Annotated in this window: 106 protein-coding genes (2 of these 106 running past the window's edge); 60 read left to right on the top strand and 46 right to left on the bottom strand. The window is 47.8% G+C overall.

Annotation, left to right across the window (positions count from 1 at the left end):
• The 5 genes in view from Q8L79_RS02385 to Q8L79_RS02365 are tightly spaced (at most 16 nt apart) and all read right to left on the bottom strand, a layout consistent with a single transcriptional unit that may run on beyond the window.
• Positions 1–1218 carry the 5' portion of an aspartate aminotransferase family protein gene (locus tag Q8L79_RS02385; protein WP_305267689.1) on the bottom strand. The gene continues 168 nt to the left of window position 1, outside the view, so only the first 1218 of its 1386 coding nucleotides appear in the window; it begins with the start codon at positions 1216–1218; its stop codon lies beyond the left edge, outside the window.
• A 16-nt stretch (positions 1219–1234) separates the two neighbouring features.
• A complete protein-coding gene (locus Q8L79_RS02380; RefSeq protein WP_305267688.1) occupies positions 1235–3853 on the bottom strand; it encodes an MMPL family transporter in 2619 nt (872 codons plus the stop codon).
• Between the two features lie 5 nt (positions 3854–3858).
• Complete coding sequence (locus Q8L79_RS02375) at positions 3859–4578, bottom strand: phosphorylase (RefSeq protein ID WP_305267687.1); 720 nt, start codon at positions 4576–4578, stop codon at positions 3859–3861.
• Positions 4575–6632, bottom strand: a complete 2058-nt coding sequence (shc, locus tag Q8L79_RS02370) for a squalene--hopene cyclase (RefSeq protein ID WP_305267686.1) — start codon at positions 6630–6632, stop codon at positions 4575–4577. The genes Q8L79_RS02375 and shc overlap by 4 nt, the downstream gene beginning before the upstream one ends.
• A gap of 11 nt (positions 6633–6643) precedes the next feature.
• Positions 6644–7744, bottom strand: a complete 1101-nt coding sequence (locus tag Q8L79_RS02365; protein WP_305267685.1) for a phytoene/squalene synthase family protein — start codon at positions 7742–7744, stop codon at positions 6644–6646.
• Positions 7745–8221: 477 nt separating this feature from the next.
• Between Q8L79_RS02365 and hpnH the strand changes: the two genes are divergently transcribed.
• The 3 genes from hpnH (at position 8222) to Q8L79_RS02350 (ending at position 11053) form a co-directional block, all read left to right on the top strand.
• Positions 8222–9331: an adenosyl-hopene transferase HpnH gene (gene hpnH / locus Q8L79_RS02360; RefSeq protein WP_305267684.1), complete on the top strand. Its 1110-nt coding sequence runs from the start codon at positions 8222–8224 to the stop codon at positions 9329–9331.
• A 109-nt stretch (positions 9332–9440) separates the two neighbouring features.
• Positions 9441–10058, top strand: coding sequence for an ABC transporter substrate-binding protein (locus tag Q8L79_RS02355; protein ID WP_305267683.1), 618 nt, complete (start codon positions 9441–9443; stop codon positions 10056–10058).
• Between the two features lie 11 nt (positions 10059–10069).
• A complete protein-coding gene (locus Q8L79_RS02350) occupies positions 10070–11053 on the top strand; it encodes a VacJ family lipoprotein (RefSeq protein ID WP_305267681.1) in 984 nt (327 codons plus the stop codon).
• Positions 11054–11130: 77 nt separating this feature from the next.
• Here Q8L79_RS02350 and Q8L79_RS02345 read toward each other — a convergent pair whose 3' ends face one another.
• The gene (locus Q8L79_RS02345) at positions 11131–11646 is read right to left on the bottom strand and encodes an adenine phosphoribosyltransferase (RefSeq protein WP_305267679.1); all 516 of its coding nucleotides are present in this window, start codon (positions 11644–11646) and stop codon (positions 11131–11133) included.
• 263 nt (positions 11647–11909) lie between these two features.
• Between Q8L79_RS02345 and Q8L79_RS02340 the strand changes: the two genes are divergently transcribed.
• The 3 genes from Q8L79_RS02340 to Q8L79_RS02330 all read left to right on the top strand — a co-directional run bounded on the left by Q8L79_RS02340 (position 11910) and on the right by Q8L79_RS02330 (position 14224).
• A complete protein-coding gene (locus Q8L79_RS02340) occupies positions 11910–13070 on the top strand; it encodes an HPP family protein (RefSeq protein WP_305267677.1) in 1161 nt (386 codons plus the stop codon).
• An 86-nt stretch (positions 13071–13156) separates the two neighbouring features.
• Positions 13157–13681 carry a hypothetical protein gene (locus tag Q8L79_RS02335; protein ID WP_305267676.1) on the top strand — a complete coding sequence of 175 codons (525 nt, stop codon included), beginning with the start codon at positions 13157–13159 and terminating at the stop codon, positions 13679–13681.
• Between the two features lie 3 nt (positions 13682–13684).
• A complete protein-coding gene (locus tag Q8L79_RS02330) occupies positions 13685–14224 on the top strand; it encodes a hypothetical protein (protein WP_305267675.1) in 540 nt (179 codons plus the stop codon).
• Positions 14225–14280: 56 nt separating this feature from the next.
• Here the strand turns inward: Q8L79_RS02330 and Q8L79_RS02325 are convergent, their stop codons facing one another.
• The 3 genes from Q8L79_RS02325 to Q8L79_RS02315 form a co-directional block, all read right to left on the bottom strand.
• The gene (locus Q8L79_RS02325; RefSeq protein WP_305267674.1) at positions 14281–15990 is read right to left on the bottom strand and encodes a proline--tRNA ligase; all 1710 of its coding nucleotides are present in this window, start codon (positions 15988–15990) and stop codon (positions 14281–14283) included.
• 205 nt (positions 15991–16195) lie between these two features.
• Positions 16196–17596 (bottom strand): bifunctional diguanylate cyclase/phosphodiesterase, encoded by a 1401-nt coding sequence (locus tag Q8L79_RS02320; RefSeq protein ID WP_305267673.1) that lies wholly within the window; start codon positions 17594–17596, stop codon positions 16196–16198.
• On the bottom strand, positions 17547–18164 hold the full coding sequence (locus tag Q8L79_RS02315) for a hypothetical protein (protein ID WP_305267672.1): 618 nt from the start codon (positions 18162–18164) through the stop codon (positions 17547–17549). Before Q8L79_RS02315 ends, Q8L79_RS02320 begins: the two co-directional genes overlap by 50 nt.
• Positions 18165–18473: 309 nt before the next feature.
• Between Q8L79_RS02315 and Q8L79_RS02310 the strand changes: the two genes are divergently transcribed.
• On the top strand, positions 18474–20288 hold the full coding sequence (locus Q8L79_RS02310; RefSeq protein ID WP_305267670.1) for a sigma 54-interacting transcriptional regulator: 1815 nt from the start codon (positions 18474–18476) through the stop codon (positions 20286–20288).
• Between the two features lie 55 nt (positions 20289–20343).
• Here the strand turns inward: Q8L79_RS02310 and Q8L79_RS02305 are convergent, their stop codons facing one another.
• The 4 genes from Q8L79_RS02305 to Q8L79_RS02290 form a co-directional block, all read right to left on the bottom strand.
• Positions 20344–20610 (bottom strand): DUF1289 domain-containing protein, encoded by a 267-nt coding sequence (locus Q8L79_RS02305; RefSeq protein WP_305267769.1) that lies wholly within the window; start codon positions 20608–20610, stop codon positions 20344–20346.
• A gap of 104 nt (positions 20611–20714) precedes the next feature.
• Positions 20715–20915, bottom strand: coding sequence for a type II toxin-antitoxin system HicA family toxin (locus Q8L79_RS02300; protein WP_305267669.1), 201 nt, complete (start codon positions 20913–20915; stop codon positions 20715–20717).
• Complete coding sequence (locus tag Q8L79_RS02295) at positions 20912–21136, bottom strand: DUF1902 domain-containing protein (protein WP_305267668.1); 225 nt, start codon at positions 21134–21136, stop codon at positions 20912–20914. Before Q8L79_RS02295 ends, Q8L79_RS02300 begins: the two co-directional genes overlap by 4 nt.
• Before the next feature lie 313 nt (positions 21137–21449).
• Complete coding sequence (locus Q8L79_RS02290; RefSeq protein ID WP_305267667.1) at positions 21450–24455, bottom strand: hypothetical protein; 3006 nt, start codon at positions 24453–24455, stop codon at positions 21450–21452.
• A 344-nt stretch (positions 24456–24799) separates the two neighbouring features.
• On the opposite strand from Q8L79_RS02290, the gene Q8L79_RS02285 reads away from it, so the two are divergent.
• The 3 genes from Q8L79_RS02285 (at position 24800) to Q8L79_RS02275 (ending at position 26808) form a co-directional block, all read left to right on the top strand.
• Entirely contained in the window at positions 24800–24955 is a 156-nt protein-coding gene (locus Q8L79_RS02285; protein WP_305267666.1) for a hypothetical protein, read from the top strand.
• A gap of 419 nt (positions 24956–25374) precedes the next feature.
• The gene (locus Q8L79_RS02280) at positions 25375–25848 is read left to right on the top strand and encodes a low affinity iron permease family protein (RefSeq protein WP_305267664.1); all 474 of its coding nucleotides are present in this window, start codon (positions 25375–25377) and stop codon (positions 25846–25848) included.
• A 189-nt stretch (positions 25849–26037) separates the two neighbouring features.
• The gene (locus Q8L79_RS02275; RefSeq protein WP_305267662.1) at positions 26038–26808 is read left to right on the top strand and encodes a hypothetical protein; all 771 of its coding nucleotides are present in this window, start codon (positions 26038–26040) and stop codon (positions 26806–26808) included.
• A 4-nt stretch (positions 26809–26812) separates the two neighbouring features.
• On the opposite strand, the gene Q8L79_RS02270 is transcribed toward Q8L79_RS02275, so the two are convergent.
• The 5 genes from Q8L79_RS02270 to Q8L79_RS02250 all read right to left on the bottom strand — a co-directional run bounded on the left by Q8L79_RS02270 (position 26813) and on the right by Q8L79_RS02250 (position 31899).
• A complete protein-coding gene (locus Q8L79_RS02270; protein WP_305267660.1) occupies positions 26813–27901 on the bottom strand; it encodes a hypothetical protein in 1089 nt (362 codons plus the stop codon).
• 315 nt (positions 27902–28216) lie between these two features.
• A complete protein-coding gene (locus Q8L79_RS02265) occupies positions 28217–28969 on the bottom strand; it encodes a hypothetical protein (protein WP_305267658.1) in 753 nt (250 codons plus the stop codon).
• A 92-nt stretch (positions 28970–29061) separates the two neighbouring features.
• Positions 29062–29340 (bottom strand): cytochrome c, encoded by a 279-nt coding sequence (locus Q8L79_RS02260; RefSeq protein WP_305267656.1) that lies wholly within the window; start codon positions 29338–29340, stop codon positions 29062–29064.
• Between the two features lie 7 nt (positions 29341–29347).
• Positions 29348–30553, bottom strand: coding sequence for a molybdopterin-dependent oxidoreductase (locus Q8L79_RS02255; protein ID WP_305267654.1), 1206 nt, complete (start codon positions 30551–30553; stop codon positions 29348–29350).
• 461 nt (positions 30554–31014) lie between these two features.
• Complete coding sequence (locus Q8L79_RS02250; RefSeq protein ID WP_305267653.1) at positions 31015–31899, bottom strand: hypothetical protein; 885 nt, start codon at positions 31897–31899, stop codon at positions 31015–31017.
• Between the two features lie 772 nt (positions 31900–32671).
• Between Q8L79_RS02250 and Q8L79_RS02245 the strand changes: the two genes are divergently transcribed.
• The 3 genes from Q8L79_RS02245 (at position 32672) to Q8L79_RS02235 (ending at position 37093) form a co-directional block, all read left to right on the top strand.
• Entirely contained in the window at positions 32672–34321 is a 1650-nt protein-coding gene (locus tag Q8L79_RS02245; RefSeq protein WP_305267652.1) for a DHA2 family efflux MFS transporter permease subunit, read from the top strand.
• A 2-nt stretch (positions 34322–34323) separates the two neighbouring features.
• Positions 34324–35793 carry an efflux transporter outer membrane subunit gene (locus Q8L79_RS02240; protein ID WP_305267651.1) on the top strand — a complete coding sequence of 490 codons (1470 nt, stop codon included), beginning with the start codon at positions 34324–34326 and terminating at the stop codon, positions 35791–35793.
• Between the two features lie 103 nt (positions 35794–35896).
• A complete protein-coding gene (locus Q8L79_RS02235; protein WP_305267650.1) occupies positions 35897–37093 on the top strand; it encodes an efflux RND transporter periplasmic adaptor subunit in 1197 nt (398 codons plus the stop codon).
• An 87-nt stretch (positions 37094–37180) separates the two neighbouring features.
• On the opposite strand, the gene Q8L79_RS02230 is transcribed toward Q8L79_RS02235, so the two are convergent.
• Positions 37181–38074 (bottom strand): LysR substrate-binding domain-containing protein, encoded by an 894-nt coding sequence (locus tag Q8L79_RS02230; protein ID WP_305267649.1) that lies wholly within the window; start codon positions 38072–38074, stop codon positions 37181–37183.
• A 127-nt stretch (positions 38075–38201) separates the two neighbouring features.
• Between Q8L79_RS02230 and Q8L79_RS02225 the strand changes: the two genes are divergently transcribed.
• The 3 genes from Q8L79_RS02225 to Q8L79_RS02215 are packed head-to-tail and all read left to right on the top strand — an operon-like array spanning position 38202 to position 40151.
• Entirely contained in the window at positions 38202–38660 is a 459-nt protein-coding gene (locus Q8L79_RS02225) for a DoxX family protein (protein ID WP_305267648.1), read from the top strand.
• Positions 38653–39513 carry a pirin family protein gene (locus Q8L79_RS02220; protein ID WP_305267647.1) on the top strand — a complete coding sequence of 287 codons (861 nt, stop codon included), beginning with the start codon at positions 38653–38655 and terminating at the stop codon, positions 39511–39513. The genes Q8L79_RS02225 and Q8L79_RS02220 overlap by 8 nt, the downstream gene beginning before the upstream one ends.
• Before the next feature lie 35 nt (positions 39514–39548).
• Entirely contained in the window at positions 39549–40151 is a 603-nt protein-coding gene (locus Q8L79_RS02215) for a nitroreductase family protein (protein ID WP_305267646.1), read from the top strand.
• Positions 40152–40169: 18 nt separating this feature from the next.
• Here Q8L79_RS02215 and Q8L79_RS02210 read toward each other — a convergent pair whose 3' ends face one another.
• Positions 40170–40646, bottom strand: a complete 477-nt coding sequence (locus Q8L79_RS02210) for a MarR family winged helix-turn-helix transcriptional regulator (protein WP_305267644.1) — start codon at positions 40644–40646, stop codon at positions 40170–40172.
• A 528-nt stretch (positions 40647–41174) separates the two neighbouring features.
• Here Q8L79_RS02210 and Q8L79_RS02205 point away from each other — a divergent pair.
• Entirely contained in the window at positions 41175–41552 is a 378-nt protein-coding gene (locus Q8L79_RS02205; protein ID WP_305267643.1) for a hypothetical protein, read from the top strand.
• A 155-nt stretch (positions 41553–41707) separates the two neighbouring features.
• Here Q8L79_RS02205 and Q8L79_RS02200 read toward each other — a convergent pair whose 3' ends face one another.
• The 4 genes from Q8L79_RS02200 to Q8L79_RS02185 form a co-directional block, all read right to left on the bottom strand.
• Positions 41708–42763, bottom strand: coding sequence for a (5-formylfuran-3-yl)methyl phosphate synthase (locus tag Q8L79_RS02200; RefSeq protein WP_305267642.1), 1056 nt, complete (start codon positions 42761–42763; stop codon positions 41708–41710).
• Complete coding sequence (locus Q8L79_RS02195) at positions 42760–43383, bottom strand: DUF447 domain-containing protein (RefSeq protein WP_305267641.1); 624 nt, start codon at positions 43381–43383, stop codon at positions 42760–42762. Before Q8L79_RS02195 ends, Q8L79_RS02200 begins: the two co-directional genes overlap by 4 nt.
• 181 nt (positions 43384–43564) lie before the next feature.
• Positions 43565–45004, bottom strand: coding sequence for a DUF6513 domain-containing protein (locus tag Q8L79_RS02190; protein ID WP_305267640.1), 1440 nt, complete (start codon positions 45002–45004; stop codon positions 43565–43567).
• Positions 45001–45537: a flavoprotein gene (locus Q8L79_RS02185; protein ID WP_305267639.1), complete on the bottom strand. Its 537-nt coding sequence runs from the start codon at positions 45535–45537 to the stop codon at positions 45001–45003. Before Q8L79_RS02185 ends, Q8L79_RS02190 begins: the two co-directional genes overlap by 4 nt.
• Positions 45538–45860: 323 nt before the next feature.
• Here Q8L79_RS02185 and folP point away from each other — a divergent pair, with 323 nt between their 5' ends.
• Complete coding sequence (folP, locus tag Q8L79_RS02180) at positions 45861–46652, top strand: dihydropteroate synthase (protein WP_370869860.1); 792 nt, start codon at positions 45861–45863, stop codon at positions 46650–46652.
• Between the two features lie 53 nt (positions 46653–46705).
• Here folP and Q8L79_RS02175 read toward each other — a convergent pair whose 3' ends face one another.
• On the bottom strand, positions 46706–47113 hold the full coding sequence (locus tag Q8L79_RS02175) for a hypothetical protein (RefSeq protein WP_305267638.1): 408 nt from the start codon (positions 47111–47113) through the stop codon (positions 46706–46708).
• 266 nt (positions 47114–47379) lie between these two features.
• Between Q8L79_RS02175 and Q8L79_RS02170 the strand changes: the two genes are divergently transcribed.
• The 7 genes from Q8L79_RS02170 (at position 47380) to Q8L79_RS02140 (ending at position 52276) form a co-directional block, all read left to right on the top strand.
• On the top strand, positions 47380–47790 hold the full coding sequence (locus Q8L79_RS02170; protein ID WP_305267637.1) for a putative toxin-antitoxin system toxin component, PIN family: 411 nt from the start codon (positions 47380–47382) through the stop codon (positions 47788–47790).
• On the top strand, positions 47790–48026 hold the full coding sequence (locus Q8L79_RS02165; RefSeq protein WP_305267636.1) for a YlcI/YnfO family protein: 237 nt from the start codon (positions 47790–47792) through the stop codon (positions 48024–48026). The genes Q8L79_RS02170 and Q8L79_RS02165 overlap by 1 nt, the downstream gene beginning before the upstream one ends.
• 79 nt (positions 48027–48105) lie before the next feature.
• Entirely contained in the window at positions 48106–48396 is a 291-nt protein-coding gene (locus Q8L79_RS02160) for a BrnT family toxin (protein WP_305267634.1), read from the top strand.
• Positions 48396–48605: a hypothetical protein gene (locus Q8L79_RS02155; RefSeq protein WP_305267632.1), complete on the top strand. Its 210-nt coding sequence runs from the start codon at positions 48396–48398 to the stop codon at positions 48603–48605. The genes Q8L79_RS02160 and Q8L79_RS02155 overlap by 1 nt, the downstream gene beginning before the upstream one ends.
• A gap of 379 nt (positions 48606–48984) precedes the next feature.
• Positions 48985–49482: an acyl-CoA thioesterase gene (locus tag Q8L79_RS02150; protein WP_305267631.1), complete on the top strand. Its 498-nt coding sequence runs from the start codon at positions 48985–48987 to the stop codon at positions 49480–49482.
• A gap of 3 nt (positions 49483–49485) precedes the next feature.
• The gene (gene parC, locus Q8L79_RS02145) at positions 49486–51717 is read left to right on the top strand and encodes a DNA topoisomerase IV subunit A (protein WP_305267629.1); all 2232 of its coding nucleotides are present in this window, start codon (positions 49486–49488) and stop codon (positions 51715–51717) included.
• A gap of 64 nt (positions 51718–51781) precedes the next feature.
• On the top strand, positions 51782–52276 hold the full coding sequence (locus Q8L79_RS02140; protein WP_305267627.1) for a Crp/Fnr family transcriptional regulator: 495 nt from the start codon (positions 51782–51784) through the stop codon (positions 52274–52276).
• A gap of 12 nt (positions 52277–52288) precedes the next feature.
• Here the strand turns inward: Q8L79_RS02140 and Q8L79_RS02135 are convergent, their stop codons facing one another.
• Positions 52289–52708: a protein YgfX gene (locus Q8L79_RS02135; protein ID WP_305267625.1), complete on the bottom strand. Its 420-nt coding sequence runs from the start codon at positions 52706–52708 to the stop codon at positions 52289–52291.
• A gap of 132 nt (positions 52709–52840) precedes the next feature.
• Between Q8L79_RS02135 and Q8L79_RS02130 the strand changes: the two genes are divergently transcribed.
• The 3 genes from Q8L79_RS02130 to Q8L79_RS02120 all read left to right on the top strand — a co-directional run bounded on the left by Q8L79_RS02130 (position 52841) and on the right by Q8L79_RS02120 (position 56582).
• The gene (locus Q8L79_RS02130) at positions 52841–53824 is read left to right on the top strand and encodes a folate-binding protein YgfZ (protein WP_305267623.1); all 984 of its coding nucleotides are present in this window, start codon (positions 52841–52843) and stop codon (positions 53822–53824) included.
• Between the two features lie 230 nt (positions 53825–54054).
• Entirely contained in the window at positions 54055–55059 is a 1005-nt protein-coding gene (locus tag Q8L79_RS02125) for a heme A synthase (protein ID WP_305267622.1), read from the top strand.
• Between the two features lie 422 nt (positions 55060–55481).
• On the top strand, positions 55482–56582 hold the full coding sequence (locus tag Q8L79_RS02120) for an AI-2E family transporter (RefSeq protein WP_305267621.1): 1101 nt from the start codon (positions 55482–55484) through the stop codon (positions 56580–56582).
• A gap of 47 nt (positions 56583–56629) precedes the next feature.
• Here the strand turns inward: Q8L79_RS02120 and Q8L79_RS02115 are convergent, their stop codons facing one another.
• From Q8L79_RS02115 to Q8L79_RS02105, 3 genes are read right to left on the bottom strand one after another with little or no spacing between them, the layout of a single operon-like run.
• Entirely contained in the window at positions 56630–58045 is a 1416-nt protein-coding gene (locus Q8L79_RS02115) for a PhoH family protein (RefSeq protein WP_305267619.1), read from the bottom strand.
• 3 nt (positions 58046–58048) lie between these two features.
• Positions 58049–58519: a peroxiredoxin gene (locus Q8L79_RS02110; RefSeq protein ID WP_305267617.1), complete on the bottom strand. Its 471-nt coding sequence runs from the start codon at positions 58517–58519 to the stop codon at positions 58049–58051.
• Between the two features lie 8 nt (positions 58520–58527).
• On the bottom strand, positions 58528–59052 hold the full coding sequence (locus Q8L79_RS02105) for a glycine cleavage system protein R (protein WP_027150118.1): 525 nt from the start codon (positions 59050–59052) through the stop codon (positions 58528–58530).
• Between the two features lie 167 nt (positions 59053–59219).
• On the opposite strand from Q8L79_RS02105, the gene Q8L79_RS02100 reads away from it, so the two are divergent.
• Together Q8L79_RS02100 and Q8L79_RS02095 are read left to right on the top strand one after the other, a co-directional pair.
• Positions 59220–62168, top strand: a complete 2949-nt coding sequence (locus tag Q8L79_RS02100) for an SPOR domain-containing protein (protein ID WP_305267613.1) — start codon at positions 59220–59222, stop codon at positions 62166–62168.
• A 14-nt stretch (positions 62169–62182) separates the two neighbouring features.
• Positions 62183–63079 carry a 5'-nucleotidase gene (locus Q8L79_RS02095; RefSeq protein ID WP_305267611.1) on the top strand — a complete coding sequence of 299 codons (897 nt, stop codon included), beginning with the start codon at positions 62183–62185 and terminating at the stop codon, positions 63077–63079.
• Between the two features lies 1 nt (position 63080).
• Here Q8L79_RS02095 and epmB read toward each other — a convergent pair whose 3' ends face one another.
• On the bottom strand, positions 63081–64091 hold the full coding sequence (epmB, locus tag Q8L79_RS02090) for an EF-P beta-lysylation protein EpmB (RefSeq protein WP_305267609.1): 1011 nt from the start codon (positions 64089–64091) through the stop codon (positions 63081–63083).
• An 82-nt stretch (positions 64092–64173) separates the two neighbouring features.
• On the opposite strand from epmB, the gene efp reads away from it, so the two are divergent.
• The 7 genes from efp (at position 64174) to rnhB (ending at position 70669) form a co-directional block, all read left to right on the top strand.
• Positions 64174–64743: an elongation factor P gene (gene efp, locus Q8L79_RS02085; protein ID WP_305267607.1), complete on the top strand. Its 570-nt coding sequence runs from the start codon at positions 64174–64176 to the stop codon at positions 64741–64743.
• Between the two features lie 56 nt (positions 64744–64799).
• A complete protein-coding gene (gene epmA / locus Q8L79_RS02080) occupies positions 64800–65720 on the top strand; it encodes an EF-P lysine aminoacylase EpmA (protein ID WP_370869859.1) in 921 nt (306 codons plus the stop codon).
• A gap of 79 nt (positions 65721–65799) precedes the next feature.
• A complete protein-coding gene (gene bamA, locus Q8L79_RS02075) occupies positions 65800–68100 on the top strand; it encodes an outer membrane protein assembly factor BamA (RefSeq protein WP_305267603.1) in 2301 nt (766 codons plus the stop codon).
• 120 nt (positions 68101–68220) lie between these two features.
• Entirely contained in the window at positions 68221–68721 is a 501-nt protein-coding gene (locus tag Q8L79_RS02070; RefSeq protein WP_305267601.1) for an OmpH family outer membrane protein, read from the top strand.
• A 64-nt stretch (positions 68722–68785) separates the two neighbouring features.
• Positions 68786–69229: a 3-hydroxyacyl-ACP dehydratase FabZ gene (gene fabZ, locus Q8L79_RS02065; RefSeq protein WP_104429385.1), complete on the top strand. Its 444-nt coding sequence runs from the start codon at positions 68786–68788 to the stop codon at positions 69227–69229.
• On the top strand, positions 69225–70001 hold the full coding sequence (gene lpxA, locus Q8L79_RS02060; protein WP_305267765.1) for an acyl-ACP--UDP-N-acetylglucosamine O-acyltransferase: 777 nt from the start codon (positions 69225–69227) through the stop codon (positions 69999–70001). Before fabZ ends, lpxA begins: the two co-directional genes overlap by 5 nt.
• Before the next feature lie 56 nt (positions 70002–70057).
• Complete coding sequence (rnhB, locus tag Q8L79_RS02055) at positions 70058–70669, top strand: ribonuclease HII (protein WP_305267597.1); 612 nt, start codon at positions 70058–70060, stop codon at positions 70667–70669.
• On the opposite strand, the gene Q8L79_RS02050 is transcribed toward rnhB, so the two are convergent.
• A complete protein-coding gene (locus tag Q8L79_RS02050) occupies positions 70666–71655 on the bottom strand; it encodes a serine/threonine protein kinase (protein WP_305267595.1) in 990 nt (329 codons plus the stop codon). The genes rnhB and Q8L79_RS02050 overlap by 4 nt on opposite strands.
• Before the next feature lie 650 nt (positions 71656–72305).
• On the opposite strand from Q8L79_RS02050, the gene grxD reads away from it, so the two are divergent.
• On the top strand, positions 72306–72629 hold the full coding sequence (gene grxD / locus Q8L79_RS02045) for a Grx4 family monothiol glutaredoxin (protein WP_305267593.1): 324 nt from the start codon (positions 72306–72308) through the stop codon (positions 72627–72629).
• 49 nt (positions 72630–72678) lie between these two features.
• Here the strand turns inward: grxD and rnt are convergent, their stop codons facing one another.
• Positions 72679–73311, bottom strand: coding sequence for a ribonuclease T (gene rnt, locus Q8L79_RS02040; RefSeq protein WP_305267591.1), 633 nt, complete (start codon positions 73309–73311; stop codon positions 72679–72681).
• 115 nt (positions 73312–73426) lie between these two features.
• Here rnt and Q8L79_RS02035 point away from each other — a divergent pair, with 115 nt between their 5' ends.
• Positions 73427–74188 (top strand): VacJ family lipoprotein, encoded by a 762-nt coding sequence (locus Q8L79_RS02035; protein ID WP_305267589.1) that lies wholly within the window; start codon positions 73427–73429, stop codon positions 74186–74188.
• Between the two features lie 139 nt (positions 74189–74327).
• On the opposite strand, the gene pyrC is transcribed toward Q8L79_RS02035, so the two are convergent.
• Positions 74328–75359: a dihydroorotase gene (gene pyrC, locus Q8L79_RS02030; protein WP_305267587.1), complete on the bottom strand. Its 1032-nt coding sequence runs from the start codon at positions 75357–75359 to the stop codon at positions 74328–74330.
• A 106-nt stretch (positions 75360–75465) separates the two neighbouring features.
• Between pyrC and Q8L79_RS02025 the strand changes: the two genes are divergently transcribed.
• The 6 genes from Q8L79_RS02025 (at position 75466) to Q8L79_RS02000 (ending at position 83890) form a co-directional block, all read left to right on the top strand.
• Positions 75466–75732 carry a zinc ribbon domain-containing protein gene (locus tag Q8L79_RS02025; RefSeq protein ID WP_305267585.1) on the top strand — a complete coding sequence of 89 codons (267 nt, stop codon included), beginning with the start codon at positions 75466–75468 and terminating at the stop codon, positions 75730–75732.
• Between the two features lie 96 nt (positions 75733–75828).
• Positions 75829–77619: an aspartate--tRNA ligase gene (aspS, locus tag Q8L79_RS02020; RefSeq protein ID WP_305267583.1), complete on the top strand. Its 1791-nt coding sequence runs from the start codon at positions 75829–75831 to the stop codon at positions 77617–77619.
• Between the two features lie 161 nt (positions 77620–77780).
• Positions 77781–78878, top strand: a complete 1098-nt coding sequence (nadA, locus tag Q8L79_RS02015) for a quinolinate synthase NadA (protein WP_305267581.1) — start codon at positions 77781–77783, stop codon at positions 78876–78878.
• Complete coding sequence (locus tag Q8L79_RS02010) at positions 78878–79222, top strand: hypothetical protein (protein ID WP_305267579.1); 345 nt, start codon at positions 78878–78880, stop codon at positions 79220–79222. Before nadA ends, Q8L79_RS02010 begins: the two co-directional genes overlap by 1 nt.
• Before the next feature lie 102 nt (positions 79223–79324).
• Positions 79325–81895 (top strand): DEAD/DEAH box helicase family protein, encoded by a 2571-nt coding sequence (locus Q8L79_RS02005; RefSeq protein WP_370869858.1) that lies wholly within the window; start codon positions 79325–79327, stop codon positions 81893–81895.
• Between the two features lie 15 nt (positions 81896–81910).
• Entirely contained in the window at positions 81911–83890 is a 1980-nt protein-coding gene (locus Q8L79_RS02000) for an N-6 DNA methylase (protein ID WP_305267575.1), read from the top strand.
• 288 nt (positions 83891–84178) lie between these two features.
• On the opposite strand, the gene Q8L79_RS01995 is transcribed toward Q8L79_RS02000, so the two are convergent.
• Positions 84179–85738 carry a sigma 54-interacting transcriptional regulator gene (locus tag Q8L79_RS01995; RefSeq protein WP_305267573.1) on the bottom strand — a complete coding sequence of 520 codons (1560 nt, stop codon included), beginning with the start codon at positions 85736–85738 and terminating at the stop codon, positions 84179–84181.
• A 158-nt stretch (positions 85739–85896) separates the two neighbouring features.
• Between Q8L79_RS01995 and Q8L79_RS01990 the strand changes: the two genes are divergently transcribed.
• The 5 genes from Q8L79_RS01990 to Q8L79_RS01970 all read left to right on the top strand — a co-directional run bounded on the left by Q8L79_RS01990 (position 85897) and on the right by Q8L79_RS01970 (position 89882).
• Positions 85897–86553: a DUF938 domain-containing protein gene (locus tag Q8L79_RS01990; RefSeq protein ID WP_305267571.1), complete on the top strand. Its 657-nt coding sequence runs from the start codon at positions 85897–85899 to the stop codon at positions 86551–86553.
• Between the two features lie 122 nt (positions 86554–86675).
• Positions 86676–87410: an SDR family NAD(P)-dependent oxidoreductase gene (locus Q8L79_RS01985; RefSeq protein ID WP_305267569.1), complete on the top strand. Its 735-nt coding sequence runs from the start codon at positions 86676–86678 to the stop codon at positions 87408–87410.
• An 8-nt stretch (positions 87411–87418) separates the two neighbouring features.
• The gene (locus tag Q8L79_RS01980; protein WP_305267567.1) at positions 87419–88027 is read left to right on the top strand and encodes a DUF1326 domain-containing protein; all 609 of its coding nucleotides are present in this window, start codon (positions 87419–87421) and stop codon (positions 88025–88027) included.
• On the top strand, positions 88027–88782 hold the full coding sequence (locus Q8L79_RS01975) for a DUF2182 domain-containing protein (protein WP_305267565.1): 756 nt from the start codon (positions 88027–88029) through the stop codon (positions 88780–88782). The genes Q8L79_RS01980 and Q8L79_RS01975 overlap by 1 nt, the downstream gene beginning before the upstream one ends.
• 50 nt (positions 88783–88832) lie before the next feature.
• Complete coding sequence (locus tag Q8L79_RS01970; RefSeq protein ID WP_305267563.1) at positions 88833–89882, top strand: L,D-transpeptidase family protein; 1050 nt, start codon at positions 88833–88835, stop codon at positions 89880–89882.
• Positions 89883–89902: 20 nt separating this feature from the next.
• Here the strand turns inward: Q8L79_RS01970 and soxZ are convergent, their stop codons facing one another.
• The 5 genes from soxZ to Q8L79_RS01945 all read right to left on the bottom strand — a co-directional run bounded on the left by soxZ (position 89903) and on the right by Q8L79_RS01945 (position 93081).
• Positions 89903–90214, bottom strand: coding sequence for a thiosulfate oxidation carrier complex protein SoxZ (gene soxZ / locus Q8L79_RS01965; RefSeq protein ID WP_305267561.1), 312 nt, complete (start codon positions 90212–90214; stop codon positions 89903–89905).
• A gap of 1 nt (position 90215) precedes the next feature.
• Positions 90216–90686: a thiosulfate oxidation carrier protein SoxY gene (soxY, locus tag Q8L79_RS01960; RefSeq protein ID WP_305267560.1), complete on the bottom strand. Its 471-nt coding sequence runs from the start codon at positions 90684–90686 to the stop codon at positions 90216–90218.
• A 31-nt stretch (positions 90687–90717) separates the two neighbouring features.
• Positions 90718–91335, bottom strand: coding sequence for a thiamine phosphate synthase (gene thiE / locus Q8L79_RS01955; protein ID WP_305267558.1), 618 nt, complete (start codon positions 91333–91335; stop codon positions 90718–90720).
• 67 nt (positions 91336–91402) lie between these two features.
• A complete protein-coding gene (locus Q8L79_RS01950) occupies positions 91403–92191 on the bottom strand; it encodes a hydroxymethylpyrimidine/phosphomethylpyrimidine kinase (protein ID WP_305267556.1) in 789 nt (262 codons plus the stop codon).
• Positions 92188–93081 (bottom strand): OmpA family protein, encoded by an 894-nt coding sequence (locus Q8L79_RS01945; RefSeq protein WP_305267554.1) that lies wholly within the window; start codon positions 93079–93081, stop codon positions 92188–92190. The genes Q8L79_RS01950 and Q8L79_RS01945 overlap by 4 nt, the downstream gene beginning before the upstream one ends.
• Positions 93082–93294: 213 nt before the next feature.
• Here Q8L79_RS01945 and cydD point away from each other — a divergent pair, with 213 nt between their 5' ends.
• Together cydD and cydC are read left to right on the top strand one after the other, a co-directional pair.
• On the top strand, positions 93295–95043 hold the full coding sequence (gene cydD / locus Q8L79_RS01940; RefSeq protein ID WP_305267552.1) for a thiol reductant ABC exporter subunit CydD: 1749 nt from the start codon (positions 93295–93297) through the stop codon (positions 95041–95043).
• Entirely contained in the window at positions 95040–96719 is a 1680-nt protein-coding gene (cydC, locus tag Q8L79_RS01935; protein WP_305267551.1) for a thiol reductant ABC exporter subunit CydC, read from the top strand. Before cydD ends, cydC begins: the two co-directional genes overlap by 4 nt.
• A gap of 211 nt (positions 96720–96930) precedes the next feature.
• On the opposite strand, the gene Q8L79_RS01930 is transcribed toward cydC, so the two are convergent.
• On the bottom strand, positions 96931–97743 hold the full coding sequence (locus Q8L79_RS01930) for a metallophosphoesterase (protein WP_305267763.1): 813 nt from the start codon (positions 97741–97743) through the stop codon (positions 96931–96933).
• Between the two features lie 8 nt (positions 97744–97751).
• Positions 97752–98732 (bottom strand): diacylglycerol kinase family protein, encoded by a 981-nt coding sequence (locus Q8L79_RS01925; RefSeq protein WP_305267549.1) that lies wholly within the window; start codon positions 98730–98732, stop codon positions 97752–97754.
• A 637-nt stretch (positions 98733–99369) separates the two neighbouring features.
• Between Q8L79_RS01925 and Q8L79_RS01920 the strand changes: the two genes are divergently transcribed.
• Genes Q8L79_RS01920 through Q8L79_RS01910 form a run of 3 tightly spaced genes read left to right on the top strand, consistent with a single transcriptional unit; the run spans position 99370 to position 105249 of the window.
• Entirely contained in the window at positions 99370–102336 is a 2967-nt protein-coding gene (locus Q8L79_RS01920) for a PAS domain S-box protein (protein ID WP_305267547.1), read from the top strand.
• Positions 102333–102791 (top strand): response regulator, encoded by a 459-nt coding sequence (locus Q8L79_RS01915; protein WP_305267545.1) that lies wholly within the window; start codon positions 102333–102335, stop codon positions 102789–102791. The genes Q8L79_RS01920 and Q8L79_RS01915 overlap by 4 nt, the downstream gene beginning before the upstream one ends.
• A gap of 4 nt (positions 102792–102795) precedes the next feature.
• Positions 102796–105249: an EAL domain-containing protein gene (locus Q8L79_RS01910; protein ID WP_305267542.1), complete on the top strand. Its 2454-nt coding sequence runs from the start codon at positions 102796–102798 to the stop codon at positions 105247–105249.
• A gap of 392 nt (positions 105250–105641) precedes the next feature.
• Here Q8L79_RS01910 and Q8L79_RS20095 read toward each other — a convergent pair whose 3' ends face one another.
• The 5 genes from Q8L79_RS20095 to Q8L79_RS01875 all read right to left on the bottom strand — a co-directional run bounded on the left by Q8L79_RS20095 (position 105642) and on the right by Q8L79_RS01875 (position 110622).
• The gene (locus Q8L79_RS20095; RefSeq protein ID WP_370869857.1) at positions 105642–106358 is read right to left on the bottom strand and encodes a YidB family protein; all 717 of its coding nucleotides are present in this window, start codon (positions 106356–106358) and stop codon (positions 105642–105644) included.
• 83 nt (positions 106359–106441) lie between these two features.
• Positions 106442–106816, bottom strand: coding sequence for a DUF3597 domain-containing protein (locus Q8L79_RS01895; protein WP_305267541.1), 375 nt, complete (start codon positions 106814–106816; stop codon positions 106442–106444).
• Positions 106817–107341: 525 nt separating this feature from the next.
• Positions 107342–107914 carry a cytochrome bd-I oxidase subunit CydX gene (gene cydX / locus Q8L79_RS01890; RefSeq protein WP_370869856.1) on the bottom strand — a complete coding sequence of 191 codons (573 nt, stop codon included), beginning with the start codon at positions 107912–107914 and terminating at the stop codon, positions 107342–107344.
• A gap of 9 nt (positions 107915–107923) precedes the next feature.
• Positions 107924–109060 (bottom strand): cytochrome d ubiquinol oxidase subunit II, encoded by a 1137-nt coding sequence (gene cydB / locus Q8L79_RS01880; protein WP_370869862.1) that lies wholly within the window; start codon positions 109058–109060, stop codon positions 107924–107926.
• Positions 109060–110622 carry a cytochrome ubiquinol oxidase subunit I gene (locus Q8L79_RS01875; RefSeq protein WP_305267537.1) on the bottom strand — a complete coding sequence of 521 codons (1563 nt, stop codon included), beginning with the start codon at positions 110620–110622 and terminating at the stop codon, positions 109060–109062. Before Q8L79_RS01875 ends, cydB begins: the two co-directional genes overlap by 1 nt.
• 357 nt (positions 110623–110979) lie before the next feature.
• On the opposite strand from Q8L79_RS01875, the gene Q8L79_RS01870 reads away from it, so the two are divergent.
• The 5 genes from Q8L79_RS01870 to Q8L79_RS01850 form a co-directional block, all read left to right on the top strand.
• Positions 110980–112260 (top strand): NAD(P)/FAD-dependent oxidoreductase, encoded by a 1281-nt coding sequence (locus Q8L79_RS01870; protein WP_305267534.1) that lies wholly within the window; start codon positions 110980–110982, stop codon positions 112258–112260.
• A gap of 1 nt (position 112261) precedes the next feature.
• Positions 112262–112462 (top strand): DUF2892 domain-containing protein, encoded by a 201-nt coding sequence (locus Q8L79_RS01865; RefSeq protein ID WP_104429437.1) that lies wholly within the window; start codon positions 112262–112264, stop codon positions 112460–112462.
• Between the two features lie 271 nt (positions 112463–112733).
• Positions 112734–112928, top strand: coding sequence for a hypothetical protein (locus Q8L79_RS01860; protein WP_305267528.1), 195 nt, complete (start codon positions 112734–112736; stop codon positions 112926–112928).
• Positions 112918–114318: a TolC family protein gene (locus tag Q8L79_RS01855; RefSeq protein ID WP_305267526.1), complete on the top strand. Its 1401-nt coding sequence runs from the start codon at positions 112918–112920 to the stop codon at positions 114316–114318. Before Q8L79_RS01860 ends, Q8L79_RS01855 begins: the two co-directional genes overlap by 11 nt.
• Positions 114319–114401: 83 nt before the next feature.
• Positions 114402–115343: the 5' portion of an efflux RND transporter periplasmic adaptor subunit gene (locus tag Q8L79_RS01850; RefSeq protein ID WP_305267524.1), read on the top strand. The gene runs 144 nt beyond the window's last position; the window shows 942 of its 1086 coding nt (coding positions 1–942); the start codon lies at positions 114402–114404; its stop codon lies off the right edge, out of view.

The following is a 115343-nucleotide window of genomic DNA, read 5'->3' as shown; positions in this document are numbered from 1 at the left end:
GTGACCTGCAACTTGCGTTAATATGTGGTGTTCTTTAAATAAAGGAATGGTGATCATCTGACAGAACAAACCTTTATTGGCGGCTTCCAGCATCGCCCAGGCCGCTTTCAGTTTTAGGCTTTTGGGGGATTGGAATTCAATCGCAATCATCATGCCTTTGCCGCGCGCTTCTTTCAGGAACTCATATTTACCGGCCATGGCGTTCAGGCTGTCGATAATGTCGGTACCGACTTTCATGCTGTTTTCCACCAGTTTTTCATCTTCCATAACATGTAGCGTGGCGAGGCCCGCAGCCATCGCCATGTTGTTTTTGGAGAAGGTCGAGCCATGCACGACAGCGCGATCCATACGATTATAAACAGTATCCATGATTTTTTGAGTCATGGCCACCGCACCGATTGGAACAAAGCCACCTGATAGGGCTTTGGCCATGCAAATCATATCCGGTTTAACGTTCCAGTGATCGATTGCCCAGAACTTTCCGGTGCGTCCCAAGCCCGTTTGAACTTCATCGGCAACAAACAAGGTGCCGTATTTTTTGCATAAGCGTTCCACTTCCGGCAAATAATTATCATCCGGTACATTGACGCCTTTGCCTTGAATCGGTTCGACGACGAAAGCGGCAACGTCTTTGTTGCTTAAGGCTTGTTCCAGTGCGGCAAGGTCGTTGAAAGGAACTGCACTGCAACCGGGCAGCAGTGGGCCAAAACCCTCGCGGAAGATTTCTTCGCCGTTTAACGACAGCGAACCCATGGTCAATCCATGATAGCCATGTTCACAAAAGACGATTTTTTCACGCTTGGTGGTATAGCGGGCAAATTTGATCGCCGCTTCTACGGATTCGGTTCCGGAGTTGCAAAAGAACATCTTGTTCAGATTGTTCGGTGTGGTTTTTAGGATTTCTTGTGCCAGTAATCCGCTCAGTACCGACACATCCATTTGTACCAGATTGGGCAATTCCAGTGTTAAGGTCTCGGTCAATGCGCTTATAACGGTTGGATGATTGCGACCAATCGCAAATACGCCGAAACCGCTGAGCAAGTCCAGGTATTCCGTACCTTCCTGGTCATAAAGATATTGTCCTACTGCTTTTTGGTAATGGCGATCGTAGCCTATGGTCTTTAACACTCTGACCATTTGATTGTTTAAATGTTGTTCGTGCAGATCAAATTTATCAGTACTGTGTTGAGAAAAAAGTTCGGCGATGCTGAATGACATTAGATACCTCAAAAAATTAAATTCTTTTGCCGCTGAAAGCAGGCAGGACTATTAAAGAACACATCACTGTGAAAGTAAGGCCTATGGCCAATACTAAACCCATGCTTGCCATCCCCTGATGAGCGGTGAAGGCCAAGCTGGAAAAGCTGCACAAGGTCGTTACGGAGCTGAAAATAATGCCTCGGGTGGTGCTGCTTTGCAGCAAATTTTCATCTTCACCCGAACTGGAATGGTGTCTGTGCATGATCAGGATACTGCTGTCGATACCCATGCCCAGCAGTAAGGGCAGGGCGATGATATTGGCGAAATTGAAAGGGTTATCCAGTAACACGTTAGTCGCACCGGTTAGCAAAGCAGCCAGCAATAATGGCATGACAACCAGTAAGGTCTTTCTGACGCTTCTGTACATTAGCAATAATAACACCACAATGGCAATAAAAGCACCGCCAAAGGCGTTAATAAATGCCTTGACAATAGCATCGCCTCCCGCCTGATTGATAATCGGCAGGCCGGAAACTGTGTTGTCAACGGCTTGTACCTGAGTCACAAATTCTTTTAAATTCTCAGGACTATTTTGGTCTTTTTCAGGCATGATCAGTACTCTATAGAGACCGGTGGCGCTGATCCAGTGCGATCTTATGTCCGACGGTAAATCGTCCAGTTCAAAGGGTATTGCTGTCAGACTGGTGCGTAGACGTTCTATGGTAAACGGTAGCAAGCCTAAAATGTTTTTTTCCAGCTGTATGTAACCTATTTCCGGATTTTGAGTAGCATCTGCCTGTTGCATGAGCGCTTCGATGCGCTGTTGTAATTGCTGCAAGGTTTGTTGCGGCACATTAGGGGATTTTTCGGCAATGGCCTTTTTCAATGCTTCATTGAACTTAATCAATGCCGCCTGCTGGTTGGTAGTATCGAGTACGCTGTCAAAGTTTTTAAGTTGTCCGCCCAGCATCAGATTCAAGTCTTCAATCGTCTCCAGTTTTTCGTCCTGATCTTTAGCTACAAAACTCGCCAAGGTGATAGTTTCGTGTACAGATGAGTGGGGCTTAAGTTGGGTAGTGATTTTGTTGGCTGCTTCAAGATTGTTTGCCAGGGCGGTCAAGGCAAACGGGGAGTCGGTTTTGGATTTTAACAGTTCTTTAATGGCTAAGACCGATTCGCTATTTGGATCTCTGAGGTTGATAGGGTTGTAATCAAAGGTAAGGTCGGTCAATACAAAACAGGCACCGATACCCAGCAATATGGAAACGATTTTGATGCCGGTTGAAAAGCGAAACGGGAAAGTGATAATAAACGCCGGGGTTAACGGTGAACGTATCGGCTTTACATTATTGACAGGAAAAACGCAGAACAGGGCAGGTAATACGGTTAGCGAAATAATCAGGCCGATAAAGATGCCGCCGCCTGAAATAATACCCAATTCAGATACGCCTGCATAATCTGTGGGTATAAAGGCAAAAAAACCAATCGCAGTGGCCAAAGCACATAAAAATAATGAAGAGCCTACATCGCGGATGCTGATCAGGATAGCTTCGCTATTCGATAGGCCGTCTGCCTTGCCTTCGCGATAATGCAGGCAAATATGGATCGCGTAATCGACTCCCAGTCCGATATATAAACTGGCAAAAGCAATAGAAATGACATTTAAATGCCCAACGGTGATAGCGGCGAACCCGGCTGTCAATATCAATCCCATAACCAGAACGATATAGGTTGTAATCAGCAACCTTATTGAACGCAGACCTATCCATTGGATTGCAAACACTAAAACCAGCGACAACAAGCCGGAGAATGTGGCGCCTTTGGTAACGCTCTCAAGTTCTTCATGTTCCAGTGCGGTCTCGCCGGTGATGCGAATGCTGAGTGAGGGATTTTCCACCATGAGTGCATGACTGATTTCGCGCGCTGCCGAAAGCGCGACATCAGCCGGTAGCATTTCATTAAAATGCATTCTAGGTTTGGCTATGACAATAGTCCGGTTAAATTGGGTTTGTGCGGTTGCATCCTTATAGTTGTCGGTGGACAGTATGTTTTGCCAAGATAAATAATGCGATTGGCCAATTAACTGATTTTTTAGGACGTCATCGATGGCAAGAAGTATCGGATTCAAATCCATAGGCAAGGCGTGATCGTGGCGGTTAAGCGCTTGGCCGATAATGCCGAATAGGCCTTCAAGATGATAGTTCTGAGCCAAATGGCCTATAAAAGGCTGGGCGTCAGTGAGTTTTTGGGCGAAATTATCCAGATCATTTTGATCGAGATAGAGTAATGCCTGTTGTCTGAAAAAAGCATTATCTGTGGGTATGTAGGCAGAATCAAAGCGCTCATCTGCTTTGTCTAACTGTTCGACAAGCTTTCCTGCAGCTTGAGAGGATTCTTCCGGCGTTTCGGCTTCAACTACAAAAATAATGGTAGTGGCATCCTCGGGAAATGCCTGATTAAAATGCGCCTGGTTTTGCTGAAAAGGCAAGTCGGGCGACAGCATTTCAGCGGTGTTGGTGTTGATCTCCAGATTGTTGATGGTGTAGTACAGAGTAGTGCCGCACAGCAACAGCGATAAAAATAATAGCGTCCACGGGCAACGCATGATTTGTCGTTCGCACCAGCCGATAAGGGTGTTAAAAAAAGATGGCATGCGGCTTATTGGTCTTGGCTTGGTAGTGCGGTCAGATGATCGAGCTGTTTGGCGACCGATTTTAGCGTGTTTTTTGCGGCATTGAAATGCAGGCCCAGTTTTATAAGTCCCGGTAATTCAGCAGGATGTAGCACGATAAATAATAATAATTTGGCTAAAACGATGTCGCCCTTATCATTAAGAGAATGATTGATGGCTTTGGGTAGATCCATGTTAACCGGGTCGGCAATGGTTCGGATAGCCAGAAAAGGCAGATCGTTTTGCTGAGCAACTTTGGCGATGGCGGCGCTTTCCATGTCCAATGCAATTGCGCCGGTTTGTCTGTGCAGGTGTTTTTTGTCCTTGCCGGTAGCTACGATAGTTTTGCTTTCAGCTAAACTCCCGGTGTGGGCTTTTAGATGGGTTGAGAGCAGGCCTTTAGTGTAGTCATGCCAGTTGGAGGCAATGCTGATTTGGGTGCCTTCGGCATCTATCAGGGTGTCGGCCAAGATCAGATCGCCAGGTCTTAATGATTCACTGAGGGCGGCTGCGCAACCCCAGCTGATCAGCCGAGTGGCGCCTTGCGCAATTAATAACTCGGATGCAGTTCGTGCATTGTCCGCGCCTGCGCCGAAATAGGTGAGTACGATCGTATCGCTAATAAAAACACAGCACCCTTTATCAATTTTTTTTGAGGTCAGGGTGCTGAGTTCTTCCGGTAAAGCAACGATAATACCGGTGATCAATTTTTATCGCCAGGGATGGTGTGTATGTCACAAGCCAGTCCGGAACTGGCGTGACGATCGCCAGGGATGGTGTGCATGCCGCTAGCCAGACGGGAATCGGTGTGGCGGTTAAGTTCATTACGATATCGAGCCAAGGCCCATAGCGGGAAGAACTTGTCGTAGCCGTGATATTTAAGGTAAAAAACTTTCGGAAAACCGGGTGCGGTAAAGCATTCGTCATTCCAAACGCCGTCAGCTTTCTGGTTACGCAGGATGAAATCAATACCTGCTTTTACTTCGTGGCTGTGAGCCTCGCCCGCAGCCATCAGCGCCAACACGGCCCAGGCTGTTTGGAATGCAGTACTGAAACGATATTTTCCGCTCTGGCTTAAATCGTGATAGCTGTAATTGTCTTCACCCCAGCCGCCATCGCCACGTTGTACGCTTTTTAGCCAGTGAGCGGCTTTGGTGTAAAGCGGGTCGTTTTTAGGCAGGCTGGTTTGCTCCAGTCCAAGTAATACCGACCAAGTACCATAGATGTAGTTGGTTCCCCAACGGCCAAACCATGAGCCGTCTTGTTCCTGCTCACTACGAATGTAGTCGATAGTGCGCTCTAACGCAGGTAAGTATTCGGCATGATCTTGAGCCACTCTGGCCATCAGCATCGCGCAACGCGCGCTGACATCGGAAGTAGGCGGGTCTAATAACGCCCCGTGATCGGCAAAAGGAATTTCATTCAAGTAGTAGTTAGTATTATCGACATCAAACGCACCGTAACCGCCGTTTTTAGATTGCATACCGACTATCCAACGGGTTGCCCGATGTATCGATTCATCCAGATTGGGTACGTTCGATTCCGCCATCGCAAAGGCAACAACCGCCGTGTCGTCGACATCGGGATAATGCGGATTTTCAAATTGAAATGCCCAGCCGCCACCTTCTAAGTCAGGCTTGGAAATTCGCCAGTCACCAGGCTCATCTGATAGTTGTTTGCTTTTAAGCCAGTCGTAGGCGCGAGTCAGGCTTTGGCTATTACCGGTTTTGTCGGCTTCTTGTAAAGCCAGCGCGGCAAGCGCTGTATCCCAGACCGGGGACAAACAGGGTTGACAGTAGGCGTCATGTTCATTGATAACCAGCAACTTGTCTATGGCTTTACGTGCGGTGACGACATGCGGATGATCTTTGGGCATGCCCAGTAATAGCATGGCTTCATAAGAACCGACCATTGCAGGAAAAATTCCGCCCAGGCCGTCTTCGCCGTTCAGTCGTTCAACAAACCAGTCTTTGGCTTTTTCGACAGCCAATCTGTGCGCTTTTTTCGGAATTAACGGACGTGTTACCCGGCCCAGTTTATCCAGGCCCAGAAAGATTCTATTTAAAGTGGTTCTTTCAGGGAAATAGTGTTTTTCTTCATCAGGATGAGTGACGAAAAGTTCCAGTATGTTGATGTTGTTAGGATTCTTTGCCGTCGCCTTTAAGGTGCAAAGAATAAACAGCGGCACCATAACGGTTCTTGACCAGTACGATACTTTGTCCAAATGGAACGGAAACCAGCTGGGAAACAGCATGATTTCGACAGGAATATACGGTACGCCGCGCCAGGGTAACTGCTCAAAGGTTGCCAGTGCAATGCGTGTAAACACGTTGGCTTTTGCCGCGCCGCCCCGGCTGAGGATGTAATTTCTTAACCGGGTCATGTGCGGTGCGTCGATAGCATCTCCGGTCATTTTCAAGGCAAAATAGACTTTAACGCTGCAACTAAGATCGCCCGCACCGCCGGTAAATAATGGGTAGCTGCCGTCTTCAGATTGACGAGATCTTAAGTAATTAGCGATTTTGGCCTGTAGCGGCTCATCAATTTCCCCCAGGTAGTGCATCATCATGATGTATTCTGACGGGATCGAGCAGTCTGCTTCGAGTTCGAATACCCAATAGCCGTCTTTGTCCTGCAGGCTTAATAATTTATCCTGTGCTTTGCTGATGGCTCGATTGAGATCAAATGCATAGTTATTAACGGTATTCGATGAGCTCGAAATATTACCGGTATTTATCTCTGAATTTGTTTCGTTAAACATAAGTTACGTCCTTAAAGTTTTATGTTGGCTTTTGAGGATGGTGTTGAATATGTCCAGTCGGGCGTTTTGAGTTCACGACTTGTTAAGTTGAAAAGCAAGCTAAGCATGGTGTTGCTGCGTCCGGTTAATCGGGTTGCAAGAATAGTCGCTTTAACGCTGTTACGAGTGATTTTGACTTGATTGGAATTGGTGAAATTCGGATTTTGTTTGATCTTTTTTAAAGTCAAAACGGCCATCCCTAAGGCCCAAAGGCAGAAGTTACGAATACCTGTTTCATGAGCAGGAAGCAACTGCGTATATTTTAACGCGTTATGCAAATGATCATGAGCAATGCTGATCAAGTGTTCCAGACCTTTTCTAAAGTTTTCGTCATTAGTTTCCGGCGTCAGGTTTTTAAGATCAAACCCTGTTTCCGTGAAAATATCCTGCGGTAACCAGCAAACGCCACGCTCGGCATCATCCCAGATGTCTTTTAATATGTTGGTCATCTGCAGTCCCTGACCGAAAGACACAGACAGGCTAAGCAGTTCGTCTTTGTGCTGTGCGATTTCCGATGAATAATGGCAAAAAAGCTTGGCCAGCATTTCCCCGACGCAACCTGCAACGTAATAGCAGTATCTATCCATATCGGCGAGCGTTGCAAGACCGCCATGCAGATCCTGAGCCTGGAAAATCGGCATGCCTTCAGCCATGGTTTCTACGCAGGAAGCCAGTGCCTCAATTTGAGCAGGATCGAATTTATGCGTGATCTGAATGACCCTCGGCAATACATGAATTAAAGTGTGCTCGGCGGGAATGGTTTGTTCGGAAAGCAACGGCGCAAGTTCTACGGCAAACGGCTCTGAGTTGTTGCCGGTTTTTACGACATGAATAAACTCTGAGCAAAAATATTTTTTTTGTTCTGGAGATAGAGAAACTTCATCTTCTATGGTGTCGACAATCCGGCATAACAAATAAGCGTTGGCTACTGCGCCGTATAACTTTTCTGGCAGTTGGGGAATAGTCAACGCAAATGTTCTGGAGACGCCTTCAAGTAATAGAGCCTGAAATTGATCATCAGAAAGTTTGCTGAGTGATTTTGGGTTATCCAGGGATATTTGCGTTTCACTCATAGTATTTTTGATGTCGACCTGCACGGTTAATATTAATTGCTAAGTGGCAATAATAGACTGTTTGTTGGTATTTTGCAAAGCAATGTTGTTTTGTTGCAAATATGCGAATTCGGTAGTTTTTATAAGGGGATTATTGGTAGTAAAAATAAGCAGTTAGTGGCGTTTGTGTCGTATTTCTACAGGAGGCATGAGGGTGTGATTTGTGCAGGCTATTTACATATGTACACTATAAAACTGGAGTCGTCAGTTAAAAGATAGTATTCTAACCAACAATAGATAAGCGCTTGTATTATATAACAGGCTTGTCGATATTCCTTAATTCCTATGGTTAAAAAGCAGTAGGCGGTTGTATTTTGATGAATATTGCTTGTTGTTTTATTGGTACGGTTTTATCGTTCCGTGGTATGCGTAGTTTTCAGGACGGTCATTTTATGTGAACGTCATTAAGTTTATTAAAGTTTTTTGGAGGGTTTGCTTGTGGGAGTTCCTTTACGTCAGCAGTTGACTGTAGGTAGTTATTTGATTAAGCAGAAGTTGAAAGGGGTTAAGAAATATCCTTTGGTGCTAATGCTTGAGCCTTTGTTTCGTTGCAATTTGGCCTGTGCAGGCTGCGGTAAAATCGATTACTCCGATGATATTCTCGACAAGCGTCTTTCATTTGAGGAATGCATGCAGGCTGTAGATGAATGCGATGCACCCATGGTGTCCATCCCAGGGGGAGAGCCGCTTATCCATAAAGAAATGCCGCAAATTGTTGAAGGTATCATTGCACGAAAGAAATTTGTTTATCTGTGTACCAATGCCCTCTTGTTGAAAAAGAGAATTGACGATTACAAGCCATCTCCTTACCTGACATTTTCAATTCATTTAGATGGCATGCAGGAAAGGCATGATACGTCCGTTTGTCAGGAAGGTGTTTTTGAACGGGCCGTTGAGGCGATAAAATTGGCGTTGGAAAAAGGCTTTAGGGTCACCGTAAACTGCACTCTGTTTCAAGGTGAAAGTTCTCAGGAAGTTGCCGATTTCCTGGATTATGCCATGGAGCTTGGCGTTGAAGGCATAACCATTGCTCCCGGCTTCAGTTATGAGCATGCGCCCCAACAGGACGTATTTATTAAAGGCAGTGATGTTAAGGATTTGTTCCGGGGTATTTTTAAAATTGGTAAAAAACGCAATTGGAAATTAAACCATTCGTCGCTATATCTTGATTTTCTGGCAGGTAACCAAAATTACGATTGCACGCCATGGGGTAATCCGACCCGTAACGTGTTTGGCTGGCAAAAACCTTGTTACTTGCTGGCTGATGAGGGCTATGTTTCAAGTTTTCAGGAACTTTTGGATACCACTCCCTGGGAAAAATACGGTACTGTTAATAATCCTAAATGTGCAAGCTGCATGGCGCATTGCGGTTATGAAGCAACTGCCGTTGAGGATATGTTAAGTCACCCGTTGAAAGCATTGTGGACATCGATTAGAGGCCCAAAGACCGAGGGTGCAATGGTGCCAGAAGCTACGCCTCAGTATGCAAAAGAAAAGTTGTCATCAACCATTGCAGGAATTCCTGTAAGAGTAGAGATTGTCGATTAAAATTTATTTAAGCGGAAGACGAAAGGCTAAGGGCTAAGGGCCGGTTTTTTCGCCCTTCGCCCTTAGCCTTTTGCCTGATTTAAATTGGTTTTTACGAGGTTTTTTGATTATGGTTTTAAAAAATATAAAGTTAGCTGTCGTTTTTATGCTCATTTTGTTGGGGACAGTAGATGCCTTTGCAGTGGAGGAAGGTGGGGCAACAGCAAGACAGGTTGTAGAAAAATTTCAAGCCGACCTTATTGCTGTGATGAAGGATGGCAAGAAATTAGGCTATGCAGGAAGGTATGAAAAACTAAAGGATCCCGTTTCCAACAGTCACGAGCTGACAAAAATCGCCCGTATTGTTGTCGGTAAGGAGTGGGAGAAGTTATCCGAAGAGCAGCAACAAAAACTGGTTGATGTATTCAGCCGACTGAGTATTGCTTCTTATGCGCACAACTTTAAAGATTATTCAGGAGAATCATTTGTATTTGATTCAGAAGAAGAAACCACAAGAGGTGGTGTTGTTGTGCATTCTCGTTTTGTTATTCCTGGCGATAAGCCCGTTAAATTCGATTACATGCTGAAGGAAAAGGGCAATAGCTGGCGCATTATTAATATTATTGCCAATGGTGTAAGTGATTTGGCCTTGAAAAGGTCGGAATACACTACTATTCTACAGCGCGAAGGCTTTGATGCCTTAATAACCAAGATCAATGAAAAAATTGACAACTATTCAAAACAATAGGTTTTAGGCCAATGAACAGACCACACAACGGCAATCGTAGCGATAAAATGCAACAAACATTCTCAGGTATATTGATCGGAGTAGCTCTCACTTTAGGCGGCTGTGCAACAACCGGCGTTGTTGAACAGCAAGCTGTAGTAAATAAGGTTGATCCTTATGAGAACTTTAATAGGAAAATGTTTGGTTTTAACGATCACGTTGATAATTATGTCGCTGAACCTATTTCAAATGCCTATAAATGGGTAACCCCGCAGTTCATGCAAACGGGTATCTTTAACTTCTTTAATAATCTGAAAAACGTAAATGTGGTTATTAATGATGTTTTGCAGGCTAAATTTTCACAAAGTGCAGAAGATACCGGGCGGCTTGCCATCAATTCAACAGTAGGATTGGGTGGCCTGTTTGATGTGGCCAAGCACGTAGGTCTGGAACAAAATGAGGAAGATTTTGACCAGACTCTTGCGGTATGGGGTGTGCCTCAGGGGTCATATCTGGTACTGCCTCTTCTTGGCCCGTCAACTGCGCGTGGCATTCCGGGAGCGATATTTGATACGGCTGCAAATCCGGCCAGTTATGTAGGGATGCCTGTGCAACTGGTGTCCATGCTGAATGCGCGAGCCAGCGCGGAAGGCGCATTGAAATTTATTGATGAAGCCGCGTTAGATCCTTATGTATTTACGCGTGAATCTTTTTTGCAATGGCGCAATAATTTGGCTACGGATGGAAAGTCGGAGGCGTCTTTGGATATTGATGGTCTTGACGATGAGTCGCTTGATGGCGATAAAGGCGCGGCTTCAGGACAAGGTTCGTCTGGAGATGTCAATGCAAGTAACAAGGCAAATTTTGCTCTGCATCTGGATGCAGAGACGAAAGAGTTGGGACAAGCCTCACCTTCATTTAGCAGTATCGCTCAATCATTTGATAACACCGCCAAATCGTTTGAAGATGCCGGTGTTAAAGTCGATGCATTTAAAAAATCAAAAAGACTGAGATAAAGAAGGCGAAGGGCGCAAGGCTAAAGGCAGTCGTGAATCTGGTTTTTTCGTCTTTTGCCCTTCGCCCTTTGCCTTATTTAATAATGCAATAAAGAATGGACTTCATAATTCCCCAGATTTTTTCTCCCTTCCAGAAAATCCAGCTCCACTACAAATGCACATGCCTCTACCTTTGCGCCCAGTTGCTCAACTAATTCGCAGCTTGCTTTTGCCGTGCCGCCGGTAGCCAGCAGGTCGTCAATTAATAAGACATGATCGTTTGCATCAAATGCATCGATATGCGCTTCCAGTGTGGCCGAGCCGTATTCAAGGTCATACGATACGCTTTGCACATCGTAAGGCAGTTTTCCCGGTTTCCTCAATGGTACAAATGGAAGCCCTAATTCCCAGGCGACCAAAGAGCCGAAGATAAAGCCGCGCGCTTCCATACCGGCAACTACGGTCATATTTCTGCCTAAAAAAGGTTGTAGTAATTGGTGGACGGCAAGCCGCAACGTGGCGGGATCTTTAATCAGTGGTGTAATATCCTTGAAGATAATGCCGGGTTTTGGAAAGTCAGGGATGTCGCGGATTTTATCTCTTAATCTGTTCATTATTTTGTATTATTTTAATATGTAGGTATTGCAGGTTAGGTAAAACGGTTTTGTCGATTGTTGTTTTATTTTAGCATTAAAAACATAGCAGAATAATTGGAACCGCTGTTTTAGTTTTAATCTATAAAGGCCTCGCAAAGTCGATAGTTTTTAAATAGCTCGTCCGGCCTCAGCGTTCTGAAATATCAGATTGATTGTTTTATACTTGACTCAGCTTCGGGGCCTGGCAGCCTTATTAATGTAAGAAAGGGACATTTAATTTAATGATGAATATCAGTCAGTTTATCCGTTTCATAACCGTTGATCCGGTAAACTTAAGCCTTAAGGGCAAGATTCTGTCTGTTGTTTCCAGTTTTAGTGCCATTTTAATTATGGCGTTGGTCACGCAGAAATTAAGTATTGGCGCTGCTTATCCGATAATCGTCGCTTCCATGGGCGCTTCTGCGGTTATTTTATTTGTTATTCCTAACAGCCCGTTAGCGCAGCCTTGGTCATTTTTTGGCGGACAGTTGATATCAGCTATTATCGGTGTTGCTTGTGCCCAGTGGTTTACCGATATTGCTTTGGCATCGGCATGTGCCGTTGGGGGCAGCATTTTTGCCATGCTGTTGCTGCGTTGTCTGCATCCTCCCGGTGCTGCGACCGCAATTACGCCTATTTTGGCCAGTGATCCTTTTAATTCTGTGGGTTATGGTTTTGTGCTGATGCCGGTGGGTTTAAATGTACTGGTCATGCTGGCTATGGCAATAGTCATTAATCGCTGGTTGTTACGACATGACTATCCAATAGTTTCCGGTAATAAAAATACCGCGGTTAAACCTGCTCAGCAAACCGGTATTTCGGATCAGGATTTGAAGCAGGCGCTGGAAAACATGGATATGTTCATGGATGTTTCGGCAGGAGATCTGCGCAAACTGCTTACCGATGCAGAGGCGCGAAGCTTTAAACGCTTTAAAGGCAATGTCACCTGCGCGGATATTATGGTCAGAGATGTACCGGTTGTTGAATACGGGACAGAAGTTGAAGAAGCCTGGAAAATCATGCATAAGCAAAAACTCAAAGCCATGCCGGTTATTGATAGAGCCAGACGGGTGATTGGCATTATTACCTGGAATGATTTTTTTAAATTTATTAATCTGAGTGCTTATGAAAGTTTTCAGGACAGGTTTCGGGCATTTATACGGCGTACGCCGAATGTATCAACCGATAAACCGGAATCAGTCGGTCATATGATGACTACTTCGGTTAATGTGCTGCCTGAAAGTGCGCATATCGCCGATCTTATTTCATTGATGTCGACTCAAGGCTACCGGCAGATTCCGATAGTGAACAGAGAAAATCGCCTGGTGGGCATGGTTTATCAGGCTAATTTAATTGCCGCACTTTATGATGAACAATTGTCCTCAGTTGTCAGTCAATTGTAGGTACCTGATTAAGCCTTTGGCAGAAAGTTGAGTACAATATCCAGCGCGCGCCAAGGCAATTTATTGGGCTTCATGGTCTCTTTATTTTGATTATTAGAATTTCCCTGTTGTTGATGTTGGCTTCATTGCCGGTATTTTTATTGGTGGAGCTGTTATTGTGGTTAGCCATACCCGGTTTGCCGAGCGCGATAATTATGTTGGGAACGGCAATGCTGTTAAGCGCGTTTGCTGTGTTAATAATCGCCGGATTATTGGGTATTTTTAAAATAATCGCCCGTACTGTTTTGGATTATTTTTCGGCTAAACAACGTGCGCAGCGGCGGTTATGGTTTGTTCAGGCCCGACAAGACCAAGTTAAGCGTTTGTTTTATTTTAAAGCAATGCAAATAAGATATTTTAATGAGCTGAACAGAAAACGCCTGTTAACGCTTAATAATCGCAAGCACATTCAGTCTCTGTCCAGATCGATCGATAAAGACCTGCTGTCGATTAAAACAAAACTACCGGAAATCGCTTATCTGCAATTACAACAAGATAATGCCCGCTATCGAAACCGGCAGGACATTGAGGCGTTGTTAACATTGCAGCAAAAAATTTCCACTATTGTTTAGCGCATGACTATTTTAAAAAGCTGGGTTTTTAATATGATTAACCTGTTCCATTCGGTCAAGGATGAAAACCTGAAATGGCAGCAGGCTAATCAGGACAGTCAGGCAAAGCTCAAGCATGCCGGCGTCCTGGCCGAAAAAGCCCTGGAAGCCGAATTAAAAAAGAAAAGCGTACAGCTGGAGCATGATATTAGTCTGCTGAAGACTAAACACAACGCTGAATTGTCGATGTTTAAAACCAAGTGCAAACAGGACGTTAAAGACTATAAACAGTATCTGGCCGCGCTGGATCAACTTAAATCTTCAATACAGGCCAGTTATACCCATCTGCCCGAGGCAGTCGCCTTCACCATTCATCATCATGCAAAATATTTGCTGAATAAAATGTGGGAAGCGGAAGATTTTGAACAGAAAATGCAGCACGAGATGCAGTTGATCCGATTTATGACGACCGTACATGAAGATGCGCGCCTGCATCTGGAAGGTGCGACCACGGACAGTTTGCCGGAAAGAACGTTGAATTTGATTCAGCAAAAATTCCTGTAGGAGCGGCTTTAGCCGCGATTGTCGCGGCTAAAGCCGCTCCTACAGGGAAAAACTCATTAACCCAACTTAGCCTTCAAGAAATCAATAATCTCCGCAAACGGAATTTCCTCGTTTGCCTCAGCCGTTCTGGCCTTGTATTCAACCGTGCCTGAATCCAGGCCGCGATCGCCTACCACGATGCAATGCGGGATGCCGATCAGTTCCATATCCGAAAACATAAAACCGGCGCGTACTTTCCTGTCATCGAATAACACATCGATTCCGGCCGCCAGCAAATCCTGGTACAACTGTTCGGAAGCTACTTTCAGACGCTCGGATTTGTGCATGTTCATCGGGCAGAGCGCGACCTGGAAAGGTGCAAGATTGGCCGACCAGATAATGCCTTTGTCGTCATGGCTCTGCTCGATAGCGGCTGCAACAACGCGGGAGATGCCGATACCGTAACAACCCATGGTCATGATCTGGTTTTTGCCGCCTTCGTTGATGACGCCGGCTTTCATAGCCTCGCTGTATTTGGTGCCGAGCTGGAAAATATGGCCGACTTCAATGCCGCGAGCCAGAGTGATTTGACCTTTGCCGTCAGGACTGGGATCGCCTTCAACCACCATGCGCAGGTCTGCAATATGGTCAGGAACCGGCAAGTCGCGTTTCCAGTTGACGCCCTTATAATGCTTGCCGTCCTGATTTGCGCCGCAAACGAAATCGGACATCAAAGTTACGCTGCGGTCGGCAATGATCTTGATGTTCAAGCCGATCGGGCCGATAGAGCCGGGTTTGCAGTTGCAGACGCTACCCACTTGCTCATCGCTGGCAAATTCAAGCGGCGAGGCGATACCGTCAATTTTTATCGCCTTGATCTCATTAAGGTTATGGTCGCCTCTTAACAGCAGCGCAACCAGCGTGTCTTCTTCGCCTTTAACGATCAGAGTCTTCAGGCATTGCGTGGCTGGGATATTCAAAAAACCGCAAACTTCTTCGATACTGTGCTGGTTGGGCGTATCAATCAGCGTCAACTCTTCCGTTGCCGAGCCACGGGAGCCTGCAGGCATCACTGCTTCAGCTTTTTCGACATTGGCCGCATATTCGCTGTCGGTTGAGAACGCAATCGCATCTTCGCCGGAATCGGCCAACACATGAAACTCATGCGATACCGCACCGCCGATAGAACCGGAGTCGGCTATGACCGCGCGAAATTTTAATCCCAAGTGGTTAAAAATATTGGTATATGCCTGATACATCGCATCGTAGGTAACCTGTAACGATTCATGGTCCAAATGAAAGGAGTAGGCGTCTTTCATGATGAACTCGCGCGAACGCATCACGCCGAAACGGGGACGGATCTCATCGCGGAACTTGGATTGAATTTGGTAATAGGTGATAGGCAGCTGTTTGTAGCTTTTGATTTCGTTGCGCGCCAAGTCGGTAATAATTTCTTCGTGAGTCGGCCCCAGGCAAAAATCGCGGTCATGACGGTCTTTTAACCGCGCCAGTTCCGGGCCGTATTGTTCCCAGCGCCCGGTTTCCTGCCACAGTTCGGCCGGTTGCAGACCGGGCATTAACACTTCCAGCGCGCCGGTTTTTTCCATTTCTTCGCGAGTGATTTTCTCGACCTTGCGCATGACCCGAAGTCCCAAAGGCAACCAAGTGTAAAGACCTGCGGCCAGTTTGCGGATCAGGCCTGCGCGGATCATCAGTTGATGGCTGGCAATTTCGGCATCAGCCGGTGTTTCTTTAACGGTATTGAGCGGGAATTGAGTAGTACGCATTATGATTTAAGGAGCTGGACAATAAAAACGGCTATTTTACAGATTTAATGCCGGTTTAGTCATCCCGTTATCGTAATCAATTCAGATTACTGGAGTTAATTCCAAGACTCTACCGACGAACGCGGTCTTTAACGTACCCTTGTTGTCATAATCTGACGCGACGGTGACAACTGAGTTTTCGAAATTTATAGGGATACGTAATAGATTATGGCCGCTTTAATTCCTTTGTTGCGTACATGGCTATATCGGCATGATGCAACAGCGTTTTAGCGTCGGTTCCATGGTTTGGGTAAATGCTTATTCCAGCGCTTACGCCAATTTCGATATCGTAATCGTCAATATGGTAAACGTTACCTATTGTAGCGATAATAGGGTTAAGTAGTTTTTCGACCATTTCCTGATCGGCAATATTCTCAAGCAGTATGACGAATTCGTCGCCGCCCAGGCGGGTGACAGTGTCGGTTTCTCGGACGCTTCGAGTGAGTCTGTCCGCAACTTTCTGCAATAGTTTATCTCCGATCTTATGTCCGAAAAGATCGTTAACCGGTTTGAATTTATCTAAATCCATAAATAACACGGCAAATTGGGTATTGTTGCGCGTCGCCAGTTTAATTGCCTGCTCAAGCCGGTCATTGAACAGCACCCGATTAGCCAATCCGGTCAAAGGGTCATGATGAGCAATATGACGCAGATGCTCTTCTTCCGCCTTGCGTTCGGAGATATCTGACAGGATGGCGACATAATGCGTGAGTTGGTTGTCGGCATTTTTTATCTGGTTAATGCTGATTCTCATCGGTATTAAGGCACCGTTTTTCGTACGATCCATAATATCGCCTTGCCATTGGCCGCTTTTATTGAGCGACTCCCACAGTCGTTTATGTTCTTCGTCGGTGGTATAACCCGATTGTAAGATTGACGGAGGCTGACCCAATAATTCGCTTTCATTGTATCCGGTCATAGCGCAAAGCGCTTGATTGACCGAAACAATATGCGTTGATGAATCCGTAATCAAAATTCCATCGCTGCTGCCGGCAAAAACCGTTGCCGCCAACTTTAATTGCTGCTCCGCTTTTTTGCGTTCGCTCAGGTCCATCACATAGGCAATGCCTTGTTCCTGATTGCCGACCAGCATCGCTGCGCCAATATAGATCGGTACCCAGTGTCCCTGTTTATGGATCAAAGCTTTTTCGAAAGGCTCGCATCGGCCCTGTGTTAAAAGCTCATTAATGGCTTGTTGATCGCGCTGCTGAAATTCAATCGGTGTAATATCCCGCCAGTTGACGACACCGGTCGAAAAATCCGACCGGTTATAGCCGATCATGGTTAAAAATAGATCGTTCGCTTCCTCGATCATGCCGTCCATCCGCCAGGAAATAATACCGATCGTATTCGATTCCTTGAGCCTGCGAAACCGTGATTCGCTGATGATCAGTTCCTGTTCCGATTTGGTGATCCCTTTGATGATCTGGCGGCTCACCCATAGCCCGATACCGGTAAAGCTAATCAGTACCAGCACGGTAACGCGCCATGTCGTTTGCTTAACCCATCTTGCCCCTTCACTGAGCACCAATGAAAAAGCGATTTTCCAGTTGATGAAGTTCATCATTGAGATGCTGCAAGCGTTCTCTCAATTTGATCATTTTTCCGGTATTTGGGTTTGCGGCATTGATTTCAGTTCGAATTTGCCCGCTTACCTGCTTCAATTCGTCGATTGTTTGATCGGCAGATTGCCAGATAAAGATAGCATCGCGCATATAGGAAATGCGCTGGAAGGTTAAAAAGAAGCCGATCATGGAATCGATATCGTCCGGGTGGTTTTGTCCCTGCAGAAAGCCTTTTCCTGCTTGTTCGTAGTCCGGCGGAGATTCCAGTAATGCCAAGCGGGCATTTTTATCGCCACTGATGACCTTTAGAGCGTCCAGATAAGCGTTGTAATCGGTTTCCGAATGATTATAGGAATAACTGCCCAGATAAAATACGGCATCCTTCTGCGCTTTGGCCCACAAGCCTTCGCCCCTGACATAGGAGCGAACGCCGTCGAAAATGTTGCCATACCAAAAAATCATTCCGCCCAGCAATACCGAAATCAGTACGAACAGGGAGATAATAAAAACAACTTTTCCGCCGGTGGAAAATATGGGCAGTCTTGGTTTGTGTTTTTTATTAGTTACCATAGGTTTCTGGAGGCGGTGTATCGTGTCTAACGTCTTGGTACATAATCCTGTTGTTCATGAAGGGTATCCTTAATTTGGTGTAAACAGGATTTAAATTAACGCCTCGGCTCCTGTCTTCGAGCTGAATGGTAAACCGGTTCAGTGCTGCTTTCCAGTCTTGTAGCCCTTTAAGCCGGAATAAGCCTGTTAGAGCGCAGGCAAAAACAGGCGCTTTGGGCGCTCTGCGCTGTACTTCATACCGTGACCGGCTCTAAAATGAATGTTGTAGCGTGTCCGCCAGGCAGAACCGATCTTATTTGTAACTCCGATATGAAAGTAAACCCATTGATTCAAAACCTATCCGCCGAGCATTTATTGCAGCATATGCCGGTGTCCACATTCGTATTAAATGCCAAGCATCAGGTGGTGATATGGAACAAGGCCTGCGAGCTATTGACCGGCCTGAAAGCCGGGGAGATGATCGGCACCGATCAGCATTGGCGCGGCTTTTATACCGAAAAACGCCCGTGTCTGGCGGACTTGCTGCTCGATAGCACCCTCGGTGAAGTGTCCAGTCTTTATGAGCATGCCAGCGCCTTTACGTCCTACAGCGACATTTGTCATACCGAAAACTGGTGCCTGATGCCGGACGGCAGTCGGCTTTATCTGGTTATCGATGCCGGAACCATCAGCAATGAGCAGGGCGAGGTGGTGGCAATCGTCGAAACCCAGCGCGACCGCACCGAGCAAAGACTGACGATGCAGGCGCTGAGCGAAAGCGAGCAACGTATTTCCTCGATCCTCGGTTCGGCGATGGACGCCATCGTGACCGTCGACCAGCAACACCGCATCACGCTGTTTAATGCGGCGGCAGCCAGAATCTTTCGTTGCGCCGCCGACTTTGCGATCGGTCAGCCGGTCGAGCTGTTTATCGCGCCGCATTGCAGCAAACTGTTCATGCAATTCATCGCTTTCGATAACGCTAGCGCCAAAACCCAGGCCTGGGCGCCGGAAGGCCTTAGCGCCCGGCGCGCCGACGGCGAGGAATTCCCGATCGAAGCTACCTTTTCGCCGCTGGAAGCCCACGACCAAAAACTCTATACCATCATCCTGCGCGATGTGAACGACCGCCGCCTCGCCGAACAGAAACTGGACCGGCTGCAACAGGAAAAAGGCTACTTGCAGGAAGTACTCAACGACGATCACAATCCCGGCGATTTTGTCAGCGGCTCCAAGCTGATGCGGACGGTCATGGAACAAGTGCGGATGGTGGCGCGCACCGATACGCCGGTATTGCTGCTGGGCGAAACCGGCACCGGTAAGGAATTGCTGGCGCGCGCCATCCACGAGTTCAGCGATCGTAGCACTGCGATTATGGTTAAAGTCAATTGCGCGGCGCTGCCCGCCGAACTGATCGAGAGCGAATTGTTCGGCCATGAAAAAGGCGCATTCACCGGCGCGACCCAGCAGCGCAAAGGCCGCTTCGAACTGGCCGACGGCGGCAGCCTGTTTTTGGACGAACTCGGCGAACTGTCCCTGTCGGCGCAGTCCAAGCTGTTGCGGGTGTTGCAGGAGCAGGAATTCGAACGGGTAGGGGGCAGCGAAACCATCCGGGTCGATGTGCGGGTGATTGCGGCAACCAATCGCAATTTGGCCGAGGAGGTCAGTTTGGGGCGGTTCCGTTCCGACCTGTATTACCGGCTGAATGTGTTTCCGATCGAGGTGCCGGCGTTGCGGCAACGAGTGGCCGATATTCCGTTGCTGGCGCGATTTTTCCTGACTAAATACGCCAAAAAATTCGGCAAGCGCTTTGATGATATTGATCCTGCCGGACTGGACCATTTACGGCAATACTCGTGGCCCGGCAACGTCCGTGAATTGCAGAACGTCATCGAACGGGCGGTGATTCTGTCCCAGAGTTCGTTGTTGGACATCGCGCCATTGCAGCCCAGTCGCGCCCATCCGGAAGCGGCTACCGACAAGTTGCGGACCCTGGAAGCTGTGGAGCGCGAACATATAATACGCACCCTTGAAGCAACCAATTGGCAGATTTCCGGTGCCAAGGGCGCGGCGGCGATATTGGGCATGAATCCGAATACCTTGCGATCCAGGATGTTGAAGTTGGGGATTTCCAGGGCAGGCTGAAGATGTGTTGAATGACAATAGCGGGAATTGATCCAGCGCAGCCATTCAGCCCAATCTACGGCCCTTTACGGAGGAGTTGATCTTCATTACTGTCATGGCCAGAATCTATATATGATCGGTATTTAAGTCGATGATCAATTTTTCGTGCATTTGCCAAATTTATTATTTTCTGCTTTTGCTGTTCTGTTGCATCGCTCCACTGGATAATTTCATCAATGCTGCGAAAGCAACCAAGACAGACATTTTCATCATTTAGGCAGCAGTTCCTCACACATGGCGAGATAATATTTATCAAGGAAGAATCTCTTTGTAGTTTCCTCATTCCCACGCGCTGCATGGGAATGCAGTATCGGCGCGCTACGCCGCTAGCCACGACCAACGTCTTGCGTATACGGGACGCAGCGCGTGGGAATGGGAGAATGCTCACTAAATTTTCACATTCAATCCGGCTTGCTTAAGAATCGCATTAGCGGTCGGCTTGGATTTGATCGTAAATGGAACGCTAAAGTTTTTCCGGTTAACCGGACTTTGCCAAATCTCATGACTGCCTTTTCCCTGTCGAATAAAAACACAGCCGGCGGCGCGCAGAATGATAACTAACTCAGGGTAAAGCGTTGATGTCATCATCCCGTTAATCGGCTGAACGATTTTTCATGAGAAAAGCGCAATCGAATGCTGTCTGAATCCAGGTCTACATGATTAAGTTCGGCAAGTTCAGGGGCGATTGCTCCGGCGCGTTCAGTCAGTTCGTCATAGCTGGCGGCCTCGGTCACTAAACCCAGTTCATCGCATTCAGCAGTCCAAACACCATCACAAACAGATACATCGATTACAAAAATAGTAGCCATAAAACCTCCAGCATTATTAACGATGCAATTTTAGGTTATTTGGGTAAAGTTTGACACCTCAATTCCGGCATTATGCTTTGCCCAGTCGCCCATATTGGCAATGCGGGATTGGTCTCTCGGAATTTCATGGCATAAATGCCGCATTCAAGAAAAGGAATATGTCAGGTTTTTGCGATAGTTCCCAAGCTCCTGCTTCGGAGTTCGGTTCTGGAAGCTCTAGCTTCCCGTGTCGCGAAGCTAGAGCTTCGCTTACTGGGTTCCCAAGCCGAAGCTTGGGAACCAGCGCTATACATCAACACTCCAAGTTTGGCACTCACCTATCAAGAACTCTTTCGCTCTCATAACCAGGAGGTAGCGGTTTGAAATAGTCCTTTTCACCCGGTTTTGATTTGAAATGAAATTCTCTCAGCGCCTCAATGTCGATATCGGTTGTAAGTACACACGAGTTATTACCACCCTTAACATATAGCATAGTTTTACTTTCGGTATTTGTTGGTCTGAGGATACAAGAGCCGCCATATTGAGAGGTGTTTGATTGGACTACGTAACAGTGAAGATCCCTAACAGCAGATTCCAAGATATGTTGGTAGTAATTTGTGTCTTTGTTCCAAACACAAGCAATAAGTATATCGATATCTGACTTGAAAACTGTACGGTGCTTTATGTCGGAAAGCTCAAAGCAGTTATAACTTGCAAAACATACTCCATTCCAATAAATCTTGTGATAGCTATGAGATTTAAGCTGTTGATTAGCCGGAGTTAATCGAAAAGATTGCAGCATCTCTAACTCCGCTGGGGCATAATGATTTTTAAGTCTAGCTGTCATCACGCAAGATTTGTATTTGCCAGAAACCTTGAAAGGCAATGCTTCAATCAACAGGTTATACGCTTTACCATTCACCACCCAGTGTTCAAGTCCAAAGACTAGTCCGATTTGGTGTCTTCTTGCATGGGCGATCATAAATGGCAACCAACTAACGGGGATCACAACCTCTGGCATTACAAGCAGGTCTGATTTTTCACGAACAGCATCATTTAGAACCTGATACAGGTGAGCTTGTCTCTCAAGAGACACGTTTGGCTTTGAATCTTTTCTAAGAGCAGCTTCAATGTCCTTTTCTTTTACCTTCAAATTAGCTAGTGCTATTCGCAAAATTGATTTCTTAATTTTGCTGCCAGCAGTTAGTGTCGAAATGGTTATGGACGTATCATTTTGCACAGGCGATTCAACATATTCAACTGGAAATTTATCCCAGTAGTTTAGAGACTTATAGTATTCGATAGATGAACGTTGCCACTCATCCAACGATTTCTCCTTGGTTAGTTCTGTATTTAGTGAGAAAACTTGCCATTCGTCGAAGTGAATAAATCTTGGGCTAAGGCCAACTTTTTTCTCATTAAGTTTGGCCGATTCATATGATCTAAAAGATACCTCATCTGTCAGATCGCCAGAATAATCAGTGTAGTTGGCTAGCGGCCAAGCAACCAGATTGTGTCTGATCAAATTTGAATGGCGAAAATCCCGCACAAATCGATTAAGATCTTCGTGGTATGAAAAAAGCTGTAATCCTTCTAACCCATCAACACTTGGCCATCTATCCATTGATATATCAAGGAGGCCGGTGATGCCTAGTTCGGCATACTCTTTCTGGGTAATACGTTCAAAAGGCGTTATATCTAACAAACCGATGCAGATACTCAACGAGAGCTTATTATACAGCTCTAAGTCCTGATGAACTTTTGCAGTAATCACTTGATCTATTTTTGTGGACGAAGGATCTAAAAATTCTGTTTTAGAAATTTCTGCGTTAATAGACGCATAGAACTCGACGACGAATTTAGGGCGATTTAATATTACAGCGTACTGGTAAACCTTTTCCCATAGGCGACTAAAATTTAAAGCATTTACACCACGGAAGAATACTTTTAATTGGGGTAAAACAATGTCTCTCTTGTTGAGTTTGCAAAGTCTATGGGCAGTGATATGCGAAGATAGATAGCGGGCCAGCTCAGTTTCATTCTCCGCTAGCCCTACAATGCTACGTAGTTTATTAGCAGAGCCATCATAAAGAACATCATAGGCGAATTGATCTAGTTCTTTATCAAAATCATCGCTTGGCAGGAATTTAAACGCACTACTTCGCTCTTCAATCTCTTTCTTAAACACCTCTAAACCAGCCCGACTGTGGTGCTTATCGAAAAACTGAAGTATCAATTTCTCTGGTTGAATCGGTAGCTTATTCTGCCCAACATCTATTTCATAAACCTTTTTAGACTCAGAGTAATGTAGTTGTCCGGCTAGATAATTGTCGATAAAGGTTTCAATTGGCTTTTTAGAATCAATTTTAGGACGCTTGAACACCATTAGCATGTCATCCACATAACGTCCATAATATGCTGGCCTTACTAAGTCGGATATATTTTTGTCAAATTCAGACAGATACCAATTTGACAATATTGAGGACGACGCAAACCCGATTGGTAATCCAGATTTATCGCAGCAATCTGGATGTGATACTAACAGACTGGGATATGTTATGTTTTTGTAAGCGTTAAATATGGATTTAAGTAGTTTGGTAAGGACACTCCCCAATAATCTAAGGTTGTCGTTATCATCAAAATAATCATTAATACAGTTTTGGATTTCTTCAAAATTGACTTCAATGTGATAGTAATAAGATTTGAGGTCAATAGACAGCAAGGCGACATCATTCCCGTCTTCGGACAGTCCAGTAGCACAATTAATCGCTTGATCGCGCCATGCACTGTATTGATCGATATAGAGTTTGAATATTTCTCCAGAACCGTAGTTAACTTGCTCTCCCTTTCTATTTTGTAAAAACTGCTTCGCAGTTTGATGCAGTCTATTGCCATAACAGTCTTGAGTTAGTTTTTCTTCTAATGCAGGCCCTACTACCGTACACCAGAGTACGTCTAAAATGTGAAGTTCAACAGGCGCGTCAATGAAATAATTGATTTTCTGGCTTTCATATTTTTGAGATACCGAAACATTGCTCAGAAAGAAACCATTTTTAGATTCGGCTTTGTTGTACTTATTCTGTCTCCTCTCTTCTGGCCTGACGATAGACTTAGGAAGCAAACGGAAATTGATAAGTTCGATCCATTTTTTAAAACTTGGATGATGGAAAGGATCGTCACTGTTTAGTACTTGTTGGAGAGCATTGATCCTATCATCAAAATCGCCACACTCAAATGCTGCAACACGATTCTTCAGAAAAAGATTCAGATTTTCGTGATAGGTATAGCTCTTAAGAAGCAGGTATGCCTGTTGTATTATCTCTTTACTTAATTCCATCATTGAGCTTCCTATAATTCATACTACGGCTACCCGTCCATAATCAGTCTATCAAATGAAGCCCGGTAGGGTACGCTACACATACCTTAAAAGCCTAACATATCATATCACGGTCTTAAATATCCGGTTTGCCGTGCTCAAATCAATCTCATCTACTATGCGGTACGCGTATCGTACCCATTTTTTAATTTACATTTCGGTGTTCCGCTTATGTTCTCAGCGGTTCCTTCTTCTTCACTGTGGTAGCGGAACGACGCGCTCCGATTCTTTGTACGGATACCTCCCGAGCTTTCTTACGGACTGCCATTCATGAATGCCGCCAACGCTGGTCGTTTCGAATTGATGCGATGATTTTGCCGAGCAATCATTTTCATGCCATCTTGACTCTGCCGGAAGGCGATTCCCGCTATTCGGCACGTCGGGAATGGATCAAAAAGGAATTCACCAAGGCGTATCCGGCCGCCGACGGCAACGAAGGCTTCCCCCGTTTAAGGCAAGGATAAGCCGTTCGTGGTTAGCTTGTCGAACCATGACCGGCTACCGTCCATCCCATTCGACAAGCTCATGGCAGGCTTCGACAATGCCTTTAATCCCGAATGTAGTCGAAGGGGCAGGGAGAACGGTTAAGCCTACCCGGCTGTTCAAAGGGCTGTGACGCTGGCTTTGTGCTGCGCATTTTTTCCTTTTTCCTCTTTCTTGCTATGTTAATCTAGCTGGACGGTAAAGGGTACGAATCCGATGACCGCCCGAAGTGACGAATTTCAAGAGGGTACAATTCTTAGCGGGAAAACGCCCTTTTGATGACTTGAACGATGTCTTGTTGTGGGGATTCCAGGCAAAGCTAAACCAATATCCATTGCTCCATGCAACCCTTTAATTTCCCATTAAATCCAGATAGTTTTGACCACAAGGAAATAAGAAAATGATGACATCAAACCAGCTTGAAATTTTTATAAGTCGTATCTCAAAATGGGCGGGTAGCGCAAGCAGTTTTGTCGCCGCACTGTTCTCAGATGATTTTGACAAAAAGGAAATAATATCTGACCGACTTGAGGTTTTTACTCACCGTTTCGCAAAATGGACAGGTAGCGCAGGCGGGTTTGTCGCTGCACTGCTCTCTATTCTTGTCTGGCTTGTAGGAGGATTAGCCTATGAATTTTCTCAGGACTGGGAACGCGGATTAACGATCTATATTGGCGTCATTACCTTTCTAATGGTATTTCTAATACAGCGCGGCCAGAATAAGGAGCTTTCCATATTGCAGGTAAAGCTCAACGAACTGATAGCAGTTACGCAGCATGCCGATAACCGACTGATCAATGTAGAAGACCTAACAGAAAAGGAAATTTCAGCTGTTCAAGAAATACATCATAAAATCGGGGAGGAAGACGTTTAGAGAAAAATGTTACATAAGAATCACTGCTAGTGGTTGGAACTGGAGTCTCCAAGAAGGCGACCACAAATTGCATTAGGATAGACATTAGCGCAACTTTTCGTGCCGTTGGGCTTACAGCCCCTAGAGTAATAACCACGGAAAGCTGAGATCAGAACAAACAATAAAGAAATCGGGGTGGTTAAAATGGTTATGAAACTGAACTTTAGATTCCTCCTTACCTGCGTGGCGGTAGCCTGGTGCATTTCCACAGCGCACGCAGCCACCTTCGACGATTTCAACGACGGTATTGACGATGGTTGGACGCGTTACAATCCGATACCCGGGAAGTTCTCATTCCCTATGGAGTCGGGTAGCGTGGCTTATAAAATGGAGAGTACATGGGGCAGTCTCCTCAGTCCGGGCCGCATTGGCAGTATAAATATGAATGAGCCGGCCCATACGAAATTCCATGTGGAGGCAGATTTGCTGAATTGGACCTACAACTGGGGGGAGGACATTGGACTCTTGGCACGGATGCAGGAGCCTATCCCGTCGTACTTTCTTCCCAAGGGTTACGCCTTGCTGCTAAGGAACGATAAAGATGGAAATCCTGCCTCACGCAGGCTGATGATTGTTAAAAGCATGGGCGGAATCTCTTTACCCGTCTTTCTGACTAAAGGCCAGGGCCGTTTGATGGTGCCCGCGCCTGACCCATCCGGCGATTACCGGCTGAAGTTCTGGTCATCCGGGGGCTTTCTCTGGGGTCAGATCATTGATAAGAGCACCGGAGCAGCGATAATGATGTCGGATGGCGCCACCTACACAGATCGTATTTCTGCGGCGGAGGACGGTGCTTATACCAGCGGAAGGAGTGGCTTGATTGCTTATGTCCACATTGTGAGTTATAAGGCGGAGGGTGTGTCCCCAACCTTTGATAATTTCTATTCCGGCACGGATGCGCCCTCGGCACCGAGGCCGTAAATGCTCACTTCGCCGCAGGCGCAACAATGCATAAATTGTATTGGGCACGACCGGTCTCAAACATGATAACCCGATTTACAATGTCCTCGGCACTGCTTTGCCCTATCGGACCGGCGGTAATGCGGCCGGTTGCTGCGCTAACCAGATGCACGTAGCTTTGGTGCGGCCCGTCGGCAAGAGTTGAATTGATTAACAGCTCGGTTTCATCCTTCTCCAGTACTTTTACCGGAGCCGCACTGCCTGGATTGCAGGCGCCGAAGAAAATCAGGCCGTCTGCCGTTACCAGCGAACTCAGGGATTTTGTGAAATGAAAGAACCGTTCCGGGGATATTTCAACAGATGTCTTTTGCTCAAATAGGGGTTCGCGGCAAATAAGTTCGCAGAGGTCGAGCCGGTATCCGCGCTGCTGTATGGGGCTTGTAGCCAGTTGATCCGGTGAGCAGTAACGTTGAAAGCAGGCATGATCCAGCGGCTGTAGCTGTTTTTCCAGTCCCTTAAGCCGATGCCGGATATCGGTCGATTTCATCGGCGCCAACTCCGGCCAGCGCGAGGCCATATAGTCGCTGAATAGACGGTTTTTTTCGGTATCATAAATGATGGACAGCACATGTTTAAGTCCCGGTTGCGCCTCGGAAAGCTGAAGCAATTCACCTTTGCCCCCCGTTATCTGAAAGTCTTGCCAAAATACGACATTTTCCAGCACCGGTCCGTCAAAACCGCCATGACTGATAAAAATAACCCGGTCGTAAGGAGGCGATTGCTGCATCATTTGTTCGACCTGCCGGTAATAATCCGTCCAGCTCCAGACATCCCGCAGTTGTTTAACAGTCGCATTGAAGCGGTTGCGATAAAAGGCTTCCAGCGTGCGGGCGGGTTGCTCGGACCACCTTGGGCTCTCGGTCGTGTGCGGTTCCCTGCTCAATAAAGGCACAAGCAGCACCCGGCTCGGTGGTTGCTGCAACTTCAAGTCGCTCAATCTTCTATAGGAAGATCTGCACGACATTAGGTGACTTTCATCACTGTAAACATCGGCTGCACTCATCCACAGCAGCAACAAAGAAACCAAAAAACGGATACTCACGATATTGTTCAAAGTAAAGCTCCCCTCAGTAAGGCTGGAATCAAGATATTCCATAAAATACGTTTTTAAAGGGTTGAAAGCCCCGTGGTGTAAATCAATTCCAGCCTTCAACACACATTTATCGGCTCAATATATTGCAGGATATTGATTTAATAAGCGGCTAATTCACGGCTACCCCGGTATATCGACAAGTCAGGTATGGGTGCATAGCGCCTTTTTTCAGAGTCCGATATTGTTCGTTGCAATGCTGTTTAAAATAGTCCAATCATTCCGGCATTCTTAAAGAGTGCGCGGTGCGCCCCTACCGGGCCGAGTGGCGTTATAGGCCTAGTTAAAATTTGTTGCACCAAAAACCGACTTTCCCGCTTTGGCTGAGATATGTTGGTATTTGGCGTAAGCGGTGCCGGCAGAACTGCGCAATTCCGCTTCACTCGCCTGGTTTGCAAAACCACGTGCAATCGCTTCCAATACATAGGCTTCCGGCGCCATGAAACTAAAAGTGGTCACCACCGGCTTTGAACCTGCGGCCTGCAAATGCTCAGAGAAAAACTCCTCGCTCATGCAGGCCAGGACAACGGCTTGTTTATTATGCCCGGCATGTTTTGGAAAGCGTTCTATGATTGGCAGGTTTTGTTCGTCCATCAAGCCGTCATGGCCGATGAACACCACCATTTCACGCTCTGTCGCATTGGGCGGAGTGGCTGCCTGTTGCATAAAGTCAAGCATCGCCCGGTCAATCCGGCTGCCGCGATAAGCATCGGCGGTAACGGTGAGCTGGTCTTTCCAGGCAAACTGGCAGCGTTCTAAGATAGTGTCGCTAATATCTTTTTCGCAGCCCAACTTTCGCCAACCATCCGCCTTGCTCAAAAAGGTTTTCACGCCGTAAAGCGCACCCCAATAGAGATTGGTGCGCGGATCATCGCCATTGCCGATTTTTGCAGGAACCGGCACGATGCCTTGCGATACGTTGTCGACCAGCGACACAATCACAGAAATATGCGTGTTTGACGCGGCTACGGCACAGGGCAACAGCGCAACAAGCAGCATGCTGAATAAACAAATTGAGCGCAGTGTAATCATGTATAGGACCCCGCCTGAAAGTGTAAAAAAATTGAAAGTTATTTTACAAAACTACTACCCCAACATAAGTTGGAAAACACAAAAGTGTACCCTTAGTTCCCGTAATTCTGTGTCAGATAATCGATGATGATCTGTTTGTCGGCCTCATTGATCGGCGCACCCATACTATTGATCATCTTGCCGACTGTTTTCTCCCAGCCGGCCCGATCCGGAATCGTGGCGTGTTGGGTGATATAGTCCAAGCTGTGACACATTGCGCACTGTGCAACAACCTGGTCTTTACCCGGCCTGTCCTTTAGAAATATTTGGCTTTCCCCGGCTGTAGCCGTGGCCGCAAAAAACGATAACAACAAAATCAGCGTTCGCATCATGTTCTCCTCAAGCCAACTGAAGGGTGATTTTCTGCACAGCGTTGTGGTGGTAGCCGGAAGGATTCGGGATCGGCTCCAGCGGTTGACTGGCGCCGGAATGGCTGGTGGCTCGTGCCATGATTCGGTATGTTCCTGGACGTTTAGGTTCAAAGGCCAGGTGCCATTGGCGCCAGGAAAAGCGTCCGTAATCCTGCTTCAGTGTGGCCTGATGCCAATTGTTGCCGCCATCCGTGGAAACGTCCACGCGTGCGATGCCATTGCCGCCATCCCAAGCTACGCCTTTGATTTCAATGGGCTTGGCGCTAGACAAGGTCTGTCCGTCTTCCAGGTTGGTGATCAACGAATTGACCACTATTTCGGTGATCGGCATAGCCGTCCCGGTTTCCTGTGAGCTGAATTGTCCGTTTGGGAAGCGATCCTTGGGTATACGGTAAGCGGTCTTCATCCAAAAGCCGTCGAAGGGTTTGGATAGGACATTAAGCGCAGTCAGATGCTTGATCCAATAGGTGGCGGTCCAGCCGGGAATGATCAGACGGGCGGGAAAGCCGTTCCAGTGAGGCAACGGTTCGCCGTTCATCTCAAAGGCGATCAGGCTATTCTCATCCAGCGCTTTCGCCAGCGGCAGGCTTTTGACAAAGTCCGGCGTGGTTGGCAGTATGCCGGAATCGGCACCGGCCAGACTTACTTCCAGAGCTGATTTGTCGATTCCGGCTCCCGCGAGCACATCTTTCAGGCGAACGCCGCGCCAGAGCGCATTGCCCATCGCACCGGACCCCCACTGTAATCCGGGGACAGGCGGTTGAAACGCCTCCCGGCGATTACCGGAACAGAGACAAAGTGCGGCGATTTCAACTTGTTCGAAATCACTGCGCAATTGTTCAAGGCTGAGTTCCAATGGTGTGCGAACGGCATCGCCGCCTATGCGCAGCCGCCATTCGCCGATTTTTACCTCGGGAATGACGGCGTTATGGTAACGCACAAAGAAGCGGTTATTGGGCGTAAAGGGCGCATCGAAATAATTGATGGGGGTTTCGTAATTGGGAGGGCGGTAAGTTTGTTTGATCAGCGTCTCTTTGCCGGGAAGAGCATCCAGAATTGTTAATTTCCCGGTACCGATAGCCGCCGCCAGGCCTGATCGTTGCAACAAAGCCAAGCCGCCGAGCGCTGCCAGGCTGCTTGCGGACTTCTTGATAAAGTGTCTTCTGTCGACCATAAAAATATCTCCTCGGTTGGATGCTCAGCCATGCTTTGAACGATCAAAATTACGGAAAATCAAGGTCGGGTTAGTGCAACGTAACCCGACAGCTCTTTGTTGTATTGGGTAACGCTAACGCAACCTTATTGCTCCACATGGATGTGGTGAATGCAGATATTGCATAGAGTAATGACTCAATAGGATCTGGCTCTTGAGTCTTTAGTCATCGTGCGGCTCGTTTTGTGTCGACACTATTCAGTACGTTACCCATTTTTGCATAAACCTGGCTTCAACTGAAAGCAAAAGCCGTCGACTTTATGACTGAAGAGTACGACACCGCGAGGACCGGCATTTAGGCGAAAGCTTTAAAGTATTATGGTTATCTCCAGCTAAAATGTTGTCGAAAACATCGTACTTAAAACGCTCTCGATCAAATATTATGAGGCACGCCCTGAAATAATTCCGGGGCGTGCAAGATATTAGTCCGCAAACAGAAATTGCAAGCTAAGGTTGGCCGACCATTCCGGGCTTTGATCCGGTCTGACCGGATTATAATAGCCTTCCAGCCGAGTATTGATAGCATTTTTGCCGATTGTAAATAATTTGCCGACTCCGCCGCCAACCGGCACCGTCCACTGTTGACTGTTATCGTGATTCCAGTTGGCGATCATATCCATATCAGAAACCATATACCAGCCATTGGACAGGTTGTAATTTACAAAAGGCTGCAACACCATTTGACTGACCTCATGGCGACTATCATTACCGAATACTGACCAGATTTGTTTGATGTTAAGGCCCAGTGTCCAAGGTTTAGGTTGGGTTACCAACATGACTGCAGGGCCAACGCTGAATTTTCCGCTGCCAAGCTCCCTCGATCTTCGATCCTCCGTATCAAAGAAAAGGGTATCGGTTGGCAAAACGAAAGTAGGGCCGAAACCCCAACTAAAAATACCGGAATTTACCGGTGTAAAAAGTGATGTGAAATTCGTGTCGCCGAGACCTGATATCCCTGAACCGGGAAACGGTTCAGGCAATTCGGCGATACCATTGACTACGCCCGGTGTGCCAATAAAATTCAATGATAACTGGTTAATCATGTTCCAGTTGCCGAGTGAGACAGGAATGATAGGCTGTAAACTACCGATCGATACGCCGCCATTGTCAGCGCCGCCATGATAGGTATATTTTAATGGTATGCTGTAAATTGGACTCAAAGGGTTTTGGGCTTTGTATACAAAATCTTCGGTTTTGTAGCCCGTAGTGCTTACAGTCTCTTCGGCATAAACGCTGTACGTAACTGACGTCAGTAATAAGCTGAAGAAAAACGGCACCTTATTGATGATATTAAATGTTTTCATCATTTTCTCTTCCATTAAAGTAAAACTGTCGGGAACCGGTTAGAGCTGAAAAATCCGGTTAGGTATCTCTGTGTTAAGTTTTAGTTCCTTGCCAATGGCTTCTTGTTCAATTTGATTGAATAGGTTGCAGTCAGCACTTAAATTAAGACGCGGAAAAAGTTTCTATAGGATCTTACCGAATTTGTTCGGAAATCTATCCCTGGTTACCCAGAAGCGTCAATAGGCTGAAAATCGTTAAGTATAGACATTTTTCCTCAACTTTGCCTAAATTGGCAAGTATGTAACCATTTTAAATGGATCGAAATTGCCTTGGTGAATGTTGCGCTGCAGTCCGTAGATTAGGCTGGCGACGGCATGGACAGATGTTTGCTCCTTGGTAATGGCCCCCGGTATTGACCTCAGGGCAGACACCATTGATTCCATGGTTAGCCGGAACCTTAGCCAGCACCGTCATTCCGGGGATGACACGCTATATGGATACCTAGGCTCCCTGGCTCCGGACTCCGGCTTCCTCAGGAATGACGAGCTTTTGTTGCTGGCTGAAACAGCTTGCTAATCATGAATTTCAATGCCGGCGACCTGCTTAATTCACGACATTACGTAAAATTCACTATATTTAGTGACTTTATGTTTGCATAGCTTTCAATCCTCTGTTATCTAACTTCTTAAGTCATTAATTTTAATATATTTAATCGGCTTTGATTAGCTCCGGCACGGCACTTGCAATTAATACGGTAACATTCCGTTCTTGCGGGTCCAAGGAGACTCTAAAGCCATGACACCAACCGATAAAAATGATCGTGCTGCCTGGGCATCATTGACACACGACAGCCTTAGCGCCCAAGTCGGTAAGCGCACCCTGACCGCTGTACAGTTTTTCTTCCTCAACTTCGGCTTGTTGCTGGGCAACATCCTGGTGTTGTTCAATACCGGTGCGTTTGCTTCCGTCGTCCTGCACGCCACCGGCGATCTGGGAGTAAGCCCCAGTCACGCCAGCTGGATGCAGACCTACTATTTCATTAGTCTGGCCTTGTCGTTGCCGGTCAGTTCCTGGTTGGCAGCGACTGTTGGCGAAGTCCGGCTGTATCTGTGGTCCATGATCGCGATGATGCTGGCTTCGCTATTATGTGCAGTAACCGGCGATTTGTTCTGGTTTTTGTCGGGCCGGGCGTTGCAGGGATTTTTCGGCGGCTTGACTATTCCGCTATCGCAAACCCTGCTGATGCGCGAATACCCGGAGTCATCCAAATCCTTTGCAGTGTCGTTGTGGAGCATCGCCGCGCTGAGTCCGTTTACGTTGGGTCCTGCCGCCGGCGGCTTGATTGCCGATCATTTGGGCTGGCGCTGGCTGTTCTACCTGAACGTGCCTTTACCGTTGCTGGCGGCGGCGTTGGTTTGGGCTTTGTTGTTCGATAGGCAATCCCAGCAACGGAAAATGCCGTTCGATGGCGTGGGCTTTTTGTTGCTGGCCGCCGCACTGGTTTGTTTGCAGACTGTGCTGAATCAAGGCCAGGATGCGGACTGGTTCAACTCGAGCCGGTTGATTGTCGTAGCGATTGTCGGTTTTCTGATGCTGGCCTATTTCATCGTCTGGGAACTGGCGGAGCGTTCGCCGTTGCTGGATTTGCGGCTGTTCGCGCGGCGCAACTTCGCGATCGGCAGCATCATGCTCAGCGTCAGCTTCATGTTGATGTACGGCCTGTTGTCGGTGCTGTTGGTGCGTTTGCAGGTGGTGGCCGGTTATACCTCGTTTCTGGCCGGTAGCGTGTTGTTGCCGCTGGTGTTTCTGGCCAAGCCGATGGCCAGTGTGATGCATCGGGTTGTGCATCGTTTTGATGCCCGCGTGCTGGTCAGTTTAAACATGCTGCTGTTTGCGGTGTATTGCGGCTGGATCAGTCGCTACGACTTTTTCGGGCGCGGCGGTTGGTTTACCCAGCCGTTGTGGTCGCAGGTGTTGGAGGGTTTTTGTCTGGGTGCCTTGTTCGTGCCGTTGACCACGCTGTTTCTTTCCGGTCTGACGCCGAGACGGCAAACCCAGGCGGTGGAATTGGGCGGCATGCTGCGGGTGTTGGGCGGCAGTGTCGCTTCGCCGTTATTAGGGATATTTTGGGAGCGGCGTGCTGCCTTCCATCAAAGCCGATTGACCGAAAGTTTTTCGTTGCACGACGGCTGGGCTGGCGATATTTTCGCCCGCTTGCATGCCGCCGGTCTGTATGGTCAATTGGCTACCGCCAAGCTGGCGGCAGTGGCGGGTCAACATGCTGCGGTTCTAGGTCTGGACGACACTTTCCAGCTGGCGGCCTGGTTGTTTTTGGGCTTGGCGGCGGTGGTCTGGATTGCCGATCCGGTCGGGCCTAAAGCGTCGGTTACGGTTAAGGAAGACCAACGGCACGCCGTTTTGGAAAATCTGATGGAGGAGTCGTAGTCATGTTCCGGTTCAATAAAACAACCGTGCTGGCAGCGGGCCTGTCGCTGCTGAATGGCTGCGCATTAATGCCTGAAGACGGAACGCGAGCCAAACTACTGGAAATGCCTAACTTAAGTCAAACACTGAGCGGTAATGCCCAAGCCGAAAAAATCGTCCGGGAATGGCCGAAGGCGCAGTGGTGGCATGATTTTCATAACGTCGAACTGAACCGGGTAATAGAAACCGCGCTGAAAGACAGCCCAAGCCTGCACGCCGCAGCGGCGCGATTGACTCAGGCTGAAGCAGTAGCCGATTATCAGGCCGCCGAGATGCTGCCCAGTATCAGTGCCAGCGCCGAATTTCATCATCGCCGCTTTTCCGCAACCGATTTTTACGGACCTGCCGGCGGCCAGACTTTTACCGGCGCGTACATTGACCCGGTAGTATTTCGCTATCATCTCGATCTGTGGGGCAAGGATAAGGCAGCACTGGAGGCGGCATTGGGTAAGGAACGGGCTCAAGCTTCGGAGTTAGCGATGGCGCGACTAGTGTTGAGCACCGCCATCGCTCGTAGTTACATCCGGCTGTGTTCGGCCGAAGAAGACATCGAGCTTGCCCATACCCTGAGCGAAAAAGCGGAAGAAAAAGTGCAGTTGGCCGAGCTGCGCGGGCAACACGGACTGACCAGTCAGGATTTGGTTTACGTCGGCAAACAGCAGCTGGAAGCGGCGAGGCAGCGCGAAGCCAGCGTGCGCAGCCAGGCGCAAGTGTTGCGTAACAAGCTGGCGGCACTGGTCGGGCAGGGGTCGGATTGGGGGAGAAATATTCATGTTGAGGCGACCGAGGTTGCCGGACATTTGCCGCAGCCGGAAGCGATATCGCTGGGACTGCTGGCGCATCGACCGGACGTGGCGGCGGCACTGTGGCAGGTGGAGTCGGCCGCGCAGTCGGTTAAAGTGGCGAAGACCCGTTTTTATCCGGACATTAATTTGGTCGGTTTTGCCGGTTTGCGTAGCCTCAATCTGAAGGATTTGTTCCTGTCTCAGGGTGCCAGTGTGGCTTATGGAATGGGACCGACCATTACCCTGCCGATTTTTGAAGGCGGGCGGCTGGAGGCGGAATTGAAGAATCAGCAGGCGGTTTACGATGCCGCCGCCGAAAGCTACAACGGGACGTTACTGGCTGCGGTGCAGCAGGTCGCCGACAGTCTGGCCGAATGGAGGCTTACGCTGGAACATGATGCCGCCCAGGAACGTGCGCTGCAAGCCGCAGGAGCCGCATCAACGCTGGCCGGAAAACGTTACCGGGCTGGGCTTAGTACTCGTGACGGCATTATCGACGCAGAAGCGGGGTTGATTCAGCAGCGCCTGACCGCCAGCGAATTGCATAGCGCCCATCTGCTGGCTGCGGTCGGCCTGATTGAAGCGTTGGGCGGCGGGTATGAAAATACAACGATGAGAGTGTCGAGCAAGGTAGGACACAATGACTGATATACAAACCAAATCCCAGCGTCATTTCGGATTTTTCCTCGTTCCCACGCGCCGCGTGGGAACGAGAGCAAATCAACAGTATTGCCCAATAAGGTAGGCAACGATGACTAATACCCAAACCAAACCCCAGCGTCACCTTGGCTTTCATCAGCGCCGGCAGCACCGCGGGTTCCGGCTGTTGCTGGTGACTGCGATCGCGTTGCTGGCCGGGCTGATTTATCTGTTTTATTGGTGGAATTTTGCCAGCCGTTTCGTGGTTACCAACGATGCCTATATCACCGGCAACGTGGCTCCGCTCAAGGCGCAAACCAGCGGCACGGTAGTGGATGTGCGGGTCGATAATACCCAGTACGTGAAGCAGGGCGATGTGCTGGTGCGTCTGGACGGATTGCAGGCGCAGGTGGCGCTGGAGCGGGCCGAAGCCAATCTGGCGGATAGCGTGCGACAGATCGAAACAGTATTCAGTCAGGCCGACATACTGCGCCATAAACTGGCTGCCAAGGAGGCAATCCTGAATCGCAGTCAACGCGATTTGGTTCGTTATCGCAGTGTGGCGGGCGATGGGGCGGTATCGGCACAGCAGATTGAGGACAGCGAGTTTCAGGTTCGCGAGCAGGAGGCCGACGTTCGTCAGGTTCGCGCCGAATTGGGCGGCGCCGAGGCTTTGATCCAGAACACCAGTCCGGCCGATAACCCGAAGGTGTTACAGGCGGTCGCCGCGCTGAAACAGGCTTATCTGGATAATGCCAGACAGCAGATTGTCGCGCCGGTGTCGGGTTTCGTCGCCAAACGCACTATCCAGCCCGGTGAACAGGTTCGCCCGGAAACGCCGCTGCTGGCAATCGTGCCGCTGGATTATTTATGGGTAGAAGCCAATTTTCTGGAAAACGAGCTGGCTGAAGTGCAACCCGGCCAACGGGTCGAAATTACTGTCGACCTGTACGGTTCCGACGTGGTTTATCATGGCGAAGTGCAGGGATTGGCTGCCGGTACCGGCAGCGTGTTCGGCCTGTTGCCGCCGGATAACGCCACCGGCAACTATATTCACATCGTCGAGCGGGTGCCGGTCAGGATTGGCTTGCGTGCCGAGGAACTAAAGCTCAATCCGTTGCGTCCCGGACTGTCAGCGGTGGTGCGTATCGATACAGGCAGCACCGGCCGACCGGTTCTGGAACCTTTAACCACGACGCCCGCTGCGGCGTATAAAACCGAAGTTTACGATCATCAGCTGGACGGTGCCGATGCGTTGATTCAGAAGATTATTGAAGGGAACAGGCAGTCAAAAAAGCAGGGGAAGTAGTTAATTAATTCACCACGAAGGCATGAAGATCCGTTCATGCAGCCGTTCGTGGTGAGTAAAAATATTAAGAGACTTTTGATCGACTGTTTAAATGAAATCATGCCGGGATAACTGCTCGATAAACCAGCACAAGACTTTGCCTTTATTGGTTGTTTTCCAGGCCATGTGGCAAGTCTCCATCGGTATCGCGTTTTCTACCGGCAGTGCAATCAGCAGCCCTTGTTCAAGCAGATGCTGAATCCGGTGGGCGGGTAAAAAACCGATGCCTAAACCCGAGCGCAGTGCATTAATTTTTTCTGCCACCGACGGCACGCTTAATAGCGGACGTTTGCTGAATACCCGATGGCTTTGTGGCGCTTGGTTTCTGGATGAATCCCTGACTACGATAAAACGGTGCTGCTCAATAAGCTGCCGGGATAGCGGCAGCGCTGCTTGGGTCAGCTGATGGCCTGGAGCAACGGTAAAAATCCATTCAATCTGCCGGATTTTTTGATATTTAATGCCCTGGTTCGGTGTCGGTTCAGTGCCTGCGCCTATGACCAAGTCAGCTCGGTTGCTGGTTATGGCTTCTTGCGCGCCGCCTAATACTTCCTCATAAATATTGATTTCAATATCAGGCAGCACCTCGTAAAACCTGGCTATTAACGGATAGATGAAATCAAAATCCAAAATTGAATCTATCGCGATATTGAAAACAGGCTCCCAGCCGCTATGGGTCTTTTTGGTGGCCATAGCCAGGCGTTCCGTTGCCTGCAGAATCTCCCTGCCTTGTTCAAGCAATACTTTTCCGGCCGGCGTTAAGACGGCTTTTCTGCCTTCCTTGCGGAACAGGACCACATCCAAATCCTGTTCCAGTTTCTGTACGGCATAAGAGATTGCCGAAGGAACCCGGAACAGTTCATTAGCCGCGGCGGCAAAACTGCCTTTTCGGTCGATTGCATCCAGAACTTCCAGCGCATCGAGGGTGATAGGATATTTCATGTTTTCTGTTTATGTTTATTGTTCAAATATTTTGAACCTATTAAGCAAAATCTATCGCTTTTTATTCTTTAAGGCAAACCTATAATGAACTTGAAGTTTCAATTTATTAAACATTTATGAGGTCATTATGAAAAACTTAATTAATAAAACACTGGTTTCCGACGCGGGTTTGGAAGCCGTCATACTGCGCGTTCCTATCGGTTTAATCCTGGCGGCGCATGGCAGCCAAAAATTATTCGCCTGGTTTGGCGGTTACGGATTGGACGGAACCGGGCAATGGATGGCATCGGTAGGTTTGAATCCGGGATTTGCGATGGCGTTATTGGCGGGCAGCGCTGAGTTTTTTGGCGGTGTCGCGTTGATTCTGGGCTTGCTGACGCGTCCGGCGGCGATGATTAATGCGATAACAATGCTGGTTGCATTGTTTTGGGTGCATTGGGGACACGGCTTTTTTCTGGATACGCATGGTATTGAATATGCGCTGGCTTTATTATCGGCAACCACGGCACTGATAGTTATCGGCGGTGGGCAGTACTCGCTTGATGCTCTGATCGAGACAAAACTATTGGAGAGTAAAGATGAATAAGCAAGCACGTCAACTTGCGGCTGTAATAAGCGGGCAAAATACTTCGGATGGGGCTGGTGTTAAACTGAAACGTGTTGTCAGTCAGCGGCAAAAAAACAGCTTCGATCCTTTTATTTTATTGGATGAGTTTGGCTCGGATGAAGCGGTCGATTACATCGGCGGTTTTCCCGATCATCCGCATCGCGGTTTTGAAACCGTGACCTATATGCTGGAAGGCGCCATGTTGCACCGCGATCATCTGGGTAATGAAGGGCATTTGCGGGCGGGCGATGTGCAATGGATGACCGCCGCACACGGCATTATTCATTCGGAAATGCCGGAACAGGAAAATGGTTTGTTACACGGCTTTCAGTTATGGATTAACCTGCCCGCTAAAGAAAAAATGAAAGCGCCGCATTATCAGGAATTTGCCGCCGAAAAAATCCCTCGCGTTGCATTGCCTAATGGCGGCTACATCAAGGTTATCGCCGGTGAATATGCGACCGAAACCCAAAAAATATCCGGCCCGGTAACAGGCGTAACGACACAGCCGTTGTATTTCGATGTATTGTTAAGCCCGCAGCAACAGCTCGATATACCGGTAGCTGCACAGCATACGGTTTTGGTCTATGTTTACAAAGGCGAGCTGGCTGTCGGCGCATCGGACCGGCTATTAATAGCCGGGCAGCTGGGGCAGTTAATTAACGGCGAGAACATACAACTGGCAACGCAAGACCGGTCGGCGCAATTTCTGGTATTAGCCGCGCTGCCGTTGAACGAGCCGGTTGTGCAGTCCGGCCCGTTTGTGATGAACAGCAGCGAAGAAATTGAACAGGCGTTTCGTGATTACCGTGACGGCGTGTTGACGCTGTAAATAAGTTTTTATCTAATCAAATAAAGGATGTGAATATGCAGCAAAAACCGGCACCAACCCGAGTAAAACTTCACGATATTATCCAGAATCGTTGGAGCCCGAGAGCGTTTGATCCTGGCAAGCCGGTGAGTCATGATGATTTGCTGGCGCTGCTGGAAGCTGCGCGCTGGGCGCCGTCCTGTTTTAACGGCCAGCCGTGGCGTTATGTGGTCTGCGATAGAGCCACCGATGAAACCGGCTGGCAACATGCGTTTGCAACACTGGCTGAAAAAAACAGGCGCTGGGCCAAGAACGCGCCTGTTCTGATATTGGCCGTCGCTATGGATAATTTCAGTCATAACGGCCAGCCTAATCGCTGGTCGATGTATGACACCGGCGCCGCCAGCCTCAGCTTATGCTTGCAGGCGACTGCAATGGGATTGATCGTGCATCAAATGGGCGGCTTTGATGCCGAAAAAGCCCGCGAGGTTTTTAATCTTCCGGGCGATTGCAAGCCGATGGCAATGATGGCCGTCGGCTATCAAACTGATGTGGGTGTGCTTGACGACGATTTTAAGGAAGCTGAATTAGGCGCACGTTCCCGCGCCGCATTGATTGAACAGTTTTATGCAGGTCAATGGGGCAGGGGAATTGAATGATGGGTTGATGATCCCGGTCTATTCAGCGGTTTCATCAGTGGGCGTTCCGCTCCCGCTGCTACGCAATGCGGTTACAGCATCGTGTAACCGCCGCAGAGTGTCTCCAAGGTTGACTATATCCTCCGGGGAATAATCATCAAATATCCGGTTAATGAATACCAGATGCTCGGGAAAAGTACGTTTGTACACATCCTCACCCGCCGCTGTCAGCTGCACAATCTGACTGCGGCCGTCCGTTTCCGAAGCCACCCGTTGCACCAGTCCTTTATCCTCCAGACGGCTAATTACGCCGGTTAAGGTTCCTTTGGTAATTAATGTCTTCTCGCCCAGCTTCTTGAAGGTCATGCCGGGCGTGTCGCCTAAGGTGATAATAATATCGTATTGCGGCAGCGTCAGATCTAGCGTGTGAACATGACTCGCCGCATAGGCCAAAAAAGCTTGATGTGTTCTTAATAGTTCGCGCAGTACCGTTGGAAAGGTTGAAGTGGAATTCATATTTTTGATGGTAATTGTTTTAATTAGTACCAGATGATAACCCTAACTAAAATTAACCTCAAGATTTTTAATGATTAAAAACGCTTGCTGCGTTATTGGAATATTGCCAACGCTCCGATCAATCGTCGGAAATGGCCGTCAACGAATGAACGGCTACACATCAGCCCCACAGGCTTTAACAAATAACAACGCTATTGGTTCATACATGGGGTGATTTTGGGTGGTTTCGGTAAGACTTGCCGACCATGAGGCTTCGTCGAGCGGAAGTAATAGCCAAGCAATCTTGCAGCAATATAGAAATAATACCTTGATAAATAACACTTGTTTTTACAAGTACGGGTAGGGCTTTTTTCGTAAAAAGCATGGCGGTAAAAAAATAGTTCTCATTAGAACAAATAATAGTACTAATCAGGACAAAGTCCTGCTAGACTATACCCATACCTAGCGATGAACTTGAATCTTTCTTACCCCAAAGCTCATTAATCGTTACGTAGAAATACTTTATTTATCAACTACGAGGTTTACCCCATGAACACATTCAAAAAAATCCTGGCTACTGTTGTTATGGCTGCAATGACATCAAGCGCTTTTGCGATAGCGAATCCGTCGTATGAAGACGTTAAAGCAGCTATCGACAATACGCTGGCGAAAGTGGAAGAGGCCAAGACGGCGCTGGACAATGGCGCGAACAACGAAGCGGTCATAGACCTGGTTACCGATGCCCGTCAATTGCAAAAAGATATTGCCAATAACGTACTTGACCTGAAACGCAATCAAGCCAGCAACGTGTTAAAGCAAGCGCGTTCGGCTCTTCAGAGCAATGAGCCGCAATCGGCTAAAGAGTCCTTAACGGATGCTTTAAACCGGTATAAAGAAATAAAACAGCTCTACGCGTCTAATCACTAAGCAAAAGGTGGATGCGCCGTCAGGCCATCCACTTTAAAAGAATCTGCAAACTAAACCCTTATCCGGAGAGTTCGAGTAAGGGTTTTTGGTTTGCATAGCTTTGAGCGATAAGGGGAGTTGGCGGTATTTTGAGTGAAAACGAAGTTAAATATCGTCTAATGCAGATTTAGCAGCGCCATCAATTGTTCTTCATCAACCGGTCGGGTTAAGCAGTAATCAAATCCGGCATCCAGCGCTCCGGTTTTTTGATTGTCGACAGCAAAAGTGCTGATAGCGGCAGTTTTTAAGGGGTTATGCTGTTTTCTCAGGATTCTCACCATCTCCAGTCCCGACATGACCGGCATGCTGAGATCGATAAGCGCGAATTTATAGTGATTTTTGCTGATGAATTGCAGGGCTTCCGCACCGTCAACGGCTGCGTCAACGGTGTAGCCGTTCAGTTCAAGCATGTTGGCCAGTATCAATCGATTTATTTCGCTGTCATCGGCAATCAAAATGCGGTTTTCAGCATTTTCTGACTGGAGCAGGTTCTGATGGTGTTCTATAGCCTGTTTTATCCGCATAATTGATGACTTACTCAATTGCGCTGTTCTGTTGTGATCCAGACATAATGCGCCTCTAAAGCCCAGGTAATCAGGCTGATAAGGCATCAGTTCGTCTATGTCGTCCAGTCTGAGCGAACCGGCCAGTCCGCAGAGCATAGAGCGATCTTTTGCCAGCCTGACAAATTGCGCTATATCGGTCTTTGTCATGACCTGAGTCAAGGAGCCGTTACTTTTGTTCATGGTGTCGAGCATTACACCTTCGAAACCGGCATTTTTTAGTAAATCTATGACGGCAAAATCAGGGGGGGTATCGGCAAATAATACCGCAATCAAGGCAAGATTTTGTTGTGCCAAGGCGGCTAATTTTTCTAGGGTTCCTTGCCAGTCGCCACCGGGAAAAAAGCCGATTTTTATATAATCGACGCCGGTTTCGGCCATGGCTTTAACTGCCGAGTAAACAATCTCCGGCTCCATGGGCAGGTCGCCAACGGTTGCGCTGACGGGACAACGGCCGCCAATTGCATTAACAATGTTTTTGACAAGATCAATTTCCAGCGCGCCCAAAGCGCCTAAAGCCGGTTGTTTCAGGTCGATAATATCGACATTCGCAGTCAACGCCTGCAAGGCTTCTTCTACGCTGTTAACGCTGGCAAGCATTCCGGTCATGAGTTGATCCCGGCTTTTGCCGAACCTGCTCCCGGCAGGTTCTCGGCATACACACCATCCTTGGCGATAAAGTTTTCAATGACGGTCATCAACCAACCCCAGGCTTCCAGTTCCCGGTCTCCGGCTGTTTTCTCCAGGCCGATGCGCAGATAGTCGATTTCGGCTTGTATTTTTTCCAGCGGAATCATGTTTAACCGGCTGATTAAAATCGCCGCTTCGAGCACCGAATATTGGGCGCGGTTAAAGCCTTTAAAGGGCGCATGATTGGCGGTGTGTACGGCTTTGCAGAATAACTTGGGCCGGGTCTCGTCGTCTTCAACGCGAACCAGTTCGACTTCGGTATGGGCCAACGCGCAGCTGAGTACTTGACCGTTGATTTTTTCTACCGGTTTTAGCGGCCAGTCGCGCCGTCCGGTCAGGCAGCCGGCAAAAACCCGCACATCATCGCAATAATTAATGACTGCGGTTTTGCTTTCCAGCAAGTTATTGAGCGTGGTTGATGGGCGGAACGGCAGGATGATAAATTCGTCTTGCGATTCATAGGGTATGTGTATGCCCATAGGCGCAATATGCGCCACGCCCGAGCTGTTTTGAGTGATGACGATGGTTTCTTGAATCATTAGTAATTTCTTATTAAACCAGGTAAATCAAAAAATGATTAAAAAAGTATCACCACGAAGACACGAAGAACACGAAGTTTTATTTCTTCGTGTCTTCGTGTCTTCGTGGTGAATAAAAAGCTTTTAATCACCTGTTTAGCAGCAGTTGGTTCCGCCTGTGGGTAATGAAAGGATGTAATCATTAGTGTTTTTTTATCGCCAGGGATGGTGTGTATGCCGCAGGCCCGCCGGGAGCGGGCGCGGCGAAAGTGGTTCCGGCCGGTTTAAAGGTATGCAGGTCAACGGTGGGTTCTGTGCTATCGGTTGCACAGCCCCATTGCAATGCTTGATCCTGGGTATAGCGTTTGCCCAATTGCCAGGCTATTTCAGCGCGCGCCAATTCAACGCCCAGATAAAAAGCATGGCCGCCATCGGATTCAACATGCAGCTTTGGAAACAGGTCGAACGGGTCGGTGGCGCTGTGCATGCCGTCACGGTTAAAAATATGCACGCCTTCGGCACTGATTTGAACCCGAAAACTGGGGTCTTTGATTTGCCCGGCCAGTTCCTTGATTTCTTCCAAATTATAAGGAAAGGGTGAAGTCTCATGCAAAGCCATTAAACCCGGATCGATATGCTTGGGCAGCATGCCATGCTCTTTGGCCGCAAACATGATGCGGCGCGCCAGATCCGCTTCTTTGACCGCACGGCAGGCATGTTTGCTGACTTCGGTTGCCAAAATACTGTTGATGTTAAGTTCCGAGCAGATGCCCAGCAGCAAGGCATTCATACCCAGCGTGTCGGCGTGGGTCAGTTCGGTGATGTTGCCGACTCCCAGCATCATTTCAATATCGGGATGATTCTTTCTGACTTCATGATAACGCACGATGGATTGTGTGAAGCCAAAATGCAGCGGATCTAAAATCGGGTCGACGATAAAATCGCGGTTTTTTGCCTGCATGATGTTGATGGCCCTATCAAGCGAAGCCAAATCTTCATGTTTTTCCGGGATCAGGATAGGTGTTGCGGCGACTTCATCGGCAACCCACAAGGTGCTTTCGTGCAGGCTGAGCATGTAATCGGCGCCCGCCTTGCCGCCCCTGAGCAAATCGTCCGCTTCCAGCGAATCGATGCTGACGGTGAAACCTTCCTGCTTCAAGGTGCGGATGATGTCTTCCATGTGCGGAAAATCGGTGCTCGGCAGACAGCCTATGTCGATCACATCCGCGCCGTTTCGTTTGTAGTAGTAGGCGCGTTTGACCACCTCTTCAACGCTGACATTGGGCGCATCGACGATTTCGGCAAAGATTTTGACGCTGTAGCGGCTTAAATCAATCTTGTGCGCGGCTTGACCGAAAAACATCGGCAAATCTTTAAGTTCGTCCGGGCCGCGTTCAATCGGCAGGCCCAAGTCTTTGGACAAAGCTTCCAGATCGCCTCGGCAGCGTCCGGGCACCAGTATGCGATCCGCGCCGAAGGTGTCGGTCAAGCGGCGGCCGATCATGTCTGCGGTCATTAATGCCGCGACTTTGAGACCCAGCTGATGCACGGTATAAGTGAATTCGGGCTGCATTTTTTGCAGGATATTATGCAACTGTTTTTCTGCCAGTCTGCCGGTAAGAAAAAGGATATGTTCGCTCATGTTAACGATTTAAGCCGTTCTTTAACTGTAATAATCAATTCATCCACACTTTCAACGACGCTCGTATATTCAAAAGTGCGTAATTTGGCGGTGCCTTCCAGGTCGATTTTACGCGGATAAACCATGACTTTGCCGCCCGGCGCAGTGGTTTCCATTTCCGGGGCTATATCGCAAGGGTAAACAATGCTCGGAACCTTGCATTTCCCGGCCTGGGAATAAAGATTTGTGACCAGCGAGTCGGCAATGCCCAGCACGCATTTGGCAACCGTATTGGACGTGGTCGGCGCCATGACAAAGGTATGGTAATAGCCCTTGTAAAAATGCCCGACCGGCGGCGCTGAAGCGGTTTTGTCGCGGTATACCGACATTTTTTTGCGGATGTCGTCGAGGTTGATGCCGTACATAAGCAACACTTCTTGTCCGGCCTGGCTTAAATACAGGTCAACATTATCCAGCGTCAGCAGGAAGTCCAGGCATTCTTCTATATAATGACCGGAGCCGGTAATGGCCCAGGCTAATCGTGGCTTATCCATTAAATTCAATCAGAGTCGAAAACATTTGGGTATTATACATCAATCAATACGCCGATTTCGCACGCTGGGCTTTTAGAAAATGTTGTAACCCACGATGGTTGCATGATTTAAGAATCTTTTATTCACCACGAACGACTGTATGGATACAGGAGGTAGAGCAATGCAGGAGCAATTGCCGAGACACGAAGATTTATTCCTTCGTGTCTTCGTGGTGATATTCTTTTAAGCTTTTGTAGATGCACCTGTTATTAATCAGAGGTTACGAAATGTTCAGTCGCGCCAGTTCCCAATTATCTTGCTGCACACACACCAAACCACTGATTATGGGGATTTTAAATGTGACGCCGGACAGTTTTTCCGATGGCGGTAAATTCTCAGGTCTCAATGCGGCTTTGCAACAGGTTGAGCTGATGTTGTCCGAAGGCATGGATATTATCGATATAGGCGGAGAATCAACCCGTCCCGGATCTGATCCGGTTACGGCTAAGGAACAGATTCAGCGGGTCGTTCCGGTGATTGAAGCCATCAGGCAGCAATTGGCGAGCGATATTTTAATCAGTATCGACACGACCTTAAGCGAGGTCGCCAAAGCGGCGCTGGATGCCGGAGCCGATATTATCAACGATGTTTCCGGGGGCAGGGAGGATGCGGCTATCCTGACGCTGGCTGCCCAAACCGGTGTGCCGATAATTTTGATGCACAGCCAAGGGATGCCAAAAACCATGCAGGACAATCCGCATTATGAAAATGTGGTGCAGGAAGTGCTTGATGTCTTGAATGAAAGCATTGAGGCAGCATTAAAGGCGGGCATTAAAAAAGAAGCTATTGCGATCGATCCGGGCATAGGTTTCGGTAAACGCAAGCAGGATAATCTTGATTTGCTGGCGCATCTTGATGCGTTGGTGGCGACCGGTTTTCCTGTGCTGTTAGGCACCAGTCGCAAGCGTTTTATGGGTACGATTTGCGATGTAACCGAACCCTCGGAACTGGTTACAGCCACTGCAGTGACCACGGCTTTAGGGGTGATGGCGGGGGTACAGATGTTTCGGGTTCATGATGTCAAGGAAAACCGGCAGGCAGCCGATGTGGCTTGGGCGATTAAACAGAGCAGATAGGGTGGGCAGGTTTTTCTGCCCACCGTTTACAACTATTCCCTATTTATCAGGTTTCACTTATAGTCACTTTGACTGCTTAGGCCTGGATGAGGCTCTCCTACAGGGCGATAATCTCCCTCAGATAAATAGGTAAGCAACATCGGTAGTAATACAAGTATGGCTAAAATCAGCGCTACACCGCCGATGGATATTAAAAATGTCTTAAAATTCCCCACAACATTTTCTACAGGATCGTCTGAATCCGTTGAGGACTGGGGTTGGTCGTTTTTGTCGGAATGGTCGTCTTGGTTTGACATGATAATCTCCCGGTAACTGATTGAAAGAAAATGAAATACCACCACATATTTGAAGCTGGCTATTGCTATGCTAGTCGCATCATAAATTTCCTGCAACTTTTTGATAGCATCAATGCTGTCAAAAAACAACAACTTAAAAGCGTTGTGAGGCTTCAGAATCAACACATCATCAGTAAATCCGTTCTACCCTTACGCATCCTTAAGCCATAAGGTCACGAATAACTGCATCTATGTGGGGCGATTTAGCCTAAGTGCCCGACTTTTGGCTACGTTGGTCCAAAATGAACGAATCCGGCATTCATGCCACCGTAGATGAAACTGTCCTGTGGCAACAGTAACCATTGAATTAAACAGCCATGAGATAAACACCCCTTTACACCTTAAAAACAGCCAATTGCTGCAATAATATTTTATATGATACTGTATATGGTATGAGTGAAATTATCATGGATACCAATATCCTGTTTTCCGGGTTATATTCGGCAAGCGGCGCATCCTTTAAAATATTGGAGCATCTTTCTGCGGGACGTATTCAGTTGGCGTTATCGACGCCTTTATTATTTGAATATGAAGATGTCCTCAAACGTAATCAAACGGAGTTGAACTTGCTGGATGAGGACATCAATGTTGTTTTAGATAGCTTCTGTGCTTTTAGTCGATTTCAGAAAGTGTATTTTTTATGGAGGCCTTGTTTGCCTGATGCCAAGGATGATTTGGTGCTGGAATTGGCGGTGACTGCAAAGGTTAAAACCATCGTCACCCATAATTTAAAAGATTTTGTTGGTATTGATAAATTTGGTGTTGAAGCCATTGTTCCTAAAACTTTATTGGAGCGTTTGTAATGAGTGCATTAAGCCTGCGTTTACCGGATTCTGTTCATCGGCATATTAAAGAGCTCGCCCAGCAAGAAGGGGTGTCCATTAACCAGTTTATCTCCAGTGCGGTTGCCGAAAAGGTCTCGGCTATAGCAACGGAAGATTATTTGCAGCAACGTGCGCAACGGGCTGATAAACAGGCTTTTCAACGCTTGTTGGCTAAAGTTCCAGAGCGTGAAGTGCTTTCTGGCGATGAGTTGTAACCAAGTTCCGTAGGGCGCAATAGCAGCTTTGTCGCGTATTGCGCCGAGTGATATGATCCAGGCAGAGGATAAATAAGCCATGCAGTATCATTTTGAATGGGACCCGGTTAAAGCTAAAACCAATTTACAAAAACATGGCGTCAGTTTTGAGGAAGCGGCTGAAATATTTCTTGATCCTTTACAATTATCTATGCCTGATAAACAGAGTGAATTGGAAGCGCGATGGATTACCTTGGGCAATACCCGAGTTCATCAATTACGTTTAGTGGTGCATACTTTTATGACCTATCACCAAGACCAAGTCACTATACGCATTATTTCTGCAAGACCTGCGACACGACATGAACAAAAACACTATGAGGGCTCATAATGAAAGACGAATATGATTTTTCCAATGCCGAACGCGGGCGCTTTTATCGCCCTGATGCGCAATTAAATATCCCGGTTTATTTGGATCAGGATGTTGAAAGCTGGTTTGCGGAGAAGGCAAAAATGAAAGGCGTTAATCTGCAATCATTAATTAACGAATTATTGCGTAAAGATATATCGCTAATACAAGAAGTCACCGGCAAAGGATAAATAATAATGCCCAATCTTGTCGATGTTACCTATGCACAAACAGGCCAAAGCACATCTACCAACCCTATGGGAATGCGCGAGATGCAAGCCTGCGCTTATGCTGAACGGAATGCGTAATACCTATTGCTAAAAGCGCCGCCTGCGTCGGGAAAGTCTCGTGCCCTGATGTTTCATACCCCGCGAGAATGGTTTATAGTGCCCTTACATACCATAGAAACAGCAGTTAAACTTTTAATTAATGGAGAAATTATTAATTATCGTTATGACAATAATAATCAGGAAATAATTGAAAAATGAGTAAGCGGATGGGTACGACTGTATGCGTTGCGCTACCTCCTGCATCCTTGCAGTCGTATCCATCCTATGGACTGAGAGTTTAATGACCAAACAAGAAAAATCCCTAACGATGACGGTATTGATGACGCCGGACATGGCTAATTTTTCCGGCAACGTTCACGGAGGCTCTTTATTGAAATTGCTGGATCAGGTGGCTTATGCCTGTGCGGCAAAATATTGTAAAAAATACGTGGTGACCGCGGCGCTCGATCAGGTGTTCTTTAAGCAACAGGTCAATGTCGGTGAGCTGGTCACCTTTTATGCGCATGTCAATTATGTCGGCCATTCATCAATGGAAATCGGGGTCAAGGTGTTTGCCGAGGATTTAAGAACCGATGAAAAAAGGCATACGACGTCCTGCTATTTTACGATGGTAGCGATGGATGAACACGGACAAACTGTGGAAGTTCCGAGATTACAACTGGATAATGATGTGGAAATAAAACTTTACGAAGCGGCAGAAATGCGCAAAAAAATACGCCAGGAAAGCCTGGAGAAAAATCGTGCCATGCATGTGGAGTTATTAAAGGATGAGCTGTAATTTATGATTATGCAGGGAAATTTTGAACAACTGCCGTTAAAGGATTTTGCTGAAAAAGCCTATTTGGATTATTCCATGTATGTGATTTTGGACCGGGCTTTGCCGCATATCGCCGATGGCTTAAAACCGGTGCAACGGCGCATTGTTTATGCCATGTCCGAGCTGGGTTTGACAGCGACGGCCAAGTTTAAAAAATCGGCCAGAACAGTCGGCGATGTGTTGGGTAAATATCATCCGCACGGCGATTCCGCCTGCTATGAAGCGATGGTATTGATGGCGCAGGACTTTTCCTATCGCTATCCGTTGGTTGACGGGCAGGGCAATTGGGGGTCGCCGGACGATCCCAAGTCCTTTGCCGCGATGCGTTACACTGAATCCCGCTTGACCGCTTATGCGCAAACCTTGTTAAGCGAATTGGGGCAGGGTACGGTTGAATGGTCGGATAATTTTGACGCCACCTTGAAAGAGCCGGTATTGCTGCCTGCGCGACTGCCGAATATCTTGCTGAACGGCACCATGGGCATTGCGGTCGGCATGGCGACCGATATACCGCCGCATAATCTGCGGGAAGTTGCTCATGCCTGCATCCAGCTATTGGATGATCCGAACAGTACGCTGGACATGCTGTTTACCCATATCAAGGGACCCGATTACCCGACCGATGCGGAAATCATCACCTCGGCTGAGGATATACAAAAAATGTATATCAGCGGCGGCGGCTCGATAAAAATGCGCGCCAAATACGAGCAGGAAGACGGCAATATTGTCATCACCGCGCTGCCGCATCAGGTTTCCGGCGCTAAATTGCTGGAGCAGATAGCCGCGCAAATGCTGGCGAAAAAGCTGCCGATGATTGAAGACTTGCGCGATGAATCGGATCATGAAAATCCGACCCGTTTGCTGGTGATTCCACGCTCAAAACGGATCGATGCGGATGAGGTGATGTCGCATCTGTTTGCGACGACCGATCTGGAAAAAAGCTATCGCGTCAACATGAACATGATCGGCCTGGACGGGCGGCCCAAGGTTAAAGGTCTTAGGGACATACTGGTCGAATGGCTGGCGTTTCGTACCGAAACTGTGCGAAAACGCCTGCAATACCGGTTGGACAAGGTGCTGGCGCGGTTGCATATTTTGGACGGCTTGCTGATTGCCTATCTGAATATCGATGAAGTCATTGCCATTATTCGCAGTGAAGACCATCCCAAACCGGTGCTGATGGCGCGCTTCGGTATCACCGATATTCAGGCCGAAGCGATACTGGAATTAAAATTAAGGCATCTGGCCAAGCTCGAAGAGATGAAGATCCGCGGCGAGCAGGATGAACTGGAGCTGGAACGCGCCGCGCTGGAAAAAACGCTGGGTTCGCCGCGCTTGCTCAATCGCCTGATCAGGAAAGAACTGGAGCGCGATGCAGAAAAATACGGCGATGACCGCCGCTCTCCGATTGTTGCCAGAGATGCTTCCCAAGCTTTGGATACAACGGCGTTAATCACCAACGAGCCGTTAACCGTTATCCTGTCGGACAAAGGTTGGATCAGGGCGGCAAAAGGCCATGATATTGACGTTGCCAGTCTTAGTTACCGTTCCGGCGACGGCTTTCTGGATGCGGTTAAATGCAGGACGACGCAGCCGGTTTATATCCTCGATTCGACCGGGCGGGCTTACAGTACTTCTTCGCATGATCTGCCATCGGCCAGGAGCCAGGGCGAGCCGTTGACCGGACGGCTTAATCCGCCTGCCGGTTCGCTATTTGTGCATCTTCTGGCGGGGCAGCCGGACGATTGGTATGTGCTGGCCAGTCATTTCGGTTATGGCTTCCGGGTTCAGCTTAAAGAATTATTGAGTAAAAACAAGGCAGGCAAGCTGCTGATCACGCTGCCTGATGGCGCCAAAGTATTAAAACCCGTGCCGATCCGCAGTGAAGCCGATTCACTTGCGGTAGTGACTTTACAAGGCCGCTTGTTGATTTTTCCGGTGGCCGAGTTGCCCGCCCTGGCTAAAGGCAAAGGTAATAAGTTGATTCAAATTCCGACGCCTGACCTGACCGCTGGAAAGGATTACGTGGTCGCGGCCGTGGCGCTGCCTGAAAACAGCCAGTTGAAAATCATTGCCGGTAAACGGCAGTTGACGCTTAAAGGCGCGGATATTGAGCATTATTCCGGCAGTCGCGCCAAACGGGGTTTGGCATTACCCAGAGGCTTTCAGCGGGTTGATGGCTTGGAGTGCGAGTGATGGAAAGCTATCAATTTACACTGGCTATTTGTTAAATAATTGCGTGTAGTAGAGGTATGCGACCTTGGAAAATTTAATTAAAGAAATAATCAATGATCCAAAGTTTATTCAAGGGGCTGCTTGGAAGCGTTGGTATTTTCATGCTAATGAAACCATCGTTAAGGAAGGCGATGTGGCCAAGTCCCTGTTCTTCATTGAGAGCGGTCAATTACGAGTGTCTGTGCATGTGGAACTGGAAGAACGCCGAAACATAAAAACGGGAGTCGGCGATTTGGGTAAAGGAGACCTTTTTGGCGATACGTGTCTCCATGAGTCATCGGTACGAACCGCTTCCGTTATAGCCATTTCCGATGGCTGTTTATTGGAAATCAATGGGGAGAGACTTGGCGAGTATCTGGATGGTCATCCCAGTAAAGGCTATTCGTTTTACAAGAAGTTGTTTGAAATACTTTTTAAACGCCTGAATACAGGGAATCGCAAGATTGAATATCTTTTGGCTTGGGGACTTAAGGCGCGGCGTTCTTCTGAAAAATCAATTCCAATCTTCCGGAAAGTCTAGCAGGGTTGGCGCTTATTTTTTATCAGCCGTTTTCAGTCTAACGATAAGGCGCCGGTAATCATCCTCATTTAATGCATCGTTGACTATCAGCACGGACTGCTTATGTGCTTGGTTGTTAAAATGCAAAAATACCGCGAATAGGGTGATGACTGTTGAATTCAGGATTTGGATCGATTTAAAGTCATCGCCGCTGGATACTTCCCAACCCGATGCTTCAGTATGTTTGATTTTATAAGGCTCGTTTTTTAAGCGTTTAATAATAAACTGAAGATGCATGTAAATCCCTGTCAGCAGAGCCAATTTGACGATAATCGGTAAAGCATTGGCGATGCTTGAAGCCAATGCCAGCATATGCATAATAATCAGTAACTGCTTTAATCGTTGGGATGGCTTAAGTTCTACCAATAACGAAGGTTCGTGTTTTTTGGACAAGTTGGGCGCTCCTTATTTTTTCGTTGATGATACGTGTGTTTGAACGCAATACAAATGAGCACATAGGTTTTTTGTCTTTGTTCAAACAGCGATATAATCAAAATACTTTAAAATCCATTATCTTATTTACTAATGAACCCCAACTGGAAAAACTTCCTGCTTTCTAAGAATGCAGTATTTGACAACGATATCAACGTTGTTTTTCTATCACCTGAACATGAAGGCAATAAACGCATTTACCCCATTACACAGCTGGGTGTTTTAACGGTTGCAGGGATTGATGCGGCAAAATTTTTACAGGGTCAAATGACTTGTAATATTAATGACATAACCGATATAAAAAGCAGTCTCGGTGCGTTATGCAATCTTAAGGGCAGGGCGATTACTACTTTTTTACTGGTTAAAAGCGCCGATGCTTTTTTGATGATTCTACCCAAAGAATTATTGGCGTCAGTCAAAAAAAGACTACAGATGTACGTGTTGCGATCAAATGTAAGCTTAACCGATAGTTCGGATGAATTATGTTTAATCGGCTTATGCGATGAGGCATCGCAATCCGGCGAGGTGTCGGAACATAGCTTTGCAACAAGCAGACAGGAAAATATCGTTGTTGATTTTCAAAACCGCAGCTTGATTATTGCCGAGGCTGATAACGCTCAGGCGCTTTGGGAAGAACAGGTTAAGCTAGGCTTCCAAGCTGACGATTCGGCACAATGGCGCTATCTCGATATAATCTCCGGGATTCCTTGGCTTACTGCAGAAACATCGGAAGAGTTTATTCCGCAAATGCTTAATCTGGATAAGTTAGGCGGCATTAGTTTTACCAAGGGCTGTTATACCGGCCAAGAAATTGTTGCCCGGACTCATTATTTGGGTAAGGCCAAAAGGGAAATGTTTCTCGCTGAATGTGATGTCTTAACGCCTCCTGAGCCTAATTCAACCATCATTGATGACAGTACGGGCACAGAACAAAGTGCAGGTAAAGTACTGTATGCGCAAAAAGGACGGGATGCTTGCAAGATGCTGGTTATCCTGCAAAATGGTGTTGATACCAATGCTGATAATTTGAAGCTAAAAAATCATAACCAAGATAAAATTACTTTATTAACCTTATAATTTTGGCGTGTATTTTTATCAAAAGATGCCCCGAGAATGCAATTTACTTACGTTACGCACGCTAACCGGGAATATTCCGGAACTTAGGGATAGCCTAAATTGCTGGAAAAATTGTACCCTGCGAAAAGGGTGAATGATTTGTTCTACCCTCTTACCAAGCCCGGATTTTCCGCTAACACTGAAATATTGGAAATTGCCCGAAGCATGCTCTCCTAAAAATGTTTAATACTATGATTAATACTGAAGCCGCCGCACATTTTCGCCGATTGGGCACCATTACAATTTTTGCCGTTTATTTTGTCATCCTGGTCGGAGGGATCGTAAGGGCTTCCGGCTCAGGCATGGGCTGCCCCGACTGGCCGACTTGCTTTGGACAGTGGGTGCCGCCTACTGATGAGTCCCAGCTACCCGCCAACTATCATCAGATTTATGCAGAGCGTGGTTATGAAAATACCCAGTTTAACCCGGTAAAAACATGGACCGAGTACACCAATCGCCTGGTCGGTGTGACGATTGGATTTTTGATTTTGCTGACGGCTTGGTCATCGCGTATTTATCTTAAAACTGACAAAACCATTTTTTACTTGGCGGTCAGTGTGTTTTTGTTGGTCGGTTTTCAAGGATGGCTTGGTTCTACGGTTGTGGCAAGCAATCTCAAGCCCTTGATGATCACCTTACACATGTTGCTGGCTTTGTTTATAGTCGCATTGCTTATTTATACGATTGCCCGTTCGCAACGTGATGTTATCGCCCTCATTGATATTCGGCCGCTGCCGGATAAATTTAGAATTGTCTTGATCGCGGCAATGATCATGACCCTGTTACAAGTAGCTATGGGGACCCAAGTCAGGGAAGCGGTGGATTTTATTGCTCATAATTATGCTTATATCGAGCGCCAATACTGGCGGGATGATTTTCCGGTCATTTTTTACATACACAGATCATTCTCCTCAATTATTTTATTCACCAATCTTTGGTTAGCTTGGAAGATTGTTCGGTCTGTCGATAAAAAAAGCTTGTTACGGCGTATTGGATTATCTCTGGCCGCCTTGGTAATTATGGCCATTCTTGCAGGTATCAGCCTGGACAGATTGGGCATGCCACCGGTTGCCCAACCGATACACCTGTTGATGGCCAATCTCATTTTCGGTGTGCAGTTTTTTCTTTTCAGCTGTCTGAATTACGCCTCGGTCATTGCTCCATCTCCTGTATCCATGCAGTCGTCAAAAAAGTAGGCTTAGTTTAAGATTTAAGGCGGATCTTGATTAGCAAGCTGCTTCAGCTAGCACCGTCATACTGGCAGGGATGCCAGTATCCAGAGCCAGGGATGGTAACTTTCCGATGCCGCTGTGGCATGATTTAGGCTTGATGCCAAGCCATAGTCTCACATCCATGTGACTGGATTCCGGCATCCCTGCCAGAATGACGAGCTTTTTGGCGCTAGCTGAAGCATCTTGCTAATCAGTAGGCAGATTGATGCGCCATCAAGACATCAAAAATACGTATAAAACCATAAGCTTCTTGTCTTTCGTGGCGAATAAAAGAATCGGATATACAGAGCCGAATATTGGCTGTACCCTGCCATTGATTTTATAGTTCCTGCCGAGCACCTTATTGGATGTAGAATGGCGTAAATAAAAATAAATACCGGTTATCGATGACACCTCAAGCCCAACCTATAAATCGACGTTTTCTAAGAGACTCCTTTAAGCGTTTTTTGCCAAATCCCCAGGCTGTCGCGTTGGCAATTATTCTGATTGTCAGTTTTGTGCTGATTTATTCATTGTCTGACCTGTTAATGCCGGTTTTCGTGTCAATCGTGTTGGCGTACTTGCTGGAAGGTCTGGTAAGCAAGGCTGAAAGCATGAAAATGCCGCGTCTGCCGGCCATCTATCTGGTATTTTCAGTGTTTATGGCTTGCTTGGGTTTTTTATTGTTTTATTTAATACCAATAGTTTCCCAACAGGCCGTCGAGCTCGTTCAACATATCCCGGAGATACTTAACAGGGCGCAAATCGGAATCATGAGCTTGCCGGAAATGTATCCGCAATTTATTTCAGAAAGCAAAATTCAGCAGATGATGTTTGCCGTGCAGCGGGAATTGTTAACTTACGGGCAAAATATATTGTCGCGTTCAGCCGCATCTGTTGTGGGACTGGTCAGTGTAATGATCTATCTGTTCCTGGTACCGATGATGGTCTTTTTCTTTTTAAAAGACAAACAGATGCTAGTGTCCTGGTTTTTGCAGTTTATGCCCAGGGACAGACGTTTGACCGTGCGCGTTTGGGAAGAGGTCGATATACAGATCGGCAATTATGTGCGCGGCAAGTTTGCCGAGGTTTTTATACTCTGGGCTGTCAGTTATGTAACTTACGCAGCAATGGGCCTGAATTATGCAATGCTGCTGGCTGTTTTGATGGGCTTGCAGGTCATTATTCCTTATATCGGTGCAACGCTGGTTACCTTCCCGGTGTTGGGGGTTGCTTATTTTCAGTGGGGATTAAGCGGCGATGAGTTTATGTGGGTTGTTATTGCATACTCAATTATTCAGGCGCTGGACGGCGTCGTATTAGTGCCGGTGTTATTTTCCGAGGCGGTTAATTTACATGCCGTCGCAATCATCGTCGCCATTTTGTTTTTTGGCGGTTTGTGGGGCTTTTGGGGCGTATTTTTGGCAATTCCATTAGCGACCGTTGTCAAGGCGGTGCTGACGGCCTGGCCACGGATTGGCGATGATAGTATGACTACGGATTTTTAAGGACTTTGTGGCGGGGACTATGTCCTCGTCAACTCATGGACAACTATTTACAAAATATCTGAAGCGTAATCGGCTAATCGCGAGCGTTCGCCGCGCCGCAAGGTAATATGAGCTCCATGCGGCCAGGTTTTAAAGCGGTCTACAACATAAGTGAGTCCGGAGGTTGTCGCCGTTAAATAAGGGGTGTCGATCTGCGACAGGTTGCCGATACAGATGATTTTTGTTCCGGGACCTGCCCGTGTTATCAGTGTTTTCATCTGTTTTGAAGTCAGGTTTTGAGCCTCATCAATGATCAGGAAGCGATTGAGGAATGTCCGTCCGCGCATAAAGTTAAGCGACCTGATTTTGACCCGGTTCATAATGATGTTGCTGGTTGCGCTTTGTTCCCATTCGCCGTGTTCCGCATTTTGACCCAGCAGTTCAAGGTTATCGATTAACGCGCCCATCCACGGAGCCATTTTTTCTTCTTCGGTACCGGGCAAAAAGCCTATGTCTTCGCCGACAGGGACGGTTTCACGGGTCATGATGATTTCCTGGTAGGTTTTGTTTTCCAGGGTCAAGTTAAGTCCTGCGGCCAAGGCCAACAGGGTTTTTCCGGTGCCCGCCGTGCCCAGTAAGGTAACAAAATCGATGTTGGGATCTAACAAGACATTGAGAGCGAAGTTCTGCTCCCGATTTTTCGCCGTTATGCCCCATACATTGTTATGTTTTACACGGTAATCCTTTGCCAGTTCCAATACTGCGATTTGTCCGTCGCAAGACCTGACGATAGCTTCAAAATTGGTTTCGTCTTCTATGTACAAATACTGGTTGGGGTACCATTCGCTGACGATAGGGTCTTCCAGTCTGTAAAAAGTGCGGTTTTTTTCCTGCCAGGATTCCATTTTGGTGCCATGCACTTCCCAGAAATCTTTTTCCAATACCATGGCGCCGCTGTATAACAGGTCAATATCGTCCAGGGTCTGGTCGTTATGATAATCTTCGGCAAGCAACTCCAAGGTCGCTGCCTTGATGCGCATGTTGATGTCTTTTGACACCAGAATAACGTTGGTTCCAGGCAGTTTTTTGGTGAGCGCCAAGACGATTCTGAGTATGGAGTTGTCGGCAATGTTACCGGGCATACTTTCAGGCAGCAGTGCGGTCATGGCGCTGGTCTGGAAATATAAGCGTCCGCCGTCAACCGTATCGATACCCGGTCCATGCTTTATGCTGGACAACGGTAGGCCATCGTTGATGGTTTGTTGGTTGGCGTCGCAGATTAATTCATCCAGAAACCGGCTGACCTGTCTTACATTGCGTGCCAGTTCGGTTAAGCCTTTTTTTGCATGATCGAGTTCTTCCAGAACAATCATCGGAATAAAAATGTCATGTTCCTTAAAACGGAAGATGGATGCTGGATCGTGCATCAGCACGTTGGTGTCCAGGACAAACAGTTTTTTATCCGGCGATGTTTGAATATTCATAGTTTAGTTGCTTGTAAGGTCATGTAAGGCCTGTAGAACTTCTTCGCAATGGCTTTTAACTTTTACTTTGCGCCATTCATGGACAAGTACGCCTTGAGGGTCAATTAGAAAAGTGCTGCGTTCGATGCCTCGCACCTGCTTGCCGTACATGTTTTTCATTTTGATAACGTCAAACAGTTGGCACAGCTTTTCATCCGGATCTGAAAGCAGGTCAAAAGGGAATTCCTGTTTGCATTTAAAGCTTTCGTGAACACGGACAGTATCACGGGATACGCCTACTATGACAGCATTGAATGCGGTGAATTTGTCGATGTTATCGCGAAAAATTTGGCCTTCCTGAGTGCAACCGGGCGTATTGTCTTTGGGGTAAAAATAAATAATAAAGTATTTACCTTGGTAGTCGCTTAGTTTTACCGTTTTATCGCCGGTAGATGAAGCCTCAAAATCGGGTACAGTGTTACCGAGAGTTATCATTATCAAGTTTATCGTTTTATGGGTTCAAGAATGGCGTCTATATTTAACTGGTCGCAAAAATCCAGGAACTCCTCGCGTAGCGATAACAGGTGAAGTTGCGGCGGGATCAAAATTACAAATTTGGTCGAGAATACTGATGTTTGAATATAGGGCGCCTGATAGCAACTGCCGGTTATTTCTTCAATATCTATTTCGCGATCAAATAGAAAGGAAGTAATGGATTCTGTGACATTATCGCGATCCAGGGATATTGTTTCCAATGAGTAGGGAACGCACTCTTTGATCTTGTCTTTTTGGTCAGGCCGTAAGGTGTGGATTTTGATGTCCAGTCGTCTCTGGATAATGTCCAGAGTACTTTCAAACTTGGCAATTTGGTTCCAATTGCCCTGAATAAGCAGGTATGCCGCAGTAGACTGAGCGAGGCGGGATGATCTTATTTCCAAAATATTACATTTACAGTCGCGCACGGCGGGTAATATTTCGGCAATAAATTTAATCTGATGGTTGCCTAAGGCTGTGATAGCTAGTTGCATTTTTTTTCTTAGAAGTTTTTTTGAAAGTTTAGCATTAAATGGCTGAAACTTGATGAACATTAAGTTTATTTGGTATTAGAATGATTAAAATTGTTCTTCTGTCGATAAACACTGAGCGCTGCATTTAAACTTTGTGGTTATCTTACAACTCATTACCGAGCCCGAATATGACTGATAAAAAATCAAAAGAAAAACGCAATAATCTCGATGTTGATTTGGATGCCATGCTGGACGATGCGGAATCTTCTCTTGCCCCAATGAATGAGTTTCAGGACGATGAAGATACTATTGATAGATTGCTGATGAATGCCGGTTTTGATTCGGATGATGCATTAATACAATCAGAACTGAAAAAAGACGCGGATGTCGTGAAAGATATCGACTTACATGATGAGCTTGATGACTTTTTAGGTTTTGACGACTTTGGAGATGATTTCCACGAACCGGAAAAAACTCAGGCAGCTATGGAGTTAGAACAGACTATAGGCGATTCGTTTCTTGCTTCGTCAAATGAGCGTCAGGATGACGAAGATGCCATTGACAGATTGTTGATGAATGCCGGATTTGATGCGGATGATGCGTTAAAGCAAGTAACCGAGGATGATGTTAATGCGCTTGAAGAGTTGGATGATTTCTCCGATTTTTCTGATTTTAGTGATTTCAACGAGCCGGAAATGGTTCTGCAGGACTCAGCACGCACGGTCGCAGTTGAAGAAGTTGATGATGAGCCTGAGCTGATTATGGAGAGTCTATCCTCGCTTGCTGATGATGTAGATTTACCCGGCGAAATTGATGATGTTGAAGAATCGGATATGCTTCATGAGGGTGAGGTTGAAGCGCCGGTTTCGGCTATGGCGGGCATTGAAGAATCAGATGTAGAGGATGATATTGGTACGGATGAAGAACTGGATGATTTTTCGGACTTTAGTGATTTCAATGAACCGGACATAATTCCGGTAGAAATTGATGAGTCTGAACAAGGTACAGAAAACTTGGCCACGCATGTTGATGCTGTTGGCTTGTCTGATGAAATTGATGAGTTTTCCAGCCTTAATGATGATTTCGACGAATCGGATCTGATTCAGGATGACGAGGCTGATGAACCGGTTCAGGCTGAAACGGATTTAATCGCATCCAATCAGGGACAGCAGGCAGCCGTCGAACAACCCTCCCATGATGAAGATGCCATCGAGAGCTTACTCTCCGATGCCGATTTTGATTCGGGAAATGCGTTAGAGCAAACGGTTGGGGAATCGAATGAGTTTGTTGGTGATGCGGGTTTGTCGGATGAAATTGATGATTTTTCCGGCTTTGGCGATGATTTCGACGAATCGGATCTGATTCAGGATGACGAGGCTGATGAGCCGGTTCAGGCTGAAACGGATTTAAGCGCATCCAATCAGGAACAGCAGGCAGTAGTTGGGCAACCCTCCCATGATGAAGATGCCATCGAAAACTTACTCTCCGATGCCGGTTTTGATTCGGGAAATGCGTTAGAACAAACGGTCGGGGAATCGGATGAGTTTGTTGATAATGCGGGTTTGTCGGATGAAATTGATGATTTTTCCGGCTTTGGCGATGATTTCGACGAATCGGATCTGATTCAGGATGACGAGGCTGATGAGCCGGTTCAGGCTGAAACGGATTTAAGCGCATCCAATCAGGGACAGCAGGCAGCAGTCGAACAATCATTTAATGATTTGCAGCGTGATGAAAATGGCATTGACAGTCTGCTCATGGATTCCGATTTTGATGTGGAGGATGGGTTAGAGCAAACAGTCGAGAAGAAAGATGTGTTTGGCGATGACGCGGATTTAAGTGAAATTAACGACTTTTTTCAATTGGATGAAGTGAGTGACGATTTTTCCAGGGAGACAGAGGCGGATCAGTTAGCAGAGACAGAGCAATCAATTCAAGATGAAGATGATTTTCTTTTGCCTGATTTCGATATCACTGCGGATATGGAAATGTCTAATATAGGAAGTAATTCAGGTGTTAAAGACGATGACTTGACCGATGCTTTTGGCGACACTGATTTCTTGGACGACGATGAAGTCGTCCAAGCTTTTGAGCCGGAAATATCGGGGTTCAAATCGCCCGGTGACGACGAAGCGATTTTCGAATCTCAACCGAAACAGGCTGCCGATACAGCTATAGACGATATTGAAAGCGCAAAGACGAGTCCTTTGGGCTTTGAACAGGAAGATATTAAAAAGCAGTTGGAAGACGCTGAAAATAAAGTTAAAAAAGCAAAACTCTTCAGTTACATAGCATTGGGGTTCGGTGCTGTTGCGTTAAGCGCAGCAGCTGGATTGGGTGTAATGACTTATGGTGCAAAGTCTGAAGTTTCAAAATTAACTGAACAGATTTCAACCCTTGAGGCAGGCTTGGCAAAAAGTGTTGAAAATAATCCTAATGAAGAAATTAACGCGGTGATGAATTCTGTTGTGCAGTTGAATCATCAGGTCTATGGATTTATAACGCAGCTCAAAGAAAATGCCCAGTTTCCTGTTGATTTATTAAATAACAAAGTATCTGATATTGTGGCAAAACAGGATATGGTAAGTAAGGCGCTTGACATGTTACAGGTCAAAATGGGAGGGGCGGAAGGAAAGATGCCTTTGAAACCATTGGTTGCTGAATCTGTTAAGGTTGAAGCGGTGCATGAGCATGCACCGGCTAAAGAAGAAAATGTACATGGGATTGCGCCGACCAAAGAGAGAGCCAAGCATGAGGCAACGCCTGTTAAAGTAGAGGCTGTGCCTGAAACCGTGCCTGCCAAAACTGAACCTGAGGCAGTGCCGGCCAAACCAATAACACCGCCGAAAACTGTTGTTAAAGAGGAATCTATAAAGCCAAGCAAGCAAACAACAACTGCTGCCGCCAAGTGGGGGGTAAATCTGGTGGCATTCAAACAGGAATGGTTTGCCAAAAGCAAAGCGGCTGAATTTGCACGCCTGGGTGTTTTTGCTGAAGTAATTCCGGTCCGTGAAAAGAATACAACAATGTACCGACTGCGAGTCGGGGGCTTTAAAAGCAAAGCGGAAGCGTTTTCCAATACGGATAGGTTAAAACAGACACTTAATTTGGATTCAGTTTGGGTAAGTGATAACTAGAGCTGATGCCGGTTATGAGAGAGAAAAAACTTGTTGTAGCGGTCTCATCCAGAGCGCTGTTCAATCTGGATGAATCGCATGCGATATTTGAAACGCAAGGCAAGGAAGCTTTTTGCCGTTATCAAATAGAACATGAAGATGAAACTTTGGAGCCGGGCTACGGCTTCGTCCTGGTCAAAAAGTTTTTGAGCCTAAATGACAGCTGCCCCGATGATCCTCTGGTCGAAATTATCCTGTTATCACAAAATAGCGCTGATACGGGGTTAAGAATTTTTAATTCCATTGCTCATTACCAGTTGAAAATCATCCGCGCGGCATTCACCAGCGGCGTATCTCCATACAGTTACATTCCTGCATTCGGTGCGCATTTGTTTTTATCAACCAATGCCGATGATGTGGCTAAGGCTCTGTGTGCGGGTTTTGCAGCGGCGACTATTCTTTGCGGGCCTTCCATGACGCATCATTCCGATCAGCTGCGCATCGCTTTTGATGGTGATTCGGTATTATTTTCGGATGAGTCGGAACGGATCTATCAACAGCGCGGCCTGGATGTATTTACCGAAAATGAGCGTAATGAAGCTAAAAAGCTCTTGCCGGGCGGGCCTTTTAAGGACTTTTTAAGTGCCCTGCATCATATCCAAATGCAGTTTGACCCCCAATCGTCGCCCATAAGAACGGCATTAGTGACCGCCCGAGCCGCTCCGGCTCATGAGCGGGTAGTCAGAACATTAAGAGCTTGGGGTATTCGTATTGATGAAGCGCTGTTTTTGGGCGGCATAGACAAAGGCGCTTTTTTGAAAGCATTCGGTGCGGATATTTTCTTTGATGATCAAAAAGGTCATTGTGAGTCTGCCGCCCGGCATGTTACTGCGGCACATGTGCCGCATGGCATCACTAACCGGAAAGACTAAGCTATAAAATAGTCTGTTTTGAAGTAGCTCCCGCCTGTTCTTTGACCAATTTCGGAACCAGATAGCCGGGCAGGGCGGCTTGAACTTGACGCATAAGCGCCAGAGCTTCGGCTTCAGAAATTTCAAAATGTCCCGTTCCCGTCGCTTTGTCCAATAAATGCAGATAATAAGGGATGATGCCGTGGCTGAACAGTTGTTCGCTCAGCTCGCATAGGACTTCTGCATTATCATTCACGCCTTTTAACAGCACCGATTGATTAAATAAGGTGATAGCGCTGTTTCTCAGCGAATTGCAGGCAGCAATGACGCGATCATTAATTTCATTGGCATGATTACAGTGCATGACGATGATGATTTGTTTGGGGCTTTGGGTTAGGGTGTTAATGAAATCATCGGTTATTCGGGCAGGCAGAACGATAGGCAATCGGCTATGTATTCGAATGCGTTTCAGATGCTTAATACCGTCCAGTTGTTTAATAAGCCGAGCCAGTCTCGACTCGCTTAGCAGCAAGGGGTCGCCGCCGCTTAAAATAACTTCCGAGATGCTTGTGTCGTTTTGTATGGTTTTGATGGCGGCATCTTCTTTTTGTTTGCTAAGTTGCAAATCAGCGTACGGAAAATTGCGGCGGAAACAATACCGGCAGTTGATGGCGCAGCTGCCGGTATTGATAAATAAAACCCGGCCGTGATATTTATGTAAAACACCGGTCTGGGTGGCTGATGCAAGATCGCCGACAGGGTCATGGCTAAAGCCGGGATAGGCGAACAGCTCTTCTTTAATAGGCAATACCTGGCGTAATAAAGGGTCATGCGGATTGCCTTTTTCCATGCAGGCTGCAAAACTTAACGGGACGCGTAACGGAAAATTTTCGGCAGCAGCGACTGAAACCGGCAAGTCATCCGGCGACAAGTGCAGGTAACGGCAAAGGTCTTCAATGTTATTAAAAGCTTCGGCAAGTTGTTGTTGCCAGTTTTTAGCAAAGTGGCGGATTTCGGGCTGTGACTCAGACATGAGGGATTATTAAAGTTTCTATCGGTTGTTGCCTCTATTATAATAGTTAAGTTTTACATTGTTTGTCATCTTTGAGGATAAAATGGCCAGTTATAGCACTAATGAGTTTAAAGCCGGGTTAAAAGTTATGTTGGATAACGATCCCTGTGCAATTATTGAAAATGAATTTGTAAAGCCTGGAAAAGGTCAGGCCTTTAACAGGGTAAAAATCAGGAACTTGAAAACTGGCCGGGTGATTGAAAGAACTTTTAAGTCGGGAGAGTCGCTTGAAGGTGCGGATGTTGTCGATGTCGAGATGCAATATCTCTATAACGACGGTCAATTCAGGCATTTTATGGTGCCGGATACTTTTGAACAGTATCAGACCGATGAAAAAGTTGTGGGTGACGCCGGTAAATGGCTTAAAGATCAGGATTCCTGTACGGTAACCTTGTGGAATGATGCGCCTCTTGCCATCTCTCCGCCTAATTTTGTCGATTTGGCAATTACTGAAACTGATCCCGGTGTCCGTGGCGATACCTCGGGCGGCGGCGGTAAACCCGCGACTTTAGAGACAGGCGCGGTAGTCAGGGTGCCCTTGTTTGTGCAAATCGGTGAATTGATCAGAGTCGATACTCGTACCGGCGAATATGTTTCCCGCGTAAAAGAATAGTGCTGCAAGACTGGCGGCCGACATGCTCCCTGGAGTTGATGCGCTTAAGAGCGCAGATGCTTGCCGAGATACGTCAATTCTTTGCTGAAAGATCGGTGCTGGAGGTGGAGACGCCGCTGCTCAGTCACAGCATTGGAACAGATCCGCAGTTGGAGTTTTTTACAACTGAGCATTGCTCGTTGCCGTTGCGGCAAACACTGTTTTTGCAAACATCGCCTGAGTTTGCAATGAAACGGCTACTTGCAGCCGGTAGCGGTTCTATTTATCAAATAGGCAAAGCATTCAGAAACGGCGAGTCGGGGCGGTTTCATAATCCTGAATTTACGATGCTTGAATGGTATCGGGTCGGTTTTACATTGCTTCAACTAATGAATGAAATCGCCGAGCTGATTGCCGGGCTGTTTAGTGGTCAGTCGTTACAAGAAACACAAAAAGTCAGTTATCAGGAGGTATTCTGTTCGTTTACCGGCTTGGATCCTTTGGTATTTTCATATCAGGACTATTGTGCTTTTGCCAGAGAATGTCAGTTATTTGAGGCAGTGGATATTTGCGGACACGATCATGCAGTATGGCTGGATTTTATATTTAGTCATAAAGTCCAACCGCATTTGGGCGACAATGCTTTGTGTATGGTTTACGGTTATCCCAGTTGCCAGTCGTCATTAGCAAGAATCAATGAGCAATGTTCGCTTATTACTGACCGGGTTGAATTGTTTATCAATGGTATTGAATTGGGCAATGGCTACTACGAACTGGCCGATGCCGAAGAACAGAGTAGGCGCTTTGATAAGGAGTTGGCTATCAGGCAGCAACACAAACTCCCTGTTTTCGTTAAAGATAAGCGTCTTATTTCGGCTTTGGAATCGGGATTGCCGGAATGCTCAGGTGTGGCTATTGGTTTAGATCGTTTGTTGATGCTGTTGTCGGGCAGTGCGTCCATTGAGGATGTGCTTAGTTTTCCTATTCACAGGGCTTAAGCCCGTTTAAATATTTACTGTGATATAATCCGTCAGATTTTTAACATTGGGCAATGCCGTTTTATTTTTAGACTTCTACATGAAATTAAATACTCTTTCTTGCTTGCTATTGTTATTTCTACTTGTTTCCCAGGCGGTCAAAGGTGATGAAGAGTTTGTTGTAGAGGATATTCAAGTCAAGGGCCTGCAGCGCATCTCGGTAGGTACCGTTTATAATTATCTCCCCGTTAATGTGGGTGAAAAATTTTCTTTGGATAATGTAGCCCCGGCAATCAAAGCATTATTCAAGACCGGTTTTTTTAAGGATATTTCTCTGGAAAGAGAAGGGTCAACGCTGATTGTTAATGTGGTAGAACGACCCTCCATCGCAAAAATTATTTTTGAAGGCAATAAAGACTTAAGTAAGGATGACTTGACTAAGGCCCTAAAGAAGATCGGTTTGGCTGAAGGCAAGGTATTCGACCAGCAGGTGCTTGATAAAGTCGAGCAGGAACTAAGCCGTCAATATTTCAGTCATGGTAAATACGGCTTAAAAATTACTACCGAAGTATCCAATCTTACGCGGAACCGGGTTGGTATTCACATCAAAATTTCGGAGGGCAGAGTAGCCAAGATCAAGCAGATTAATGTTGTCGGCAATACTGTTTTCGACGATAAAACGCTGTTGCGAAATCTTGAGTTGAACACGTCCAATTTATTGTCGTTCTACACCAAGGACGATCAGTATTCCAAACAAAAATTGCAGGCAGATTTGGAATCCTTGCGTTCCTACTACCTGGATCGCGGCTATATCAACTTTAACATCGAGTCCACGCAAGTGGCTATTACCCCGGATAAAAAAGATATTTATGTCACTATCAATGTCAAAGAAGGCGACGTTTATAAACTGGAAAAAGTTAAATTAGCCGGTAATCTGGTGGTTGCTCCTCCGGAGCTTATTAAACTGGTAAAGGTCGGCCCGGGAGAAGTTTTTTCCAGAAAAAACGCTACCGAAACTTCTAAAGCAATTTCTGACCGCTTAGGCGATGACGGCTACGCTTTTGCAAACGTTAATATGGTGCCGGAAATCAACGAAGCCCAAAAAACAGTTGATATGACTTTTTTTGTCGATCCGGGCAAACGCGTTTATGTCAGACGGATTAACATGAAAGGCAATAGCAAAACCCGTGATGAGGTGCTACGCCGTGAAATGCGACAAATGGAGTCCAGTTGGGCCTCAAGTTCAAAAATTGAACGGTCGAAAACGCGCCTGGAACGCTTGGGCTACTTCGAAGAAGTGAATGTTGAAACACCTCCGGTTACGGGCACTGCCGACCAGATTGATGTTAATTATACGGTAGTGGAAAAACCTTCCGGCAATTTGTCGGCAGGTATAGGGTTTTCCCAAACTCAAGGGATAGTGCTGAATGCCAATATTGCCCAGGATAACGTCTTTGGGTCGGGCAAACGGGTGAATGTCGCCTTTAATAATAGTTCTTATGCTACAAGTTATCAGTTTGGTTTTTTCAATCCATATTTCACAGTAGATGGTGTAAGTCAGGGCTATAACTTGGGCTATACCAAACGAAATGCCGGGCAAATCAATATTGCCAATTATTCAACCAATGTAATGAATGCCGGGGTGAATTTCGGCATCCCCTTAAATGAATTCGACAGTTTGCGTTTTGATGTTGATGGAAAACATACTGAGCTGAGTACTACTGATTATTCATCCACACAAATTCGAGATTTTATTAATGAGCAAGGTAGTACGTTTCTAACACTGGCCCCGGCAGTGGGTTGGACTCACGATACGCTTAACAGGGCAATTTTCCCGAATAGGGGTCAACAGCAGCGTTTTTCTGCGTTGGCGACAGTGCCGGGTAGTGATTTGGAATATTATAAAGTCGGCTATAAACATCAACTTTATTTTCCACTGGCTAAAGATTTTACGTTCAGACTGCAAGCTGAAGCGGCCTATGGGGACGGTTATGGAAAGACAAACAGCTTGCCTTTCTTTGAAAATTATTTTGGCGGCGGCACGGGGTCTATACGCGGCTTCAGGAATAACACTGTAGGTCCGAGAGACTCCAATGGTTATCCATTTGGAGGCTCCAGTAAAATTATCGGCAATGCTGAAATGTTTTTTCCGGTGCCTTTTATGCCGGAGACAAAATCAGTCAGGTTAGGTACCTTTTTGGACGCTGGATCAATCAACAATGGCTTTAAAGTGGACAATCTGAAATATTCTGTCGGGGTTTCAGGTGAGTGGTTGTCGCCCTTCGGCGCTTTATCCGTCAGTGCCGCATTGCCGTTAAATGCTACGTCGACATCATCAGACGTTGGCGCTGTAGAGGATCAAAAACAGATGTTTCAATTCAACTTCGGGCAAAATTTCTAGAAGAAGTTGTTTTTGTTTTATAGGGACTACCGGCCGGTAGTCCCCTACGGTTATAATTTAACGAAATAGTCGCATTTTTAATTATTATTTATTTTAATTTCACCAGAGACCTGTTTAACAATGAAAACGAAAATTGCTTTATTCTTAGGATTGTTGCTTGCAGCTAATGTGAGCTATGCTGATTTAAAAATTGGCTTTGTCAATATACCAGCCGTTCTTGAAAAAGCGCCCCAAGCAGAAAAAGCCAAAAAACGTCTGGAGCAAGAGTTTTCACCGCGAGATAAGCAATTAGTCGCCCAGCAAAAAGAAATCCAAAACATGGACGAAAGAATGACCAAAGATGCTGCAGTGATGGGTGAGTCAGCGCGAGCCAATCTGGAAAAAGATATTTTAAATAAGAAAAGAGATGCAAAAAGAGCCCAGCAGGAATTCAGCGAAGATTTTAATGCGCGTCGTAATGAAGAATTGGGCAAATTACAACGTCGTATCGTTGAAGCTATTCGGGAGATAGCCAAGGCTCAAAATTTTGATTTGTTACTGACTGATGGCGTTATTTATGCCAGTGAAAAAATCGACGTAACCAGTCAAGTTCAACAAAAGTTGTCAACTATGCCGGAATAATTACACACAGGTTTTTATTTTTTAATCGCATAGTCATCAACTTTTAAGAGAAGCATCCTCATATATGTCCATTAAGTTAGATATTTTACAAATACAAGAATTCTTGCCGCATCGTTACCCTTTTTTATTAGTTGATAAGGTTATTGAGTGTGAACCTGGCGTTAGATTACTGGGAGTAAAAAACGTTACTTATAACGAGCCGTTTTTCCAAGGACATTTCCCACAAAAACCTATTATGCCGGGTGTGCTGATTTTGGAAGCTCTGGCTCAATCCACGGGATTGCTGGCGTCAGAAACAGCAGGGGATGAGTTAGCGGGTATGATTTATTATCTGGTCGGTATTGATAAGGCCAAGTTTAAAAGACCCGTTGTGCCTGGCGATCAATTGATGCTGGAAGCAAGATTCCTTAAAAGCAAGCGTAATATCTGGGCATTTGAATGCCGTGCAGAAGTTGATGGTGAGTTCGTCGCAAGTGCCGAAATCCGATGTGCAGCAGTGGTAAATTGATTTGATCGATCCAACAGCGATAGTTGATAGTAAGGCAGAGCTGGCTGATGACGTGTCGGTTGGCCCCTTTTCCGTCATAGGGGCCGATGTAAAAATCGGCGCCGGTACGGTGATAGGTTCCCACGTTGTTATCAAAGGCCCCACTACGATAGGTAAACATAATCGTATCTATCAATTCACCTCCATTGGCGAAGATCCCCAAGACAAAAAGTATGCGGCTGAAATAACCCGGCTTGAAATTGGCGATAGAAATACGATACGTGAATACACCTCTATGCACCGGGGTACTAAGCAGGATAAAAGCCTTACCAAGATAGGCAATGACAACCTGTTTATGGCGTATACCCATGTGGCGCATGATTGCATCATTGGCAATCATGTCATTATGGCAAACGGGGCCTCATTGGCCGGGCATGTGCATTTACATAGTCATGCCATCTTGGGTGGGTTTACCTTGGTGCATCAGTTTACCCAAATAGGCCAGTACAGCTTTGCTGCGATGGGCAGTGCGATTACCCAGGATATTCCCCCCTTTGTTATGGTCGGTGGCAAGCCTACCAGGCCGCACGGTATCAATTCAGTCGGTATGGAACGTAACGGCATTTCTCCTGAAGACATCAGATTAATCAGAAAAGCTTACAAGATAATTTACAAGACCAATCTGCGCCTGGAAGATGCCATTGATCAAATGGAAGACTTGGCCGGTGAAAGCAAAGAATTGTCTGATATGGTCAGCTTTTTACGTAATGTAAATCGCGGCATATTGCGCTAGGTGCCGCCTTGGTGTGAGTAAAATCGCGCTTAAATTGCCTCAAGACCGAAAAAGTTATGGATGATGAATTCTCAATAAAAATCCCTCAAGGTTGTATTGTTGCCGGAGTTGACGAAGCAGGCCGCGGACCACTTGCAGGCCCAGTCTTCGCGGCAGCGGTTATCTTGGATCCGATGCGGCCGATAGCCGGATTGGCCGATTCTAAAATCCTTAGCGAAAGCAAACGGAACAGTCTTTATATCATCATCAAGGAAGCCGCTTTAAGCTGGTCAATTGCCCAAGCCAGCGTTAACGAGATTGATGGATTCAATATTCTTCAGGCGACACTATTGGCAATGCAAAGGGCAGTAGAGGGCTTGAACATCCAGCCTGATGAGGTTTTAGTGGATGGCAACAGGCTCCCTAAATTGTCCATGCCTGCTCAGGCTATTGTTAAAGGGGACAGTAAGGTCCAGGCGATCAGCGCGGCGTCAATATTAGCGAAAGTCGAGCGAGATAAACTGATGGTTGGCTATCATCAACAATACCCCGACTTTGCGTTTCATGTGCATAAGGGCTATGGCACCAAACAGCATCTGGCCGAAATCGAACAGTTCGGCTTTTTAGTCGTACACAGAAGAACATTCAATCCGGTAAAAACCATGCTGATGCAGCAAGGCAGAGGTTAAGCCAACTCAAGCGGCCCTTCATTCATTAACGCGATTTGTTCGCGCAGTTCAATGATCCTGTCCTGCCAGTAACGCGGCGTATCAAACCACGGGAACGCCATCGGAAACGCAGGATCATCCCAGCGCCGTGCAATCCACGCCGAATAATGAATCAGGCGCAAAGTACGCAGGGCTTCTATAAGATGCAGTTCTCTGGTATCGAAATCGTAAAAAGTCCGGTAACCGGTTAGCAGATGGTTTAATTGAACTGTCATCTCGGCGCGATCCCCCGAAAGTAACATCCATAAGTCCTGTATTGCAGGTCCCATCCGGCTGTCGTCGAAGTCAACAAAATGAGGGCCATCATCGGTCCATAAAACATTACCGGGGTAACAGTCTCCGTGCAGGCGCAAGGTTTTTACCTTACCTGCGCGTTCGAAGCAACGCCTAACGCCATCCAGCGCGTGCTCAGTTACACTGCGATAAGCTTCGATAAGATCGGCAGGGATGAAATTATTTTTCAGCAGATAAGCCCTGGGGGCATCGCCAAAACTGGCGATATCAAGAGTCGGACGCTCCTTGAAAGGTTTTAAAGCGCCAATAGCATGAATGCGGGCGATGAACCGTCCCATCCATTCCAGTTTTTCGCGACCCTCAAGCTCAGGTACACGGCCGCCTTGTCTTGGAAATACGGAAAAGCGGAAACCGTCAGCGTGGATTAAAGTTTGATTATCGCCAAACGGCATTGCCGATACGACAGGGATTTCAGCCTCGAACAATTCCTGAACGAACGCATGCTCTTCAAGAATAGCGGCAGTCGTCCAGCGCTCGGGTCTGTAAAACTTGGTGACAATAAAGGATGCGTCCGCCATGCCGACCTGGTAGACGCGGTTTTCATAACTATTAAGCGCCAGCAGTCGGCCGTCGCTATGCAGGCCGATACTGTCGAGCGCGTTTAAAATGATATCGGGAGTCAGGGCTGAAAAAGGAGTCAAATTAGTATTCATGGATACCATTGTAACGCCGAATTCAGCCGAGTTAGGTTAATTAATCGCTGATGTTACGCAAACCACATAAAAACCCCACGAAGACACGGAGAACAGGAAGTTATTGGGTGTTCTTGATAACTATGATTTTCAGCCATTGAGCATTATTTTTGATTATTCCCATTCGATTTAAAAATCGTGTGCCTTTAAATTAGCAAAACAGCAAACTTTAAGGGGAGACATGATCCGCAGAATACACCTTCAGCGCCTGGCGCCTCAAGACAGGAAAGCTTGGCAAAAGTAGTATTGGTAAGCGAATGGAAACCAGAGCGCATTCAGAATCAACTGGCACGAGGTTCGCCCATGACCGATTTGCAAATGCGCGGGCTAATCGACTTCATAGCCCGTTCTAAAGTTAAACGGTTTTAGGATAAGTTGGGAGTAATACGTTTTCTCTCTGCTATCAAGCCAGATTAAAAATATTACAGAATAAATATAAAGTCTTTTGCGTGTCCCGTTTCGGCTTAGGATCAAAACACACCGAACGTAAGTAAATGGGCATCAAAGATTGGGCCAAGTGCTTATCTGGAGGGCAGATTGCAAGATTTCCTTTTTTAATCGCTACAAAGTAGATAAAATTAGTGGGTTTTTATTTATTAGGTGATATCAGCATGAGCGTTATAGAAAGAATTAAAGACCAGATTGAAAATAATCAGGTTGTTTTATACATGAAAGGGTCACCGGATTTTCCTCAATGCGGCTTTTCCGGCCAGACTGTGCAAATATTGGGGGCTTGCCATGCCAAATTTATGTACGTTAATATTTTTGAGGATCCTGAACTTCGCGAGGCGCTCAAAGAATATTCGAACTGGCCGACCTATCCCCAGCTGTATATCGGCGGTGAGCTAGTCGGCGGTTGCGATATCGTTATTGACCTGTACCAGAAAGGTGAGTTGGCAAAGATGTTGGCTGCGGTTGATGCAATAGAGGAATAATCGATAGCACACGGATGACAATCGTGTCATCCGTGTGCCGGTTTTATTATCAACTACCGATCGATTCCAGCTGCTTCCAGCGGTTGACTATCATGCAAAACAGCTCTGCTGTCTTTTCGGCGTCATAAAGCGCTGAATGCGCTTTTTCGTTATCCCAATCCAATCCCGCTGTTTGGGCCATTTTCGCCAGCACGGTCTGTTGATAGACCAATCCCCCCAATGTCGCAGTGTCAAAAGTGCTGAACGGATGAAAAGGACTGCGTTTTATTTGGGTTCTTTGAATGGCGGCATTTAAAAAGCTGATATCAAAAGCAGGATTATGGCCAACCAGAATTGCCCGGGTGCAGTTGTTACGCTTCACTGCCTCTTTAATGGGTTTAAACAGCATGTGCAGCGCGTCTTTCTCATCAATAGCCATCCGAAACGGGTGGTGCGGATCTATGCCGTTAAACTTGAGCGCGGCTTCGTCTAGCTCGGCGTTTTTAAAGGGAATGACGTGTGTTGTATAACGTTCGGTAATTTCCAGTTCGCTGTTGCTGTTAAACTCGACAATTACGGCAGCTATTTCCAGTAATGCATTTTTTTTGGGATTAAACCCGGCTGTTTCAATGTCGATGACTACTGGGAGAAAGCCCCGGAAGCGTTTGTCTAAGGGAATTAAGGGAATTGCAGGTGTATCCATTTTTTGAGTTATGCCAAGAGGTGTCGAAATGATGAGGAATAAATGCGATGATTTATGATATGTTACGCGAAAATCGACCCATATATAAAAATAATAGCGCTGAGGAGTGGATGTAATGCGACATAAAAAATTGATAACCCAGCTCGGATGTTTTGTTTTGTTGGGGATGTTAGACGGATGCGCGACTACCGCAAAAGACCCCCAAGATCCATTGGAAGGCTGGAATAGAGGCGTCCAGACCTTTAACGATAAGCTTGATGATTATGCGATGAAGCCTATTGCCAAAGGGTATCAGTGGATAACCCCCTCATTTGTCGATCGCGGTGTGAGTAATTTTTTCAGCAATATTAATGATATTGGCGTAACCATCAATGACCTGTTGCAGTTTAAGATAGAGCAGACCGGCATGGATGGATCGCGCTTTATCGTTAATACCATCGCCGGTGTTGCCGGTTTTATTGATGTTGCGGCGATGATTGATTTACCCAAGCATAATGAAGATTTTGACCAAACTATGGGAGTCTGGGGTGTGCCGACCGGTCCTTATCTGGTACTGCCGTTTTTCGGGCCAAGTTCTCCCCGCGGCGTGGGTGGTCTGGTCGGCGATGCGGCGATGAATCCCATCAGCTATCTTGACAGCGGTGTTATCAGCGGCGGACTGTTTGGACTGAATGCCGTCGACCTGCGCGCAGACAATTTGACGAGTGAAAAAATAGCGACGGAAGCGGCTGTAGACCGGTATGCGTTTTTTAAAAGCGCTTATTTTCAACATCGTGAATACCTGATTCACGATGGCAATATGCCGGAGGGGGCGGATTATCTGGAGATCGAAGATGACTTTAATGAGGATAATTTGGCTCCGATTAAGCCGTATTAAAAAACAGGCGAAGGGCGAAAAAATACGTTATTACCTTGAAAAGTAGGGCGCGCCGTGCGCGCCTTTTCCTTAGATTTGGATTAAATTGACGCTAATCTCTGGCGCGCTGTACGCCCTACGCTTGGGGTTTTCCGGCAGATTATTGCAACTTCCAGCCCAACTCTTCATTCGCCTTGAGCGGCGTGATGGACAGCCCGTTTTCTCCGTAAGCGGACGGCACTTTCCACGTGGTTTTTTTCAAGGTGACCGTGCCTGAGTTTCTGGGCAAGCGGTAAAAATCGGCCCCGTAAAAACTGGCGAAACCTTCCAGTTTGTCCAAGGCGTCCGCTCGTTCAAAGGCTTCCGCGTAAAGTTCTAAAGCCGCATGAGCGCTGTAACAACCGGCGCAGCCGCAGGCGGTTTCCTTTAATGAAGTCAGGTGCGGCGCGCTGTCCGTGCCCAGAAAGAATTTCGGGTTGCCGCTGGTCGCCGCGGCAACCAAGGCCAAACGATGAGACTCGCGCTTGATGATCGGCAGGCAGTAATGGTGCGGCCTGATGCCGCCCGCCAGAATCGCATTGCGGTTAAACAGCAAATGCTGGGGGGTGATGGTTGCGGCAATATTGTTGCCGGTATCTTGCACAAACTGCACCGCTTCAGCTGTAGTCACATGTTCGACCACGATACGCAAACCGGGGAAGTTATTAGTGATGTCGGTCAGGTAGGTGTCGATAAATACCCGTTCCCTGTCGAAAATATCGCATGCGTCATCGGTGACTTCGCCATGAATCAGTAACGGAATATCATATTGTTCCATTGCCGCCAATAACGGATAAATAGCCTTGATGTCGGCAACACCGGAATCGGAATTGGTGGTGGCGCCTGCCGGATAAAGTTTAAAGGCATGGATATGTTCGGATTCGGCGGCTTTTTTGATTTCATCCGCGGTCGTCGAACCGGTCAGGTAAAGCGTCATCAGCGGCGTAAAATCCAGACCGGCAGGAACGGCTTGCAGAATTTCTTCCCGATAGGTCAAGGCCTGGGCCACTGTCGTAACAGGCGGTTTGAGGTTAGGCATGATGATCGCACGGGCAAATTGTCTTGCGGTATGCGGCAGTACGGTTTGTAAAACTGCGCCGTTTCTGACATGTAAATGCCAGTCATCCGGCCTTGTGATGGTTAATGTTTTCATTATTGGAGTTAAATTCTGTAAAATAGGCGGTTATTTTATAGTAAGTGTCTTGAAAAACTAAGCGCAGCACTTATTGTGGTTATTATTTTTGTTATCGGAGTGGTTAATGCCAATATACGAGTACCAATGTCAATCATGCGGTCATGAGCACGAAGCGTTACAAAAACTCAGTGCCGAGCCCCTAACTATCTGCCCGGCCTGTAGTAAGCCGGAGTTAATGAAAAAGATTTCTGCGGCGGGATTCCGATTGAAAGGCACCGGCTGGTACGAAACTGATTTTAAAAGCGGCACCAAGAAAAATGTAGCGGGCGAAGCGAGTTGTTCAAGTTCCGCACCATCCTCCGGCGGCTGTTCAGGCGGCAGCTGTAAATAATAAAACAGGCGAAGGGCTCAAGGCGAAAGGCAAAAAACATGCCTTCGCCTTGAGCCCTTCGCCTTTTACCTTAAATCAAATCAACAGGGAAAATTTATGCGTACTCACAAGTGCGGAGAATTAAACACACAACAGCTAGGCGAAACTGTTTCAATCTGCGGTTGGGTACATAGACGCAGAGACCACGGCGGCGTTATTTTTATCGATCTGAGAGACCGTGCCGGATTGGTCCAGGTCGTGATTGATCCCGACATGGCTGACACCTTCGCCACTGCTGAAAGCGTCCGCAGTGAATATGTATTACAAATTACCGGTCTGGTTCGTCACCGTCCCGAAGGCACGGTTAACGCCAACATGCATTCCGGCGCAATTGAAATACTGGCTAAAGACATCGTCGTGCTGAACGAGTCGGAAACCCCGCCGTTCCCGGTCGAAAGCGAGATTGAGGTCAACGAAGAATTGCGTTTGCGCTATCGCTATATCGACTTGCGCCGTACCGTAATGCAGGAAAAGATGAAAGTGCGCCGCGATGTGACACGGGTGTTAAGAAACTTTCTCGATGACAACGAGTTTTTCGAGATTGAAACGCCTTACCTGACCAAAGCCACACCCGAAGGCGCGCGCGATTACATCGTGCCGAGCCGCACCCACGAAAACTCGTTTTTCGCGCTGCCGCAATCGCCGCAATTGTACAAGCAGATGTTGATGGTGGCGGGCATGGATCGCTATTATCAAGTCGTGCGTTGTTTCCGCGATGAAGACTTGCGCGCCGACCGTCAGCCTGAATTCACCCAGCTGGATATTGAAACCTCGTTCATGGATGAAAACGAGATCATGCACATCATGGAGGAAATGATCCGCCAGTTGTTTATCAAAGTGATCGGCGTGAACCTGGGCGACAAATTTCCGCGCATGACCCATCAGGAAGCGGTATCGCGCTACGGCGTCGACCGTCCCGATTTGCGGATTCCGCTGGAATTGGTCGATATTGCCGAGGACATGAAAGACGTCGATTTCAAAGTCTTCTCAGCCCCTGCTAACGACCCGAAAGGCCGCGTCGTTGCGATGCGCGTACCGAATGCAGGCGATTTAAGCCGCAAAGACATCGATGCCTTAACCAAGTATGTCAGCATTTACGGTGCAAGAGGTTTGGCTTATATCAAGGTCAACGACCTGGCCGCCGGTGTCGACGGCTTGCAATCGCCTATCGTCAAATTTGCCCCTGCCGAGGTATGGGACAGCGTGTTAGCCAAAGCCGGCGCACAAAACGGCGATTTAATCTTCTTCGGCGCGGATAAAGCTAGCATCGTTAATGAAGCGATGGGCGCGTTGCGGGTCAAGTTAGGGCACGACCTTAACCTGCTGCAAGGCGACTGGAAACCGGTTTGGGTGATTGACTTCCCGATGTTCGATTGGGATGAGAAAAGTCAGCGTTGGAATGCCATCCATCACCCTTTCACCGCGCCAAGTTGCTCGGTCGAAGAGCTGGTCGCCAATCCGGGCGCGGCATTATCCAGAGCATACGATTTGGTGTTGAACGGCACCGAAGTCGGCGGCGGTTCAATTCGTATCAATCGCACGTCCATGCAGCAAACCGTGCTTGAGATTTTAGGCATCGGCGAAGACGAAGCCAGAGAAAAATTCGGCTTCCTGCTGGATGCATTGAAATACGGCGCGCCTCCGCATGGCGGCCTTGCCTTCGGTCTTGACCGTTTGGTCATGCTGATGACGGGATCAACATCAATTCGCGACGTAATCGCCTTCCCTAAAACTCAGTCAGCGGCTTGTCCTTTAGTCAGCGCACCGGCGGTAGTTACCGATGAGCAATTGAAGGAACTGGGCATTCGCTTGATCAAGCCCGCAGGAAAAGAAAAAGCTAAGGATTAAAAGCCTTTTATTCACCACGAAGACACGAAGGACACGAAGAAATAAAACTTCGTGTCCTTCGTGCCTTCGTGGTGATATGCTTTTTTCTTTTATGAATTGACCTGTTATTAAGCGGTTACATAAAATCCTCCCAAAATCTTCTCCCTAGAGGAGTACCATTTATGACCAATACCCCATTTCCCATTCAAGATTACGCCTTACTCAGTGATGAGGAATGCGATGCCCGGATTATCGCCGCCAAAGCCAAGTTGGGCCGTCGTTGCGTGGTGCTCGGACATCATTATCAGCGCGATGAAGTGTTCAAACATGCCGATTTTTCCGGCGATTCGTTAAAACTGTCCAGAGATGCGGCAAAATCCGATGCCGAATACATCGTATTTTGCGGTGTGCATTTTATGGCCGAAGTCGCCGATATACTGTCCCGTCCCGAGCAGATTGCGATCTTGCCGGATATGGCGGCAGGCTGTTCGATGGCCGATATGGCTAATCTGATCAAGGTGCAAAAATGCTGGGATGAATTGGCGCAAGTGATCGACGTGGAAGCCGAAGTTACCCCGGTTACCTATATCAACTCTGCGGCCGACCTTAAATCCTTTTGCGGCAAGCATGACGGCATCGTCTGCACCTCGTCCAACGCCCAAAAAATATTGGAATGGAGTTTTGCCAAAAAATCGAAAGTGCTATTTTTTCCCGACCAGCATCTGGGGCGCAATACCGGTTACCGGATGGGCATCCCCTTGGAAGAGATGGTTACTTGGGATTTTACCAAGCCGATGGGCGGTTTGACCGAACAGCAAATCAGCAACGCCAAAATCATCCTCTGGAACGGCTATTGCTCCGTGCATCAGGTATTCAAGCCGGAGCAGATTGACGATTTTCTTAAACGCTTCCCGGAAACCAAAGTCATTTCGCATCCGGAAGCCTCGTTTGAGGTATGCCAAAAGTCGGAATACATCGGCTCTACCGAGTATATTTTAACAACAGTGCGTGAAGCCGAACCCAACACCCGCTGGCTGGTTGCGACGGAACTGAATCTGGTCAACCGCCTGCATGAAGAGTGTAGGGCGCAGGGCAAAAACGTGCATTTCATGTCGCCTACGCTGTGCATGTGCTCAACCATGTTCAGAACCGACCCGCAACATTTGGCCTGGGTGCTGGAAAACCTGGCAGCAGGACATGTGGTTAACCGGATTTCGGTGCCGGAAGACATAGCCAAGAATGCCAAGAAAGCGTTGGATAACATGTTGGGAGTTATGTAATGTCGTTAGATTTTAATCGATTAAAGTACTTTTCCATGACCTATGTGTTCATGGACGAAGAAGACATAGCCTGCGAATATGAGCAAACAGAGCAAAATCCCGTCGTTGCCTCTGATGGTAATAGCGTCAGTTTTAGCTTAAAAAATATCGATCAAAGCGAAGACAAAGATGTTTATTCGGTAGTCCTGGTAAAAGAGGGCGATGACGAGTTTTACATAAAGTCCGATTATTTTGATGATGCCGCCGAGCCTTACCCGCTAGATGTTGAGATTTCCGATGATGACGTTAAGTTCATATTGGAAGGCGAGGATGAGGTTATGTATTTGTATGGTTTTTTTGAATAAAGTGGTTGTGTAAGGGGTAAGTAGCTTAATCGTTTGCTCACCTTTGATGATAATATAAAAAGAAACGGGCAAAATAAGCCTGTCCCTACTTTTCTGAAGTGTATGGATGCGCTTCAAAAAAATATTCCTAAAAATAAAATGACAGTCAAAGAAGCTACGGCCCGCATCAAGATCAACAAACTGCTCGAAGTTGCTGGTTGGCGTTTCTTCGCCGAAGGCAAATCACCTGCAAATATCCAGCTCGAACCCAGTGTCACTATCAAGACACAGGACCTTGACGCCCTTGGCGAAAACTTTGAGAAATCTTCAAAAGGGTTTATTGATTTTCTTCTGCTCAACGAAAAAGGCTTTCCCTTTATAGTCCTTGAAGCAAAGGCTGAAGATAAAAGCCCGCTTGTTGGTAAGGAACAAGCCCGTAAATACGCACGTTCTCAGAACAGCCGCTTCGTCATCCTTTCCAACGGCAACCTGCATTATTTCTGGGATCTTGAGCGCGGCAACCCCTACGTTATCACAACCTTTCCGTCGCCCACGTCGGTGATGGGTTACCAAAAAACCGTTCCAGATCCCAAGCGTCTTATCGAAGAGACCGTTGACGACGACTACATTGTTCTCACGCAGCGTCCCGGCTATGCTGCCGAGGCTGCTTGGAATAATGAGGACGAACGCTCAGGCTTCATCGAAACCAATAGTCTGCGTTTCCTGCGGCCCTACCAAAATAAAGCCATGGTCGCGCTGCAAAGTGCTGTCAAAGACGGCAAAGACCGCTTCCTTTTTGAGATGGCTACAGGCACGGGCAAGACGCTCACGTCTGCGGCCGTCATCAAACTCTTTTTGCGTACGGGTAATGCTCGGCGCGTTCTCTTTCTAGTGGATCGTTTAGAGCTTGAAGACCAAGCCAAGAAAGCTTTCAACAAGGTGCTCGCCAGCGATTACCAAACCGTCATTTATAAAGAAAACCGCGACGACTGGCGACGCGCCGAGATTGTTGTTACCACCGTCCAGTCGCTGCTCTTCAACAACAAGTACCAGCAGCTCTTTTCGCCTACGGACTTCGACCTCGTTATCTCAGACGAAGCCCATCGCTCCATTGGAGGCAATGCTCGTGCGGTCTTCGATTACTTTATCGGCTACAAGCTCGGCCTCACCGCCACGCCGCGCGATTATCTCAAAAAATTTGACAAGGCCAAGCCCTCCACCAGGGACCCGCGTGAGTTCGAACGCCGGTTGTTGCTCGACACCTACCGCACCTTCGGCTGCGATGATGGTCAGCCCACCTACCGCTATTCCCTGCTCGATGGTGTGAAAGAGGGATTTCTTATTAATCCCACCGTTGTGGATGCCCGCAGCGAGATCACTACGCAGCTTTTGTCGGAAGATGGATTCGTTGTTGAATTCAAAGATGACCAAGGCGAAGATCAAAAAGAAACCTACAAACAGCGCGAATTTGAGAAACGCTTCTTTGCTGATGGCACCAACCAGCTTTTTTGCAAAACCTTTCTGGAACATGCGCTCCGCGACCCCATCAGCGGCGAGATAGGCAAATCCATCATTTTCGCTGTCAGCCAGAATCATGCCGCCAAACTTGCGCAGATTCTGAATCTTATGGCGGACATAATGTTCCCAGGTAAATATCAGTCTGACTTTGCCGTGCAGGTCACATCACAAATTACCGATGCCCAGCAGTTCACTATCAATTTCACCAATAACAACCTGCTCGGCTCGGCTAACTTTTTGCCCACCTACAAAACCAGCAAAGCTCGCGTTTGCGTTGCTGTCGGCATGATGACCACAGGCTATGATTGCCCGGACCTGCTCAATTTGGGTTTGTTCCGCCCGATCTTTTCTCCTACCGATTTTATCCAGATAAAAGGGCGCGGCACCCGCAAACATAACTTCCTCGAGGAGCTCCACGATAAAGATCACAAGGAAAGTATTCAGGAAGCAGGCAAGACTTCCTACAAGCTTTTTGATTTCTTCGCTAACTGCGAATATTTTGAGGAAGAATTCAACTACGACGAAATTCTCAAGCTCCCAAAACCAAAAGGGAAAGACGAAGGCGGAGGCGGCGGCACTGGGCCTACGGGCGCTTCTTACGAGCACCTTGGCGCCGACATTATCTCCACCATTCAGGAAGAGACCATCGGCTACGAGGGTATGAAGATCGACCGTATGTTCTACGAGAAATTCGAAGACACCATGCGAGAGAACGCGGCCATCGTGGAGGCCGTCGAGGCAGGCCAGTGGGATCGTGTGATTGATTATGTGAATCGTGAGGTTTTTGACAAGCCTAACGAGTACTATAATCTCGATAAGCTTCGCAAAGCCGCCGCTGTGGATCGCCGCCTCAGCCTGCGAGAAATTCTCGAAAAAATCTTCGGCCTAATCCCGCGATTCAAATCCAAGGATGAACTGCTTGAAGAAGAATTCTCGAAATTTGTCGCCGACTACAAACCGGAAGAAGCTGAGGCTATTCCCGCACTCAAGAATTATTTCAAAGCCTATGTCACCAGCGACCAGATTCGCCACATTATTGATAATGGCGAACTAACCGACCTTGCTACCAATTCAATTTTTCCCTTGAAAGATTTCAAGGCTGTGCCTAAAGAATTCCGCACGCTTATACCCAATTACATCAAGGACTACGTGTCTTTGAACCAATTTGCTGCTTAAAGGCCAATTTATATCATGCTGGACACTGCTACAAAACGCCGTATCGACACCGCTCGCGATATTCTCGTCGGCAAAGTCCCCGACCCGAAATCCCAGGTCGAACAGATCACCATCGCCCTGATTTACAAATTCATGGATGACATGGATGCCGAAGCCGAGGAACTGGGCGGCAAGCGCAAATTTTTTACCGGAGACTTCGCTCGTTACGGCTGGGCCAAGTTGATGAGTGCGGGTATTGGCGGCCATGAATTGATCGGCCTCTACGGCGAAGGCATCACCACCATGCCGCAAAATCCCGGCATCCCGGCGCTGTTTCGCGAGATTTTTAAAAATGCTTATCTACCGTATCGCGACCCCGAGACGCTCAAGAGTTTTCTCAAAATCATCGACGAATTCAGCTACGACCATTCCGAGCGCCTTGGCGACGCTTTCGAGTATCTGCTATCTGTTCTCGGTTCGCAGGGCGATGCGGGCCAGTTCCGCACCCCGCGCCACATCATTGATTTCATCGTTGAGGTGATGGTACCCAAAAAAGGCGAAGTGATCCTTGACCCAGCTTGCGGCACAGCGGGTTTTCTTATTTCCGCATACAAACACATTCTGCGTACCAATACTGACACCAATAACAATAGTACCCTGACGCCGGATGAAAGAGGTCGCCTCGCCACCAACTTCAAGGGCTACGACATCTCACCCGACATGGTGCGCCTGTCGCTGGTGAACCTATACTTGCACGGCTTCACCGATCCGCACATCTTCGAATATGACTCGCTGACATCCGAAGAGCGCTGGAACGAATATGCCGACGTGATTCTCGCCAATCCGCCGTTCATGTCGCCGAAAGGCGGCATCAAACCGCACAAACTTTTCTCTATCACAACAAAGCGTTCTGAGGTTCTGTTTCTTGACTATATTATTGAGCATTTAACTTCGACAGGCAGAGCAGGAATTATTATCCCAGAAGGAATACATTTTGTTGCGCAAGGAGGGCATACTCAATTACGGCGAACACTGATAGATAAGGGTTTTCTGCTCGCAGATATTACGCTTCCGCATGGAGTCTTCAAGCCATATGCTAGCGTCAAAACACACATCTTGATTATTGATCGTGGTCTCTGCCGACAAAGTGATTCTGTTCTGTTTATAGAGATTGATAATGATGGTTTTTCGCAAAGTGACACGCGCGACCCGATTGCTGGTTCCCAGCTCGATGCCGCGCTAAAGCACATTGAATCCTTCAAAAAATCTATATGCGATAAACAGCATTGGGAGAGGCCCAATAACGATCTTCGGTCTTATGCAATATCAAAAGCAGTGCTCTCAGGTGGCAAGAATGTACATCTGCTGGGACGCTGGCATGATCTCCCAAATCGAGTGATTCATCGTAAAGAGGTTCCGCTCATGCGCATTGATGAACTATGTGAGATCCGTGATGGATTGTCTCCGAACATGGCCACTCAACCCGGTAATTTTGTAATGGTGGTACCTGCTGAAGATCGAAAATCTGCGGATCATTGGAGCTTTGAAGGTAAAGCAGTTTGCATTCCTCTTGTATCCTCGGCTGGTCATGGCAAAGCAGACATTAAACGCATACACTATCAGGAAGGGCAGTTTGCGTTGGCAAACACAATGTGCGCTTTATTCGTTAAAGATGAAACGGTAATTCACCCGAAATACCTCCATATTTTTTTGAGTGCCATGAGTCAAGAATTATTGGTGCCCCTGATGTGCGGAGCGACAAACGTGACGATGAACAGTAGCCAACTTGCCGATGTCATGATTCCGGTACCGAAAATCACCCTTCAAGAGGAGGTCATCGAGTCTGATTTGATCAATACTAAAGCAGCTGCAATGACAGCGGCAGCAGCAGTACTTCGAGATTCATCATCTGATAAAGACATTGTCCAGTTGGCCGAAAGAGTAATACGCGAAACAGAAACATTATTGAAAGCCGCAAAGAAACGAATCAACATATCTGCATTTCTTCCATCGTAGTGAAGATAGAATCCGAAATCGCCGCCAACCGCGAACTGATTGCCCGCTTCGCGAAAAAAAACCGGCTACTCTCGCCCGCGTCTGGAGCGAATAGCTTGAACATGGATACTCAGGATGAGCAGGATAAAAAATCCTGTGTATCCTGAGTATCCATGTCATTTCTGCTTCTATCAATTAAGCTCTGGGATAGCGTGGTAGGATGGGCAGAGTGATAACGAAATCCATCACTCATTGCTACCGAGCTGTTCCCCACGCCCGTGGGGATGAACCGCAGTTGTCCGACCTTGCTTAAGCTCTACGATAATCCGCCAAATTAACCCCATACTTTTTCAACTTGGTATAGACAGCCCGCGAAGTAATGCCCATATCTTCGGCTGTCTTTTTTACATCGCCCTGATGCTGTTTTAGCGCGCTTTCAAGATACGCTTGTTCGGCCTTGGCAAGGGCCTGTTCTTTGATGTCTTTCCATTGCTCAAGGTTAGGTGTTTTGGTTTGAAGAGGTAAATCCAATTCGGTCAGTTCTTTGCCGGTGGCAAATAAAATGCTGCGTTCAAGGATGTTTTCCAATTCGCGGACATTGCCCGGCCACGGATAAGCGCGAATTTTCTGCATGACTTCGCGGCTGACCGATTCAACCGCCTTGTTATATTTCTTGCTCAAACGCTGCACAATCAATTGCACCAGATACGGCAGGTCTTCCGGGCGTTCGGACAGCGGCGGGATGCTTAACCGAACTACGTTGATGCGGTAATACAGGTCGTTGCGGAACAGGGCTTGTTTGACCAGTTGTTCCAGGTTGTTATTGGTTGCGGAGATTATTCTCAGGTCAACCGACAGGGTTTGTTTGCCGCCGACCCGTTCCAGTTCGCCTTCCTGTAGTACCCGAAGCAGTCGGGTTTGTGCCGCAGGAGACAGGGTATCGACTTCATCCAGAAACAAGGTTCCGCCTTCGGCTCTTTCGAAATAACCTTGATGCACTTCGATGGCTCCAGTGAACGCGCCTTTTTCATGTCCGAACAGTGCGCTCTCGATCAGGCTTTCGGGGATTGCGCCGCAATTGATCGGGATAAAGGGTTTATTGCAGCGGTCGCTCATCGCATGTATGGCGCGCGCGATCAATTCCTTGCCGACGCCGGTTTGCCCCTGAATCAGCACGGTTGCCAATGTCGGTGCAATCACTTCGATGGCCTGCAGTATTTTCTGCATGGTCGGCGATTTGGCAATAATCGCCGGAGGCTGGTGTTTTTTTGTCGGCTGCTTGCTTTGTTTGCGCCAGATTTGTTGCATGCTCTGCTCAATGCGCGAGTGCAGCTCGTTAATATCCTGCATTTCCTTAACGGGTGTGGTGTCGGTGTATTCCATGCCCGGATGATCTTTTGCCGCGTTCGGGTTGGTGTATACGCAAACTTCACACTTGCCGTCGTGGCGGGCGATGCTTTGTTTGATTTCCACTTTGGCGTAACCGAAATTTCTGGCTGCGATGCCGCCAAAGACGCTGGATGTCATTCTGCATAATTCGGGAAAGTTGGTAACCCGGTCGCCAAAGGGGCAGCAGCTGTTGGTAACGGTAATGCAATCTTGATTACTGGAAACCAGTGAAAATTTACCGCCGATATTGTTTTTAAGGCCGAGGATGAGTTCGGTATAGCTTTCTGTGTCGAGCAATTCGCTGTTATGGGTTTCTTCCCGATAGGTTTCTTCAAAAAAGCATCCGGCAGTTTTGGCAATGTGTTCAATCAATTGCTCGCAGTGCTTTTGTCCCTGTTGTTCGCTGGCATGCATCAACTCAAGGATGAAAGTTTGCAGGAAAAAAACAGGCGTTAAATCGGAAAGAGAGTTATTGTTCATGATGTTTTGTGAAGTAAATTTTCTTTAATTGAAGCACGGCTTCATTTATCTGGCAACGTTAAAAATCAAGTTATTGTAATTTAATAGAAAAATGGTTGATAATTGCTGGCACGACACTTGCTGTTATCTGAACTGTAACTAACAACGAGGAGTTAAAAATGAACCAAGATAAACCACCTTTAGATCCACATCCATTAAGCGAATATGTTGCCTGGGCCGGAAACCGCAACCGCGAACCGCTGTTAGGCGTTTTAAAAGAAAAACTGCCTAAAGATCCGGCAAATGTTTTGGAACTTGCCAGCGGCAGCGGCATGCATATTAACTATTTTGCGCCGCATTTCGAGCATTTGCATTTTCATCCTTCCGATAAGGATCAGGATGTTTTTGAAAATATCAAGAAACTGTCCGTCGATCACAAGAACGATAATATTGCCGACCCCGCTCATCTGGATTTAACCCACCCTGAAACCTGGTTTAATGCAGGCAAGCCGCATTCATTTGCGGCCATTTTCTGTATCAATATTTTTCAGGTAGCGCCTATTTCAATTGCCGACGGCATGATGAAATGTGCTTCACATTTACTGGATGATAATGGTTTTTTGCTGATTTACGGTCCGTTTCAGGTTGAAGGTACCTTCACCACCGATTCCAATAAAGAGTTTCATGAAACATTAAGTTCTGCAGGTGTTTCGGAATGGGGCTTAAAGGATGTCGCAGACCTGAAAAAAGCGGCTGAAAATCATGGTTTGGAGTTAAAAGAGCAGATTAATATGCCTGCTAATAATTTCTCGCTGATATTTGGCAGAAAGGATTAAAAACAGACGAAGGGCGAAGGGCGAAAAAATCTTGCGTTAAAATCTTGCGTTTAAGTTTGAGGTGAATTTCAATTTTTTAGCCTTTAGCCCTTCTCAATAATGTTCAGTTTAGGGAATTAACGATGGAGAAAAAATGTTCAGCCGTTATTATCGGGGTTGGTCCGGAGCAAGGTTTAGGCGCAACACTTGCCAAATATTTTGCAACAAAAGGATTGCACGTTTATATAGCCGGTCGAAGTGAAGACAAGCTTCAACAGGTGGCGGAAAAAATCAGGCAAAACGGCGGCTTAGTCAGCATAGTGATTGCCGATGCAACGATTGAACGTGACGTGGCGCACTTATTTAAAGTGGTTCGATTGGATGGTTATAGTATTGATATTGCCGCCTATAATGTAGATAGCAACATCCCATCGCCTTTGCTGGAAACGGATGCGGAAACCTTTACCGCGCTTTGGAAGCAAAATTGCCTGGGTGCCTTTTTGTTCGGCAAGGAAGCGGTTAATGCAATGAAGGATAAGCAAAAGGGAACGCTGTTTTTTACCGGGGCGACAGCGTCACTAAGAGCAAAACCGCCGTTCACTGGATTTGCAGCGGCTAAAGCCGGTTTAAGGGCGCTGGCGCAAGGCATGGCAAGAGAGTTTTCGCCGCATGGCATCCATGTGGTGCATACCGTTATTGACGGGGTAATCGACGGCGAACGGGCAAGAAGCCAGTTCCCGGACTATGTTAAGGCTAAAGGTGAGGATGGCTTGTTACAACTGGATGCCATCGCCGAAACCTATTGGGCCATCCACAAACAACATCCCAGCGCATGGACTCATGAGCTGGATTTGAGGCCGTTTAAAGAGCCGTTTTAGGAGGCAGCATGTCGGAAACTAAAAACTGGATTTTGCAGGGCAGTTATTTTGAAACCTGTAACTGTGAAACCGCCTGTCCTTGCGTATGGCTGCAACCGCCGACAAATGGCGATTGTAAACTGCTGGTGGCATGGCATATTGAACAAGGGCATCTGAATGAGCAATCGCTGGACGGTTTGAATGTTGCGATGGCCTGTTACTCGCCGGGACATATGAAAGACGGTAATTGGCAAGCGGCTTTATATGTAGACGAGCGAGCCGATGACAGCCAATTTGATGCGATTGTGAAAATATTTAGCGGTCAGCAAGGCGGACATCCGGCCATTTTAATGAGCTTTGTTAGTGAAGTTTTGGGTGTGAAAAAAGTAAAAATCGACTATCAGGAGCAGGGCGACAGTCGGTGTGTGATTATTCCCGATATAGCTCAGGCCGATATTGAAAGTATTCAGGGCATAACAGGCGGGCAAGCAACCATCAACAATCCGCCGTTGTGCGTGGTAACAAGTCATCCCACGGTGGTTGCCAAATCAAAAAATTACCAGTATCAGGATTACGATAAAAACTGGCAGTTTTCTGAGCGTAACGGTTATTTCTCCGCGTTCGTTTATCAGCCGTAATGGGCTGGGTTAAAGCGCAGACGTCTATTTTAGCTATGGTGCTGGCATGGGTTTTTGCTGCCTGGAGCTATCTGTTTTATCAACATAATCAAATGACATCTCAACCGATGTCGAGCATGTGGATGCCGCCCTCCGAACCCTTGGCTTGGCGCTTTATCGACTTCGCTTTGGTTTATTTTATGTGGGCGGTCATGATGGCGGCAATGATGCTGCCTTCCGCCATCCCCATGATTCTGGCGTTTGCCCGTGTTTGCAGGCAACAAAACAAAGCGTCCTATAAATTGACTTACCTGTTTACTTCGGCCTATCTGGGAATATGGCTGTTATTTAGTGGCGCGTTAACGTTGCTGCAATGGCAAATGCATGGCTTGGCCTGGCTATCACCGATGATGGACAACCAAAATTCAATATCGGCTGCCGGTATTTTGTTTCTGGCGGGCTTTTACCAGTTTATGCCGATAAAAAATGCCTGTTTAGTACATTGCAAAACCCCGATGGGCTTTTTATTAAACGAATGGCAGAATGGTGCAGTCGGCGCATTTAATATGGGTCTGAAACATGGTGCCTACTGTGTCGGCTGTTGCTGGGCGCAAATGCTGATCATGTTTGTCGTGGGCGTGATGAATTTGCTGGGAATGGCGTTGATAACATTATTGGTTATATTGGAGAAATCCATGCCTCTGCAATCAAAGCTTATTTGCAAAGCGGTAGGCGCCGCTTTTATTGCCTGGGGAATTGCCCTGTTGATTGCTTAACGATTGCCTGCTGTTAAATCCTTATTAATAAACCTGAGAAAATTATCGTAATGAAAGTTCGTTTGCTGTTTGCTTTTTCGATTTTATTGTCCGCTATCAGCGGTATTGCTAGTGCCACGACCTATACCTTGCCGGAAAACAGCAATGATAGCGTCATCACTCAATTTCATGACGACGTGTCTTTAACGCGCGCAGAACAAAACGAGACCTTACCGGATGTGGCAAGGCGCTTTCTTCTGGGACAAACCGAAATCGTGCGCTTGAATCCTAACGTTGACCGTTGGCAAGTCAAAAAAGACGAGATTGTCCGTTTATCCAACAGGCGCATTTTGCCGGATACGCCCCACGAAGGGATTACCCTGAATATCGCCGAATACCGGATGTATTATTATCCGCCCACTCAAAAAGGGCTTGCGCCGCAGGTAATGTCCTATGCCCATGGCATCGGTCGGCAAGACTGGAAAACGCCTCTGGGTAAAACCAGTATTGTGCGGAAAGTCAAAGATCCGGCATGGCATCCGCCGGAATCGATTCGACGCGAACACGCGGCGAATGGCGATCCATTACCTGCCGTGGTTCCACCGGGACCTCATAATCCTTTGGGAGCCTATATGCTGCATCTGGCCGTTCCCGGCGGCTATTTGATACACGGCACCGATATTGACAAGATTTACGGTATCGGTATGCAGATAACGCATGGTTGCGTGCGTATGTACCCTGAAGACATTGAGGCCTTATACAACTCGGTTCCGGTCGGCACGCCGGTCTATATGGTTAAACAACCGATCAAGGTTGGATGGCTGGACAATACGCTTTATATCGAAGCGCATCCCGATTTGGAAGGTGAGGAAACAACGCTGGATCAGAAATTAGAGACGGCATCGGCGCTTATTCAAAAAGCCAATGCGCATGCCACAAGCCAGTCTGGAGCCGGCGCGGCGCAAAATATGCCTGAGTTTGACCGGAAAGTATTAACACAAGCGCTTACAGTTTTGGATGGAAATCCGGTGGCGCTATATGAAAGATTGCCGCAGAAAGAGTTGCCGGTATCGTTACCAACAGGTCATGGTTCTAAGGGAGGGTACTATCATGGCGTTTAGGATAACCGGGAAGGGAACATTTATTTAACAATATGATCCTGAGTATCTTCATTGCCCAGGTTATCCACCCAACTGATGGTGATTTTATCGCCGGGGTTGCCGCCTTTTAGCGTAAAAGCAAAGTAGGGATCTTTGGAAATGTTGGCGCCTGTGTTGCCGGTAATAATAACGTTTTTATTATGTTTTACCGTTAGTTCCTGAATAAAATGCGCCGGGATGAGTGCGTTGGTCCTGGCGTCACGATTACGCCCGTGTTCCATCGGGTGGGCTATCAGCATCCGGATTTGCATTTTTCCGTCCATGCGTTTGGTGCGGATTTTAATGCTCGACATGCTAAATCTCGCAGCCGCCAGGAGTGACGATGACTTTCTTGCTGGCGGTGAAGAAACCTTCGTTAGTCTCTACGATGACGGCTACAGCGGATGATTCGGCTATCTTTAAGCGGACCGATACAAAAGCTTCCAGGTCTGGAGATAATTCAAATTTAGCGGCCAAAGGGATGGGGTTTTTCTCAACCAGAATGGCGATGCTTTCAACATTGTTCAGGCTGCTGGTTACCGCAATAGGGACGGCCGCGCCATTTTCCGCCGTTTTGGGAATCCGGATGTCGATTTTATCGGACTCGATGATTTTTTGGTCTTTGAACAAACGCTTTAAGGTTTGTTGCAGTATGTTGGTGGATGTGGTCTCGGCTAGCCATTCTGCAGTTGCTTCGGGAGAGGTAAGCAGTCCGCCGGTCGCAAAAATTGCATAACCGCTGAAGGCAACTGACTTTTTGATAAATGCTCTACGATTGTCGGTCATGCTTATGTTTTCCCGGCTTGGTTTAAAGCGTTTAGCGACTGAATAATGCCTTATAAGCCCGAGCCGACTGTTCCGGCTGATGGTCGAATACTCCGCCGATCACAGCCAACAAATCGGCTCCCGCTGCAAGTAACTGTGCGCCATTGTCCGGCAGAATGCCGCCTATGGCAACAATAGGGATAGTCAGCACACGCTTTGCTTGTCGTAATGTTTCGATCCGGGCGGGCGCCGCCAGCGGTTTTGACGAGGACGGGAAAAATCGCCCGAAAGCCGCATAAGTTGCGCCTTGCGTTTGAGCGGCAACGGCTTGTTCGACAAAGTTATAGCAGGAAACGCCGATAATGGCATCCTCGCCCAACAGCTTTCTTGCCTGAGTAACGGCGCCGTCTTCTCTGCCGAGGTGGACGCCGTCAGCGCCAACCAGTGCCGCAAGTTCGATGTCATCATTGATCAGTAACGGCACGTTATGCTGATGGCAAATTTTGACCAGTTCACGGGCAAGAAATGGCGCGTCCAGCGGGTTCTTGTCCCGATATTGCACAATGACTGCGCCGCCTTTAATAGCGGCTGCAACTTCATTAATAATGATGTCGCCGGATTTATTTCCGGTCTGGGTGATCGCGTATAGCCCGCTTGCAGGAAAATTCATGCGGGCTGTCCTTGCCCGCACCCTTGCGGGCGCTTCGCGTGCAAATCCGCTCCAGGTGGATTTGTAATCACTCTTCATCCATCCAAAAAAACCGGTTGGGAATGTGCTGGCCTTTGCCCGGATGATAAGCGGCATTTAATGAATTCCAGGTGTATTCCTGAGCTTCGATGACGGCTTGCAAAGGTTCCAGGCCGTGCGCTATCAACGCTGCAATAGTGGAAGCCAGCGTGCAGCCGGAGCCATGATAGCTGAACGGCAATCTGTCCCAGGTGTAGGTTTCCCAACTGCGCCGGTCATGGAACAGCTGATTGCTGACCGACGGCGTGGCTTCATGGCTGCCGGTGATCAGCACATAGTCGCAGCCTTTTTCCAGCAGTGCCAGACCGCAGTCGTTCAGGTCGGTTAATCCGGCCAGTTTGCGGGCTTCTTCGCTGTTCGGCGTTAACACGGTAGTGCAGGGCAGTAGCAAATCAACAATAGTTGCGATGAGCCGGTCGTTTGACAGCTCCGCGCCGCCGCCTGCCGCCAGTACCGGATCCAGGACCACCGGAATATGCGGGTGTTGTTTTAATATCGCATGAATGGCGGCTGCGGTTTCATGATGGCCGATTAAACCGATTTTAAAAGCCTTGACCGGCAGGTCGTCCAATAAGGTGTTGGCCTGACTGATAATGGCTTCCGGACTTTGCGGGATGAGTTTTTTTACATTCCGGGTGTCCTGCTCGGTTAAGGCGGTGATGATGCTGGCGGCATGACAGCGATGACTGATCAAAGCTTCCATGTCGGCCTGCACCCCTGCGCCTCCACTGGGGTCATGACCGGAAAATGAAAGCACGACAGGGCGATTTAACGTCATTGTGGATAATTATATTGCTGCTGCGGGTAGCCTTGTTGTTGGGGGTAGCCTTGTTGCTGCGGATAACCCTGCTGCTGAGGATAACCTTGTTGCTGTTGCGGATAGCCCTGCTGTTGCTGAGGATAACCTTGTTGCTGAGGATAGCCCTGCTGTTGCTGCGGGTAACCTTGCTGCTGTTGGGGATAGCCTTGCTGTTGCGGGTAACCCTGTTGCTGAGAAGGACCTTGCTGCGCGCCCGCATTTTTATTGGCGACAATAGCCAACTCCACCCGACGGTTCTGTCCGCGATTCGCCTCGTTCACATTAGACACTTTCGGCATTCTCTCGCCCATGCCCTGTTGGGTGAGTCGGGAGAAATTTACACCATGCTGCGACAAATAACCGGCAACACTGGCAGCGCGCCGCTCGGACAATAACTGATTATAACTATCGGAGCCGACATCATCGGTATGTCCGGTGACATTGATTGTCGAGTCGGGATATTGATTTAATATCTTCGCTACCGAATCCAAAGCGCCTTGTGCTTGTGGCGTTAAAGTTGCCGAATCGAACGCAAAAGTAACGCTGCTCGGCATGGTTAGGTTAAGCGTGTTTTCCGCTGTTCTTTGCACTTCGATACCGGTACCTTGCAACGATTGCTGCATTTCTTGTTGCTGATGATCCATGTAAGCGCCCACAGCCGCGCCAACAACGCCACCGGCTAAAGCGCCCAATCCGGCATTTTTAAGGTCGTTGCCGCCGAACAGCGTTCCCGCGCCTGCGCCGGCCGCAGCGCCCAAGCCGCCGCCCATGGCCGCTTTGCTGAGACTGGATTGTCCGGTGTAAGGGTCGGTGACGCAAGCCGTCAAAAGGACTGAACTTATACCTATCGTTAATAATTTTTTCTTCATTGGAATAACCTTGGTTAATTTGGATGAGACTTCTACTGAAGTCGATTCAAGCGCTCTTGGTTTAGAGGCAGTGTCTGCAATTATATAACGCACTTAATAAATTTAAACTGAACAAATGTCGTCAATTTTTGATAAGCATTAGAACATGGCAAAGGTTTCCATCAAAGTCAGTGTGTTATGCTTATTCATCAATACAACGAGTGGCGAAAACCAGTGCGGTTAACAGAAACAGATAATCAAGCCTATTTCGATAAAAACAAGGCCAGAGAAAAAATTTGTGCCGGTTGGTTAAAAGAGCAAAGCAAAGCCGTTCGTAAACCGATTTTATTTGCCGCTATTGCGGGTATTGCCAACGGCTTTGGGGTGATTGCTCAATCGGCAGCACTGGCTTATACACTGCAAGCCGTTATTATCGACAAGCTGCCGTGGGCGTCTTTAACTACCCCATTGATAGTATTGGCAGCGGTTTTCATTTTACGTGGCGTGTGCGTTTATTGGCATCAAACCTGGGGATTTGAAGCCGGTGCGCAAGTCAGGGCGTCGGTAAGGCAACAGCTGTTCGACAAGTTTTTAACGCTGGGACCTGCCGCTATCAAGCAGCGTCAAAGCGGCGAATTGGCGGCCGTTACCTTGGAACAGGTTGATGCGCTGGACAGCTATTTTTCGCGTTATTTGCCCCAGCAAATGATAGTCGGCGTATTGCCGCTCATTATGATTATCGTGGTCATGCCGATCAATTGGGTAGTTGGGTTGATCTTTTTAGTGACCGGGCCGCTGGTGCCGGTTTTTATGGCTTTAGTCGGTATGGGCGCTGCCTCCGCAAATCGCAGTCAGTTTTTGGCAATGGCAAGAATGAGCGGTTATTTTCTGGATCGTTTACAGGGACTGTCCACATTAAAGCTGTTCGGACAAGCCAACCAAGAATTAGCCAATATCAACAAGATTGCCGATGGTTTTCGGGAAAAAACCATGGCGGTATTGCGCATTGCGTTTTTATCATCGGCCATTCTGGAATTTTTCAGTGCGGTTGCGGTTGCCCTGGTGGCGGTCTATGTCGGGCTGGGCTTATTGGGACTGGTTCATTTCGGCCCGGCTGAGCATATCAGTTTAAGTGAGGCGCTGTTTGTGCTGCTGCTGGCCCCCGAGTTTTTTATGCCGCTCAGGCAATTGGCGATTAATTATCATGATCGGGCCGCAGCATTGGGCGCGACTGATGCTATCCTCGCGATACTGGAGCAAGATGCCGAGGCGCTGGAAACAGACACATCAATCGCGAATGATACGCTTGGTGCCTCGGCAGCGTCCTACGCTGACAAGATCAGCCTGATTGAATTTAACAATGTCAGTAAAATTTATAGTAAACGGCAGATTTTAACGGGCATCAATCTGCATATTGCCGCCGGTGAAAAAATCGCCCTGATCGGTGAGTCTGGCGCAGGAAAAACGACTCTTTTAAACCTTTTATTAGGTTTTGAGGCGGCAACCGAAGGCCGGGTATTGCTTAACGGCCAAAGCATTAACCGGGAGCATGCCGCAAAAGCCATCGCATGGGTGGGGCAAAACGCCTACATCTTCCACGGCACTATCAAAGACAATATCGCGCTGGCCGATCCCAATGCGTCTGAACAAAGCATTGTTAATGCGGCACAGGCGGCCGGAGTCATTGAGTTCAGCGCACAATTACCGGAAGGATTGCTCACGCCGATTGGCGAGCGGGGCTATGGTTTATCAGGCGGACAGGTGCAAAGAATCGCGCTGGCCAGGGCGTTTTTAAAAAACGCCGACATTATCCTGCTGGATGAACCGACCGCCAATCTCGATGCCGTCAACAAAACACTGCTATTGGATGTGATCGATCGACTGTTTATCAATAAAACCCTGATTATCGCCAGTCATGATCCGGACGTGATTCAGCGAATGGACCGGCGGATAGAGATGCAGCAAGGACGGCTTGTATCATGAAAGATTTATGGTTTTTCCTGAAATTATTCAAACCGCATGGCGCCTGGTTAGCGGGCGGGATAAGCCTGTCATTGCTGACTGCATTGGCCTCTATCGCGCTATTAACGCTGTCCGGCTGGTTTGTCAGCGCTTCCGCGATAGCCGGATTAATCGCTATTGACGGCAATACGCTGGTTTTCAACTTTATGCTGCCTGCCGCGCAAATACGCGCTTTGGCGATCAGCCGCACCTTGGGGCGTTACGGCGAGCGGGTCGTGACCCATGAAGCTACTTTTCGGGTATTGGCCGGAATACGCAGCTGGTTTTTTCAGCAGCTTATACCGTTGGTTCCGGGGCGTTTGTCGGCACTACGTAGCGGCGATTTACTGTCACGCATGACGGCGGATATTGACGCTTTGGACGCGTTGTATTTGCGGCTGTTGGCTCCTGCCGTCGTAGCGGCGATTGGCATAACCGCCGTTACCGTATTTTTGGCTTTTTATGCGCCGCTAATCAGCTTGATTACCGGTCTTATGTTGATGATTGCCTCAATCTGGGTGCCGTGGGTTTTTAATCGATTGGGACGTGCCGGAGCGGAAGAAATCGTGATATTGGCTGCAAATTTCAGGATTCGGCAACTCGATATGATGCAGGGCTTGGCGGATTTAATCGCCAATCAGGCTTACGGACGGTTTAGCGATAAGCTCGGGCAGTTTTCCGATTTGATGATCAATACCCAGCGTCAGAACAACCGCTTGTCGGCAATTTCTTCGGCATTCACCTTGTTGCTGTCGCAGCTAACATTATTGATGGCATTGGCGCTTGCGGCGATTTCATTTAAAGACGGCCTTTTATCGGGAGCGGATTCAGCCTTGGTTATTTTTTGTGTGATAGCGGCTTTCGAGTTAGTGACGCCCTTGCCGCAAGCCATGCAAATGCTGGCGAAAACTCAAAAAGCCGCCCGGCGTATCAGGCAGGTTACAGAAATGTTGCCGACAACACCCCAGTCGAATCAGCCATCAGCATTGCCGGACCGTTATGATTTGCAGTTAAACGAGGTGAGCTTTCGCTATTCGGACCAGCAGGGCAGAGTGCTGAACAATATCAGCCTGACTATTCCGCAGGGCAGGAAAATCGCTATTGTCGGCCCTAGCGGTTCGGGTAAGACCACCTTATTGCAACTAATCATGCGTTATTACGACCCTGAACAGGGCAGTATTTTATTGGCCGGACAAAATATCAGGCAACTGGATGCCGATGAATTAATGAGCTGTTTTGGCGTATTGTCCCAGCGCAGTCAACTGTTTGCCGCCACTATTAAGGAAAACCTGTTAATTGCCAAACCGGACGCCACGGCAACAGAGCTGAATGCTGCCGTTAAAGCCGCAGGATTGGAACACTTTATCGGTTATTTGCCTGAAGGTCTTGATACCTGGGTAGGCGAAAGCGGCGTGAAAGTGTCGGGAGGCGAAGCGCGGCGTATCGCGCTGGCGCGGCTTTATCTTAAAAATGCGCCGGTATTGATTCTGGATGAACCCGCCGAAGGTTTGGACAGCGATACGGAACGGGATGTATTCAAAGCACTGGCGGGTTTTGCCAAGGATAAAACCGTGATCATGGTGACTCACCGTGAAGCCGGGTTGGGTTTGGTCGATGTTGTTTATGGCATGGAGCAGGGGGATTTGTGCGAGTTGTAATTTTATTCAATAAGTGATGTTACTCAATCAAAAATATCGTCTAAGGATGAGAAACGTCTCTGTTTGAAGTCGGCACCGAGGTTTGATTCGAGCAAGAGCATGTAATCGTCGGCGAGGCCTGTGGGGTGTCCTGATGAATCAATAATTTGCCTTTCAATTACCCAGGTAAATGTTATGTTGATACCTGGAAAATTTTACATGTTAATTAACATCACACTCGATCATTCATCATTCCGCAGATCAGCGTGTGCGTGTTGAAGCATTGGAAACCGATCTCTGGTACTGTGCAGTCCCAGCGTTCCAATACGCAGTGGCGTGGTTGTTGGCTATCGGAATATCGGATCAGATTCACTGAATTGGCAGCCTCCTGACGCACGCGCTTCGACACCGCTGTGCCCGCCTGTACCGCCCAAAGTCGGCCCGGTAAATGATGATGGGACTCGTGCAGAGGCAGTACGTAAGGTACATGAATGTGTCCACCCATGACAATATCGGCACCGGCGGCGGCCCAGCAGCGCACTGCGGCATTTCGGCCGTGCAGCAGGTTGTCGCGATCTCTGTCATTTATCACGGCTACCGGTTGGTGCACCACCACGATGCGCAATTGCTCAGGTGCCGCAGTTTGGAGCAGTTCGGCTACCCGTTTCATCTGTGCGGAAGACACCTCGCCATCCTTATGACGATAGGCGCGTGTGGTGTTCACACAGACGATCAGCCACCGTGCTGATGAAAACACCGGCTCCAAATCGGTACCGCATACACGTTGGTAGTTTCTAAAAGGTGCAAACAGGCGAGCCACAATATTAAACAATGGAATATCATGGTTGCCTGGTATTATCAGCATAGGGATGCTACCCAGTCGCTCGAAGAACACACGCGCAGCATCGAACTGCTTGCGTGTGGCTCTCTGAGTGATGTCGCCCGAAACGACTATGACTTCGGGCGCTTGTTCATGAACCAGGCGCACCAGTGCTTCGACGACCGCCGGCCGTTCGGTGCCAAAATGCGTATCGGAGATCTGCATCAGTAAAGTCATAGGCTGTCCGGGTCGTGCGGATTTTCGCCCGGCGCAACCTCGGGCTTGAGCAGGAGCAATTCTTCCGGCGCCAAACGGAACCGCAAAGGAGCCGTAAGCAAGGAGACCTCGCCATCCATGGCCACTTTAATACGACGCCGGCCATAAAGCAGCGTCGACGCCGGCATTACCGTGATTTGCCGGAACGCGAAACTGGCGATATGGTCGACATCAGCCAATTGCCCGAGCGCTCCGCGCAACATCAACCGCAGTAGCGTCAGCGAAGCTACCGGTTTTAGCACGGTAGCGACGAGTTGGCCTTGTTCCACCGCTTTCGCTTCGGAGAGGCCAATGCGCTCAAGTTGCAGCCGATTATTGCTGACAAAAATCATCAGTGTGCGCAACTCATACGCCTGACCGCCATGCTCGACATGAATACGCATTGGCCGGTGTTCATGCAGCAGCGTCATAATGCCGGCACACCAAGCTACTAGCCGACTGCGGCCGTAGCATTCCTTATAGGCTTCGCGTTCTTCGAGCAGCTTCGGGTAAAGACCAAGACTCGCATTGACCAGGAATACCCGGTCATTCACCAGTCCAATCTGCACTGGATGCGCGCGTGAACTCAGCAATACCTGCAAGGCCTCCGCCGTATCAGACGGAATACCGTGGGTGCGGCTGAAATAGTTGAAGGTACCCTGCGGCAATACGCCGAACGGGCAGCCGCTGCCTAATACTGCTTGAGCGACGGCATTAATGGTGCCATCACCGCCTGCTGCAATCACCACGCCACCTTGCACTTTGGCCCGCGCGACGGCCTCTGCCGAAATATGCGGCAACAGGGAAGCATCCTCGACCAGTATTACATGATACTCGCGACCTGCCTCGGTCAATAAAGTTTCGATGATTGTGCGCGTTGCGGCAACATCATCGTGGCCGGAGCCGGCGTTGAATACTATGAAAAACGGAGCTAATGGGTTTATCGTAACAGCTTGCATATGGGGTCACTCGCATTAATCATTGACCAGCAAATTCGGCATTCTAAGCATCTGTCTGTAAAACGGCTTTCAATTTTTTCCACTATACAGTGCCGTTTTTTCAAGAAAAGAAAAACAGACTATACGTTAAAAACAATAAGCTAACGATTATCAGCTGGCAACTATTGATGCTCTTTTGTTCTAAAACCGGCAAATTTTCCAGGCTATTTTGCACACAGGCTTGCCATCTGTCATTTTGCTTAAATAGCACGTCATACCGGCATGGACTGCCGGAACGACGTATTGGACATTCTCGTTAAACTGATAGGGCAAGGCACACAGGACTTGTACTGCACATTTTTGCTTTTCGAAATATACCGACTCTTTTGATTCGGTTCGGGCAGCGAACATCGATTTGGCTGTACTGTATAAAACGGGCAATTGAACGAAATTCCAGTCTTGCAAGATAAAGCTTACATGCCGGATATTTGATCGCCGGGCTAATTCCCCCGGATCGGATAACTAACGGTATATCTATAACCGTAAGATTTGCAATAAAAGTCAATAAAGTATAAGTTTCCATGCAGGTGTCTGAAAAAATCCTTGCACTGATTTAGCATGATGTTAAAAACGACAAACTAAAATGGTGGCAGCCACTATGAAGGGTAAGTTTTTTGGCTCAAACACAGATCAGCAACGTTGGTTGATAATCCGCCAGTTCATTCTAATATGGATGCTGTTGACGCTGGCCTTGGCCACCGCCTTTTGGAGCGTCTATAAAGCCCAAGAAAAATCAATGCTGGCCTTCATACGCGATGAAGAACGACAGACTATAAAAGTGAGCAGTCAATACGTCAGCGAAGAATTGCGTATAGTCCACGACGATATTTTTTATCTAAGAGATCAGCCGGTGTTGCATGACTGGCTCGAAAAAGAATCCCCCCAGAATCTGGCCCGTTTGAGCGGCGATTTGCTTGCCTTCGTTAAATACCGGGAGCTCTATGATCGTATCCTGTTTCTGGATGAAAATGGACGGGAAAACGTACGCATTCATAGGGACCGGCGACAACCGGTAATTGTGCCGGCAAGAAAATTGCAGGATAGGTCCAATCTCTATTTTGTGGAGCAAGCGCTGGCCCTGAATAAAGACTTTATCTATATTTCTTCATTCGATCTTGCCATTGAATATAATAAGATCGAGCAGCCGATCAAGCCCGTGATCCGATTCGGTACACCGGTGTTCGATCAATACGGACAAAAACGCGGCATTATCCTGCTTAGCTATCAGGGGCAAAGGCTGATTGACCGGCTTCAGGCTATTTCCCAGCAAGGTATTGGCAGCTTATGGCTGCTAAACGCCAAAGGTTATTGGCTGATCGGCGATCGCCCGGAAGACGAGTGGAGTTTCATGTACCCGGACCGCAAGAATAGACTGTTCGCCGACGACTATGGCGAGGCATGGCGCTCTATTATCGAACACCCCGAGCGAGAACAGTTTATGGTCGACGGCGATTTGTTTTCTTACGGCGAAATCTTGCCGAAAGCGCTGTTCGGAGATATCCGCGAAGGCGTTGTTAGCGGCGATGAACGCTGGCTATTAGTCACCCGCGTACCGGCTGAAAAATTCTTTGCCAGAAATGTGATACAAGCCAGAGTGCTTGCATTTATTGAATTATCCCTGCTATTAGGCATAGCCAGCTGGCTCATTGCTCACCACCGTATACGACGGCGACAGATAGAAGAAGAAGCAAGTGCCAGCGATGCCCGTTTTCGCGGCTTGGTCGAGTCAGCGCCCGATGCCATCGTCATTGTCAATCAAGAAGGGCGTATCGTATTGGTCAATGCGCAGACCGAACTTTGGTTCGGCTATAGCCGCGACGAACTGCTCGGTCAACTGGTCGAAGTGTTGGTGCCCGAGCGTTTTCGTATGCACCACCAGAGCTATCGGCAAGCTTATACCAATAATCCGGTAGTGCGTCTGATGGGAGCAGGCTTGGATCTATATGCCCGACGCAAGGATGGCAGCGATTTCCCGGTGGAGATCAACCTGAGTCCGCTGGAGACGAAAAAGGAAAAACTCGTGACCAGCATCATCCGTGATGTTTCGGCGCGTAAACATGCAGAAGAAGAGCGCCGCGCCAGTGAAGTCCGCTTCCAGGTGCTGCTCGAATCGGCGCCCGATGCCATTGTCATGGCCGATAAAGAAGGGAGCATTGTATTAGTCAATGCGCAGACCGAACTTTGGTTCGGCTATAGTCGCGACGAACTGCTCGGTCAGCCGGTCGAATTGTTGATACCCGAGCGTTTGCATACAGACCACCGGAAATATCGGCAAACTTATTGGGAGAACCCGCTGGTGCGTCCGATGGGCATCGGTTGCGATCTTTACGGCCGACGCAAGGATGGTAGCGAATTCTCGGTAGAGGTCACCTTAAGCCCATTGTCGATAGGGCGGGAAATGTTCGTAATCAGCATTATTCGGGATATTACGACCCGCAAGCAAGCTGAACAGGCACAGCGCGAGGCGCAAGCCAAGTATCAAGAACTTGTCAACAATCTACGGGTTGGCGTTTATCGCCATACGCCGGCTAAAGGATGCTTCACGAAAGCCAATCCGGCTATGATCGCCATGTTCGAAGCAGAGTCTGCCGAGCAACTTCAGGCATACCCGATAGTTGATTTGTGTCGTGATAAGGGCTGCTGGCAAGTGTTTATGGATAAAATCAGGCAGCAAGGATTTGTCGATAACGAAGAGATACCGCTGGTTACTTTAAAGGGCCGCGAGTTTTCTGCATCCGTTACTGCCGCTATGAAAAAAGACAGCGCCGGCAATACTTATTATGACGGCATCATCGAGGATATCAGTGAGCGTAAAGAAGCCGAACGACACATCCAGCAACTGAATACGGCATTGCGTGAGCGGGCCATGGTTCTTGAATCGGTCAACCACGAACTCGAAGCCTTCAGTTACTCTGTGTCTCATGATTTGCGCGCGCCTTTACGAGCCGTGGACGGTTTCAGCCGCATCCTGCTTGACGAATACGCCGACCGGCTGGATGACACTGGCAAGGATCGGCTGCAACGGGTACGAGCCGCCGCCCAGCGCATGGCCACGCTGATTGATGACATGCTCAAGTTATCACGCATCACCCGATCTGAATTGAAACGCGAAGAGGTCGATTTGAGCGCGATTGCAGGCGATGTCATTGATGAACTGCGCAGGCAGGAGCCGAGCCGTACCGTACTGTGCACGATACAATCAGGGATAATCGTCTGGGGCGACGCCCGGTTATTGCGTATCGTACTGGACAATCTGCTGGGCAATGCCTGGAAGTTCACCAGTAAACGGGTTGATGCGCAGATTGAATTCGGCATGCAACGGCAGGACGATGAGACGGTCTATTTCGTGCGTGACAATGGCGCCGGCTTTGATATGGCTTATGCTGAAAAACTGTTCGGAGCCTTCCAGCGCTTGCACGAAACCAGCGAATTTCCCGGTACAGGTATCGGACTGGCGACTGCGCAACGGATTATTCACAAACACAGCGGACGCATTTGGGCCGACAGTGAGGTCGGAAAGGGAGCGACCTTTTATTTTACGCTGGAAGCACGGGAGAATTTATGAACAATAAGGCCATTCTTTTGGTAGAAGACAACCCTGATGATGAGGAACTTACCCTGCATGCCTTCGAGAAAAATAAGATCAATAACACGATAGTTGTGGCGCATAACGGCGTCGAGGCGCTGGATTACCTGTTTGGCACGGGGGCTTATGCCGGACGCGACCCCCACGATTTTCCATTGGTGGTGCTGCTGGATCTGAAGTTGCCCAAGATCGACGGCCTGGAAGTGCTGCGTCGTATCCGCGCCAATGACGAAACCCGGTTGCTGCCGGTTGTCCTGCTGACTTCATCGAACGAAGAGGAGGACCGGCTCAAAGGTTATATGCTGGGCGCCAACAGTTATGTCCGCAAACCGGTCGACTTTGACGAATTCGTTCGGGCAGCCGGTCAGCTCGGGCTTTACTGGATACTGCTCAATGAACCGCCGCCCCATTGTCCGGATTGTAAGAAAAGGTGATGTTATGCAGAAGCCGATAAATACGACACAACCATTGCGCACTCTGATCGTTGAAGATTCCGAAGATGATACCTTGCTGTTAGTGGATCAATTGGAGATAGATGGAGAGCGGCCTGTCGATTGGCAACGGGTTGAGACGGAACAGGCTTTAACCGAAGCACTGCAACAGCATTGGGATGTTGTGCTGTCCGATTATACCATGCCCCATTTAAGTGGGATGCGGGCTCTGGAAGTGGTCAGGCAACACGACCTCGATCTTCCTTTCATCTTTGTGTCGGGCACGATTGGTGAAAATACGGCCGTAAAAGCGATGAAGTCCGGCGCTCAGGACTACGTTATGAAAGGGAACCTGTCGCGCCTGATGCCCGCGGTGACGCGTGAACTTGAAGAAGCGCAACAGCGCCGGGAGCGTCGTCAGGCCGAACAGAGCGTGCGCATACTGTCCCTGGTAGTAGAACAGGCGGCCGACAGTGTCCTCATTACCGACCCTCGCGGCTTTATCGAATATGTCAATCCGGCCTTCGAGCGAATGACCGGCTATGGACGAGCCGAAGCAGTAGACGGTAAACCTTCATTGGTGAAATCCGGTCACCATGATCAGGCTTTTTATCAGGCTATCTGGGAAACGGTGACCAAGGGCGAGATATTCAGGGGAACCTTGATCAATCGCAGAAAGGATGGCGAATTGTTTTATGAGGAGAAAGTCATCACGCCCTTGAAGGACGAGCAGGGGCGTGTGACCCACTTGGTTTCTACGGGCCGCGATATCACAGAACGCGTCAAAGCCGACGAAGCGCGCGCCCAGCTGGTCGCTATTCTGGAGGCCACGACTGACTTGGTTGCGATTCTCGATCTCGGCGGTTGCCTGAATTATCTAAATAATGCCGGTTATCGCTTGCTTGGCCTCGATCCGAAGGTGGATATCAGCAAATTTTGCCTGACAGAGCTGTTTCCGGAACGCATAAAGCAGCAATTGCAGAGCGAAGCATGGCCTGTCGCCTACCGTACCGGCAGTTGGTCCGGTGAAACCGCCTTGCTGCGTATGGACGAAATAGAAGTCCCGGTGTCGCAAGTCCTGCTGGTGCATCGCGATGCAGCCGGCGAGGTCGAATACCTGTCCACGATTGCCCGCGATATTTCCGAACGCAAACGTTTTGAAGCCGAATTGCAGCATCAGGCTACCCACGATACGCTGACCGGTCTGCCGAACCGGGTTCTGCTAATGGACCGGCTGAGTGCAGAAGTGGAGCGCGCCCGGCATGCCAATAATTCCGTTGCCGTATTGTTTATGGATATGGATAACTTTAAAAGGATCAATGACAGCATGGGGCATACGATCGGCGATACCTTGCTCCAGCAGATTGCCGATAGGTTGCAGGCCGCTTTGCGCCCTAACGATACGGTTGCCCGCCACGGCGGTGACGAGTTTGTGATAATAGCGGGCGATCTGGCGCGCTCGGAAAATGTATTAGCCGTGTTGCGCAAGGTTTATGGCGCGTTTGAGCGCCCGATGTTGCTGGGTGCGCAGGAAGCTTACATCACTTTCTGTACCGGTATCGCACTCTATCCGCATGATGGTAACGGCGTCGAAGACTTGTTGCGCAATGCCGGTACGGCCATGTACCAGGCTGTCGTAGCGGGCCATAACCAGTACCGTTTTTATGCGCCGGAGATGAATGCGCGCAGTCATGAACTGCTGACGCTGGAAACCGAACTGCGTCTGGCCTTTAAACATAATGAATTCGTTGTCTATTACCAACCTCAGGCGGAGCTTAGTACCGGCCGCATTATTGCCATGGAAGGGCTGATCCGCTGGCAGCATCCGCAACGCGGTCTGATATCGCCGGCAGGCTTTGTATCAATGCTGGAAGAGTCCGGATTGATCATACCGGTGGGCGAGTGGGTGTTGAGTCAGGCCTGTGCCGAATTCAGGGAAATGGGGCTTCATAACATGCGTATTTCTGTCAATGTATCGGCTTCCCAGTTCAACGACCCGGAATTGCTGCACAAGGTAAGCTGTATTATGAAGCGGGAAAACATGCCCCCGAATTCGCTAGAGCTGGAAATGACCGAGAATATCGTTATGCAGGATCCGGCAGCGGCAACCGAGACGCTTAAGAAACTGCGGGCTCTGGGCGTTCGTATTGCTATCGACGATTTCGGTACCGGCTATTCATCGTTATCTTATCTTAAGCGCTTCCCGTTGGATGCGCTTAAGATAGATCAGAGTTTTATACGCGACATGACCAACGATACTAATGACGCGGCCATCGTCGAGGCCAGCATTACGCTAGGCAAAAAACTCGGACTCGAAGTCGTCGCTGAAGGCGTAGAAACTAAAGAGCAACTTGAATTCCTGCGCACCCATGGCGGTGATCTGGCTCAGGGCTATTATGTCAGCCGTCCTTTGTGCAAGACCGAATTGATCGATCTGTTACGGGAAGAACGACGCTGGTGAATGGCGTGTAGAGCCAAAACACCTCTGATAGTCTTACGGTCAAGTAAGCGTGTGGTCGGATGGCGATATTATTATAGGGCGCAATATGCGATAAATCGGCTATTGCACCCTACGAGATGCTCGATCGCAAGCATCATTCAACGGACCAATTTAATCGTGCCAGTTTGAGTATTTTTCACAAACCTTGTTTGATTTTGCGCCTTTTTTTGATTCAGAAAATTTAGCTAAATCGCCATCGAAATCTTCCGGGGTTTCATTCCACATGCACTCACAGAAAGCGTCGGCTTTTGTTTGACCTGCAACAGGGCTTTTTTCTTCATCGCCTTCCCACTTGGTTTTAGCTTAACAAACGCCCTGTTTTAATTCTGGAACGGCTTTAAGTGCGCCTGATTTTAAGGGATACGTAAATGTTGGCCCGGAGATATGCGATCCGGGTTGTTTAAAATATCCCGATTCGCATCAAAAATACGTGGCCATTGATTGGCGTCGCTGTAGAACTGTTTGGCAATTTTAGAAAGCGTATCGCCACTGGATACGGTGTAGGTTCGAACAGACGTAGCGGCCGATCCCATTCCTGTCTCAGCAACAGCGGCGCTTGCGTTTGTTGCTTGTTGCCCGGAAATGGGCGATTGCTCCTCATCTTCTTTATTGCCGAAATAAGAAGCCGCCGCTTTCCCTACAACCGCTGCCCCCGCTGCCCCCGCTGCACCCAGAAGCACTTTGCCCCATGTTGCGAGATTGCTTGATTCGGGCGCCTTTCCTTCCGGCGTCAGTTTGTCGACCATGGCGGGTAAAACTTGTGAGAGCACTGATGCGCCTTGAGATTCAGGGATGCCTGCCTGTTGAGCAAGCTCAGCAACCTGGTCTTTGCCCAGTACATTGGCCAGTTGATCGGGCTGTATGCTTTTGTTTTCTCCAGTTCCAACCCATGACGAGGCAACATCCCCCATGCCTGATTGTTGAAATTTTTTAACCAACCCGTCTACGCCACCCATTTTCTCCAGCATTCCCAACGCGCCGTTCAATAAATTTTGGGTTTTGTTTTCAGTTTGTGCTGAAGAATCATTGGCTCCGATGACGGATTTAACAATATCTGTAAAAAAGCTCATAAGGTTTTCTCCTAATGAAATTCGAACAAGATAACTCGTAGCAGTGCGGTTCCGGAATGAATAAAGTTCCCGAATTTAGCTGTTTAGTTCAACAACTCCGGTGGGATATTACCGCCGTTCTGTGCGAGTTTTTGCAAGACGGTTTTATGCAGCCATATATTCATTTGGGATGAGTCGGCCATTGCTTGCACAGGACAACCCAATTCTGCCGCAAGTTCTTTGCGTGCGGTTAAACTGCTGTCAAGCCCTAATAATTTTAACAAATCGACAATCGAAACTTTCCAGTTAAGTTTTTCCGCATGGGAAGCGGCTAATCCTTCCAATTTGGCTACGACATCGACCGCAGCAATTCCGGCAGCAGGGGCAGAAGCAGTTGCTGGTTGACCTGCATCAGGTGCTTTCGCAGCGTCAGCACTACGAATGCCCAGTTTTTCAAGAATGGAATTAAACAGACTCATGGCTGATCCTTTAAAAATGCATAGTTGAGTGGCAGTAAGGTTGATGCTTTGTGAAATTCGACTGTTTAGATCAAGCTATGCCGGAATCGGTTCGACCCGTGTCATGGGTTCGGAACGCTAATAAGTACTGAGCTTCTCAAGGCTTACTCCCGGTCAAAATTCAACAGGTAAAGGGGGCATTGCTAATCTATTTCCCCGGCCGTAAATTAACGATACCTATATAGAATTAAGTACACAATATGTAAGAATGCCTATCCGTTTAGATTAAACTTGCCGCACCGGTCCCGGATACTTTGCCACCAAAGCACCCACTGTTAGTAAGGTTATTCTCCCAACAGTCGCTTACGTAACAAGGATGCGGTCGAATGGTTCTTTATGGATGGGTGGCAAGCTATCGATAGATACGGCGTATCCGGCAGTCCTCTTGCATTTTTGAAAGCCTTCACCCCAGCCCTCTCGGGAGGGGTGAAAAAGCCGTAATACGCGGTTGTGTTGAGTCTATATGCGATGCAAAAAAACAGGAATTTATAGGCCGCTCTTTGCTGTTGCAACTCTGATTAATTCATCCACTTCGTTTGTTGTAGCGGAAAATTCTTCAGGAACAGTGGGCGTGGAATATTCCGCAACCCCTGTAGCCACTTCAATAATCAGGTCTGGCACTTTAACGCGCTCTAAAATTTCTTGTTTAATCTGCGCCGCGATTTGCTCGGCTTTTTTCAATGGAGAACCCGGCATCGCAATAAGAAAATCCTGTTCACCCATTCTTGCCGCAATATCAACGCCAGCCCTGATGTCGTCTTGAAAACAATCGGCCACGCTACGTAATACGGCGTCCATTTCAAAAGCGGGTAAATTATTTTTGGCTTTAAAATCCTTTAAACTGATAAAAAGAATAGAAAAAGGAAAGCCGTTGCGTTTGGAGTTCTCGATTTTTTCTTTTAACCGGCCGAGCATCGTGTCTCTGGTCATTAGCTGGGTTAGCGGATCTAAGGGAATATGTTCTTTATCCCATGTTTCCTGAGCCTCCAGCCGCAGCACGTTGATAATGCCTAATGAGCAGGCCAGTAATAATCCAAGTATCCAAGTGAAATACCACATAATAATCTCCTAAAAAACCGTATGATCGTTCTGATGAATATGTTCCGACGTTACCTTGCCGCGCAATATACGAAATACCCACGTGGTGTAAACAAGGACGATAGGTAAAAAAATCACCGTAGCCCAGAGCATGATTTTTAAAGTGGTCAGACTGGAACTGGCATCCCACACCGTCAAAGAGCTATTTACAGCCGAGCTTGACGGCATCAGGAAAGGGAACATCGACACGCCCGCAGTTAAAATAATTGAAGTCAATGTTAATGAGCTGGTGATAAAGGCCAGACCCGGACGTTCAATTTTTGACAGTACGATGGTTATCGCGCCGGCAACAAACGCCAGGGCAGGAATAGCCCATAACACAGGATAATGCGCATAGTTATCCAGCCATAATCCCGGTGCTTTAGACACTATTTTTGCTAACGGGTTGGACGGCGCGTTAGGGAGAACTTCAGTGGTGATCTGGTAACCATCAATGTTAGCAACCCAGATGCCCGCCACTGCAAAAATGGCTAGAGCCGTTATTGCTGAAACAGTGACCACTTTTTTACAACGCCGGTTAATGTCGCCCTCAGTCTTGAGCTGCAAATACACCGCTCCGTGCATAATCAGCATCGATAAGCTAAGCAGTCCTGCCGCCAAGGCAAAAGGGTTTAATAATGCCCAGAATGAACCGGTATAAAAAATACGCATATCGTTGTCAAAATGGAACGGTACGCCCTGTAGTAAATTGCCGAATGCCACGCCGAAAATTAATGCCGGTACAAAGCCGCCTGTAAATAATGCAATATCCCAGTTGTTGCGCCATTTTTGGCTGGGTAATTTGCTGCGGTAATCAAAGCCGATCGGTCGCAAAAATAACGCAAACAAGGTTAGCAACAACGCAAAATAAAACCCTGAAAAGGCCACGGCATAGGCGACAGGCCACGCCGCAAACAACGCGCCGCCCGCGGTTATAAACCAAACCTGGTTGCCTTCCCAGACCGAGCCTATGGAATTAATAATAACGCGACGTTCGGTATCGTTTTTGCCTAAAAAGGGTAAAAGAATGGCTACCCCCATATCAAAGCCGTCGGTAATGGCAAAGCCGATCAATAAAGCGCCTAAAAGGCCCCACCAGATCAAGCGCATGGTTTCATAATCGAAAATCATAGTGATGCTCCTGTGGCGATTTCAAAATGGTAACGGCCTTTGTGCAGGCTGCTGGGACCTAACTTGATGAACTTGAGCATCAAGAACATTTCGATGATCAAAAATACCGTATATAAACCGATGTAGCCTGCCAAACTCAGGTAGATATCCAGTTCGGTCAGGGATGATGTGCTTAAGAATGTCGGTAAAATCTCCGCAATAGTCCACGGCTGACGACCGAACTCGGCCACAAACCAACCCAATTCAGAGGCAATCCAGGGTAAAGGCATCATATAAAGACTTGCTCGTAACAACCATGTTTGTCTGCATTTGCGAATTGAGCTGGCTATCACCGCAAAAATAAATATCGCCAGCATAATAAAGCCGCACGCCACCATGATGCGGAAAGTCCAAAACAGAGGCACAACTCTGGGTATTGAATATTGAGCTGCCAATTCTATTTGTTGATCGGTCGCGTCGACTACGTTTTCGGTATAGCGTTTGAGCAGCAGACCATAACCCAGGTCCTGTTTGTAATGGTCAAACTCGGCACGGACAATGGGGTCCTTGCTGCCCGCTCTTAATGTTTGCAACAGCGAATAGGCCTTCATGCCGTCACGAATGCGCAAACGGTTTTTTTCCAGAATCTCCGATAAACCGGTAATCGGCTCATCGATAGAACGCGTACCGATCAAACCCAATACCCAGGGGATTTTTATGGCGTAATGCGTTTCCATAGCTTCCTGATCAGGAATGCCGATCAGAGTAAATGCTGCGGGTGGCGCTTCGGTGTGCCATTCGGCTTCAATAGCGGCCAGTTTGGTTTTTTGTACTTCGCCATCGGTATAGCCGCTTTCATCGCCCAACACAATGACCGACAGGATGGCAGCCAGTCCAAAGCCTGCGGCGATGGTATAAGAGCGTTGCGCAAAGGCCGCATCACGGCCTTTAAGCATGTAATAGGCACTGATACCCAGCACGAAAACAGAAGCCGTGGTGTAGCCGGCGGCAACGGTATGGACAAATTTAACCTGAGCGGCCGGATTAAATAACAGATCGCCAAAGCTGGTAATCTCCATGCGCATGGTTTCATAATTAAAATCCGCTCCAGTCGGATATTGCATCCAGCCGTTGGCGACCAGAATCCATAATGCAGATAAGTTGCTGCCTAAAGCAACCAGCCAGGTCACCAGCAAATGCTGGCCTTTGCCTAACTTATCCCAGCCGAAAAAGAACAGGCCGACAAAGGTGGATTCCAGGAAAAACGCCATCAAGCCTTCGATAGCAAGCGGCGCACCGAAAATATCGCCGACATAATGCGAGAAATACGACCAGTTCATGCCGAATTGAAATTCCATGGTCAGGCCGGTCGTCACGCCCAGTGCGAAATTAATCCCGAATAATTTCCCCCAGAACTGGGTCATATCCTTGTAAATTTCCTTGCCGGTCATGACATAGGTCGATTCCATAATCGCCAGTAAAAACGACAATCCTAATGTCAACGGGACAAACAGAAAATGGTATAGAGAAGTTGCTGCAAACTGCCAGCGCGATAAATCAACCACAGCCTCTGAAATCATAAATTTTACCTAAGGGTTGCCGTCCTGTGGATCAGAACTTGAGATAAATGACATTGGATATAACGTATATCAATGTCTCTTGCATTTAAACCAATAATATTTTAAAAAACAACTCTTGCCCGAGTTTTACTCTAACAATTAGACTTGGATGCTAAGATAGAATTGTGTTACTGTCTATTAATATTCTCTAATATACAAATTTATTTTTAAGCTTTCGATACTTTTGTCTGATCGGTTACGGGGACTTTTTACTGCTCAGTGTTGGTGTCGGTTCACTTTAACGGGATTTTCAATTGACCTTGGGTCAATTGAAAAATGCAAGGCACGTAATAATAACTACTTAATGAGGAAAGTATCATGGCTCGTATTGTAATTCTAGGCGCAGGCATTGGCGGCGTACCAATGGCGTATGAAATGAAAGAAACGGTAGGCAAAAATCATGATGTCATCGTGATTTCCGACAGCCCGACTTTTCATTTTGTTCCGTCAAATCCCTGGGTTCCGCCGAAATGGCGAACACCTGAAGAGTTGAAAATTGAATTAGCCCCGGTTTTTAAAAAGAAAGGCATCGAATTTATTCAAAAAGCCGCAGCAAAAGTCGATCCGGTCAATAATCAGGTTCAACTGGATGACGGTTCAGCCGTTGCTTACGATTTTTTGATTATTGCTACAGGGCCGCGTCTGGCCTTTGATGAAGTTCCCGGTTTGGGGCCTGAGGGTTATACCTCATCAGTCTGTCATGTCGATCATGCCGAGGTTGCTGTAAAAGATTGGGACAAGTTTATGGAAGATCCCGGCCCCATTATTATCGGTGCGGTTCAGGGGGCGTCCTGTTATGGTCCTGCGTATGAATATTTAATGATTCTTGAAACCGAATTGCGCAAAAGAAAAATTCGCGACAAAGTACCGATGACTTTCGTGACCGCAGAACCTTATATCGGTCACTTGGGTTTAGGCGGTGTCGGCGATACCAAAGGTATGCTGGAAAGCGCCTTGCGCGACAAGACCATCAAATGGATAACCAATGCCAAGGTCGACAAAATCGAACCCGGTATGATGTTTGTCACGGAAGTCGATGATGACGGCAAGGACAAGAAGAAACATGAGCTGCCGTTTAAACACTCAATGATGCTACCCGCGTTTACCGGCGTTGACGCAGTGCGTAATGTCGGCGTTGAAGGTCTGGTTAACCCGCGCGGCTTTGTTTTGGTGGACGAGCATCAGCGCAATCGTACTTTTAAAAATATCTATTCGGTCGGCGTCTGCATTGCCATTCCGCCCATTGAGCCGACGCCGGTGCCGGTCGGCGCGCCAAAAACCGGCTATATGATCGAGTCAATGGTCACTGCGGCCGCGCATAATATTGCCGACGAATTGGCCGGCAAGGAACCGACCCACAGAGCAACGTTGAATGCTTTATGTTTGGCCGATTTTGGCGATTCCGGGGTAGCTTTTCTGGCCAAGCCGCAAATTCCGCCGCGCAATGTGACTTGGTCAGCGGAAGGTAAATGGGTGCATCTGGCTAAAATCGGTTTCGAGAAATATTTCATGCGTAAAATCAGAAAAGGCATCAGTGAACCTTTTTACGAAAGGATGATGCTCAAATTAATAGGCGTAGTCCGGTTAAAAGGAAAGTAAGATGACTATTGATCGCGTCGTTTTTGCCGTTGCCGGCAGTTTTATCCTGATCAGCTTGTTGCTGGCGCATTACCATTCCGAGTTGTGGCTATGGTTCACTGCTTTTGTCGGCGCCAATTTATTGCAATCGGCATTTACGGGGTTTTGCCCGATGGCCATCATACTTAAAAAGTTGGGCGTTAAGCCGGGTAGTGCATTCTGATTGTTTAGAGTTATATTTTCACCACGAAGGCACGAAGGACACGAAGAAAAAGCGGGTTAGGAATGACTATGAAAAATACTCCGCAAGTTTTATTTTTAAACCATGAAGAGCATGAAGGACATGAAGGATTTAACTCTTCATGTCCTTCATGCTCTTCATGGTAATTGCTTAAATTAATGTGTATGCCTTAGTAACTTGTTCTGCCTTAAGATCGGAAGCCGAAAAGCATAATCCGTCGTGCTCTCGGCAACTGCTAAGTTACATGGATGTAATGAATGCAGAAAATGCAGGAGCATTTTTCTGCCCTGAGTTGCTCTACCTCCTGCATAACCCACAGGGATGTGGGGAATGCAGAGAAATGACTGGATCATTTCCTGTCCGTGCAGGCGTTCATGCTTTCGTGGTGAATATAAATTTTAAATGGGTATTGTTAAACCTGACACAGGTACGTGAAGATGATGCTTAAAACAATAAAAAACAAACTGGCATTAAGTCTATTACCGATATTCATACTATCGAACTTGCCAGCCGTAGCGGATCATGTTTCCAAAAATCCTGCCGAAAAAACGGCCCCGGAAAAATCGACCAGCCAGTCTTTTACGTTGGATCAGGCTATTGATTACGCATTAAGCAACAATCCCGATCTGCAAATCGCCACGGAACGCATCAGCCAAGCCGAAGCCCAGTTAGGCGTGGCACTGTCTGCGTTTTATCCGCAAGTCACCGCCAAGGTCGGCTACGATCATTCCAACAATCCTGCGCAAGTCTTTTCGATGATTGTGGCGCAACGGGATTTTAATGCCAACTCGATCAATAACATTAACAATCCCGGTTATCGACAAAACTTTCGCCCCGAAATCATAGGAAAACTGTCTTTGTTTCGTGGCGGTCAGGATTACCAAAACAGCAAAGCGGCGGAGTTGGGCATAAGCGCGGCTGAATTTGAACGCTCGTCAGTGCGTAATGCGTTGATTGAAGCTGTAACTGCTTCCTATTATGCGTATTTGGCCGCGCAGGAAGCGCATAAAGTTGCGCAAGATTCCATTTCGGCAATTGCCAGCGAGTTAAAGCAAACGAAACTGCGGTATGAGGCCGGAACCGTCCTTAAATCCGATGTTTTATCGCTGGAAGTGAAAGCGGCTGAAGCCCAGGAAGCCCAAATCAGGGCCGCCAACGGCATCGAGCTGGCTAAAACCGGCATCGCTACCTTGCTGGGTCTATCTGCGGAGCAAGCGTTTACTGTCGCATCGACGTCTTCGACGCTGCCCGAACCCAAGTTGACGACATCGTTTAATGACTTGCTTGAACTTGCGATGACGCAACGTCCGGAAGTTAAAGCGGCCGCCAATCAGGTGGACATCAGCCAGCGCCGGATCAAAAGCGAGCAGGGCGCTTATTTGCCTAAAGCGGATGCTTATGTCAGTTACGGTCAAAACAGCCAATCCCCCGGATTTTCGGGTAGCAAAGATAACGTCACCGCTGGAGTCAGCGTCGAAATGGATTTATTTTCCGGGCTGGAAACCAAAAATCGCGTCAGCGCTGCGGAGCGAAAAGCCGCCGAAGCACGGGAAACGGAACGCAAAACCAAACTGGCCATCGAGCAGGAAGTCAAAATTGCGTTCCTGAAACTGGAAGAAGCCTTGGCGCGCATGCGCGTTACCGAAGCATCGGTGCGAGCTGCCGACGAAGCGTTAAGACTGGTTAATGAGGAAAGACGGGCTGAAACAGTCACGGTTACCCGTTATATCGAATCGGAGGTTGCCAGGAATAAAGCCCACTCCAACACGATTGCAGCGCATTACGATGCCTTGAGCGCTGAAGCTGCATTGAAAAAAGCAGTCGGCGATTGGAAATAACTATCGCTCCCACGCCGGAGCGTGGGAACGATAATTTTTCGTGTCTTTCGTGGACAAATGTTTTTTAAGACAAAGGAAACCTTATGTCTCAAACCGAACCCAAAAATATCAACAAAATTGTTACTATTTCCGTAGCCGTTTTAGCCTTGATTCTGCTAATGCTTTATATGCAGGGCAGTTTTGTCAGCAAAGTGCCGCCCGGATCAAGTCCGTTGGCTAGCGCTTCAAACACGCAGAAAAGTGACACGGCTGTTGTCGAAAAAAAGCAGGTGGACGATATTCTGGCATGGCCGGGCACGGTAAGATCAAGAACCGTTGCCAATATAGCCCCCAAAATGACAGCTCGGATTATCGAGATCAAGGTCAATGCAGGCGACAAAGTCAAAAAAGGCGACGTCATCGCCCGACTCGATGAACGCGATGTTAAGGCTCAGGAAAATGCAGCACTGGCAGCGCTTGCCGGAGCCAATGCCCAGGCAAGCCGCGCCAAAGCAGATGAACAGCGCACCCGCAGCTTGTACAGCAAAGAAGCTGCGACCCGGGAAAATTTTGATGCCGTAGTCGCCAGGGCAAAAGAGGTGCAAGCCGGTGTCAATCAGGCCGCAAGCTCTGTCGCTGAAATCAGATCGCATTTGGCCGATACGGTGTTACTTGCGCCTTTTGACGGTATTGTTGTGAAGCGTCTTAAAGAACCCGGCGATATGGGATTGCCCGGCGTACCCGTGGTGACTTTACAAACGCCGCAAGGCTTAAGGCTTGAAGCCGATGTGCCGAGCACCTGCGCCGGACGTTACAGCGTCGGCATGGATGTTAAAGTGCGCATCGACAGCCTGGGCCTGACAACCAGCGCGCAAATTGACGAGGTCAGTCCCGAAGTCGACCCGCAAACCCGCACCCAGCTGATTAAAATCGCACTGCCTGCAATGACTGGCTTGCAACCGGGATATTTCGGCTGGCTGGAACAAGCGTGCGGTCAACACGAAGCCTTATTGATTCCCGCCAGTGCCGTGCAACATATCGGTCAA

This window comes from Methylobacter sp., assembly GCF_030680395.1.
In the GTDB taxonomy this organism is placed as follows: Bacteria; Pseudomonadota; Gammaproteobacteria; order Methylococcales; family Methylomonadaceae; genus Methylobacter_A.
Note: the sequence above shows the minus strand (reverse complement) of the source record. Positions and strands in the feature narration are given on the sequence as shown.

Bases quoted from the DNA above. Each gene is read 5' to 3' on its own strand.
- rnt (WP_305267591.1), bottom strand. From the start codon at position 73,311: ATGGATACACCTGCAATTCCCTTAATTCCCTTAGACAAACGCTTCCGG.
- Q8L79_RS01950 (WP_305267556.1), bottom strand. From the start codon at position 92,191: ATGACGTTAAATCGCCCTGTCGTGCTTTCATTTTCCGGTCATGACCCC.
- Q8L79_RS02005 (WP_370869858.1), top strand. From the start codon at position 79,325: ATGGATGCGCTTCAAAAAAATATTCCTAAAAATAAAATGACAGTCAAA.
- Q8L79_RS01980 (WP_305267567.1), top strand. From the start codon at position 87,419: ATGTCGGAAACTAAAAACTGGATTTTGCAGGGCAGTTATTTTGAAACC.
- shc (WP_305267686.1), bottom strand. From the start codon at position 6,632: ATGTTTAACGAAACAAATTCAGAGATAAATACCGGTAATATTTCGAGC.
- fabZ (WP_104429385.1), top strand. From the start codon at position 68,786: ATGTCCATTAAGTTAGATATTTTACAAATACAAGAATTCTTGCCGCAT.
- epmA (WP_370869859.1), top strand. From the start codon at position 64,800: ATGCTTGCCGAGATACGTCAATTCTTTGCTGAAAGATCGGTGCTGGAG.
- Q8L79_RS02245 (WP_305267652.1), top strand. From the start codon at position 32,672: ATGACACCAACCGATAAAAATGATCGTGCTGCCTGGGCATCATTGACA.
- Q8L79_RS02050 (WP_305267595.1), bottom strand. From the start codon at position 71,655: ATGAATACTAATTTGACTCCTTTTTCAGCCCTGACTCCCGATATCATT.
- Q8L79_RS02010 (WP_305267579.1), top strand. From the start codon at position 78,878: ATGTCGTTAGATTTTAATCGATTAAAGTACTTTTCCATGACCTATGTG.
- Q8L79_RS02255 (WP_305267654.1), bottom strand. From the start codon at position 30,553: ATGGTCGACAGAAGACACTTTATCAAGAAGTCCGCAAGCAGCCTGGCA.
- Q8L79_RS02160 (WP_305267634.1), top strand. From the start codon at position 48,106: ATGCAGTATCATTTTGAATGGGACCCGGTTAAAGCTAAAACCAATTTA.
- Q8L79_RS02290 (WP_305267667.1), bottom strand. From the start codon at position 24,455: ATGATGGAATTAAGTAAAGAGATAATACAACAGGCATACCTGCTTCTT.
- Q8L79_RS01910 (WP_305267542.1), top strand. From the start codon at position 102,796: ATGCAGAAGCCGATAAATACGACACAACCATTGCGCACTCTGATCGTT.
- Q8L79_RS01915 (WP_305267545.1), top strand. From the start codon at position 102,333: ATGAACAATAAGGCCATTCTTTTGGTAGAAGACAACCCTGATGATGAG.
- Q8L79_RS02235 (WP_305267650.1), top strand. From the start codon at position 35,897: ATGACTAATACCCAAACCAAACCCCAGCGTCACCTTGGCTTTCATCAG.
- folP (WP_370869860.1), top strand. From the start codon at position 45,861: ATGGGGATTTTAAATGTGACGCCGGACAGTTTTTCCGATGGCGGTAAA.
- Q8L79_RS02230 (WP_305267649.1), bottom strand. From the start codon at position 38,074: ATGAAATATCCTATCACCCTCGATGCGCTGGAAGTTCTGGATGCAATC.
- Q8L79_RS02285 (WP_305267666.1), top strand. From the start codon at position 24,800: ATGATTTTGCCGAGCAATCATTTTCATGCCATCTTGACTCTGCCGGAA.
- Q8L79_RS02095 (WP_305267611.1), top strand. From the start codon at position 62,183: ATGAGAGAGAAAAAACTTGTTGTAGCGGTCTCATCCAGAGCGCTGTTC.
- aspS (WP_305267583.1), top strand. From the start codon at position 75,829: ATGCGTACTCACAAGTGCGGAGAATTAAACACACAACAGCTAGGCGAA.
- Q8L79_RS02165 (WP_305267636.1), top strand. From the start codon at position 47,790: ATGAGTGCATTAAGCCTGCGTTTACCGGATTCTGTTCATCGGCATATT.
- Q8L79_RS01875 (WP_305267537.1), bottom strand. From the start codon at position 110,622: ATGATTTCAGAGGCTGTGGTTGATTTATCGCGCTGGCAGTTTGCAGCA.
- Q8L79_RS01895 (WP_305267541.1), bottom strand. From the start codon at position 106,816: ATGAGTCTGTTTAATTCCATTCTTGAAAAACTGGGCATTCGTAGTGCT.
- Q8L79_RS02035 (WP_305267589.1), top strand. From the start codon at position 73,427: ATGCGACATAAAAAATTGATAACCCAGCTCGGATGTTTTGTTTTGTTG.
- Q8L79_RS02110 (WP_305267617.1), bottom strand. From the start codon at position 58,519: ATGATAACTCTCGGTAACACTGTACCCGATTTTGAGGCTTCATCTACC.
- Q8L79_RS02265 (WP_305267658.1), bottom strand. From the start codon at position 28,969: ATGATTACACTGCGCTCAATTTGTTTATTCAGCATGCTGCTTGTTGCG.
- soxY (WP_305267560.1), bottom strand. From the start codon at position 90,686: ATGACCGACAATCGTAGAGCATTTATCAAAAAGTCAGTTGCCTTCAGC.
- Q8L79_RS01975 (WP_305267565.1), top strand. From the start codon at position 88,027: ATGGGCTGGGTTAAAGCGCAGACGTCTATTTTAGCTATGGTGCTGGCA.
- Q8L79_RS02295 (WP_305267668.1), bottom strand. From the start codon at position 21,136: ATGGCTACTATTTTTGTAATCGATGTATCTGTTTGTGATGGTGTTTGG.
- Q8L79_RS01860 (WP_305267528.1), top strand. From the start codon at position 112,734: ATGAATGCAGAAAATGCAGGAGCATTTTTCTGCCCTGAGTTGCTCTAC.
- Q8L79_RS01985 (WP_305267569.1), top strand. From the start codon at position 86,676: ATGGAGAAAAAATGTTCAGCCGTTATTATCGGGGTTGGTCCGGAGCAA.
- Q8L79_RS02275 (WP_305267662.1), top strand. From the start codon at position 26,038: ATGAAACTGAACTTTAGATTCCTCCTTACCTGCGTGGCGGTAGCCTGG.
- Q8L79_RS02200 (WP_305267642.1), bottom strand. From the start codon at position 42,763: ATGACCGGAATGCTTGCCAGCGTTAACAGCGTAGAAGAAGCCTTGCAG.
- Q8L79_RS02215 (WP_305267646.1), top strand. From the start codon at position 39,549: ATGCAGCAAAAACCGGCACCAACCCGAGTAAAACTTCACGATATTATC.
- Q8L79_RS02070 (WP_305267601.1), top strand. From the start codon at position 68,221: ATGAAAACGAAAATTGCTTTATTCTTAGGATTGTTGCTTGCAGCTAAT.
- Q8L79_RS02125 (WP_305267622.1), top strand. From the start codon at position 54,055: ATGATTAATACTGAAGCCGCCGCACATTTTCGCCGATTGGGCACCATT.
- Q8L79_RS02310 (WP_305267670.1), top strand. From the start codon at position 18,474: ATGAAAGTAAACCCATTGATTCAAAACCTATCCGCCGAGCATTTATTG.
- grxD (WP_305267593.1), top strand. From the start codon at position 72,306: ATGAGCGTTATAGAAAGAATTAAAGACCAGATTGAAAATAATCAGGTT.
- Q8L79_RS02105 (WP_027150118.1), bottom strand. From the start codon at position 59,052: ATGCAACTAGCTATCACAGCCTTAGGCAACCATCAGATTAAATTTATT.
- Q8L79_RS02210 (WP_305267644.1), bottom strand. From the start codon at position 40,646: ATGAATTCCACTTCAACCTTTCCAACGGTACTGCGCGAACTATTAAGA.
- Q8L79_RS02155 (WP_305267632.1), top strand. From the start codon at position 48,396: ATGAAAGACGAATATGATTTTTCCAATGCCGAACGCGGGCGCTTTTAT.
- thiE (WP_305267558.1), bottom strand. From the start codon at position 91,335: ATGAATTTTCCTGCAAGCGGGCTATACGCGATCACCCAGACCGGAAAT.
- Q8L79_RS02240 (WP_305267651.1), top strand. From the start codon at position 34,324: ATGTTCCGGTTCAATAAAACAACCGTGCTGGCAGCGGGCCTGTCGCTG.
- efp (WP_305267607.1), top strand. From the start codon at position 64,174: ATGGCCAGTTATAGCACTAATGAGTTTAAAGCCGGGTTAAAAGTTATG.
- Q8L79_RS02260 (WP_305267656.1), bottom strand. From the start codon at position 29,340: ATGATGCGAACGCTGATTTTGTTGTTATCGTTTTTTGCGGCCACGGCT.
- Q8L79_RS01930 (WP_305267763.1), bottom strand. From the start codon at position 97,743: ATGCAGATCTCCGATACGCATTTTGGCACCGAACGGCCGGCGGTCGTC.
- Q8L79_RS02025 (WP_305267585.1), top strand. From the start codon at position 75,466: ATGCCAATATACGAGTACCAATGTCAATCATGCGGTCATGAGCACGAA.
- epmB (WP_305267609.1), bottom strand. From the start codon at position 64,091: ATGTCTGAGTCACAGCCCGAAATCCGCCACTTTGCTAAAAACTGGCAA.
- Q8L79_RS02330 (WP_305267675.1), top strand. From the start codon at position 13,685: ATGACTATTTTAAAAAGCTGGGTTTTTAATATGATTAACCTGTTCCAT.
- Q8L79_RS01925 (WP_305267549.1), bottom strand. From the start codon at position 98,732: ATGCAAGCTGTTACGATAAACCCATTAGCTCCGTTTTTCATAGTATTC.
- Q8L79_RS02365 (WP_305267685.1), bottom strand. From the start codon at position 7,744: ATGAGTGAAACGCAAATATCCCTGGATAACCCAAAATCACTCAGCAAA.
- Q8L79_RS02120 (WP_305267621.1), top strand. From the start codon at position 55,482: ATGACACCTCAAGCCCAACCTATAAATCGACGTTTTCTAAGAGACTCC.
- Q8L79_RS02115 (WP_305267619.1), bottom strand. From the start codon at position 58,045: ATGAATATTCAAACATCGCCGGATAAAAAACTGTTTGTCCTGGACACC.
- Q8L79_RS02380 (WP_305267688.1), bottom strand. From the start codon at position 3,853: ATGCCATCTTTTTTTAACACCCTTATCGGCTGGTGCGAACGACAAATC.
- Q8L79_RS02100 (WP_305267613.1), top strand. From the start codon at position 59,220: ATGACTGATAAAAAATCAAAAGAAAAACGCAATAATCTCGATGTTGAT.
- cydC (WP_305267551.1), top strand. From the start codon at position 95,040: ATGAAAGATTTATGGTTTTTCCTGAAATTATTCAAACCGCATGGCGCC.
- Q8L79_RS02320 (WP_305267673.1), bottom strand. From the start codon at position 17,596: ATGATGAACTTCATCAACTGGAAAATCGCTTTTTCATTGGTGCTCAGT.
- Q8L79_RS02355 (WP_305267683.1), top strand. From the start codon at position 9,441: ATGGTTTTAAAAAATATAAAGTTAGCTGTCGTTTTTATGCTCATTTTG.
- soxZ (WP_305267561.1), bottom strand. From the start codon at position 90,214: ATGTCGAGCATTAAAATCCGCACCAAACGCATGGACGGAAAAATGCAA.
- Q8L79_RS01920 (WP_305267547.1), top strand. From the start codon at position 99,370: ATGAAGGGTAAGTTTTTTGGCTCAAACACAGATCAGCAACGTTGGTTG.
- Q8L79_RS02000 (WP_305267575.1), top strand. From the start codon at position 81,911: ATGCTGGACACTGCTACAAAACGCCGTATCGACACCGCTCGCGATATT.
- nadA (WP_305267581.1), top strand. From the start codon at position 77,781: ATGACCAATACCCCATTTCCCATTCAAGATTACGCCTTACTCAGTGAT.
- Q8L79_RS02350 (WP_305267681.1), top strand. From the start codon at position 10,070: ATGAACAGACCACACAACGGCAATCGTAGCGATAAAATGCAACAAACA.
- pyrC (WP_305267587.1), bottom strand. From the start codon at position 75,359: ATGAAAACATTAACCATCACAAGGCCGGATGACTGGCATTTACATGTC.
- Q8L79_RS02205 (WP_305267643.1), top strand. From the start codon at position 41,175: ATGAACACATTCAAAAAAATCCTGGCTACTGTTGTTATGGCTGCAATG.
- Q8L79_RS02345 (WP_305267679.1), bottom strand. From the start codon at position 11,646: ATGAACAGATTAAGAGATAAAATCCGCGACATCCCTGACTTTCCAAAA.
- Q8L79_RS02220 (WP_305267647.1), top strand. From the start codon at position 38,653: ATGAATAAGCAAGCACGTCAACTTGCGGCTGTAATAAGCGGGCAAAAT.
- Q8L79_RS02340 (WP_305267677.1), top strand. From the start codon at position 11,910: ATGATGAATATCAGTCAGTTTATCCGTTTCATAACCGTTGATCCGGTA.
- Q8L79_RS02225 (WP_305267648.1), top strand. From the start codon at position 38,202: ATGAAAAACTTAATTAATAAAACACTGGTTTCCGACGCGGGTTTGGAA.
- Q8L79_RS01865 (WP_104429437.1), top strand. From the start codon at position 112,262: ATGACTATTGATCGCGTCGTTTTTGCCGTTGCCGGCAGTTTTATCCTG.
- Q8L79_RS02185 (WP_305267639.1), bottom strand. From the start codon at position 45,537: ATGGATAAGCCACGATTAGCCTGGGCCATTACCGGCTCCGGTCATTAT.
- Q8L79_RS02300 (WP_305267669.1), bottom strand. From the start codon at position 20,915: ATGATGACATCAACGCTTTACCCTGAGTTAGTTATCATTCTGCGCGCC.
- Q8L79_RS02250 (WP_305267653.1), bottom strand. From the start codon at position 31,899: ATGATGAAAACATTTAATATCATCAATAAGGTGCCGTTTTTCTTCAGC.
- Q8L79_RS01970 (WP_305267563.1), top strand. From the start codon at position 88,833: ATGAAAGTTCGTTTGCTGTTTGCTTTTTCGATTTTATTGTCCGCTATC.
- Q8L79_RS01995 (WP_305267573.1), bottom strand. From the start codon at position 85,738: ATGAACAATAACTCTCTTTCCGATTTAACGCCTGTTTTTTTCCTGCAA.
- Q8L79_RS02315 (WP_305267672.1), bottom strand. From the start codon at position 18,164: ATGGTAACTAATAAAAAACACAAACCAAGACTGCCCATATTTTCCACC.
- Q8L79_RS01855 (WP_305267526.1), top strand. From the start codon at position 112,918: ATGATGCTTAAAACAATAAAAAACAAACTGGCATTAAGTCTATTACCG.
- parC (WP_305267629.1), top strand. From the start codon at position 49,486: ATGATTATGCAGGGAAATTTTGAACAACTGCCGTTAAAGGATTTTGCT.
- Q8L79_RS02305 (WP_305267769.1), bottom strand. From the start codon at position 20,610: ATGAGGAAACTACAAAGAGATTCTTCCTTGATAAATATTATCTCGCCA.
- Q8L79_RS02150 (WP_305267631.1), top strand. From the start codon at position 48,985: ATGACCAAACAAGAAAAATCCCTAACGATGACGGTATTGATGACGCCG.
- Q8L79_RS20095 (WP_370869857.1), bottom strand. From the start codon at position 106,358: ATGAGCTTTTTTACAGATATTGTTAAATCCGTCATCGGAGCCAATGAT.
- Q8L79_RS02190 (WP_305267640.1), bottom strand. From the start codon at position 45,004: ATGAGCGAACATATCCTTTTTCTTACCGGCAGACTGGCAGAAAAACAG.
- Q8L79_RS02130 (WP_305267623.1), top strand. From the start codon at position 52,841: ATGAACCCCAACTGGAAAAACTTCCTGCTTTCTAAGAATGCAGTATTT.
- Q8L79_RS02195 (WP_305267641.1), bottom strand. From the start codon at position 43,383: ATGATTCAAGAAACCATCGTCATCACTCAAAACAGCTCGGGCGTGGCG.
- cydX (WP_370869856.1), bottom strand. From the start codon at position 107,914: ATGTGGTATTTCACTTGGATACTTGGATTATTACTGGCCTGCTCATTA.
- Q8L79_RS01990 (WP_305267571.1), top strand. From the start codon at position 85,897: ATGAACCAAGATAAACCACCTTTAGATCCACATCCATTAAGCGAATAT.
- Q8L79_RS01870 (WP_305267534.1), top strand. From the start codon at position 110,980: ATGGCTCGTATTGTAATTCTAGGCGCAGGCATTGGCGGCGTACCAATG.
- Q8L79_RS02170 (WP_305267637.1), top strand. From the start codon at position 47,380: ATGAGTGAAATTATCATGGATACCAATATCCTGTTTTCCGGGTTATAT.
- bamA (WP_305267603.1), top strand. From the start codon at position 65,800: ATGAAATTAAATACTCTTTCTTGCTTGCTATTGTTATTTCTACTTGTT.
- Q8L79_RS02325 (WP_305267674.1), bottom strand. From the start codon at position 15,990: ATGCGTACTACTCAATTCCCGCTCAATACCGTTAAAGAAACACCGGCT.
- Q8L79_RS01945 (WP_305267554.1), bottom strand. From the start codon at position 93,081: ATGAAGAAAAAATTATTAACGATAGGTATAAGTTCAGTCCTTTTGACG.
- Q8L79_RS02280 (WP_305267664.1), top strand. From the start codon at position 25,375: ATGATGACATCAAACCAGCTTGAAATTTTTATAAGTCGTATCTCAAAA.
- rnhB (WP_305267597.1), top strand. From the start codon at position 70,058: ATGGATGATGAATTCTCAATAAAAATCCCTCAAGGTTGTATTGTTGCC.